We start from the raw sequence: 110,930 nt of genomic DNA on the forward strand, positions 1-110,930 counted from the left end.
CAGATAAAAAAAATCGTTCGCGCGTCGTCGTGATGCAGGAAATCCGGCGACAGCCTTTCCTGTGCTAGAAGCATTCCGGCGACAAGGCCGCCGACATATAGGATCTGCCAGGCAAATCGATTGAAATAAAGCCCCAGATGGATGTTCCTTGCGTCAAGTCCCGTTGCCTCGCCGATGGCCTGAAGCAGATGCGTCGGCAGCCCGGTCTGGGCCAGCGCCCAGAGGGCGACGGATGTGGTCATGATCAGCGCATATCGTCCTTTCTGAAGCTGGATCAGGACGATCGGTGTCAGCGCGACAAAGATCGCATACATCGGCAGGATATCGAGATAGCGCGGCGCGGATATCAGCAGGAAACCGAAGGCGCTGAAAAGCAGCGGCGCCTCGCTCCAGCCCGGATCGAGATCTGATGGTCTGGTATAAAACAGGAGCACCCCTAGCGTGATCGCGGCCATCAGCAGTGCATGATAGATATAAATGGTTCTTGTCCGGGTTATGAGGCCTTGGAGCATGGCCGCGCGCGATTGCCGGATCAGCCGCTTGCCGTAGACGATGCCGATGACGAGCCCCGAGAGGAAGACGAAGCCCTGCGCGTCCTCGACCCAGCCCAGCCGGTGATGGTTCAGGGTCCCGACAAGGGTGTGACCGTCTCGCGAGAGATGCGCCATTGTCATCATTGCGAGAAAGAAACCTCTCAAGCCATCTATTGCTGAAATCCGCATGCGCAAATTCCCGATTTGGAAAGAATGGTTTATGGAAAGGAATCGTTAAATGTGCAGAGATTGTATCTTTGTGCGTGAAAAAGAAAAGGCGCCCGCTGGGGCGCCTTTTCCTGTCCGACTGGCGGCAGATTTGCCGGGTCGTCAGTTCTTCGACTTGTCGACCATCTTGCCCGCGGTGATCCAGGGCATCATGTCGCGCAGTTTCTCGCCGACCTGTTCGATCTGGTGGGCGTCGTTGTTGCGGCGGGTGGCCTTGAAGGAAGGCTGGCCGACGGCGCATTCCTGCATCCAGTTCCGCACGAAGACGCCGGACTGGATGTCGTTCAGAACCGCCTTCATCCGCGCCTTGGTCTCTTCATAAGGCAGAACCCGCGGACCCGACACGTATTCGCCGTATTCGGCGGTGTTCGAGATCGAGTAGTTCATGTTGGCGATGCCGCCTTCATAGATCAGGTCGACGATCAGCTTCACTTCGTGCAGGCATTCGAAATAGGCCATCTCGGGGGCGTAGCCCGCCTCGACCAGGGTTTCGAAGCCCATGCGGATCAGCTCGACCAGACCGCCGCACAGAACCGCCTGTTCGCCGAAGAGATCGGTCTCGCATTCTTCCTTGAAGCTGGTCTCGATGATGCCCGAGCGGCCGCCGCCGATGGCCGAGCAGTAGCTCAGGCCCAGTTCCAGCGCCTTGCCGGTGGCGTCATTGGCGACCGCCACGAGGCAGGGCACGCCGCCGCCCTTGACATATTCGCCGCGCACGGTGTGGCCGGGGCCTTTCGGTGCCATCATGATGACGTCGACACCGGGCTTCGGCTCGATCAGGCCGAAATGCACGTTCAGGCCATGGGCGAAGGCGATGGCGGCGCCTTCCTTCAGGTTGTCATGGACGTATTTCTTGTAGGTTTCGGCCTGCAGCTCGTCGGGCATGGTGAACATGATCAGGTCGCACCAGGCGGCGGCTTCGGCGATGCCCATGACCTGAAGGCCTTCGGCTTCGGCTTTCTTCGCCGAGGCCGAGCCTTCGCGCAGCGCGACGACGATGTTCTTGGCGCCCGAGTCGCGCAGGTTCAGCGCATGGGCATGGCCCTGGCTGCCATAGCCCAGGATCGCCACCTTCTTGTCCTTGATCAGGTTGATGTCGCAGTCACGGTCGTAATACACGCGCATCGCGGTGCTCCTTCTTGAGGGTCGGTTGATGCGAATTTAGGCGCATCCCGAACGGAACGGGTTTCATTCCTTTGATGGATCGGCGATATATGTGAAAATTCATTCGTCATATTGGTGTTATGTGAAGTGACCATTCCCCTGGACGATGCCGATCGCCGTCTGTTGCGCTACCTTCAGGCCGAGCCCTCCCTCTCGACTGCGGATCTGGCCGAGCGGGCCGGGCTGACGGCTGCGACCTGCTGGCGGCGGCTGGAAAAGCTGCGCGCGAAGGGCGTGCTGCGGGGGATCCGGGCGGTGATCGACTGGCGCGCGCTGGGCTATTCGGTCGAGGTGAGCCTGCGCTTCTCGCTCGACAAGACCGACCCGCGTGCCTTCGACGAATTCATCGCCGCGGCGCGCGAGGTGCCCGAGGTGCGCGAGATCCAGAGTTTTCTGGGCCGGGTCGATGTCCGGCTGAACATCCTGGCCCGTGACATGGCCCATTATCAGGACCTGTACCGCACCCGGATCCTGACCCTGCCGCATATCGCGGATATCGAGGCGCTGATGCATGTGGCCGATATCAAGCGCGCCGAGGCGCTGCCGCTGTGATCGAGCTGGACGAGAGCGACCGGAAGATCCTGCGCGCGCTGGCCGAAGATGCGACGCAAAGCGCGGGGGCGCTCGGGCGGCGCTTCGGGCTGAGCCAGCCCGCCTGCTGGCGGCGGATCCGGCGGCTGGAAGAGGCGGGCGTCATTGCCGGGCGGCGCGTCGATCTCGATGCCGAGGCGCTGGGCTTCTCGGTCAGCGTGTTTCTGGGGGTGAAGCTTGCCACCAAGGGCAGGGTCGGGCTCGAGCAGTTCGAGCGCGCGGTGACCGCGATCCCCGAGGTGCAGACGGTGCAGCATGTGCTGGGGCTGTTCGATTACCGCCTGAGGGTGGTCGCCCGCGACCTGCCCGATTTCGAGCGTGTGTTGCGGCGCCGGATCATGACCCTGCCCGGGGTCGGCAATGTCGAGGCCAATGTGATTCTCAGCGAGGAACGCTTGCCTGGGCCGCTGGGATAGGGCGCAGGCGCCGGATTTCCCTCCGACGCCCGGGCCTCTGGTGGGGGCTCAGCCCCGGACGCCCATCCCCAGCCGCATCAGCGTCTTGCGGATTGGTTTCAGGGCGTAAAGGCTGGCGACGCCCGCTGCGCGCAGGTCGCGGAGCGGCTGCGCCGATTGCATCGAGGCACGGTTCAACAGGTCGATGCCGGTGACGCGGGCCAGCACCTCGGGATGGCGGCGGCGGTGATAGAGATCGAGCATGGCCTTTTCGCCGATCCGGTTCGGCGCGGCGCGGCACAGATCGAGCAGGACGCGCAGATCCGCGAGGCTCATGTTCAGCCCCTGCGCGCCTATGGGGGGCACCACATGGGCGGCCTCGGCGATCAGCGCGCTGCGCTCGCCCGACATGCGATGCGCGATCTGGCTGATGATCGGCCAGACGCTACGGCGGGTTTCCAGCCTGAGGGGGCCGTAGATCGCGCCAGACCGCGCGGTCATCTCGGCATTGAACTCGGCCTCGGGCAGGGCGGCCAGGCGCAGCGCCTCGGGGCCGCGCTCCATCCAGACGATGGCCGAACAGGGCCGGCCGTCGCGGTCGGGCAGCGGCACCAGCGTGAACGGCCCGCCCGAGCGGTGGATCTCGGTCGAGACATTGCCATGGGGCTCGGGATGGGTGACGGCGAAGGCCAGCGCCTTCTGGCCATAGCGCATGGTGCGTACGCCGATCCCCAGCGCCTCGCGGACGGGCGAATTGCGGCCATCGGCGCCGATCAGCAGCCGGGCCGAGACCTTGGTGCCGTCGCTGAGATCGACCAGCGCCTCAGCGTCACGGGTCAGCACGGCGGCGGTGCCGGTGCCGGGGCGGAAGGTGACATTGGGCAGGTCTTCGAGCCGCTGCACCATCTCGCGCCGCAAGAGCCAGTTGGGCAGGTTCCAGCCGAAGGGCAGCTCGGAGACGTCCTTCGCGTTGAAGTTGCGGGTGACGCGGGGAGAGGGAATCTTGCCGCCGGCATCGACGATCCGCATCACCTGCAGGTCGGTGGCAAAGGGCGCGAGCCGGTCCCAGAGCCCGGCGGTCTTGAGCACCTGAAGCGAAGGCTGCAGGAAGGCGGTGGTGCGCAGGTCGGCACCCTCGGCGGTTTCTTCGGTGACCGGAGCCGCGGGGTCGACGCAGAGGACGGAATAGCCCTCGGAGCCGAACAATGCCGCAGCGGTCAGTCCGGCGACGCCGCCGCCGGAAATCAGGATATCGGTGGAAATGCGGGTCATGTCGGTGCCTCCTGACCCTCAGATAGCCCGGCGGCTTCCGGGGGCCAAGGGGCGGGGATCAGCCGCGGCTGATCCAGATCAGCATGCCGAGGCAGACCCAGGAGGCGACGACCGCGGGCAGGTAGAGCCCAAGCACGCCCCATTGCAGGATCGAGACGATCCAGAGGCAGCCGAACCCGCCCAGGAGATACCAGATATTGTCGGCATCGCCCTCGTTCACGTCCTTCAGGATCCAGCCGATCAACGGCACGGCATAGACGATGCGCAGCCAGCGCGGCGTTTCGGCGGCGGGCGCCTCTGACGTTTCCAAGGTCATGCTATTCTCCCTTTGCTGATCCCGATATGGGGGGTGAGGCATGGAACCCCACGCGGCATCCCGTCGCACACAACGGTGTCCGGGGCAAGGCCGACTAAAGGCGCCCGAGCTGTCCGAGAAAGGCCGTGAGGTCGCTCGTGTGATGGTGGATATGGGCCGCCGTCTCGGGCGTGGGGGCGACATGGATGGTGCGCATGCCCATCTCATGCGGCGCGGCGAGGTTGCGCGCATCGTCCTCGAAGATCGCGGCCTCGCCGGGGGTGATGCCGCCAAGCGCTGCGATGGTCTCGAAGGCCTCGCGCCGGGGCTTGGGGACATAGCCCGCATCCTCGACCCCGAAGACCGCATCGAAGATGCCGTCGAGCCCGCGCGCGGCCAGGACCCGTTCGGCATAAGGCGCCGAGCCGTTGGTATGGACGATCTTGCGGCCGGGCAGGGCCGCGATCCGGGCCCGCAGCTCGGGATCGGGCGAGAGCCGGTCAAGCGCGATGTCATGGACATGGGTCATGTAGGGGCCGGGCTCGACCCCGTGCAGGTCCATCAGTCCGGCCAGCGTGGTGCCGAAACGCGCCCAGTAGCTTTTCCGCAGCCGGTTGGCCTCGTCCTCGGGCACGCCGAGCGCCGACATCACATAGTCGGTCATGCGCCGCTCGATCAGCTCGAACAGCCGGGCTTCGGGCGGATAAAGCGTGTTGTCGAGGTCGAAGACCCAGCCGCCGAGGTTCGATAAATCTTTAACCATCATGCGCCCTTGGTAGGCCGCTGCGGCAATCGGCACAAGCGCCGGGGCTTGATTTGGCCCGCTTCGGAGTCCTATTGTCTACCATCGTATGCAGGAGCCAGCGACATGAAGGACGTGAGACCCGCGCAGAAGGATGCCTACGAGCTGATTCTCGAGGCCATTGACGTGGGGGTTTATCGTCCCGGGGACCGGCTTGTCGAGAGCGAGCTTGCCGAGCGTTTCGGCGTCTCGCGGACGCCGATCCGCGAGGCGCTGCAGCGCCTCGAGACGCAATCACTGCTCTCGCGCGACGGCCGCAGCCTGATCGTGGCCTCGCTGACCCATGACCAGATGGCCGAGCTTTACGTCGTGCGCGCCGAGCTCGAGGGGCTCGCGGCGCGGCTTGCGTCGCGGCATGCCACCGCCGAGGAGATCCGGGTGCTGCGCAGCATGGTCGAGGACGATTTCAAGCTACTGACCGACCCGGCGGCGCTGGCGCGGGCCAATCGGCGGTTCCACAAGCAGATCCATCTGGCGTCGCATAACCGCTATCTGGTGCAGCAGCTCGATCTGGTGCACCGCACCATGGCGCTGATGGCCACCACCTCGCTGGCCGTCGACGGGCGCGGCCGCGATGCCTTGTCGGAACATGACGCGCTTGTCTGCGCGATCGAGGCAGGCGATGGTGACGCCGCCTATGACGCGCTGAAACGCCATATCTCGATTGCCTTCGAGACCCGGTTGCGTCACGACGCCGACGCGATGCTGGCCGAGGGCTGATCGCCCGGCTCGGCGCGCCGGGCCGTGGCGACGGCTTTGCCTGTGGGACTTCTGTCGAACCTGAACCCGGCGGTTAGGTCTGGGCGCGCCAAAATCCCGTCTGCCCCGGTCCTGTCTGATCCAGCCCTGTCTGGCCCGATCTTGCCCGTCCCGGTCCCGGAGGCGGGCAGCGCCGCGTCCCGCTCTCCCAGGCCGTGGCGGGTCTTGTCCCAGTAGAACGGCCGCGTGGCCATTTCCCAGAGCGCCTTGTAAGAGCCAAGCGAGGCCAGCGGGAAATAGACATGCAGGCTTGGCAGCAGCGCGATGAGACCCGGCTTTCCGGCGCGCCAGAGCCCGACCGCGCCCACCGCCAGATTGATTGCCTCGCAGGCCAGGAACAGCTTGAAGGCCAGCCACAGACCGGCCGGGCCGAGGCTCGCGGCCAGCGGATGCGGCAGGCCCAGCGGCAGCAGCCAGAACGACCACAGCAGCGGGGCGAAGACGAACTGGGTCAGGCTGCCCAGAAACAGCACCTGCATGCCGAGACTGGCCCAGGGGCCGAGCTGGCGCAGAAGCAGGCCCGGGCGGCGGCTGTGGGTGGTCCAGGTCATGGCGTAGCCCTTGAGCCAGCGCGAGCGTTGCCGCACCCAGGGCCAGGCGCTGCAATTGGCCTCTTCCTCGGTGACGCTGTCGAGGAATTCGGTGCGGTAGCCGTGACGCGCGAGGCGGATGCCGAGATCGGCATCCTCGGTCACGTTATGCGCGTCCCAGCCCCCGAGCGCCTCGAGCGCGGGGCGACGGAAGAACAGCGTCGTGCCGCCCAGGGGCACCGGCAGGCCGATCCGCGCGAGCCCGGGCAGGACCACGCGGAACCAGGCCGCATATTCGGCGGCAAAGCAGCGGGCCAGCCAGTTGGCGCGGGCATTGTAGAAGTCGAGCACGCCCTGCAGGCAGGCGACCTCGGGGCCGCAGCTGTGGAAATGCGCGACCATGCGGCGTAGCTGGTCGGGGGCGGGGGCGTCCTCGGCATCGTAGATCCCGATGATCGAGCCGCGACAGAATTCCAGCGCATAGTTCAGGGCCCTTGGCTTGGTCTTGATCTGGCCCGGGGGCACGGTGAGGGCGCGCATCCAGGGCGGCAGCCGGGCGGCGTCGAGCATGGCACGGGTGTCCAGATCGTCGGCCTCGGTGACGAGGCAGATGTCGAGCAGCGCACGCGGATAGTCGAGCCGGGCAAGCCGGGCGATCAGTCGCGGTGCCAGTTCGGTTTCGCGGTGCAGCGGCACCAGTATCGAGACCGCGGGCAGCCGGGCGATGGTGGGGGGCGGATCGGACGGCCTGTGGCTGGCGCGGTGCAGCGCCCGGATCTGCGCCGCCGCGGCTGCAAGCTTGAGCCCCGATCCCAGCGCCATCCAGAGCATGGTCCAGAGCGTCAACAGCAGGAGGACGGCCAGCGGCGCCGTCAGCAGGGCGAGGCCGAGGCCCGAGAGACCCAGCACCAGCGCCGCGCGCGGGCCGGCATGATACCAGAACCGGCAGCTGTCCCAGTCATTGACCCGGGTTTCGGCGGCGCGCGCCAATGCCGGGCCGCGGCAGGCCGCCAGCGCCTCCTGCAGTTCGGCCTCGCGGCAGATCACCATCACCGCAGGCTGCAACCCGGCCGGCAGGTCGGCCCGCAGCTCCTCGAACCGCTCGGGCCGTGCCGAGGCGATCAGCGTGGCGCCCCCGACCCGGCGCCAGGGCAGCAGGCCGTCGCGCAGGCATCGGGCCGGACCGAGCAGGTCGATCAGCCGGGGATCGGGAGGATACGAGGCGAAATCGGCGCGGCCGGTCTCATGCAGCCGGCAGAGCGTGGCATCGATCTCGTCGGGCGGCACCAGCCCCTCGGCGATCAGCAGATCCGCCAGGCGGATTTCCATCCTCGCCCGTTCGCTCAGCGCCCGGCTCAGGGTCTCGGGCGAGAGCGCCCCCGAGGCCAGCAGCAACTCGCCCAGCCGCAGGTCGCTTGGGCGGCGGGGCGTGGCAAAGTCGGAGACATTGGCGCGACGGCTGCGTGCCGATGCGAGGGAAATGACCTGCGGCATGGGGCTCCCGTTTGACGAGAAACCCGGCCTTAATGACCCGTTAAGGTTAACTCAAGGTAAAGTGACGCTGGGCCAGGGTCATTTTTGCGCGTTTGGAAACAATTCGTGACCCGGTCGGGAGCGGTCAGGGCCGGGACGGGTCAAGGCAGGGACGGGCTAAGACCGGGTCGTCCTGTTCCCGGACGATCCGGCCCCCCGGATTTGGCTTCCCGGATTTGGCCCCGGAATACGGATCCGGGGCGCGCGGTCAGACGTCCTCGATCCGGATCGCGACCGGGTCGCCCACCACCACGCCGGTGGCGGCGAAGCCCTTCAGCGCCTGATCCAGGGCGTCGCGGGTGGTCTTGTGGGTCAGGAACAGCACCGGCGCGGTGGTCTCGCTGTGTCGGGTCTGGCGCATGCGATCGATCGAGACCCCGGCCTCGCCCAGCACCGCCGCCACCTTGGCCATGGCGCCGGGCTTGTCCTGCAACTCGATCCTCAGATAGTAGGGCGCCGCGACCGTGGCCCGGGCCGGGCGCGCCGCTTCGAGCCCCGCCGCGGGCTGCCCGAAGGTCGGCACCCGGAAGCCGCGGGCGATGTCGACGACATCCGACATCACCGCGCTGGCGGTCGGGCCTTCGCCCGCCCCCGCGCCGCGCAACACGATCTGGCCCACGGCGTCGCCTTCGAGCACGACCATGTTGGTCGCCCCCTCGAGCTGGCCGAGCGGCGAATTCGCCGGCACCAGGCAGGGCGACATCCGCTGTTCGAGCCCGCGCCCGGTGGTCTGCGCCACCCCCAGAAGCTTGATGCGAAAGCCCATATCGGCGGCGTTGCGGATATCGACGATCGAGATCCGCTCGATCCCCTCCAGCTCGACCGCGTCGAAATCGACCCGGGAGCCGAAGGCGATCGAGGTCAGAAGCGCCAGCTTGTGGCCGGCGTCGATACCGCCGACATCGAGCGTCGGATCGGCCTCGAGATAGCCCAGAGCCTGGGCCTCCTCGAAGACCGTTTCATAGGGCAGCCCCTCGCGTTCCATCCGGGTCAGGATATAATTGCAGGTGCCGTTCATGACGCCCATGATCCGGTCGATCCGGTTGCCGGCAAGCCCCTCGGTCAGGGCCTTGACCACCGGGATACCGCCCGCGACCGCGGCCTCGAAGCGGATCACCCGGCCGGCCGCCTCGGCGGTCTCGGCCAGCGCCTGGCCATGGATCGCCAGCATCGCCTTGTTCGCCGTCACCACATCCTTGCCCGCGGCCAGCGCGGTCTCGGTCGCGGCCTTGGCGGGGCCGTCCGAGCCGCCCATCAGTTCGACCAGGACATCGACATCGTCGCGGCGGGCCAACGCCACCGGATCGTCTTCCCAGGCATAGCCCGACAGATCGACGCCGCGATCCTTGCCGCGGCTGCGCGCGGAGACTGCCGTGACCACCACCGGCCGCCCGCTGCGCTGGGCCAGCAGATTCGCGCGCGACTGCACGATCTTGACGACGCCGGCGCCGACGGTGCCGAGCCCGGCAATGCCGAGGCGCAAGGGGGTGGTCATGTGGCAACTCCCGGGTCACTGTATCTTGGTTCGCGGGTTGTTAGCGCGAAGGCGCCGGGCTTGCAACGCGACTACGGTGCCGTCCCATACCACGGAAGGCACAGGCCGTGACGACGACGGGGACGATTGCGGGAACCTGCGTTCGGAAATCGCGGATCAGATATCGCGCTCGCGGAGCCGTGCTGCTCGGGCCCGGAGCCGCGCGGCACGGCTTTCCAGGCTGTCGGGCGACACGGAGCTGTCGCGCAGGGTGCGGGCGCTGGCCAGAAGCGGGTCGATCGGCACGATTTCGGGCACGAGCGTCGGGCCCGCCGCAGCGCGTTCGGCTGCGTCGATCTCGGGAAAGTCGGCGCAGGCAGCCAGCATCGGAAGAACCGCTGCGGCAAGGCAAAGGGGCAGGCGTGCCATCGGTTCCTCCGTTGACCCCGCGCAACATAAACGCGGCGGCCAGGCAACGGCAAGACGGTGTGGCAGGGCAAGGCGGCGTTTTGCGGGGGGGCGAAGGGGGACGCAGGGATTGAACTGAACGCATGTTCAGATATTCTGGCACGATGGCACGTACATCCGGTTCGCATTCCGAGATCACCGGCCCGCGGCTTCGGGCGGCGGCGCAGGCCTTGTTCGCGCGGCACGGCTATGCCGCGGTCTCGATGCGCCGGATCGCGGCCGAGGTCGGGGTGCAGGCCGGTGCGCTCTACAACTACATCCCCGACAAGCAGGGGCTCTTGTTCGAGCTGATGAAAAGCCATCTCGACGAGTTGCTTGCCGCCTGGGAGGCGCTGCCCAAGGGGCGTGGCCCGCGCGACGCGCTGGAGGCCTTCACCCGCTTTCACATCCGTTTCCATCTCGACCGGCCCGATGCGGTCTTCATCGCCTATATGGAGCTGCGCAATCTCGAGCCCGGGAATTTCCGCATCATCGAGGCGCTGCGGCGGCGCTACGAGACCGTGCTCGAGGATATCCTGCGCGAAGGCGGGGCGCGGGGCGTCTTCGAGGTGGCCGACAGCAAACATGCCGCCTTCGCGGTCATCGCCATGCTGACCGGCGTCACCACCTGGTATCGCGACGAGGGGCGGCTGAGCCGCGCCGAGGTCGAGGATCTTTACTGGAGCATGGTGAAAAAGGCGGTCTCGGCCTGACGGCAATGGGGCGCTCAACCGGAATGCAGGCCTTGAACACACGAATCCCGCCGAGGGGTCCCGGCGGGGTCCGCGCCAAAAACGGCCTGTGACGGTCCGCTTACTTCTGCGGTTCGCCGGTCACGATGCCGCGGATGAACTTGCTGACCGGGCTGTCGCCGGTGGATTTGCTGTTGCCGCCCTTGGCCGAGGGAAGCTCGGTGTCGAACATGGTCGACTTGTTGCTCAGCAGCGGCCATTTCATCATGTCGGAGATCGGAGTCGAGCCGGTGGTCAGTTCGACCTGCGACTTGCGGCCCGACAGCAGCGGCCACCGGAGCTGGCTCGAAAGCGGGGTCGGGTCGTCGGTCTTCAGCTCTGTTTTCGATTTGGACGAACTCAGGAGCGGCCAGTTCATCCGATTCGAGAACGGAGTCGGGTCGTCCAGGAGTTGCGCGGGCTTTTCCGAAGATTTGTCAGTCATGATCCACCTGTGTTGATCCTGTCCACCAAAATGAATTGGCTTCCCTACAAAGATGGCGACTTCGTCGCGTCGGACAAGGTGCTTTTTCGCCGCGTCTGGCGCGCCAAGGCTTGACGGGCCGTCCGGCGCCCAACATGTCCGCAGCCTACGCGCCCTTCCGCCGGATACAAGGGCGACCCGTGTTGGCCCCGAAGGCGGGGCGTCAGGCGGTTCGGGGCAAGAACAGGAGAAGGACGCAGGCATGTCGGACGAACTCGCCACGCTCAGGGTTTCGCAGATCCGCCGGGTCATCGGGCTGGGCGTGCTTGTCGCGCTGGCGGGGCTTCTGATCCAGATCGGGATGGTGCACCCGCCCGAGGGGATCGGCTACCGCGTCCTGCTGCTGGGGATGGGGGCGGGCGCACTGGCGCTGGCCGAGCTGATGCGGCGCGCGACCGCGCGGCGGCTGATCCTGACCGGGGCGGGTCTGTTCGACGATACCGGTCGCGAGATCGCCCGGATCGAACGGATCACCGGGCTCGATCGCGGCATGCTGGCCTTCAAGCCCTCGAACGGGTTCTCGCTGAGCCTGACAGAGCCGCTGCCCCGGGCCTGGGCGCCCGGGGTCTGGTGGCGCTTCGGGCGCCGGGTCGGCGTCGGCGGCGTGACCTCGGCGGGCGAGGCCAAGGCGATGGCAGAGATCCTGACCGCGCTGCTGCAGAGCCGCAGCGAACAGCGCTGAGGCGGCCATGACGGGACATCGGGCAAGGATCGGGTGCTGCCGGCGGTGGCGCTGCGGGGCGCGGAGGGCGGGGCCCGGCGCCGGCCCTCTGCGGCGGTCGTCGGGGCTGCGGGGCGGGGCGGCGGTGCAGGTCCGGACCATATGGACAGCGGCCCCGCGCGGCCGATATTGTTCGGCATGAGCTTGCCCCCCGGATTCCTCGACGAGTTGCGCACACGGACCTCCATCGCCCAGGTGGTGGGGCGCAAGGTCATGTGGGATGCGCGGAAGTCGAACCAGGGCAAGGGCGATCTCTGGGCGCCATGTCCGTTTCACCAGGAAAAGACCGCCAGCTTCCACGTCGACGACCGGCAGGGCTTTTATTACTGCTTCGGCTGCCACGCCAAGGGCGATGCCATCAAGTTCGTGCAGGACACCGAGAATGTCGGCTTCATGGAGGCGGTCGAGATCCTGGCCCGCGAAGCCGGGATGCCGATGCCCGCGCGCGATCCTGCCGACAAGGTCAGGGCCGACCGGCAGACCCGTCTGCTCGAAGTCATGGAGGTGGCGCAGCGCCATTACCGGATGCAGATGCAGACCGGGGCTGCGGCCGAGGCCCGGGCCTATCTGGCGCGGCGCGGGCTGTCGCCCGAGGCCCAGGCGCGCTGGGAAATCGGTTTCGCGGCGCCCGGCTGGCAGGGGCTCTGGGACCATCTGACCGGGTGCGGGCTGGATCCCGACCTGATTCTCGCCGCGGGGCTGGCGCGGGCCTCCGACAAGGGCCGCAAGCCCTATGACGTCTTTCGCAACCGGATCCTGTTTCCGATCCGCGACGGGCGCGGCCGGGTCATCGCCTTCGGCGGCCGGGCGATGGACCCGAACGACAATGCGAAATACCTGAACTCGCCCCAGACCGAGCTTTTCGACAAGGGCCATACCCTGTTCAACCTCGCCCGGGCGCGCGAGGCGGCGGGCAAGGGGCAGCCGCTGATCGTGGCCGAGGGTTACATGGATGTGATCGCGCTGTCCGAGGCGGGATTCGGCGCGGCGGTCGCGCCCCTGGGGACCGCCGTCACCGAACACCAGCTGCGGCTCTTGTGGCGCGTCCATCCCGAGCCGGTGATCGCGCTGGATGGCGACAGGGCCGGGATCGGGGCGGCGCGGCGGGTGATGGATCTGGCGCTGCCGCTGCTCGAGGCCGGGCAGGCGCTGCGCTTTGCGATCATGCCGCCCGGTCAGGACCCCGACGAGGTGATCCGTGCGGGCGGTGCGGGGGCGATGCGCAAGATCCTCGACGAGGCCCGGCCGATGGTCGCGATCCTGTGGGAACGCGCGATCGAGGACCGGGTCTTCGACAGCCCCGAGCGCCGCGCCGCGCTGGAGCGCGACCTGGCCGCCGCGGTCGAGAAGATCCGCGATCCGACATTGCGGCATCACTATGACGAAGAGCTCAAACGCCTGCGCTGGGAGTTGTTCCGTCCGGCCCGCGGTGGCGGCGGCGGGGCCGGGCGCAAAGGCGGCTGGACGCGCGAGCCGCGCCGCCGTCCGGTCTCCAGCACCAAAAGCTCGGAACTGGTGCAGGCGCTGCCGCGTTTCGAGGAAGAGTTGCGAGAGGCGGTCATTCTGGCCACGCTCATCATCCATCCGGGGCTGATCGCGCGCTTTGCGGGCGAGCTTGAGGCGCTGGTCTGCGCCACGCCCGACCATGCCGCGTTGCAGCAGGCATTGCTGGTTCTGCCGCCGCCGGAGGAGGGAATGCCTTTTCGCGAGGCGCTCGAGGCACGAGTTGGCCCCGGGCCTCTTGAAAAGCTGTTCTCGCTCAGCCATGTGCGCATAGCGCCGCCAGTTCATGATCCGGAGGATCACGAAAAGGCCGCTCTGTGCATCGCGCATGAAGTCGACCGCCTGATGCGCCTGCGCGGCGCGGAACGGGATATCGAGGAAGGCATGCGTGATCTCGAGGGGTTTGCCGACGAGGGGGTTACCTGGCGACTGAGCCAGGCCGCCAGGGCGCGACATGGCGCCGGACCGTCCCAGGAAGAGGACGCCGCCGACTTCGAGCTTGCCCCGAACGGGGCGCATGTGGACCGGGACGAACGCGATGCCTTTGCCGACCTTCTGGGCCGAATCGAATATGGCAAGGGCAGAACGTAACGCCGCAATGTGCCAGAAAGTTGAGATTTGATCAACGAATCAGGGGTACATAGGTGTTCTTTCCGCTGATTCGAGCTATTGAGTCGGTTCGACCCGGTGGACGAATCAGCCATCCTGCAAGGAGACCTCCATGGCCGCCAAGGACACGGACGACAGCAAAACTGACGAGCAGGACGCGGACCTCGCGCTCGACATGAGCCAGGCCGCAGTCAAGAAGATGATCGCCGAGGCCAAGGAGCGCGGCTACATCACCTATGACCAGCTCAATCAGGTGCTGCCGCCCGAACAGGTGTCCTCCGAGCAGATCGAGGACGTGATGTCGATGCTCTCCGAGATGGGCATCAACATCATCGAGGCCGAGGAAGGCGCCGAGGAAGGCGAAGAGAAATCCACCGAGGTGGTCACCACCTCGACCTCGCGCGAGGTGGCGGTCGCCACCACCACCACCGAGACGCTCGACCGCACCGATGACCCGGTGCGGATGTATCTGCGCGAGATGGGGTCGGTCGAACTTCTGTCGCGCGAGGGCGAGATCGCCATCGCCAAGCGCATCGAGGCCGGTCGCAACACGATGATTGCCGGGCTCTGCGAAAGCCCGCTGACCTTCCAGGCGATCACCATCTGGCGCGACGAGCTTCTGAACGAAGACATCCTGCTGCGCGACGTGATCGACCTCGACGCCACCTTCGGGCGCTCGCTCGAGGAGGATGACGGCGACGAGCCGGTCGTCGACGGGATCGGGGTCGAGGCCTCGAATGCCACCGGCAGCCGCAAGGAGGATGACGGCCCCGAACTCGACGCCGACGGCAACCCGATCCGCCGCGACGATGACGACGACGAGGAAGAGCAGGCCAATATGAGCCTCGCCGCCATGGAGGCGGCGCTGAAACCGCGCGTGCTGGAGAAGCTCGACCAGATCGCCGAGGACTATTCCAAGCTGTCCGAGATCCAGGACAAGCGGATCCAGGCCACGCTGAGCAAGACCCAGCGCTTTTCCGACCGTGACGAGGCCGAATACCAGAAGCTGCGGACCGAGATCGTGCTGCTGGTCAACGAGCTGCATCTGCACAACAACCGGATCGAGGCGCTGATCGACCAGCTTTACGGGATCAACCGCAAGATCATGGCGATCGACGGTGCGATCGTGAAGCTGGCCGACCAGGCCCGCATCAACCGGCGCGAATTCATCGACGAATATCGCGGCCACGAGCTCGACCCGAACTGGATGGAGCAAATGGCCCGCAAGGGCGGGCGCGGCTGGTCGGCCTTCACCGAACGCTCGGCCGCCAAGGTGGCCGAGCTGCGCGCCGAGATGGCGCAGGTGGGCCAGTATGTCGGCGTCGACATCCAGGAATTCCGCCGCATCGTGAGCCAGGTGCAGAAGGGCGAGAAGGAGGCCCGCCAGGCCAAGAAGGAAATGGTCGAGGCCAACCTGCGCCTGGTGATCTCGATCGCCAAGAAATACACCAACCGCGGGCTGCAGTTCCTCGACCTGATCCAGGAAGGCAATATCGGCCTGATGAAGGCGGTCGACAAGTTCGAGTACCGCCGGGGCTACAAGTTCTCGACCTATGCCACCTGGTGGATCCGGCAGGCGATCACCCGCTCGATCGCTGACCAGGCCCGCACCATCCGGATCCCGGTCCACATGATCGAGACCATCAACAAGCTGGTCCGGACCGGGCGCCAGATGCTGCATGAGATCGGCCGCGAGCCGACGCCCGAGGAGCTGGCCGAAAAGCTGCAGATGCCGCTCGAGAAGGTCCGCAAGGTGATGAAGATCGCCAAGGAGCCGATCTCGCTCGAGACGCCCATCGGCGATGAGGAAGACAGCCAGCTTGGCGATTTCATCGAGGACAAGAACGCGGTCCTGCCGCTCGATTCGGCCATTCAGGAGAACCTGAAGGAAACCACGACCCGGGTGCTGGCCTCGCTGACTCCGCGCGAGGAGCGCGTTCTCAGGATGCGCTTCGGCATCGGCATGAACACCGACCACACTCTCGAAGAGGTGGGTCAGCAGTTCAGCGTGACCCGCGAACGGATCCGCCAGATCGAGGCCAAGGCGCTGAGAAAGCTCAAGCATCCTAGCCGCTCGCGCAAATTGCGCAGCTTCCTCGACCAGTAGCGGAAGCCTCCGGGCGGGCGCGGCGATGGGATCGGAGGACATCCTTCCCGATTATGTCGCGCCCGGTCTGCGCACCGTCTTTTGCGGCATGGCCGCAGGGCCCCGCTCGGCAGAGCTGGGCCTTTACTATGCGGGGCATGGCAACAGGTTCTGGCCGGTTCTGTTTCGCGCCGGGCTGGTCCCGGAACCGCTGACGGTCGGCTCCGAGGCGCGGCTGCTGGCGCTGGGGATCGGGCTGACCGATCTGGCCAAGGGCGCCTGGGGCGTGGATGCGGCGGTTCCGGCCGTCGCGCATGACCCCGACCGGCTGGCCCGTTTCGTCGAGACCTGGCGGCCGCGCAGCCTTGCCTTCAACGGCAAGCGCGCGGCGCAGGTCTTTCTGGGGCGCAAGCGGGTCGGGTACGGCGCGCAGGAGGTCCGGGGCCTGCCGGTCTGGGTGTTGCCGTCGACCTCGGGGGCGGCGGCGCGCTATTGGGACGAATCCGTCTGGCGGGCCTTCGGGACGGCCCTGCGCCTGAGCGGCTGAGCGCCCGCCTGCCTTCTGTCCGCCCGCCTGCCGCCCGGCGGCAGTGAGGCGCCGACGAGGAGGGGCCTCTGTCAGGGGCCTTGCCGCGCGCTGGGTGGCGTTCTATCGAAAGGAGAACCGGGCGCATTCCTGTCCCGCGGCCCGGACGGAGACCGAGACCCATGCGCCTTTCGATTTGCCTTGCCGCCCTCGCCGCCACCGCCAGCCTTGCAGCCTGCGTTCCGGGCGATACCCGCCCGCATCCGATCCTGACCGACCGTGGCAACCGGGTCCAGCCGACCGGGAAGCCGGGCGAGTTCGAGGTGTTGTCGCAGCCGGGCGATGCCGGGCCGCAACTGTGGTGCGCGGCGGGCGAATACGCCGAAAGCCAGACCGATGCCCGCCCGTCCGACCGGATCTATCTGGTGCATCCGCGCGGCCCCAGTGCCAGCCATCCCGGCCGCAAGAGCGCGATCTTCACGGTCCGGCCCGATGCCGAGCTGCTGGCCCAGGCCCGCGATCTGCCCGATCAGATCGTGCTCGGCGTCAGCAAGCCCGGCTCGAACTGGGCGCGGATCCATGCCCAGCAGGTGTGCCGTCCGCTTTTCAGCCTGCCCGACTGACCCTTTTCACGGCCTTGTGAAGTCGGGCCGATTCCAGCGGCCAATGCGGATTTCCGGTTGTTCGCGCCGCGCCTTCTGAGCGCTGTGACAATTGGTGCCCCGGACAGTGCGACAGGTTTGACCTAAGTCAATCCGGATTGTCCCACATCCGGGTATCGACCAGCCATGACAACCGCACCCCAATCCCCACGCCTGCCCGGCGGCTCCGGAGGGTTTTCCCTCCTGCCGCCGCTGCCGCTGTTTCTTCTGCAGCCGGTCCTCAAGCGCATCGTCACCAAGATCGCTGCCGACAATCCCGACATGTTCGACCGGCTGGGCCATCACCGCCACGCCTATTTCCTGGTCGACCCTGTCGACATGCCGTTCATGCTGTATCTGCGGCCCGATCCCGAGGCGCTCGACTTCAAGGCGCTCAACCGGCGCCGTGTCCTGCCGCCGCATTGCGCGCGGATCTCGGGTAAGTTCCTCGATCTGCTGACGCTGATGGATACCGAGCAGGACGGCGACGCGCTGTTCTTCTCGCGCGATCTGATCGTGACCGGGGATACCGAGGCCGTGGTCTGCCTCAGGAACGCGCTCGACGACGTGGAAGAACCGATTGCCGAAAGCGTGGCCGACATGTTCGGCGCGCCGGGCCGGGGGGCGCTGAACATGCTGCGCCGGGCGGCTGAGAATGCCCAGAAACGGAAAGGGTCGCACTCATGATCAAACCCGAACTAGTTTGCCCGGCGGGGACGCCCGCCGCCTTACGCTCGGCCGTCGATGCCGGGGCCGATTCGGTCTATTGCGGCTATCAGAACGCCACGAATGCGCGGAACTTCGTGGGGCTGAACTTCACCCCCGAAGAGATGGAGAAATCCATCAAATACGCCCATGACGGCGGCACCAAGGTGCTGATCACGCTGAACACCTTCCCGCCCGCGGGCAATGTGCAGCTGTGGAAGGATGCGGCCGACCTGTCGGCCAAGCTGGGGGCCGATGCCTGCATCGTGGCCGATATCGCGGTCGCGGATTACATCAAGAAAAACCACCCGCAGCTGCGCATCCACCTGTCGGTGCAGGCGGCGGCCTCGTCCCCCGAGGCGATCCGGTATTACGTGCAGGAACTGGGCGTGAAGCGGATCGTGCTGCCCCGGATCATGACCGTGTCCGAGATCAAGGGCCTGGTCGAGGAGATCCCCTGCGAGGTCGAGACCTTCATCTTCGGCAACCATGGCCTGATGGTCGAGGGCCGCTGCTCGCTGACCAATTACGTCACCGGCCAGTCGACCAACATGGATGGCGCCTGCTCGCCCGCCTCCTGCGTGAAATACGAACGCGCCGAGGATGGCAGCATGTCGACGATCCTGGGCGATTACATGATCGACCGCTTCAAGCCGGACGAGACCGCTGGCTATCCGACGATCTGCAAGGGCCGCTACAAATGCGACGTCCGCGATGACGGCTATTATGCCTTCGAAGAGCCGGTCAGCCTGAACGCCTCGACCATGCTGCCCGATCTGATCAATGCGGGCGTGCATGCCTTCAAGATCGAGGGCCGCCAACGGAGCCGCGCCTATGTCAAGAAGGTGGTCGCCGCCTTCCGCGAGGCCGTCGATTCGATCATGGCCGGGCAGGAGCCCAAGCTGGCCGACCTGGTGGCGCTGACCGAGGGTCAGAAACACACCGAGGGCGCGCTCAAGACCAAGAAATGGAGGTAAGCCCGATGGCTGCCGAACTGACGCTGGGTCCGAACCTGTTCCACTGGCCCGCCGAGATGAAACTCGATTTCTACAACCGGATCGCCGATGAAAGCCCGGTCTCGACCGTCTATCTGGGCGAGGTGATCTGCTCCAAGCGCACGCCGTTCTTCGACGACCACCACATGGACAAGGTTGCCGAGCGGCTGGAACGCGCGGGCAAGAAGGTGGTGTTCTCCTCCTTCTCGGAAGTGGTGATCAAGCGCGAACGCAACCTGCTGCGGCAATGGGCCGAGCAGGAGGGCCGCGATCTCGAGGTCAACAACACTGCGGCGCTGCTGTATCTCAAGAACAAGCCGCACCGGATCGGGGCGCTGCTGAACGTCTATAACGAAGACACGATGGCCTATCTGCACGAGCAGGGCGCCAACCATTTCGCGCTTCTGCCCGAGCTGCCGCGCAAGGCGGTTGCCGAGCTGGGCAAGAAGGCGGGCGAACTGGGCGTCGGGGTCGAGGTGCAGGTTTTCGGCCGGGCCTCGCTGGCGCTCTCGGCCCGCTGCTACCATGCCCGCGCGCATGCCCGCACCAAGGACAACTGCCAGTTCGTCTGCGGCGAGGATTGCGACGGCATGATCCTGAACACCATGGACGAGAAGCCGTTCCTGGTGGTCAACGGGATCCAGACACTGAGCTACGGCTATCTCGATCTCCTGCCCGATATCGCCGACATGAAGGCGCTGGGCGTGACCCATTTCCGGGTAATGCCGCATTCCTGCGACATGATCGCGGTCACGCGGCTGTTCGACGACGTGCTGGCCGAGCGGATCGGGGTCGAGGAAGGCGAGGCGAAGCTGCGCGAACTGGGCATCGAGGCGCCCTTCGTGAACGGCTTCTACCATGGCAAGGCCGGGCATGACTGGACGGCCCGCGCGGCGGCCGAACTGGCCTGATCCGGTGTGCCGGGGCAGGGCGTCGACCGCGCGCCCCGACCCCTTTGGCTTCCGCGCCCCCTTCGGGGCGCGGTCGCGGCCCTTCCCCATTCCTCAGCTCCGCAATGCCCGCGCGCGCCAGGTTCCGCCGGGCGTGTCCCGGATGGTGCCCGTTTCCGCGTGCCCTTGCCCCGGGACCGGCGAGGCAAGGCCGGATCTGCTCCGGGCGGTCGGTCCCGGGCTGGCTGCCAAACGCGCACCCGGGCCGAGGCGGCTGCCGGAATGCGGGGCGCAGGCAGGTCTTTCACACCTTTTGACGCTGCGTCAGGCGCTGCCTTCCGGACCCGGTTATGCGACCGATCACCTTATGCTCCCTGCCCGACGAAGCGGGCAGGCGGGAAAACGAGAAACTAGCAGGGAAAGAAGTATATGACAGATTTTCTCACCGCCGTCAGCTCATTCGTCTGGGGGCCGCCGGTTCTGGTGCTGCTGCTGGGCACCGGGCTTTACCTCTGCATCGGGTTGCGCTTCCTGCCGCAGCGCAAGCTGGGCCACGGCATCCGGATGATGCTGGAAGGCCGCAAGAAGGGCGAGGGCCATGAAGGCGAGATCACGCCGTTCCAGGCGCTGACCACGGCGCTGTCGGCGACCATCGGCACCGGCAACATCGCGGGCGTTGCCACTGCGATCTTCCTCGGCGGGCCGGGCGCGGTGTTCTGGATGTGGCTGACTGCCCTGGTCGGCATGGCCACCAAATATGCCGAGGCCGTGCTGGCGGTGCATTACCGCGAGGTCGACGCCAAGGGCCGCTATGTCGGCGGACCGATGTATTACATCAAGAACGGGCTCGGCCCGCGCTTCGCCTGGCTGGCCTGGCTGTTCGCGCTGTTCGCCACCATCGCCGCCTTCGGGATCGGCAACACGGTGCAGGCCAACTCTGTCGCCGATGCGGTCGAGACCACCTTCGGGGTGCCCCATCTGTGGACCGGGATCGCGCTGGCCGCGCTGACCTTTGTCGTGATCGTGGGCGGGGTCAAGCGGATCGGCGCCGTTGCCGAATGGCTGGTCCCGCTGATGGCGGTGCTTTACATCATCGGTGCGCTGACGATCCTTGCGATCAACTACCAGCAGGTCCCCGGCGCCATCGCGCTGATCTTCGACAGCGCCTTCAACGGGGCTGCGGCGACCGGCGGCTTCGCGGGCGCGGCGGTGATGGCGGCGATCCGCTTCGGCGTGGCGCGCGGCATCTTCTCGAACGAGGCCGGTCTGGGTTCGGCGCCGATCGCGCATGCCGCGGCGCTGACCGACGATCCGGTGCGCCAGGGCAATGTGGCGATGCTGGGCACCTTCATCGACACCATCCTGGTCTGCTCGATGACCGCGCTGGTGATCATCACCACCGGGGTCTGGAGCAGCGGCCAGACCGGGGCGGCACTTTCGGCGCTCGCCTTCAATACCGGCATGCCGGGCGGCGATCTGATTGTCAGCTTCGGGCTGATCGTCTTCGCTTTCACCACGATCCTGGGCTGGAGCTATTACGGTGAACGCTCGGCCGAATACCTGTTCGGCCCCAGGGTGATCCTGCCGTTCCGGCTGCTTTGGGTGGCGGGCATCCTCATCGGGGCTGTCGCCAATCTGGGCGTGATCTGGATCGTGGCCGACATCATGAACGCGCTGATGGCGATCCCCAACCTGATCGCGCTGATCGCGCTCAGCGGCACCGTCTTCGCGGTGTCCCGTGCCTATTGGCGCAAACAGGCCGAGTGATCCTCGGTCTCTCGTGGCAGGACGAAATCCTGCCACGAGATCCTTTCCGAGACCCTTCCGGGCCCGGTTCCAGATCGGGTTCCAGATCCGGTTCCAGATCCGGAGGGGGGGCGGCGGATCGCCGACAACCGCCCGTTAAGGTGCCCTGACGTAAACAGGGCCCATGTCGGTCCAGGATTCCCAGCTTTCCGAAACGCTCGCGCTCGACACGCCGCAGCTGTCGACCCTGCGCGGCGCCTTCCTGATCGCTGCCCATAACGGTATCGTCCTCAGCCCCGACGAACTGCCCGATCTCGGGACCGGCGATCTCGCCCCCGGGCTGATGGCGCTGTTTGCGGCCAAGGGGCTGCGCTGCCGGCTGATCGACAGGGCCGGATGGCGGCTCGCCTCGCGGCTGGGGCAGGGGTTTCCGGTGCTGGCAGAGGTCGAACAGGGCCGCTGGATCGTGCTGGTCCATGCCGGACTTGTCGAAAAGGTCCGCAGCGCGGCGGTGCTCGACCCGCGACACGAGGCCGAGGGGGTGCACAGCCTGCCCTGGGAGGACTTCGCCCGGCGCTGGACCGGACGGCTGATCCTGATCGGGCGCACCAGCGCCACCGCCGCCGAGAGCCGGGCCTTCGGGCTGCGCTGGTTCCTGCCCGCGCTCCGGCGCGAACGCGGGCTTTTCGCGGGGGTCGCGGTGGCGGTTGTCACCGGCAATCTGATCGCCTTCTCGCTGCCCTTGCTGCTGCAGGTGATGATCGACCGGGTGATCGCGCATCAGGCCTGGTACACGCTGATGTCGGTGACCGCGGTCTATGTCGTTCTGGTGCTGTTCGATGCGGGCTTCGGCTATATCCGCCAGCGCCTCAGCCAGATCGCGGGTGGCCGCATCGATGCCGATATCGGGTCGCAAAGCGTGGCCCATCTGCTGCGCCTGCCGATGACCGTGTTCGAGACCACGCCCGCGGGGGTTCTGACCCGCAACATCCAGCAGACCGACAAGATCCGCCACTTCCTGACCGGGCGGCTCCTGCAGACCCTGCTCGACGCCGCGCTTCTGCCGCTTCTGCTGACCACGCTGGCGCTTCTTTCGGGTACGCTGACGCTGATCATCACGCTTTACGCCATCGTCATCGCGGGCTGCATCGGGCTGATGCTGCCGATCCTGCAGGCGCGGCTGAATGCGCTTTACGGGGTCGAGGCCGAGCGTCAGGCGCTTCTGGTCGAGACGCTGCACAACATGCGCGCGGTCAAGTCGCTGGCGGTCGAACCCGCGCGCCAGCGCCTGTGGGAAGACAGCCTGGCCCAGTCGGTGCGCAAGCAATGGGATCTGGGCCGTGTCTCGGCCTTGACCGGCACGCTGACCGGGCTTCTCGAGCGGATGATGCAGGTCACCGTGGTCGCGGTCGGCGTCGGGCTCGCGCTCCAGGGCACGCTCACGGTCGGCACGCTGGTTGCGATCCTGCTGCTGTCGGGCCGGGTCTCGGGGCCTTTGGTGCAGATCGTCGGGCTGATTAACGAATGGCAGGAGGCTGCCTTGTCGGTGAGGATGCTGCGCAAGATCATGGATCATCCGCCCGAGCGGCAGGATGACGGCAAGCTGGCACAGCCGATGCTGTCGGGCATGCTCGAGTTGCGCGAGGTCGGCTTTGCCTATCCCGGCGCCGCGACCCCGGCGCTCGACCGGGTCAGCTTCGCGGTCGCGCCGGGGCAGGTGGTGGGCATCGTCGGGCGCTCGGGCTCGGGCAAGACCACGCTGACCCGGCTGATTCAGGGGATCGAGACGCCCCAGCAGGGGCTGATCCTGTTCGACGGCATCGATATCCGCAACATCGCGCTGGCCGCGCTGCGTCGTCAGGTCGGCATCGTGCTTCAGGACAACCTGCTGTTTCGGGGGACTGTCCGCGACAATATCGCGGTCGCGGTCCCGGGCGCCCCGCTCGAGGCGGTGCTGCGTGCGGCGACGATGGCGGGCGCCGACGAGTTCATCCGCCGCCTGCCCAAGGGCTTCGACACCATGGTCGAGGAAGGCGGCGCCAACCTCTCGGGCGGTCAGCGCCAGCGCATTGCCATTGCCCGTGCCCTCCTGGCCGATCCGCGGATCCTCATCCTCGACGAGGCGACCTCGGCGCTCGACCCCGAATCCGAGGCGCTGGTCAATCGCAACCTCGCCGCCATTGCCCATGGGCGCACCATGATCGTGGTCTCGCACCGACTGTCCTCGCTGGTCCGGGCCGACCAGATCCTGGTGCTCGATCAGGGCCGACTGCTCGACATGGCCCCGCATGAGACGCTGCTGACGCGCTGCGAGACCTATGCGGCGCTCTGGCGCCAGCAGACCGAGCATATCGCATGAGGGCTCGCCGATGAACCCTGTCGCGCGGGACGCGCTGCCCTTCCAGCCGCCGCTGGTGCAGGTGCGAAACGCGCCCTTGCCCTGGCTCCTGCGGCTCTGGCCGTTCGGCTCGGCCGCCCTTCTGGTCGCCCTGGTGACGCTCGCGGCCTTCGTGCCGATCGATGTCGTGGTCACCGCCGAAGGACGCATCGTGACCGACGACCCGCCGGTGGTGCTGAAGCCGCTGGGCTCGGCGGTGCTCGACCGGCTGCTGGTTCGTCCGGGCGACGCGGTCGAGGCGGGCCAGCTGGTGGCCCGGCTCGATGCACGCGATCCCGAGACCGATGTTGCCGTGCTGGCGGCCGAACGCGCGGCGCTCGAGGCTGAAATCGCCCGGATCGAGGCCGAGCTTGGCAATCTTGCGGTGACGGGCGAGGGCGAGGAATTCGCCCTTCAGGCCCGCATCCAGCGCGAGCGCGCCGTCGCCGAGGCCGCCAGGCGCGATCAGCTGGTCTCGGCGCTTGCCCAGATCGACAGCGGGATCGAGACCGCGCTGGAAAGCGTGTCCGCGCTGGCCGAGGCGGTCGCGACCGCGCGCGAGATCGAGACCATGCACGAGACCCTTCTGGCCCGCCAGAGCGGCACACGTCTTGCCGTCAACCAGGCCCGGCTTCTCCGGCTCGACGCCGAGACCGACAGCCGCGAGAACATGGCCCGGCTGATGTCGCTGCGTCAGGAGCGCGAGACCGCCGCCGCCCGGCTGGCCGCCTTCGACAGCGACCTGCGCCAGAGCCGTCTTGAGGATCTGGCGGGGCTGCGCCCGCGGCTGTCGGTGATCGAGCGGCAGCTGTCGCAGGCGACCGACCGCACCCGGCTATACGATCTGCGGGCGCCGCAGGCCGGGGTGGTGCTGTCGGTGGCCGGGGGCGGGCCGGGCTCGCTGATGACCATCGCCGATCCGGTGGTGGTGATCGCGCCCACCGGTGGCGCGATGCATGCCGAGATCGGTCTGCTGTCGCGCGATGTGGGGCTGGTGCATCCCGGAGATCCGGCGCGGATCAAGGTCGATGCCTTTCCCTGGCGCCGCCACGGCCTGATCGCCGGCCGGCTGAGCGATGTGGCGCCGAGTTCCAGCCTGCCGACCGAGGGCGGCCCGGCGCGCCATGTCGCGCGCCTGGCCTTCGATGACGATGCGGCGCTGCCCGAGGGGCTGATGCCGGGGATGACGCTGACCAGCGACATCGCCACCGGTCACCGCACCCTTCTGACCTATTTCCTCGATCCGGTTCTCAACGGGTTGAGCGAAAGCCTGCGAGAACCCCGATCCTGATCCCCGACTCACCCCCCGATCCTGAAACCGGAGCCCGTTCATGGAAAGCCTGACCCTCGCCACAGATGACGCGACAGCCTCTCTCAAGACCGTTCTGCATGTGGGCTGCGGCATGGCCGATCCCGGCAAGCTGCCGGCTGATGCCTTTCCGGCCGCGGGCTGGCGCGAACTGCGGCTCGATATCGACCCCACGGTGATGCCGGATATCGTGGCCAGCATCACCGATATGCAGGTGCTCTCGGAGGGCGCGGTCGATGCCGTCTGGTCGTCGCACAATCTCGAGCATCTCAGGGCCCATGAAGTGCCGCTGGCGCTGTCCGAGTTCTTCCGCGTGCTGCGCCCCGGCGGGTTCGTGCTGCTGACGATGCCCGATCTGCAGCGGGTGGCGGCGCTGGTGGCGCAGGGGCTCCTGGAAGAGCCGGCCTATATCTCGGCGGCCGGCCCGATCGCGCCGATCGACATCCTTTACGGCTACCGGCCCTCGATCGAGGGCGGCAATGATTTCATGGCGCACCGGACCGGCTTTACCGTCGGCTCGCTCAGCGCCCATCTGGAACGGACCGGCTTCGTCGATGTGCAGGTCGAGTCGGATGGCCGTTTCGCGCTCTGGGCCCGGGCCGTCCGTCCGGCCTGAGCCAGCCTGTCCCGACCGGAGGCTTCGGTCGGGCAGCACCCCGGGCGGGTCCGCTGCGCCGGGGCGCTTCGTGCCAGGTTGTTTGGGGCCAGTGTGTTTGATGTCGGGCGCCGCCAGGGCCGCAAGTGTCGGCCGGGACGGATCAGGGCCGTTTTAGCACCGAGACGATGGCAGCTTCGAAACGGCGGGCGAAGGCGGCACCATCCCCGAGCGTCGCGCGCCAGCGCGCGGCGAGGGCCGGGCCCCGCAGGTCGGGACGACGGTCGGGATCGGTGGCCATCGCCACGGCACGGCGGACGTAGTCCTCAAGGTCGGCGGCGATGCAGTCGGTCAGCCCGACTGCCGTGAGCAGGCTTGCCCCCATCCGTGCCGAAAAGCTGCGCCCGGCCAGGGTCAGCACGGGCAGGCCCATCCGCAGCGCGTCCGAGGCTATGGTGCCTGCATTGTATGGTGTGGTGTCGAGGAAGAGATCGCCGAGCGCCAGCCGCGCCCGGTAGCGTGCGGGGTCGACCCGGGGCGCGAAGATCAGCCGGTCGAGGGCTAGGCCCGCCGCCTGCCAGCGCTCTGACAGCGCGGCAACGCTTTCGAGCGTGTCGTCGATCAGCCAGAACAGCGCCTCGGGCGCGGCGGCTGCGATCCTGCACCAGGCGGCGAAGACCGGCGCGGTGATCTTGTAGTGATGCGAGACGCAGACGAAGACGAAGCGGTCTTCGGGCAGACCCTCCTCGGCGCGACTGACCTCGGGCAGGTCCGGCGGGCGGCCGTCATTGGCCTGATAGCAACCCTCGATCCGCAGCGGCGCGGGCGCGTAGCTGGCGGTCTCGGCCTCGGGCACGGTGATCGCGTCGCAAAGCAGCCAGTCAAGCTCGGGCAGCGGTACCGAGCCGATATAGCCCAGATAGGTCGCCTGCACCGGCGCCGGCTTCCAGCGCAGGATCCCGGGGCGGCCGCCGCTGGTCAGCCCGTTGAGGTCGATCAGGATGTCGATCTCGTCGGTGCGGATGCGCCGTGCGGCCTCTTCGTCGCCGAGCGCCCCGATCGAAACGTGGTGGTCCAGCGCGGCGAGGATGCGGGCGCGCACGTCGCTGCCGTCTTCGGGCGAGTCGCAATATCCGAAGATCTCGAACCGGTCGCGGTCATGGCATTCGAGCAGTTCGGCGATCAGGTAGCTCATGGCATGGCGGCAGAAATCGGAGGAGAGATAGCCAAGCCGGATCCGGTCATGGCGATAGCCAGCGGCGGGCGCAAGGCGCTCTCCCGGATCGGGAACGTTCCGCGCGATCCAGTCGGCGGCGACGCGGCGCTGCATCCCGGGATCGTCATGAAGCGCGAGCGTGGCCAGCGGGCCGCACCAGAGCTCGGCCTCGGCGGTGCAGAGCCCGGGCACCCGAAGGTCTGTCACCGGCCAGGCCGCCATTTTCTGCCGCGTATGCACCAGATGCTGGATCACGTCGGGCTGATGCGGGTCGATCAGCAGCGAGGCGCGCAGTTCTTCTGCCGAAGCGTCGAGCCGCTTGTCGAGTTCCAGCATCCGCCCGAGTTGCTTGTGCAGTGCCACCCGGCCCTCGGCGGGCGGCAGCGCCTGGCGCAGGAAGGCGATGGCGGCGGCGCGGTCGCCAAGCGCCTCGGCGGCCTGGCCCGCGGCCAGCGCGGCCTGCCAGAGGTCGGGCTTGATCCGGTGGGCCCGGGCGGCGGCCTCATAGGCTCCGGCCAGATCGCCGGTGGCGTTGAGCAGGACCGAGAGGTTGAACCAGGCGGCCCATGCGTCCGGACGGGCGCCGTTGAACTCGAGCCAGATCCGGTAGAGCGCAACTGACGTGTCGGGGGTACGGGCGGCGAGATCGACAATGGCCGCGGCATCGCCGCAGGCCGCAGCCCGGCGGGTCAGGGCGTCGAGATCCGGCAGCAGGTCTCTGGTGGCCCGGCTGCCGGAAAGGAACCCGGCGGGCGGGGTCGGGCCGCCAGTGGAGGGGAGGACGGCGGACGGGAAGACGGACTGGGACATCTCGGTCATCGGGATTCTCCTCGGTTCAAGGAAAACTCGCGCCTGCCGGTTAAGACGGGATTGCCGGGCCCAATGAAAAATCGCTGCGATGTTTAGGAAGAGTTCCGAGGCCATCGGCCTGCGTTTAGCCGCTTGTTTACCGATCGTGGGTCAGGGTGTCGCAGAAGCGAAGTCAGCACGACTTCGACTGTCTGGCAGATGCGCGCGAGAAGGCGCGACGTCTCCCCCCGAATCGGACCCGGAGCCAAATGTCGACCCTAAGCAACCTGTCTACCGCGCAGATCGCGGCGTTGACCACTGCCACCATTGCGTCCCTGACCAGCAGCGATATCGCCAGTATCAGTTCGGCACAGATGGGGGCGATGAGCACGGCACAGATCGGCGCGCTGACCACGGGCGCGATCCGCGGCATCGGTTCGGTGCAGGCCTCGGGGCTGAGCACGGCGCAAATGGCCAATTTCTCGACGGACCAGATCAGGCAGCTCTCGTCCCTGGCGATCAGGGGACTCACGACCGACAATATCGTCGCGCTGACCACCGCCCAGGCGGCCGAGCTGTCGTCGCGCCAGGTCTCTGCGCTCAGTTCGACGCAGGTTGCGGCGATGCAGACGGCCGATCTGGTCACGCTCTCGACGGTGGCGATGCGCGGGCTCGGCAGCACCCAGGTGGCGGGCCTGTCCACCGCCCAGGTGGCGGCCCTGACCACGGCGCAGACCGCGGTGATGAGCAGTGTGACGCTGTCCGGCCTGTCCTCGACCCAGGTTGCGGCGCTGAGCACGGCGCAGGTCGGCGCGCTGAGCTCGCTGGCGATCAGGGGGCTCAGCTCGACCCAGACCGCGGGGCTGACCACGGCGCAGATGGCCGGGCTCTCGACCGATCAGATCCGGGCTTTGGGCAGTTCAGCCATGGCCGGGCTCTCTACCGCGAATATCGTGGCGCTCTCGACCGCGCAGGCGGCCGAGATATCCTCGACGCAGGTCGCCTCGCTGAGTTCGACCCAGATCGCGGCGATGCAGACGGCCGATCTGGTCACGCTTTCGACGGTGGCGATTCGCGGGCTCGGCAGCACCCAGGTGGCGGGCCTGTCCACCGCCCAGGTGGCGGCCCTGACCACAGCGCAGGCCGCGGTGATGAGCAGTCAGACGCTGTCGGGCCTGTCCTCGACCCAGATGGCGGCGCTGACCACGGCGCAGGTCGACGCGCTCGGCTCGATCGCGATCCGGGGGCTGACCTCGACCCAGACCGCGGGGCTGACCACGGCGCAGCTTGCCCGGCTCTCGACCGATCAGATCCGGTCGCTGGGCAGTTCGGCCATGGCCGGGCTCTCGACCGCCAATATCGTGGCCTTCTCGACGGCGCAGGCGGCCGAGCTGTCCTCGACACAGATCGCGGCACTGAGTTCGGCCCAGGTCGCGGCGCTGCAGACGGCCGATCTGGTAACGGTCTCGACCGCCAGCATGCGCGGTTTCGGCGGCGACCAGATCGAGGGGCTGTCGACCGCGCAGGTCGCGGCCTTCACCACCGCCCAGACCGCGGCGATGAGCAGCACCCTTCTGGGCGAGCTGTCCTCGACCCAGATGGCGGCGCTGACCACGGCGCAGGTCGACGCGCTTGGCTCGATCGCGATCCGGGGGCTGACCTCGACCCAGACCGCGGGGCTGACCACGGCGCAGCTTGCCCGGCTCTCGACCGATCAGATCCGGGCTTTGGGCAGTTCGGCGATGGCGGGCCTCGGGACCGCGAATATCGTGGCCTTCTCGACCGCGCAGGCCGCCCAGCTGTCCTCGACCCAGATCGCGGCGCTGAGTTCGACCCAGGTCGCGGCGATGCAGACCGCCGATCTGGTCCAGCTCTCGACACTTGCGGTCAAGGGGCTGGGGGCTGAACAGGTCGGCGGACTGACCACGGCGCAGGTTGCGGCGCTGACCACGGCGCAGGCTGCCGTGCTGAGCGATACGGCGCTGGGCGGGCTCTCCTCGACCCAGATGGCCGCGATGACGACGGCGCAGATCGGCGCGCTGAGCTCGCGCGCGATCCGCGGGCTCGGCGCGACTCAGACTGCGGGGCTGACCACGGCGCAGCTGGCCAAGCTATCGACCGACCAGATCAAGGGGCTCGGCGTCTCGGCCATCGAGGGGCTCGGCACGGCGAATATCGTCGCGATCTCGACGGCGCAGGCAGCCGAACTCTCATCCTTGCAGATCCGGGCGCTGAGCTCGACCCAGATGGCGGCGATGGAAACCGCCGATCTCGTTCGGCTGTCCACGGCCGCGATCCGCGGGTTCAGCGGCGACCAGATCGATGGGCTGACCACGGCCCAGGTGGCGGCGATCACCACGGCCCAGACCGCGGTTCTGAGCAGCGCGATGCTGGGCGAGCTGTCCTCGAGCCAGATGGCGGCGCTGACCACGGCGCAGGTCGGTGCGCTGAGCACCCTGGCGATGAAGGGGTTGGGCGCGACCCAGACTGCGGGGCTGACCACGGCGCAGCTGGCCAAGCTCTCGACCGACCAGATCCGGGTGCTGGGCAGTTCTGCGATCTCGGGTCTCGGGACGGCGAATATTGTCGCGATCTCGACCGCGCAGGCGGCCGAGCTGTCCTCGACCCAGGTCGGCGCGCTGAGTTCGACCCAGGTCGCGGCCATGGAAACCGCCGATCTGGTCCGGCTCGACACCTCGGCGATGCGCGGCCTCGGGGTCGATCAGGTGGCCGGGCTCACCACCGCACAGGTCGCGGCCCTGACCACGACACAGGCTTCGGTGATGTCCGACATCACCCTGTCGGGTCTCTCTTCGGCTCAGATGGGGGCGATGACCACAGCGCAGGTCGCAGCGCTGAGCACCCGGTCGCTGCGTGGGTTGACCGCGACCCAGACCGCGGGGCTGACCACGGCGCAGATGGCCGGGCTCTCGACCGACCAGATCAGGTCGCTGGGCGGTTCGGCCATGTCCGGGTTGGCGACGGCCAGCATTGTCGCGCTCACCACGGCGCAGGCGGGCGAACTCTCTTCGATCCAGATCGCCGGGCTGGGCTCGGCCCAGATCGCGGCAATGGAGACTGCCGATCTGGTTCGGCTCGACACCTCGGCGCTTCGCGGTTTCGGGGCCGATCAGGTGGCCGGGCTGACGACCGCGCAGATGGCGGCGATCACGACGACGCAGACCGCGGCTCTTGGCAGCACGGTTCTGGGCAACATCTCTTCGACGCAGCTGGCGGCGATGACCACGGCCCAGATCGGCGCCCTGGGCACGCGGGCGATCCAGGGACTCGGCGCGACCCAGACCGCGGGGCTGACCACGGCGCAACTGGCCAAGCTCTCGACCGACCAGATCAAGGGGCTCGGCGCGTCCGCCATCGAGGGGCTGGGGACGGCCAATATCGTGGCCTTGTCGACGGCGCAGGCGGCCGAGCTTTCTTCGGTGCAGGTCCGGGCGCTGAGCTCGACACAGATGGCGGCGATGGAGACGGCCGATCTGGTCCGGCTCGACACCTCGGCGATCCGCGGGCTGACCTCCGAAGGCGTCTCGGGCCTCACCTCGGCGCAGGCGGCGGCGCTGACCACCGCACAGGTTACCACGCTCAGCACGCTGCAGATCGGCAATATCTCGACCTCCAGCATCAGCGGCTTCGGCACCGCTTCGATCCAGGCCTTCACGACCCGGCAGATGGGCGGGTTCAACTCGCAGCAGATCGCGGCGCTGACAACCACCCAGGTCGCGGCCATGCAGACCGAGGATATCGCCGCGCTGTCCGATGCCCAGACCGAGGCCTTTACCTCGACCCAGCTCGCGGCGATGTCGACGGCGCAGCTGAACGCGCTGTTCCTCTAGCCCGCCGGTCCGCGATCCGCGCAAGGACCGGCTTCGATTCGCGCTGTTCCGACCGATGTCCCTTCGGGGGCATCGGCTTTTAGGCCCGGTCCTCTTGAGGCGGCTCCGCCCCGATACCGGCCAACAGAAACCTCTCTTCTGCGGCTGGCGGCCATGCCGGGCCGTTCGGAGGCCGCGACGGCCGGACGGCCTTGCCCGCCTTCGGAGCCCGCTCGCCCCTGATATTGCGGGCCTGCAATCCATGCAAAGCGCTTTCTTCCGGCCGTGCCGGTGCGGCAAGATGCGGGCCTGCCTTTCGAGCTCAAGGCGCCTATCGGAGGCGCGCGGTTCGAGCGCCGCAGCCTCGTCCCGCCGTCCTTCCTCAGACGTCTGCGCGGGCATGTCCGCAACATAATGGGCGCAGTCCGGTGGAAATTGCCCAAATCTCAGGATAATCCCGACTCGGGGCGGTGGGATGCCGCACAAGGATCGGGAGGAGACACAGATGACGGACAGCGCATCTGAGCCGGAAGCGAGCGTCCTGTCGCGGATCGAGGGGATGCGCGACAAATCCCCTGCAGCGCGGCACAGGGCGGTTGCCGAGGCGGCCGGACTTGCACCGGACGCGCTCGAGGCGCTGTCGGATCGTCCTGCGCTTTCGGTGTCGCGGGCCGACGGGATGATCGAGAATGTCATCGGCACGTTCGAGCTGCCGCTGGGCGTCGCCACCAATTTCGTTGTCAACGGGCGCGACTATCTGGTGCCGATGGCGGTCGAGGAACCCTCGGTCGTGGCGGCCGCGTCCTACATGGCCAAGCTTGCCCGCGCGGGCGGCGGTTTCACGGCCAGTTCGACCGCGCCGATCATGCGGGCCCAGATCCAGATCCTGGGGATCGGCGATCCCTGCGGGGCGCGTGCCCGGCTTCTGACGCATCGGGACGAACTGATCGCACTGGCCAATCGTCGCGACAGCATGCTGGTCGCGCTGGGCGGCGGCTGCCAGGATATCGAGGTCGAGGTCTTCGCGAACTCGCCGATCGGGCCGATGACGGTGCTGCATCTGCTGGTGGATGTGCGCGACTCGATGGGGGCCAATGCCGTCAATTCGATGGCCGAGCGGCTGGCGCCCCGGGTCGAGGAGATCTCGGGCGGGCAGGTGCGGCTGCGCATCCTGTCGAACCTGGCCGACCGGCGGGTGGTCACGGCCAGCGTACGGGTGCCGGCCGAGGCGCTGGCCACGACGGCCCATGACGGGGCCGAGGTCGCGCGGCGGATCGTCGAGGCCTGCGCGCTGGCGCTGATCGACCCTTACCGCGCCGCGACCCATAACAAGGGCATCATGAACGGGATCGACCCGGTCGTCGTGGCCACCGGCAATGACTGGCGCGCGATCGAGGCGGGGGCGCATGCCTATGCCGCGCGCTCGGGGCGCTACACCTCGCTGAGCACCTGGGAAATCGGCACCGGTGATGCGCTGGTCGGCACGCTGGAAATCCCGATGGCGCTGGGCATTGTCGGGGGCGCCACGCGCACCCATCCTGCGGCGCAGGCGGCGCTGAAACTGATGGGGATTGCTTCGGCCCGGGAACTGGCCGAGGTCACGGCCGCGGTCGGGCTGGCGCAGAACATGGCGGCGTTGCGGGCGCTGGCGACCGAGGGTATCCAGCGCGGTCACATGGCGCTTCATGCCCGCAATATCGCGATCACCGCCGGGGCGACGGGCGGTGAGGTCGACCGGGTGGCGAAAGCCATGGTCGCTGCGGGCAATGTCAGTGTCGCCCATGCCAGGCTGGTGCTTAAAGGTGCCTGAACTGTTGAAAACCGGAGACAGATCCATGACGAACACGACCCGACGCAGGATGGTGCAGCTCGGCGCCGCGGCCCTGGCCGCCCCCGCCTTCCTCCGGACCGGTGCGGCCCGGGCCGATGGCGTCACCAGATGGCGGATGCAGGCGCTCTGGGGCGGCGGCACCACGCCGATGCGCTATGAAGAGAAATTCTGCGCCCGGATCGCCGAACTGACCGGCGGCGCCTTCGAGATCACCCCCTTCTCGGGCGGCCAGATCGTGCCCTCGGCCCAGGCCTTCGATGCGGTCCGGGGCGGCGCCTTCGAGCTGATGAAGACCTTCGACGGCTATACCGCGGGCAGGATCCCGGCGCATGGCTTCTCGTCGACCGTGCCCTTCGGTTTCCCCGAGGCCGACCAGTACGAGGCCTGGTTCTACGAACGCGGCGGGCTGGAGCTGGCGCGCGAAAGCTATGCCCCTGCGGGCCTGACCTATATCGCGCCGACCGTCTATGGCGAGGAGCCGATCCATTCGCGGGTCGAGATCCGCAGGATCGACGACATGAACGGGCTCAAGGGCCGTTTCGTCGGGCTGGCCTCGGCGGTGATGGCGCGCTTCGGCGTCTCGGTCTCGCCGCTGCCAACCTCCGAGGTCTATTCGGCGCTCGACAAGGGGCTGATCGACATCGCCGATCGCGGCGACATCAAGGCCAATTACGAAGAGGGCCTGCATGAGGTCGCGCCCTTCCTGATCCTGCCCGGGGTGCATCAGCCCACGACCGCCACCTCCTATGTCGCCAATACCCGCGCCTATGAGGCGCTCGACGACCAGAAGAAGGCGGCGCTGGCGGTGGCCGCGCGCGAGATCTCGGGCATGCTGCGCCAGAACATCATCGTCTCGAACGGCGAATACCTGGCCAGGTTCGAGGAGGCGGGCGTCGAGATCCTGACCCTCGATCCCGGGGATGTCCTCGAGGCGCGCGGCCGCGCCATCGAATACTGGGCCGAGGCCGCGACCGACGATCTGTCGCGGCGGATGATGGACTCGCAGATCGCGCTGATGAAAGAGCTGCGCCTGCTCTAGACCCGACCCGGCGCCCGGGGCCTCATGCGGGGCCCGGCGCCGCCCTTGCGGAGCCTCCGATGACGACACTGGCCCGGTTCATCACCGCCCTCAACCGGGGCCTTTTCGGCCTTGCGAAATGGCTGGTCTACGCCATCGTGGCTCTGATGCTCTGGGAGGTGGTGCAGCGCTATTTCCTGTCGCATCCGACCTCCTGGGCGCCCGAGCTTGCGACGCTGGTCTTCGGGCCGTTCTTCCTGCTGGGCGGGCCCTTCATGCTGCATACCGGCGGCCATGTCGCGGTCGATCTGCTGTCGTCGCGGGCGACAGGCCGGCTGGCGCGGGGGCTGCATCTCGCGGGGCTGGCGCTGGCGGCGGCCTTCGGGCTGATCCTTCTGTGGTTCAGCCTGCCGCTGGTGCTGCAATCCATCAGCTATGGCGAAACCAGCTATTCGGCCTGGAACCCGGTGGTGTGGCCCGCCAAGGCCTTCCTGCCGCTTGGCGCGGGGCTGCTGGTCCTGCAGGCGCTGGCCGATGCCATCCTGGCCTTCGCCGCGGAGGATGACGCGTGATCGAAAGCTCGCTTGTCCTCGTCTTCATGTTCACCGCGCTCGTGGCCTTCATGCTGAGCGGCGCGGGGCTGGCCTTCGTGCTGGGCGCCATCGCCTTCATCTCGACCATCCTGTTATGGGGGCCCTCGGCGCTGATCGTCGCGGTGCTGAACACCTTCGAGACGATGACCTCGGAGGCGCTGATGGCGATCCCGCTTTACGTGCTGATGGCCTCGATCCTCGAGAAATCGGGTATCATCGAGGCGCTGTACGAGGCGATGGAAACCTGGTTCTCGCGGCTCAATGGCGGGCTTGCGGTCGGCACCATCGCGATCTGCACCATCCTGGCCGCGATGACCGGCGTGGTCGGCGCGGCGGTGGCGGCGATGGGGATCCTGGCGCTGCCCTCGATGCTGGCGCGGGGCTATCACCCGCCGCTGGCCTTGGGCGCGATCTGCGCGGGCGGTACGCTGGGCATCCTGATCCCGCCCTCGGTGGTGACGATCGTCTTTGCCATCACCGCCCAGATGTCGATCGGCCAGATGTTCGCCGCGGGCATCGTGCCGGGGCTGATCCTGGCGGGCAGCTATTCGGCCTATGTGCTGATCCGGACCTGGCTCAATCCCGCGTTGGCGCCGAGGCCCGCCGACGCGCCGCATCTGCCGCTGGGCAGGAAGCTGGCCAAGCTGAAAAGCCTCGTGCTGCCCGGCTTCGTGGTGCTGGGGGTCCTGGGCTCGATCTATGCCGGGCTCGCGACACCCACCGAGGCCGCGGCGGTGGGGGTGCTCGGTGCCGCCCTGTCGGCGCTGGTCACGCGCAGGCTCAGCCTGCCGATGCTGTCGGAGGCGGCCGGAGACACGCTTCGGGTGACCGCGATGATCCTCTGGATCACCATCGGTGCCCGGGCCTTCGTGTCGGTCTTTGCCGCCACCGGCGGGGCAGACTCGCTTCTGGGCTTCGTCGAGGGGCTCGAGACCTCGCGCTGGGTCGTGCTGGGCGCGATGGTGCTGGTCCTGATCTTCCTCGGGCTGTTTCTCGACGAGATCGGCACCATCCTTCTCTGCGTTCCGGTCTTCCTGCCCATCGTCAAGGCGCTGGGCTTCGATCCGCTCTGGTTCGGCGTGCTGTTCATGATCACGGCGCAGATGGCCTATATCACGCCGCCCTTCGGCTATACGCTCTTCTACCTCAAGGGGGTGCTGCCGCCGGGGCTGGGCATCGGTCAGGTCTATCGCGGCATCGTGCCCTTCTTCCTGATCCAGCTTGGCGTGCTGCTCCTGTTTGTCGTGTTCCCGGATCTGGTGACCTGGCTGCCCGAAACCCTGCTGCCGAGCCTCAAATGAGCCCGGCTGCGCCCGCGCCTGCCGCCCCGGATCCGGGTGCGACCCGACGTCCGCAACAGGCGGTTTTCGCTTGGCTTTGGACGGTCTGCGGCGTTAAAGGGCGGCGACGCCGCGACGACCGCCCCGGCCGTTCCGGACCGGGCAGGCTTGATGCCGGTGTCGCGGAGTTTCGCTTGGCACACGGATATCCCATGCATCTCTGTCGGGCGCGCCCGCCCCGGACCGGCAAGGGCGCGGCCCGATGAGCGCCGAGCCTGTGCCCGCGACGCTGCCCGAGGATGCCTCGCGCGCCCATGCGCCGGGCAAGATCATCCTGTCGGGCGAGCATGCCGTCGTCTATGGCGCGCCTGCGCTGGCCGTTGCGGTCGCGATCTATACCGAGGTCTGGTTCCGTCCGATCCATCCCAGCGACGGGCTGAAGACCGTGTTCGCCCAGGTCTCGCAGGGCGCGTTCTATCCGCTTTCCGCGCTCGGTCATTTCAAGCAATCGCTCGATCACCGCTTCGAGGCCTTCCTGCGCGGCGAGATGAAGGTGCAGCAGATCCTGCAGCGGCCCGACGATCTGATCGTCTACACGCTGATGTCGCTGGCGCAGCGGCTGCCGATGCCCGGCAAGAGCCCGGGCCATTGCCTGCCGGTGCCGGGCCAGCTCGGCGGCACCAGCGCGCTGCCGCTGGGCGCGGGCATGGGCTCGTCGGCCTCGATCATCGCGGCGACGATGGTGCTGTACGAAACCCTGCTCGACCGGCTCCACAGCACCGAGGAGCGCTTCGAATGGGTCCGCTTCTGCGAGCGGCTCCAGCATGGCAAGGGCGGGGCCATCGACGCGGCCGCCGTGACCCAAGGCGGCGCGGTCCGGGTGCAGGGCGACAATCGCTTCACCCCCGCCATCCCGTCCGGTCACGGGCTCTGGCATGGCGATGGCTGGTACTGGGTGCTGCATGGCAAGCCCGCCAGCTCGACCGGCGAATGCGTGGCCGCCGTGCGCGAGGCCCATGGCGGCGATCAGGCGCTGTGGCAGGGCTTCGAGGCCTGTACCGACGCTTTCCAGGCCGCGCTCGAGGCCGACAGCTCGCCGCTTTACAGTCTGCGCGAGAATCACCGCCTGCTGAGCCGTATCGGCGTCGTGCCCGAGGCCGCGGCGCGTTTCATAAGCGAGGTCGAGCTTGCGGGGGGCGCGGCCAAGATCTGCGGCGCGGGCTCGATCCGGGGCGAACATGGCGGCGTGATCCTCGTCCATCAGCCCGAAGCGCCGAAGATGGAGCGTCTGATGGAAGGCCATCCCGAGCTGCGCTGGGCGCCCCTGCAGGTCGCGCCCACCGGGGCTGCCTTCGGAGCGCCGCAATGAAGGTGTCCGCCCCCGGCTCGATCATGATCACCGGCGAACATGCGGTGGTCTATGGCCATCCCGCCATCGTCGCCGCCATCGAGCAGCGTATCGAGATCGAGGTGAGCCCGCTGCCGCAACGCTGGCTCGAGATCGTCTCGGAAATCGCCGAGCCGGCCACGGTCGATCTCGACCGGATCGCGGTCGAGGGGCCCTATCGCTTCGTGCTGGCCGCGGCCGCGCGCTTTGCCGGGCGTCTGTCCTCTGGCGCGCGGCTCGAGATCCGCTCCGAGATCGACCCGACGCTGGGGCTCGGGTCTTCGGCCGCCGTGACGGTGGCGGCCCTTGGCGCCTTCGCCCGGCTGAGCGGCGCGCCCACAGAGGGGCTTCATACCGACGCGCTGGCGATCGTGCGGCAGATCCAGGGACGGGGCAGCGGGGCCGATCTGGCGGCAAGCCTCAGGGGCGGCATGAATGCCTATCGGCTTGGGGCCGACATGCTGACCGGCGCGCCGCCCGAGACCGCCCGCGCATGGATCGACCGGCTGCCTTTGCCGCCCGCGCTCGGCCTGCGCTATGCGGGCTACAAGACGCCCACGGCCGAGGTGCTGGCCCGGATCGCCGGGGCGATGGCGGGCCGCGAGGCCGAATTCGCCGCGCTTTACGACCGGATGGGGGCCTGTGCCGCGGCGGCGATCGCAGCGGCACAGGCGCAGGACTGGACGGCATTCGGCGCAGCGCTAACCCGCTATCAAGGCCAGATGATCAAGCTTGGGGTCTCTGACGGGACGCTGTCGCGGATCATCGCCGACGCAGAGACCACGCCGGGCCTGCTGGCGGCCAAGATCTCGGGCTCGGGGCTGGGCGATTGCGTGCTGGCGCTGGGCGCGCGGCCCGAGGGCTTCACGCCGGTCGCGGTGGCAGAAGAGGGACTTGTGATAGATGACTGACCGCGCCCGCGCGATCTTCGACGCCGTTCTTCCGGCGCGCCTGCCCGAGCCCGTGGCATTCTCGGCCGCGGCTCCCAGCAATATCGCGCTGTCGAAATACTGGGGCAAGCGCGATGCCAGGCTGAACCTGCCGCTGAACAGTTCGCTGTCGATCTCGCTGGCCGAGTGGGGCACGACGACCCGGGTCGGCCCGGCCTATGACGGTACTGACGCGGTCTGGCTGAATGGCGCGCGGCTTGGCCCCGAGACCGGCTTTACCCGCAAGGTGGTGGCCTTTGCCGACCGGTTCCGGCGCGGCCAGACCCTGCCGCTGCATGTCGTGACCGAGAACACCATCCCGACCGCGGCGGGGCTGGCCTCGTCGGCCTCGGGCTTTGCCGCGCTGACCCGGGCGCTTGCGGGCAGCTTCGGGCTGGATCTGGCCGAGGACAGGCTCAGCATGCTGGCGCGGTTCGGCTCGGGCTCGGCCACGCGCTCGCTCTGGCACGGCTTCGTGCGCTGGGAGCGGGGCGCGCGCGCGGACGGCAGCGACAGTTTCGCCCGGCCGCTGCCCGAGATCTGGCCCGAGTTCCGCATTGCCATCATCCGGGTCGATACCGGCCCAAAAAGCCGCTCCTCTCGCGACGGCATGGGCCATACGGTCGCGACGAGCCCGCTTTTCGGGCAATGGCCCGCGCAGGCCGAGGCCGATTGCACCGCCATCGAGGCCGCGATCCGCGACCGCGACTTCCCCCGGCTCGGCGCGCTGGCCGAGGCCAATGCGCTGGCCATGCATGCCACCATGATCGCCGCGCGCCCGGCGCTGTGCTATCTCAAGCCGGAAAGCTGGCAGGTTCTGGGTCGGCTCCGGGCCGCCCGCCAGGACGGGCTCGAGGCCTATGCCACGATGGATGCGGGGGCCAATGTCAAGCTGATCTTCCTTGAGGACAGCACGCCCCGCATCGCCGAGCTTTTCCCCGAGGCGGTCATCGTCGAGCCCTTCGGCGCGGCCGCGACTGTCTGACGGCCGCTTCCCGAGCCCGAAGAGCCTGCAAATCCGCCCCCATCGCCTGTGCATCGCAGCCATGTCGCGTGCGAGCGCGGGTAGCTCCGGTCGGAGCCTCGCGATGGCTTCGGCGAGGTCGTGGCGATGGTATCGTCGCCCTATGGCTGCGTACGGAATACAGGTCTTACCGAGCTAATCATGGCTCGCCGCGCCGGGGTCGTGCGGGGCAGGGAGGCGTTTTCTTCATCGCTCCGGTTGCTGCCCCGGCTTCGGCGCGGCTTGTGGCGCCCAGGGGGAAGCAAGACCAGGCTCTCCTGACAGCCCCGGCCCTGAGGCCGGAGCGCCCGGAGAGACGACTGTTGGCGCTCAGCCCAGGACGCGGCGCGCGATGACCTGCGCCTGGATCTCGGCGGCGCCCTCGAAGATGTTCAGGATGCGCGCGTCGCAAAGGATGCGGCTGATCGTGTATTCCAGCGCGAAGCCGTTGCCGCCATGGATCTGCAAGCCGTTATCGGCCGCCGCCCAGGCAACGCGGGCGCCCAGCAGCTTGGCCATGCCGGCCTCGAGATCGCAGCGCCTGTCATGGTCCTTTTCCCACGCCGCGAAATAGGTGAGCTGGCGCGCCACCATGATCTCGACCGCCATCATGGCGAGCTTGTCGGCGACCCGCGGGAAGGCGATCAGCGGCTTGCCGAACTGCTTGCGGTCCTCGGCATAGCGCATCGAGACATCGAGCGCGGATTGCGCCACGCCGATGGCGCGCGCCGCGGTCTGGATCCGGGCCGATTCGAAGGTCTGCATCAGCTGCTTGAAGCCCTGGCCCTCGACCCCGCCCAGAAGGTTCTCGGCCGGTACCTCGAAGCGGTCGAAGCCCAGCTCGTATTCCTTCATGCCGCGATAGCCCAGCACCTCGATCTCGCCGCCGGTCATGCCGGCGGAGGGGAAGGGGTCGTCCTCGGTGCCGGGCGTCTTCTCGGCCAGGAACATCGAGAGGCCCTTGTAATCGGTCGTCTCGGGATCGGTCCGCGCCAGCAGCGTCATCACATGGGCGCGCGCGGCATGGGTGATCCAGGTCTTGTTGCCGGTCACCTCGTAGGTCTCGCCCGCCTTGACCGCCCGGGTCCGGAGCGCGCCGAGATCCGAGCCGGTATTGGGTTCGGTGAAGACCGCCGTGGGCAGGATCTCGCCCGAGGCGATCTTCGGCAGCCAGTGGGCCTTCTGCTCGTCGGTGCCGCCGCAGAGGATCAGCTCGGCCGCGATTTCCGACCGGGTGCCAAGGGACCCCACGCCGATATATCCGCGCGAGAGTTCCTCGGAGACGACGCACATCGAGGCCTTGGACAGCCCGAAGCCGCCGAATTCCTCGGGGATGGTCAGCCCGAACACGCCCAGCTCGGCCATCTCCTCGATGATCTCCATCGGGATCAGCGTGTCATTCAGGTGCCAGTCATGGGCATTGGGCTCGACCCGGTCGAGGGCGAAGCGGCGGAACTGCTCGCGGATCATCTCGAGCTCGTCATCGAGCCCGGTCGCGCCCAGCGTGACATTGGCGACCTGCTCGCGCATCAGCGCCACCAAGCGGGCGCGGGCGGCGGGCGTGTTGCCGCCCCGGATCAGCGCGCTCACCGCGTCGGAATGGAAGGCGTGATGGGCCTCGGACGAGACGCCAAGCTCGGGCAGGCGGACGATCTCGCCCTGGCTCATCGGGATGCCGCCCGCGATCTGGGCCAGGTATTCGCCGAAGGCGATCTGCAGGATCAGCTGCTCGATCTCGCCGAATTTGCCCTGTTCGGTCAGCCGGTCGGCCCAGCCTCGCATCTGGCGCAGCGCCCGGGCATAGGTGGCAAGCCAGGCCAGCCCGTGGGCGGCATGCTGTTCGGCCTCGACAAGGCGGCCCGAGACGCGGCCCTCCTCGGTCACGCGGGCGGCGAGCGCGGTGCGCGCGGCCTCGGTCACCGCGTCGACGGGGCCGAGCGCGGCCTCGGTCAGCGTCAGAAGATCGGCGAGCAGCGCCTGTTCGGCGGGCCTGTCCTGACCGTCATGGGGCATGAATCGTCTCCTTCCTTCGGGCTTGCCGTGACATAGGGCTTTCGCATTTGCAGCGCAACAAAAATTCAATTGAGGCGATGATATTGAAGGATAATGATCGCGCTGTTTTTGCGGCTGCGGCAAGAGCCGGTCCGGTATATAGCCGGAGCGGGAGGCGGAGATGATATTTGGTATAGATATATATCTGTTTGTCGCGGCCGTCGGGGTTGCGCTTGTCGCAGGGGTCGTCAAGGGCGCTGTCGGCTTCGCCCTGCCGATGATCCTGATTTCGGGCCTGTCGAGCTTTCTGCCGGCCGAGCTGGCGCTGGCCGGGCTGGTGCTGGCGACGCTGCTGACCAATCTGGCCCAGGCGTTCCGGCAGGGGGCGGCGGCGGCCTGGGAATCGATCACGCGCTACCGGTTGCTGATCGGCTGCGTGGTGCTGGCGATCTGTCTCAGCGCGCCGCTGGTTCCGGTCCTCTCGGACCGCGTGCTCTATCTGCTGATCGGGGGTCCGATCACGATCTTCACCCTCTCGCAGCTGGCGGGGCGGCAGCTGATCCTGCCCGCCCGCCACCGGGGCAGGGCCGAGATCGCGATGGGGCTGACCGGCGGATTCTTCGGCGGGATCTCGGGGGTCTGGGGGCCGCCGGTGATCGCCTATCTGCTGTCCTTCAACACCGAGAAGACAGAGATGATCCGGGTGCAGGGGGTGGTGTTCCTGATCGGCTCGGCGATGCTTTTGTTCGCGCATCTGGGCTCGGGCGTGCTGAACGCGCAAAGCCTGCCCTTCTCGGCCGCGCTGGTGCTGCCTGCCGCGCTCGGCATGTGGGCCGGGCTGCGGCTGCAGGACCGGCTCGACCCGACCCGGTTCCGCCGCGCCACGCTTCTGGTGCTGGCGGTGGCCGGGCTGAACCTGATCCGGAAGGCCGTGATGGGCTGAGGCCCGAACCCGGGGCCGTGGCAGCCCGGGGCGGCTCGGGGTTCAGCGGGCGTTGATCCGCTCGATATAGGCGCGCAGTTCCTCGGCCTCCTGGCGGGAATGCTGAAGCCCGTCCATCGCCGCGTTCAGTTCGGCCTCGGTCTGGTTCAGCTGGTTGGTCAGCTCGGCCTCGCGCTGTTCGAGATAGCCCACCGCCTGATCGCGCGCCTCCTCGGCCTCGTGCAGGGCATGGGCCATGCGGTCGAGTTCGCCCATGTCGGCGGTGGTCGTGCGGCCGAGCCGCTGCACCAGCCAGCAGGCGACCCAGCCCAGGGCGAAGGCCACGAACAGCATGACGCTGGTGACCAGAATGAATTCAGTCCTGTCCATCGGTCGGGTCCTCTTCGCCGGCTTCGGCCGGTGTGTCCTCGTCTGTGGCGGCCGGGGTGGCTTCGCCGCTCTCGTCATCCGCTTCGACGTCATCCGCTCTGACGTCATCCTCTGCGGCAGCTTCCTGCCCGGCATCGCCGGTCCCGGCGTCGCTCGCCTCGCTGTCCTCCGCCTCTTCGGTGGCGTCTTCCGTCGAGGCGCCGTCGTCGATCAGGTGGAACTCGATCCGCCGGTTGGCCTCGCGCCCCTCTTCGGTATCGTTGGTGGCGACAGGGTCGACCTCGCCATAGCCCCTGGCGGTCAGGTTGCCGACCAGCACGCGCCGGGCCATCAGCGCATCGACCACGGCATCGGCGCGGGACTGGCTGAGCCGCAGGTTCATCTCGTCGCGGCCCTGGCTGTCGGTATAGCCCGCGATCTCCATCTTCGCGCGCGGACAGTCGCGCAGGATGTCTGCGATTTCATCGACCACCCGCAGAGAGGTGCCGTCGATGGTGGCCGAGCCGGGGTCGAAGGTGATCTTTCGCTTGGCAAGCGCCGCGTCGATCCGTGCCACGCAGACAGCCGGGTCGGTCTGGCCGGCGCCCTCGGTCTCTGCCGGGGCGCGATAGGTGATGTTGATGTCGAAATTCTGTGCATTGCCCAGGCGGTCGGAGAGGATCTGCGCGATCCGCGCCCGGGCGGTCTTGTCCTCGGTCAGACCGCTGATCTGCACGAAATCGGGCTGGACGATGGCCGAGCCGTTGCGCAGCTGCGCCAGCGCCTCGAGCCCGGCCAGCATCCTGACCGGCCAGCCCTCGGGCAAGGCGGGGTCGAGCCGCAGCGCGGAATGCACCTGCCGGCTGCCGAAGCGCGACCGCGCATAGCTTTCGGTCGCATCGCGCACCATGCCGTCGGTGGCGCGGCCGCGAAGCTGCACCAGGCCCTCGGGGCTCAGCGTGGCGATGAATTCGGCGGGTCCGGCCGTGGCCTCGGCCTTGAGCGGTGCCGGCAGGACCGCATGAAGCTTGAACGCCTCGGGCAGGTCGTTCTTCAGCGTGGCGCTCACCCGGTCGAAGAGCGCAGGCGTGGTGCCAGCGGCGGCGACGAGGGTCACGTCGGTGTCCGAGAAGGTGAGACTGCCCCCGCCGAGCTCCGCGAGCGCCGAGATGCCGCGGGCGGCGGCCTGCCCCCAATCGGCCGAGGGGGCGCCGAGCCCGAGGGTGCAGCTGGTGTCCTCGGGCGCGCCGGCTTCGCGTGCGGCGGCCATGATCAGCGCCGCGGCGGCTTCGGTATCGGCGGCGCAGGCATCGAAGCGGGCGCCCTCGTCGTCCATCAGGAAGCGCAGGGTGAAGGGGGCGATGATCGGGCGGGGTGCCGAGATCTCGAGCACGAGCTCGAGCCCCTTCGGCGCGGTGCGGCGCAGCTCGCCTTCGAGCCTGGCCTTGTCCTCGGCGCTGTTCGAGATCGCGGTGACGGCCACGCGCGTGGCGGTGATCGAGACCTTCGAGCGTTTCAGCCGCTCGAGTGCGGTCAGCCCGAACCCGAGCGCGCCATTCCAGCCATCGGGCGCCGGGTCCTCGGCGACATCCATCATGTCGGTCACTGGCAGTCGCCCGGCGATCCGCGACAGCTCGTTGGCCAGCGCCTCGGTGCGCGAGCTTTGCGGGATCAGCCCGATCACCGAGATCCCTGTATCGTTGCGCAGCAATTCGATCGAGAAGCGCGGGCCGTCCACCGGGTTCGGGGCGGCAATCTCGATCTCGTCGATCAGATGGGTGCTGTCGACCACGCTGCCGGCGGCCGCGAGGGCGTGGAACCGCGCGGCCTCGTCGGGAGCGGTGCCCGAGAGTCGCATCAGCATGCCGTCGGTGCGGGCGCTGGCCCAGTCGATGCCGCGCGCCTGCAGGGCCTCCCGGGTTGCCTGCCGGGCCTGGCTTTCGATGCTCTCCACCGCAAGCAGCGCGGCGCCGAGGCAGACGAGTGCTGCCAGCGCGAAGACGCCGGGAACGATCAGCTTGTGAAGAAGGCGTCGCATCGGCCTGTCCTGGCTTGGTGTGTCATCGGGGCCCTTTCGTGATCGTCATTGGGGCGGTGGGGCTCAGGCCAGGATCGCGAGGCCGAAGCAAAGCACCGGGATCAGCCCGGCATCGCGGTTGCTGCGGAACAGGGACAGGCAGCGGTCATTGTCGTCGGTATCGAGTTGCGAGAGCTGCCAGGCCATGTGGAAGGCAAAGCCCAGCGCGCCGGCAAGCCCCAGGAAGGCGGCCGCACCGCCCGCGGGGCGCAGCAGCGCCAGCAGCGCCGCCAGCACCATCAGAGCGGTCGCGCCCAGAAGCAGCTGTCGCAGGCGGTAAGGCGTGTCTTCGCCAAAGAGACGCGCGGTCGACTTGATCCCGATCAGCGCGTCGTCCTCCTTGTCCTGGTGGGCATAGATGGTGTCGTAGAACACGGTCCAGGCGATGCCCGCGAGATACATCAGGACCGGGGCGAGGGTCAGGCTGCCGGTATGGGCGACCCAGGCCAGCATCGCGCCCCAGTTGAAGGCGAGGCCAAGGAAGATCTGCGGCCACCACGTGAAGCGCTTGGCAAAGGGATAGATCGCGACCAGCGCCAGCGAGCCCACGCCCATCAGGATCGCGTTCATGTTGAAGGTGATCAGGATCAGGAAGGCGGCCAGCGACTGCACCACCATCCAGAACACCGCCTGCGCGACCGTGACCTGTCCCGAGGGGATCGGCCGCGAGCGGGTGCGCGCGACCTCGCCATCGAAGTTGCGGTCGGTGATGTCGTTCCAGGTGCAGCCCGCGCCGCGCATCAGGAAGGCGCCGATGCCGCAGCCCAGCACGATCCACAGATCGAACCAGCGGAACCCGGTCGAGGCCGCGGCCAGGGTCACGCCCCAGAGGCAGGGCAGATAGAGAAGCCAGGTGCCGACCGGCCGGTCGGCGCGGGACAGACGCAGATAGGGGCGGGTCCAGGCCGGGGCGAGGCGGTCGACCCAGTTGCCCTGAACGGCATCGGCGACCTGGCCAACGGTCTGACGGTGGGCCGTGCTGCGGGCCTCTGGCGTTTCGGCGATGTCGGACATAACAATGACCCCCATGAGCGATGTTCGGTCTGCAAGAATCCGGCTCTATGTAGAGCAGCCCTTGGGGGAAGGGCAAACCGTTCCTCTGACCGGCGACCAGGCGCATTACCTGTTTGCCGTGATGCGACTGGTTCCGGGCGATCCGGTGCTGGTTTTCGACGGTAAATCAGGGGAATGGCTGGCCGATGTGGCCGAGGCGAAGAAGCGTGCGGGGGTGCTGATCTGTCGCAGCCGGACCCGTCCGCTGCAGCTTCCGCCCGATCTCTGGCTGTGCTTCGCGCCGATCAAGAAAACGCGAACGGATTTCATCGTCGAGAAGGCGGCCGAGCTGGGCGCGGCCCGGATCTGCCCGGTGCAGACCGATTTCACCAATTCCGAGCGCATCCGCCGCGACCGGCTGCAGGCCCATGCGATCGAGGCTGCCGAGCAATGCGGCGGCACCTTCGTGCCCGAGGTGGCCGAGTTGCAGAAGCTCTCGGCGCTGCTCGATGGCTGGGATGACAGCCGCCACCTGATGTTCTGCGACGAGGCGCTGGTGGGGGCTGGGCAGGTGCTGGGCGCGGCGGCGAAGGGCCCCTGGGCGATCCTGATCGGGCCCGAAGGCGGGTTTTCCGACTCCGAACGCGCCCGGCTGCGGGCGTTGCCCTTCGCCCATCCAGTCAGTCTGGGGCCGCGCGTTCTGCGCGCCGATACCGCCGCCGTGGCCGCGCTGACGGTCTGGCAGCAGGCGCTGGGGGACTGGGGGTGAGCTTCCTGCGGCCCGAGGCGGTCGCGGCGCTGTCCCGCTGGCGCGAGCTGATCGCTTCGGGCGCGGTGGCGCTGGCCGGACTGTGGATCTTCGGGCTGGGCGGGTATCTCTTCCAGGCGCTGGGCCTGCTGGCGCTGGGGCTGGGCCTCGCGCTCGGCTTCGTCGCGTTCCGCCGCGCCCGGTTCCGCATTCCGGGCGACGGCCCCGGCCTCGTGCGGGTCGATGAGGGGCAGATTACCTATCTGGCACCCCATGGCGGCGGCTTCGTCGCGCTGAGCGAGATCCGCGCCATCGAGATGGTCTTCGACGAGACCGGCGCGCGGGGCTGGCGGCTGACCCAGACCCGCTTTCCGGCGGTCACGATCCCGGCCTCGGCGCAGGGCGCCGAAGCGCTGTTTGACGTCTTCATGGCGCTGCCCTGCGCCAATCCGCGCACCATTCTCTCGGCGCTCGACCGTTCCGCGGAAGATGGGCCGGTGACGGTCTGGTCGAGGATCGACCGCCCGGCCTTGACTTGAGCCCCTCCGCATCGCAGGTCTTGGCCGGAAAACGAGCGAACAAATGGAGGCCGCTGGCCCATGTCCATTCCCCAGTCAGGCGGCGGCCCGATCGAATCCCATGCGCAGCTTGCCGAGTACCTGGCCTCGGGCTGCAAGCCAAAGCCCGATTGGCGGATCGGCACCGAGCACGAGAAATTCGGCTATTGCAAGGATGCGCTGAAGCCCATTCCCTATGACGGGCCGCGCTCGGTCAAGGCGGTGATGGAGGGGCTTCGCGACCGCCATGGCTGGGCGCCGGTGATGGAGGGCGAGAACCTCATCGGGCTGCAGAAGGACGGCGCCAATGTCAGCCTCGAGCCGGGCGGCCAGCTGGAACTGTCGGGCGCGCCGCTCGAGACCATCCACCAGACCTGCGACGAGGTCACCGAGCATCTGCGCGAGGTGAAGGGCGTGGCCGACGAGATCGGCGTCGGCTTCATCGGCCTCGGCGCCGCCCCGATCTGGAGCCATGAGGACATGCCGATGATGCCCAAGGGGCGTTACCGGCTGATGACCGATTACATGGACCGGGTCGGGACCATGGGCAAGACGATGATGTACCGGACCTGCACGGTCCAGGTGAATCTCGATTTCGGCTCCGAGGCCGACATGGTGCAGAAGCTGCGGGTGGCGCTGGCGCTGCAACCCGTCGCGACCGCGCTGTTCGCCAATTCGCCCTTCCTCGACGGCAAGCCCAATGGCATGAAATCCTGGCGCAGCCGGGTCTGGCGCGATCTCGACGCGGCGCGTACCGGCATGCTGCCCTTCGTCTTCGAGGACGGGTTCGGCTTCGAGCGCTATGTCGACTATGCCCTCGATGTGCCGATGTATTTCGTCTATCGCGACGGCCGCTATATCGACGCTCTGGGCCAGTCCTTCCGCGATTTCATGGCTGGCCGTCTGCCCGCGCTGCCGGGCGAGGTGCCGACGCTGTCGGACTGGGCCGATCACCTGACGACGATCTTCCCCGAGGCGCGGATGAAGAAATTCATCGAGATGCGCGGCGCCGATGGCGGGCCGTGGCGCAGGCTTTGCGCGCTTCCCGCGCTTTGGGTCGGGCTGACCTACGATCAGGGCGCGCTCGATGCCGCCTGGGATCTGGTCAAGGACTGGGATGCCGAGACCCGCGAGGCCTGGCGCGTCGCCGCCGCCACCGACGGGCTCGATGCCGAGGTGAATGGCGTGAAGATGCTGGGCCTTGCCCGGCAGGTGATCGATATCGCCCGCGGCGGGCTCAAGGCCCGCGCCCGGCCCGGGCTGGGCGGCATGGTCCAGGACGAGCGCCATTTCCTGCATGCGCTGGAGGACAGCGTCGAGACCGGCAAGACCCCGGCCGACGAGCTGCTCGACCATTACCATGGCGACTGGAACGGCGATCTGAGCCGGATCTACGCGGATTTCAGCTACTGACAGGGACCGGCATCGCGGCCCGCTCCTGCGCCTCTCCGCCTCTCCGCCCCTCTGACCGGGGCGGGGCGGCCGTGTTGTGCCAGCCCGTCCCCGGCCGGGTTGCAAGAAGGGCTTTGCATTTCGATTTCCGGTAGTTGATAAAAACACTCGGAAATGAGCTGCAACAGGAGGGGGCCGCCTTGGGGATCGAAGCAACGCAGCGCACGCGCGGGCATGTGGCCGGAAATGCCGAAGACGCCATGGCGGCGCTGCGCGCGCGGGCCATGGAATGGGAGCTGGCGGTGTCCGAAACCGCCCAGGGCGTGATCCTAGATCTTCGGGGCTCTCGGGTGGTTATGCGGCCGATCGGGCCGGAGACAGAGACCGGGACAGAGACTGGGGCGGGGACGGGGCTCGGCATCGAGATCACCGCGCCTGACGACCGCTATCTGCGTGCGGCGCAGGACAGCGTGACCGAAGCGCTGGCCGAATGCGGTCTCGAGATCGGCTGGGACGATGTGGCGGCGGGGGCCCTGGCCCCGGGCCTTTCCATCGGTGTGGCGATATCCTGCCGCCAGAGCGCGCCGGGCTTTCTGAGGCTGCGGGTCGGGCTGGCCGATGCGAGCCGCTTCGCTTCGACCGGTCTGCATTTCCGGCTTCTGATCCCGCCCCGGGACCGGGAGCCGCTCTGGCCGCGGATCGGCGCGACGGCGCGGGTCGACTGGCCCAAGGGGGCCGATGCGCTGCACCGGGCCGTCTATACCGTTGCCGATCTGGGGGCGGACTGGATCGATATCGACATCTTCGACCATCCCGGCAGTCCGACCTGCGACTGGGCGCGCGGCATCGTTCCGGGGGCGCCGGTCGGGATCATGGGACCGGGCGGCGGCTGGTTGCCCGAGGGCGATCCGCTGCTGCTTTTCGGCGACGAGACCGCGTTGCCTGCGATCCTGCGGATCCTGCGGCTGTCCGAAGCCCCCGCGCAGGCCTGGGTCACGGCTTCGCCCGGGGATCTGGCGGCGCTGGGGGCCGACCGGCGGGTGACGCGCATCGGCGATCTTCTGGAGGCGCTCGATGCGGCCGATCCGGGGCCGGGCGGCTTCGTCTGGTTCGCCGCCCGCGACGAGATCGCACGCGAGGCGCGGCGCCGGCTGACCGCACGCGGATTGCCGCGCGAGCGGTTCCTGGCCGTCGCCTATTGGCGCTGAGCAGTCGGCGCTTCGGCAGACCTTCCGCTCGCGGGAAGTTCAGATCGCGTGGGGCCGGTTGCCTTGAAGGGCGGCGGGCCGGTCCATAGCTCTGCCTGGATCACGCGAAAGGGAGAGGCGCCATGAATATCGAACGGCTGCTGCAGGAGGCGCTGGGCTCGGGGCAGGCCCCGAGACAGGATCGGGGGCAGGGCGGGTCGACGCTGCCGGGCGGGCTTGCGGGCGGTGCGGCCGCAGGCGGGCTGGTGGCCCTGCTTCTGGGCAGCAAGAAGGCCCGCAAGCTGGGCGGCAAGGCCCTGACCTATGGCGGCATGGCCGCGGTCGGCGGGCTCGCTTACAAGGCCTGGCGCGACTGGCAGCAGAACCGCCCCTCGGGCACCGAGGCCGATCCGCTGCATCTGCCGCCGCCGCCCGCCGAGAGCGGCTTCGACATGGCACAGGAGCGCGACAGCGCCGGGCAGGATTTCCGGCTGGCGGTGCTGCGCGCGATGATCCTCGCGGCGAAATCCGACGGCCATATCGACGGCGAGGAACATCGCCGCATCCGCGACCGGATCGAGGCGCTGGGCCTCGGGGCCGAGGAAAAGGCCGCGCTGTTCGACAGTTTCGCCGCCCCCGCCGATCCGGCAGACGCCGCGCGCCCGGCGCGGACCGATGCCCAGCGGGCCGAGCTGTACCTGGCCTCGGCCCTGGCGGTCGATCCCGACACGCCCGACGAGCGGCGCTATCTCGACGATCTGGCCCGCCATCTGGCACTGCCCGAGGGCCTGCGCGGGCATCTCGACCTCGAGGCCGGAGCGGCGCGCCGTCAGGCCGGGGAGTGATCGCCCGTCCGGGCGTCATCGCGACGTTGTCGGGGCGGGACAAAAGACCGCAGGTTTAACTTTTCCTTCCGCAGGCTAGGTCTGGCCAAAGCCATTTGGGAGGAATGGATATGCTTTCGGTTGTGGCAAGGCCGCTGGTGCGCGTGTTCGAGCGCTACCTGCCGGACCCCTATGTTTTCGTGATCATCCTGACCATCGTCGTGATGGCGGCCGCGGTGCTGTTCGAGGGGCGCTCGCCGGTTGCGGTGATCGAGATGTGGGGCGACGGCTTCTGGACGTTGCTGTCCTTCTCGATGCAGATGCTGCTGGTGCTGGTGACGGGCTACATGATGGCCTCGACGCCTGCGGTACGGGGCATTCTGAACCGGATCGCCGACACCGCTCGCGCCCCGGCCCGCGCGATCCTCTTGGTGACGCTGGTCTCGCTGCTGGCGAGCTGGATCAACTGGGGCTTCGGTCTGGTGGTGGGGGCGCTGCTGGCCAAGGCCGTCGCCCGCCGCGTCGCGGTCGATTACCGGCTGCTGGTCGCCTCGGCCTATTCGGGCTTTCTGGTCTGGCATGGCGGTCTTGCGGGCTCGATCCCGCTGGCGATCGCGACGCCCGGCCACACCTTCGAGGACCAGATCGGGATCATCGGCACCTCCGAGACCATTTTCGCGGGGTTCAACCTGATCATCGTCGCGGCGCTTTTCATTGCCGTGCCTCTGGTCAACTGGCTGATGCTGCCCAAATCCGGCCATGAGATGGTCGTCGATCCGGCAAAGCTCGAAGAGCCCGAATTCGGCGGCGGGCCGACCCACCGGCCCTCGGACCGGATCGAGAATTCGCCGATCCTGTCCTGGATCATCGGCGGCGCGGGGCTGGCCTGGCTGGTGATCGACTTTCTCGGCGGCGGCGGGCTGACGCTGAACTCGATCAACTTCCTGTTCCTCTTCGTCGCGATCATTCTGCACGGCACGCCGCGGCGGTTGCTCGATGCGCTGGCCGAAGGGGTCAAGAGCGGCGCGGGCATCGTGATCCAGTTCCCGTTCTATTCCGGCATCATGGCGATCATGGCGGGGTCGGGGCTGGCGGTCTCGATCTCGGACGGGCTGACCTCGTTTGCCAGCGCCGAGAGCCTGCCCTTCTGGGGCTTCATCAGCGCGGGCATCGTCAATTTCTTCGTGCCCTCGGGCGGCGGACAATGGGTGGTGCAGGCGCCGGTGATGCTGCCCGCGGCCGAGGCGCTGGGCGTCGATCAGGCGCGCATTGCGATGGCGGTGGCCTGGGGCGATGCCTGGACCAACATGGTGCAGCCGTTCTGGGCCCTGCCGATCCTCGCCATCGCCGGGCTGAACGCCAAGGACATCATGGGCTTCTGCGTGGTTCAGCTGGTCGTGAGCGGGGTCATCATCGCGCTGGGTCTGAGCTTCCTGTAGCAGGCAGGCCGCCGGCATCGGAGGGGAAGACAAGGCGGACCCGCAGGCCCGGGGCGTTGTCCTCGAGCGTCAGCTCGGCGCCATGCAGGCCCGCAATGGCCGCGACAAGAGACAGGCCCAGCCCGTGGCCCGGCGTGGTGCGGCTGCGCTCCAGCCGGTAGAGGCGGCGCAGGACCTTGCCGCGCTCGGCCTCTGGCACGCCGGGGCCGTCATCGGCCACGATCAGTCCGGGCGGATCGGCGCTGACGGCAATGTCGATCCGGCTGCCCTGGGGCGTGTGGCGCAGCGCGTTCTCGATCAGATTGGCCAGCGCCTGGGCGATGAGGCTGGGCTCGCCCCGCACGGTCGGGCCGGTCCCGGGGCAGGCGAGGCTCAGGCAGTGGCCCGCATCCTCGACCGAGGGCTGGTACAGCTCGACCACCTGCCGGACGGTGAGCCCGAGATCGAATGGCTGGACCCGGGCCGAGGCCTGACCGCCCTCGATCTGGGCGATCTCCAGCATGGCGCGGAAGACCGAGACCGCGCGGTCGACCTCGGCGCTGGCGCGGTCGGCCAGCTCGGCGGGCTCGCTCTCGTCGGGCAGCCTTGCGCGCAGATCCTGGATCAGCACCGAGATCCGCTGCAGCGGTGTGCGCAGGTCATGGGCGATGTCGGCGGTGACCTGGCGCAGCGCCTCGGTTGCGGCTTCCTGGCGCGCGGCCAGCCGGTTCACCCCGGCGCCGATCCGTGACAGGTCGTCGGCCGGGACCGGGTCGGGCGGCAGCCGGGCGCTGAGATCGCCCGCCGAAAGCCGGTCGAGCGTGTCCTCGATGCCATCCACGCGGCGCGCGGTGCGCCGGGCGATCAGCACGCCGACGCCCAGCGAGATCAGGACGGTGGGCCCGAGGCTGAAGGCCAGCAGCGACAGGAAGGTGCGGCGCAGCTCGGCGATCGGGGCGAGGCTCTCGGCCACGATCAGCAGTCCCCCGGCCAGCGGCCGGACCTCGTGCAGATAGCCCGCAGCCCCCAGCGGCTGCTCGTCCGGCACGAGCCGGATGTCGTCGCCCTGGCGCATGGCCCGGGCATTGCCGACCTGCCGCCCGCCGGCCGCCAGAAACACCGTGACCTTCTTGGCCGGGTCGGTCGCCCGCGCCCGCGCCTGGACGATGGCCGACAGCGCGGCCGGGGTGGCGCTGATCTCGAAGCTGGCCAGATCCCCGGCCAGATCTGCCCGGATCGCGCGCACCAGATCGGCGCGCAGCGTCAGATACGCGCCGCCCAGCGACAGCAGGTTCGCCAGTGCCACCACCGCGACCAGCGCCAGCGCCTGCCGGACCGGGGTCGAGCGCAGCAGATGCGTGAGCGAGACCGCGATGCCGGCCATCTCAGTCGCCGATCCGGTAGCCCGCGCCGCGCACGGTGGCGATCAGTTCCCTGTCGAAGGGCTTGTCGACCTTGGCGCGGAGCCGGCTGATATGGGTCTCGACCACATTGGTCTGCGGGTCGAAATTGATGTCCCAGACCGATTCCAGCAGCATGGTGCGGGTCTGCACCCGGCCCTTGTGGCGCAGCAGATGCTCCAGAAGCGCGAATTCGCGCGGCAGAAGCTCGATCTTGCGGCCCGCCCGAGTGACGCTGCGGCGCACCAGATCCATCTCGAGATCGGCCGCCTTCAGCACGGTCTCGGTCTCCTGCATCGGCGGGCGGCGGCCCAGCGCCTCGATCCGGGCCGAGAGCTCGCCGAAGACGAAGGGCTTGACCAGATAGTCGTCGCCGCCCGCCCGGAGCCCGTCGATGCGGTCGTCGACCCCGCTCATCGAGGTCAGGAAGATCGCGGGCGTGGTGACATGGGCAGCACGCAGCGCGCGCACCAGCGACAGCCCGTCCAGCTCGGGCAGCATCCGGTCGACCACCATCACGTCATAGGCCGTGGCCAGCGCCCGGGTCAGCGCGTCGCGGCCATTGTCGAGACAATCGACCGAATGGCCTTCCTCGCCGAGCCCCCGGGCGATGAACTGGGCAGTGGTTGGATCGTCCTCGACGACGAGCAGTTTCATGGCGAACGGCCTCCGGACCCCGATCCTTGACGCGACTGTGCTTCACTATGGCGCCGCGCGGGGGGCGTTCAACCGTCCCGAGGCCCGGGTTTCGGCGCTGTCACCGGCACGTGAGAGCGATTGCAGGAATGTAATCCTTGCGGGGATGCGGCCGCAATCCGGGGCCGCCATCTTGGTCCCGTAGCCGGCGTGAGGCCGGGAAAGATGCCCCCAGTTCAGGAGACCAGGGAAATGTCGAACAAAGCCAAGCGCAATGCCGTCTCGGCCGTGGCGCTCGCCGCGCTCCTCGGGGCGACGGCGGGGATCGGCCTCGATCATGCGGTGCCGGCGGCCAATGCCGCCGCGGCGCCTGCGGGCGGATATGTCGATCTGGTGTCGCGGGTCGCGCCCGCCGTCGTGACGATCGAGGTCGAGAAGGCCGCACCCCAGGCGCAGATGCAGAACTTCCAGTTCCCCGACGACTTCCCCTTCGAGGAATTCGCCCGACGCTTCGGCATGCCAATGCCGGGCTATCCGCAGGGGCCGCATGGCCAGGCGCCGCGGCTGAAGGGCGTCGGCACCGGTTTCATCATCTCGCAGGATGGCAAGGTGGTGACCAATGCCCATGTGGTCGACGGCGCCGACAGCGTGACCGTGACGCTGGCCGACGGCCGCAGCTTCGGCGGCAAGGTGCTGGGCGCCGACACGGCGACCGACATCGCGCTGATCGAGATCGACGGCCAGAACCTGCCCCATGTCGATTTCGGCGCCTCGGACGCGCTGAAGGTCGGCCAGCCGGTGGTGGCGATGGGCAATCCCTTCGGGCTTGGCCAGACCGTCACCAGCGGCATCGTCTCGGCTCTGGGCCGCGACATCAATTCGGGGCCCTTCGACAATTTCATCCAGACCGATGCGGCCATCAACAAGGGCAATTCGGGCGGGCCGCTCTTCAATGAGGAGGGCGATGTCGTCGGCATCAATACCGCGATCCTGTCGCCCACCGGCGGCTCGGTCGGGATCGGCTTCGCCGTGCCCTCGGACATGGCCAAATCGGTCGTGGCCGATCTCGAGAAGGGCGGCCAGGTCGATCGCGGTTTCCTCGGCGTGCAGATCGGCGGGGTCAGCGAGGAAGTGGCCGCGGCGCTGGGCTTCGACAGCCCGCGCGGCACCATGATCGTCGATGTGACCGCCGACAGCCCGGCTGCCAGGGCGGGGCTGAAGAAGGGCGATATCGTGCTGGCGGTGGATGGCCAGAAGGTGAGCGGGCCGCGCGATCTGACCCGCTTCATCGCCTCCGACGCGCCCGGCACCGAGGTGTCGCTGAACCTGTTGCGCGCGGGCAAGTCGATGGATGTCTCCGTCACCCTCGGCAACCGCGCGGATCGGCCGGCCTGAGGGCCGACCGCGACAGGCGGCCGGGCGCCAGACCCTCCGGTGCCCGGCTGCCTGAGGCCGAAGCTCTCCCCGTCCGGGCAAGTCCCGCGCCCGGGCCGGGGAGGGCCCAGGGCCCTGACAACTGGCGTTCCGGCCTTCGGGCCGGTGCGACAGGGCCGGACCCGGTCCTTGCCCCCGGGGCCGGCAGGATACTCCCAAGCCCCGGCCGGACACCGGGGCCGACCTTGCCCCGCCCTCAAACCCCCGGGGGCGGGGCCTTTTCATGTCCGGTTGCGGCCCGGGGCAGGCCCGCCTCTTGCGAGGCTCACTCTTCCTTCATCGAGCCGGTCCTGACGAAGCGCGCATGCCAGGACAGCGCCTCGTCCATGAGATGCGGCGCATGCTTGCCGAAGGAGCCCTCCATCGCGCGTTTGTAATAGTCTCGCAACGCGGGGCGGTAGTCGGGATGGGCGCAGTTCTCGATGATCTGGGCGGCGCGCTGCCGGGGCGCCAGGCCGCGCAGATCGGCCAGCCCCTGTTCGGTAACGATGATCTGCACGTCCTGGGCGATGTGGTCGATATGGGCGGCCTTGGGCACGATGGCCGAGATCTTGCCATTCTTCGCGGTCGACGGCGTCATGAAGATCGAGACATAGGCATTGCGGGCGAAATCGCCCGAGCCCCCGATGCCGTTCTGGATTCGCGAGCCCATGATATGGGTCGAGTTCACCGCGCCGTAGATATCGGCCTCGATCAGCCCGTTCATCGCGATGCAGCCCAGCCGGCGCACCAGCTCGGGGTGGTTCGAGATTTCCTGCGGCCGCAGGATCAGCTTGTCGCGGAAGCGGTAAGCGCGGTCGTTGAACCATTCGGCGGCGCTCGGGCTCAGCGACAGCGCGGTGGCCGAGGCGCTGCGCAGCTTGCCCGCGTCAAGCAGTTCCAGCATGCCGTCCTGGATCACCTCGGTATAGGCAGTCATCTGCTCGAAGGGCGAGTTCATCAGCCCGGTCAGCACCGCGTTCGCGACATTGCCGACGCCCGATTGCAGCGGCAGCAGATGTTGCGGCAGGCGGCCCTTGGCGACCTCGTGCAGGAAGAAGTCCAGCAGGTGCCCGGCAATGGCCTGGGCCACCTCGTCGGGCGCCTTGAAGGGGGCGTTGCGGTCCGGCGCGTCGGTCTCGACGATGGCCGCGATCTTCTTCGGGTCGCAGCGGAAATAGGGCTGGCCGATGCGGTCGTTCGGGCTCGAGAGCGGGATCGGGCGGCGATGGGGCGGCAGGGCGGTGCCGTAATAGATGTCATGCATGCCCCGCAGCGCCTCGCTTTGCCAGCGATTGACTTCGAGGATCACCTGATCGGCCTGGTCGAGCCAGGTCTTGTTGTTGCCGATCGAAGAGGACGGGATCAGCTGGCCGTCGGAGGTGATGCCCGAGATCTCGACGATGGCGGTGTCGAGCTTGCCCAGGAACCCCTGCCAGGCCATCGGCGCGACCTGGCTCAGATGCATGTCGAAATAGTTCATCTCGCCCGCGTTGATCTTCTCGCGCGCGATCGGGTCCGAGTTGTAGGGCAGGCGGAATTCGATGCCGCCGGCCTTGGCCAGCGCGCCGTCGAGCTCGGGGCCCGTCGAGGCGCCGGTCCAGACCTTGACCTGGAACGGATTGCCCGCGGCATGTTCTGCCTCGATCCGGGCGGCCAGCGCCATCGGCACCGACTTGGGATAGCCCGACCCGGTGAAGCCGCTCATCCCGATGGTCGAGCCGGGCGCGATCAGGGCCGCGGCGTCCTCGGCGCTCATCACGCGGCTGCGCAGCGTCGGATCGGCTATTCGGGACGCAATGGGTTGGGCGACGGTCATGGGATCCTCCTCCTCGTGCTTCCCATGCGGACCATCCGGTCCGGAGCGGGGAAGTGCCGGTGTCTCGGTGGGTATTCCGGCCCTGGGCGGTCGGGAAGATCCCACGGTTCCGATCTTCTTGGACAGACTGCCGCGCCGGACAGCAAGGGGCAACGAAGGCATGGCTGCCATGCGCTCAGCGCAAATGGGTCATTTCAGATATGTGATTTGCGGCATTTGCCCGGTTTCCCTGCCCGGATGTCTTCGGGTGCGATTGTTAGCCTTTCAGGTGAATGTCCTTTTCAGAGATTCCGCCGGACGCGGACTGACCGGCGTTTTCATGCGCATCGGCTGGCGCCTTTTGCCGCAGGCCAGTCGCCCGGCCCGGCCCGCCGCTGCCGCGAGACCGGGCCCAGGGAGGCGGCCGGATGCCGGGGCGAGGCGATCTCCGGCGCGTCATTTCCCGGTTTCGGAAAGATGATTCGGGGCGATTCAGGCAGGGAAGGAGGGGGGCAGAGAGCCGTCCTGGGCGCCATCCCGGCCCCGGGGGTCAGGCCCCGGGCCGGGCGTCCGGCGCGGGCGGGCGGATGCGGAACACGACGCAATAAAGCGCGGGGGCGAAAAGCAGCGTGATGCCGGTTCCGGCGATGATCCCGCCCATCATGGCAAAGGCCATCGGGCCCCAGAACACCTCGCGCGCGATCGGGATCAGTGCGAGGCTTGCCGCGGCCGCGGTCAGCAGGATCGGCCGCGCGCGGCTGTCGGAGGCCTCGTAGACCGCGTCCCAGGGGCTGCGCCCGGCGCGGCTCAGGACGCTGACCTCGTGGATCAGGATCACCGAGTTGCGGATCAGGATGCCGACCAGCGCCAGCACCCCCAGCAAGGCGACGAAGCCGAGCGGCGCGCCCGAGGGCAGCAGCGCCGCGACCACGCCGATCAGACCCAGCGGAGCCACCGCCAGAACGATGAACAGCAGCCGGAAGCTCTGCATCTGGATCATCACCAGCGTCAGGATGCAGAGCACCATCACCGGCACGACCTGCAGGATCGGCGCCTGGCTCTCGGCGCTCGATTCGGCCGAGCCGCCAAGCGCGATCCGGTAATCGGCGGGCAGTCCGGAGGCGAACTCGGCGATGACCGGGGCGAGATCCGCCGCCACGGTCGCGGGCTGCTCGCTTCCCCGGATCGCGGCGCCCACGGTGATGGTGGGCACCCGGTCGCGCTGGTGGATCTCGGGCTGTTCGGTGGTCCATTCGAGCCGCGCGATGGACAGAAGCGGGATCGGTGTGCCGGCGGCGTTCCCGAATTGCAGCGTCTCCAGCGCGGCCACGGTCGATCGGTCGGCGGCCACCCCCCGCGCCAGCACGTTGACCAGCTTCCGGCCGTCGCGGAACTCGGTCACGCCGGAGCCGTCGAACAGCCCGTAAAGCGTCTGCGCCACGTCGGACTGGGTCAGGCCAAGCTGCCGCAGCCGCGCCTGGTCCAGCACGACGCGGACCACGCGGGCGGGCTCGGACCAGTCGAGGCTGATCGAGGTCAGGCGCGGGTCGCGGTCGAGCAGGGCGGCAAGATCGCGGGCGCGGTCGCGCAGCGGCGCGATCTCGGGGCCCGACAGCCGGTATTGCACGGGTTTGCCGACCGGTGGGCCGAGCTCGATCAGCCGGGTATAGAAAACGGCCTCGGGATGGGCGCGGTCATAGGCGGCGATCTTCTCGCGCAGCCGGTCGCGGGCGGCGAGATCGGGGGTCATGATCGCGAGCTGGCCGATATTCTCGCTGGGCGTGGGCTGGTCCAGCGTCAGCACGAAGCGCGGCACGCCGCGGCCGATATAGGCGGTGATGAAGCTGGCTTCGGGCTGCTTGCCGAGCCAGTCCTCGAAGGCTGCGATCGCGGCATCGGTCGCGGCGAAGGCCCCGTTCTGGCGCAAGCTCACCTCGACCACGATCTCGGGCCGCTCCGATGTGGGAAAGAACTGCCGCTCGACATGGCCGAGGCCGAAGACCGCGCCCGCGAACAGAAGGGCCGTGAGCCCGAGGGTGAGCCAGCGCAAGTGCATCGCCCGAAGCAGCAGCCGGCGGAAGCCCCGCCGGAGCGGCCCCGGCCCCTTATGGGCATGGCGCAGCTTCTTGGGCAGGAAGGTGGTGCCCAGGATCGGGGCGAACAGCACGGCCACGACCCAGCTCAGAAGCAGCGATATCGCGATCACGTAGAACAGCGAGCGGGTATATTCGCCCGCCTGGCTGGAATTGAAGGCAATCGGGATGAAGCCCGCGGCGGTGACGAGCGTGCCTGTCAGCATCGGAAAGGCGATCGAGGTCCAGGCATAGGAGGCCGCCTTGTGCAGGCTTTCGCCGATCTCGAGCCGCGAGATCATGGTCTCGATGGCGATCATCGCGTCGTCGACCAGAAGCCCGAGCGCGATGATGAGCGCGCCGAGCGATACCCTTTGCAGCGTGATCCCCATCACGTCGAGCAGCACGAAGGTCATGGCCAGCACCAGCGGGATCGACAGCGTCACCACCATCCCCGCCCTGAACCCCAGCGAGATGAAGCTGACCGCCAGCACGATCAGCACGGCCTCGGCAAGCGCCCGGGTGAAATGGCCGACCGACTCCTCGACCACCTTCGGCTGATCGGCGACCCTGTGCAGCTCGATGCCGACCGGCAGGCGCTGGGCCACCCGGTCCATCAGCGCCTCGAGCTCGGCGCCGAATTTCAGGATGTTGCCGCCCTCGCGCATGCCGACCAGAAGCGCGATGCCCTCATGCCCGTTATAGCGGAACAGCTCGGCCGGCGGATCCTCGTAGCCCGGGGTCACATCGGCGACATCCGAGAGCGAATAGAACACGTCGCCGGTCCGCAGCGGCGTGGCGGCCAGGTCCTCGGCCGAGGCATATTGCCCGGTCACCCGGATCAGGATGCGCTCGCCCGCGGTGCGGATCGTGCCCGAGGGGACGATGGCATTTTCCTGGGCGAGCGTTTCCAGCACCGCCTCGCGGTCGAGCCCCAGCGCGGCAAGCCGGCGGTTGGAGAACTCGATATGGATCTCGGGGGCGCGGACCCCCACCAGCTCGACCTTTCCGGCCTGATCGAGCCGCAGGATCTCGGCCTTGACGTCCTCGACCCGGTCCTCGATCTCGCGCGGCGTGAAGCCGTCGCCGACGAAGGCGTAGATGCTGCCGAACACGTCGCCGAAATCGTCATCGAAGGAGAAACCCGCGAATTCCGAGGGAAACTCGCTCCGGATGTCCGACATCATGTTGCGGACCCGAAGCCAGGTGGCGTCGACCGCCTCGGCCCGGGTATCGTCGCGCAGCTCGACATAGACGACCGAGCGGCCCGGATAGGTGACCGAGCGGGTGAACTTGAGCTGGTCGATCTCCTGCAGCTTCTTCTCGATGCGGTCGGTGACCTGGGTCACGGTCTCTTCGGCGGTGGCGCCGGGCAGGGCGGCCGAGACCACCATGACCTTGATCGCGAAGGAGGGATCCTCCTCGCGGCCCATCGACAGATAGGCGAGCAGGCCCGCGACGAGCGAGACGATCATCAGGAACCAGACCAGCGAACGATGCCCGAGCGCCCAGTCCGAGAGGTTGAAGCGCCGGGTCATGGCGTCACCATCGGGCCGACGGTCTGCCCCTCGCCGAGGCAGGCCGCGCCCTTGACCACGATCTCGTCCCCGACCGAAAGCCCGCGGGTGATCTCGATCCGGTCGGCCAGCCGGCGGCCGGTCTCGACCGGCACCCGCACGACGCGGCGGTCCTCCGGCAGGATGCGCCAGACGGCGGGCGCCTCGGCGGTTCCTGCCAGCGCGGTGAGCGGCAGCGTCATCACCGGCAGATCGAGCCGGGCGAGGGTTGCCGAGACGAGGCTGCCGATGCGGAAATCTTCGGCCCCTTCGGTGATCGTGAGGCGCAGGCGGCGGGTGCGGATGTTGTCCCCTAGCACCGGCTCGACCAGGCGCAGGCGGGCAGGGCGCTTGGTGGCGTCCTCGGCATGGATGACGACATCGAACCGGGCGTCGGGCGGCAGGACCTGCAGAAATTCGCCCGGCACATCGATCACCGCCTCGCGGCCCCTGAGATCGGCCAGCGTCAGGATCGGGGTCCCGGCGGCGACCACCGTTCCCGCCTCGACGGCGGTCGACAGCACGATACCATCATTCGGGGCACGCAGCGTGCCATGTCCCAGTGCCTCGCGGGCGCGGGCCAGATCGGCCCTCGCGGCCTCGGCCCGGGCCTCGGCGCTTTCCCTGGAGGCCTGCGCCTTCTCGAGCTGGGCCATCGGAGCGATGCCGCGTTCGGCAAGGATGCGCACACGCTCGTGGCTTTGCCTTGCATAGGCGGCCTCGGCCTCGGCCGAGCTCAGCGCCGCGCGGGCGGAGGCCACGTCTTCCTGCAGGTCGACCCGGTCCAGGCTGGCCAGGATATCCCCTTCGGAGACGCGGTCGCCGGGATCGACCGCAACCCGGGCGACCCGGCCAATGGTCTGGAAGGCCAGATCGGCGCTGTGGGCCGCGGCCACGATGCCGGCAAAGGCGCGCTGGCGGGTGGGATCGGCGCTGACCGTTTCCGAGACGACGGGACGGATCTCGGCCGCGCGCCCGTTGCAGGCGTGGCTGTCGGCGGAGGCTGTCAGCGGCAGAAGCGCGAGCACAAGTGCGAGAAGGCGGCTCATTTCGTGGCCTCCAGCGGCTGGACCTCTCGTCCGGGGAAGAGGTATTGCGAGCCTGCGCCCACGACCGCCGCGCCCTCGGACAGGCCGCCGACGATGCGGATGCCGCTGTCCGAATAGCCGTCGATCTTGACCGGAGCCAGCCGGACCCGGTTGTCCTTTGCATCGACCGTCCAGACGGCGGGGCCGTCCGCAGTGGCGGTCAGGGCGGTCCATGGCACCACCAGCGCGGTCGGGCGGCCGAGTGTCACGACGCCCACGACCGGCTGGCCGATCGAAAAGCGCCCGGCTGCCTCGCCCTCGATCCGGACCTTGGCCTGGACGGTGCCATTGCCGCTGACCACCGGCGCCAGTTCCGTCACGGCGGCATCGCAGCCCCGGCCGCCATCCAGCGGCGACAGGCGCACGTCGCTGCCGAGAAAGGCGTCGAGTTCGGGAATGTCGGGAACCTGGAAGACCGCGTCGCGCGGGCCGCGATTGGCCAGCGTCACCACCGCCTGGCCCGCCGGCACGACCTGGCCCGGCTCGGCCGAGCGGCGGATGACGATAGCGGGCTCGATCGCCCGCAGCACGGTATCCTCGGCCGCGCGCCGGGCCACCGCGCGCCGGGCCGTGGCCTGGTCGCGCTCGGAGCGCGCCGACAGGAAGGCCTGCACCGCGGCATCGAGATCGGATTGCGTGCCGTTGCCCTCGTCAAGCAGGTTTGCTGCGCGGTCGCGGGCCTGGCGTGCCTGCACGAGGGCGGCCTCGGCCGCCTGCAGCGCCGCTTCGGCGGATCTCAGCCGCGCCCCGGCCTCGGTGGCGTCGACCCGCGCAATCACGTCGTCGCGTTCAAGCGCATCGCCGGTTTCGACCGCGACCTCGATGATGCGGCCGCCGTCCCGGAACGAGGCCGGGTAGTCGTCGACCGCCTCGATGGTCCCGGTCAGGGTATAGGTGATCTCGGAGGGCCGGGGATCGATCCGGAGAATTTCGACAGAAAGCGGCTCGTCCGCCCCGGCCGGGGCCGAGGCAAACAGCAGGGGCAGTACGCCCAGGATGCGGATCCCTCGCAGGCTGGCGATCAACATGCACTCCGATGCTCAAGGGGCGGATCGTGCCTCCCGATCAGAGGCATACCTTTCCCATGGTTGCAAATCTGTCAATACGCGCCTGTCCCGGCCGCGCCGGGGCATCGGATCAGGCGCCGCTCCGGATCCTGGCATCGCCGGTCGCGGCGCGTCTGAGCGCGAAGACCAGGGCGCAGACCACCATCACGCCCGCGGCCAGCAGGAAGGGGGCGCCTGGCAGGTGCAGCGGCGCGTCGGGGCGGCTGAACAGGAAGAAGGTCTGGGTCATCACCAGCGGCGAGGCGATCATCGCCACCGAACGCAGCGAACTGACCATGCCCTGCAACTCGCCCTGCTGGTTGTCCTCGGCGGCCTTCGACATCATGCCCAGAAGCGCGGGCGTCACCACCGCGCCCAGCGCGATCATCGGTGTCAGCACCAGAACGGCGGTGCCGTTGCCGATCAGGCCGATGGCGATGAAGGCCACGAAATTGTAGCAAAGCCCATACCAGACCGCGATCCGCTCGCCCATCACCCGCAGCACGACGCGGATCAGCCCGCCCTGCACGATGGCGACCCCGATCCCGAACATCGCCAGCGAAATGCCGACGGTGCCCGTGCTCCAGCCAAAGCGGTACTGGGTGAAATAGGCCCAGATCGCCGGATAGATGAACATCGCGAATTCATAGAGGAAGAACAGCAGCAGAAGCGGCCGGATGCCGGGCAGACGGCCGATGGCGCGGAACGCGCCCAAGGGGTTCGCGCGGCGCCACTCGAACGGGCGGCGGATGCGGTCGGTGACGGTCTCGGGCAGAACGAGCGCGCCGAAGATCAGGTTCAGCGTGGCAAGGCCCGCGGCGGCCCAGAACGGCGCGCGCGGGCCCAGCTCGCCCAGGAACCCGCCGATGAGTGGCCCGATCACGAAGCCGATCCCGAAAGAGGCGCCGACCATGCCGAAGCGGGCGGCCTTCTCCTCGGGTTTCGAGATATCGGCCAGAAAGGCGCTGGCGGTGGCCTGGGTCGAGGCGGTGACGCCGCCGACGACGCGTGCGGCCAGCAACAGCCAGATCGAGCCCGCCAGCGCCATGACCACATAGTCGAGCGCCATCGTCGCCAGCGAGATCAGCAGAACCGGGCGGCGGCCGAACCGGTCCGAGAGGCTGCCGACGGTCGGGCCGCAGAGAAACTGCATGACCGCGAAGACGGTGGACAGGATCCCGCCCCAGACCGCCGCCTGGCCGAGGCCCGTGCCGCCGTCGATGTCGCGGATCAAATCCGGCATCACCGGCAGGATCAGCCCGATCCCGATGGCGTCGAGCACCAGCGTCACCAGGATGAAGACGATCGGAAGACGGGTCGGGGGCTGGGGCATGGCGGGCCTTCCGCGGGACAGAACGCCCTTCGCATAGACCGGTCGCGGGTCCGGTTCAAACCCCCTTCGCGGGGGCAGGAGGCAGGCCGAGGATCGCGCGGGCCTCAATGGGGCTTGCCACCGGGCGCTCGTGGCGCGCGCAAATCTCGGCCGCGCGCCGCACCAGTGCGGCATTCGAGGGCGCCAATCTGTCGCGGTCGAGCCGGACATTGTCCTCGAGCCCGGTGCGGGTATGGCCGCCCAGCGCGATCGACCACTCATTGACCTCGATCTGATGGCGCCCGATCCCCGCGCCGCACCATTCGGCATCGGGGGCGATCCGCTTCAGCGTCTCGACATAGAATTCGAAGCTCGGCCGGTCGGCGGGCATCGCGTTTTTCACGCCCATGACGAACTGAACGTAAAGCGGCGCCTTCAGGCGGCCGTCCCGGCTCATCTTCACCGCCTGGAAGATATGGCTCAGATCGAAGGCCTCGATTTCGGGCTTCACATCGTATTTCTGCATTTCCGAGGCCAGCCAATCGATCAGATCGGGCGGATTCCCGTAGACCCGGGTCGGAAAATTGTTCGATCCGACCGCAAGCGAGGCCATCTCGGGGCGCAGCGGCAGCATCCCGCCCCGGGCCGCGCCCGCGCCCGAGCGGCCGCCGGTCGAGAATTGCACGATCATGCCGGGGCAATACCGGCGTATCCCCTCCATCAGGCGGGCGAATGCCTCGGGGTCCGAGCTTGGGCTCTGGTCGTCGTTGCGGACATGACAATGCGCAATGGCGGCGCCCGCCTCGAAGCAGTCCTGCAGGCTCTCGATCTGCTCGGCGATGCTGATCGGCACTGCCGGATTGTCTTCCTTGCGGGCGACAGAGCCGGTGATGGCGGCGCAGATGATGCAGGGCTTGGTCATGGTGTGTCGGCGCCTTTGAGCAGAAGCGCGGCCAGCGCCTCGGGCTGGGCAAGAAACGGCGAATGCGAGCAGTCGAGCGTGTCGACGCGATCGGCGGGCCAGTCCGCTGTCATCGTGGCCTGGTATTCGGGCGGAATGGCGCGGTCCTGCAGACAGCGGATATAGCGTTTTGGAACAGAGGCATAACGCGCGCTCAGGGCAATCGGCGTGGCTTGGGGCAGGATCGGCTGAGGCCCGAGCCGGGCCTTGGCATCGGCCACAGCCTCGTCGGAGCAATCGTGAAAGAGCGTCTCGCGAACCTTCTCGGGATCGAAGCTGAAGGAAACCCGGTCCTCGGATTTGACTATGGTGTCGAGCAGCGGCTGACGTGGCGCGGCGCGGCGCATGTCGACGAGCGACAGGCCCGTAACCGGAGCATAGGCGCAGACATAGACCAGAGACCGGATCTTCCCGGGCGCCTTCTCGGCCGCGGCCGAGATCGGGAAACCCGCCATCGAATGGCCGACGAGGATGACCGGCGCGTCGATCGCGTCGAGGATCGCGTCGGCGTAGAGATCGAGTGTGACATCGGCAAGCGGCGTCCGGTCGGCCCCGTGCGAGGGCAGGTCGATGGCCCGCGCCTCGGCCCCGGCCCTGTGGAGCGCCGTCAGCACGTCGCGCCAGCACCAGGCGCCATGGCAGGACCCATGGATCAGCAGAAAGCGGGGCATGCGGGGACCTCGGAGATCGGAAAAGTTCGAATATGAAAATTCATTGTCTCTATTTGCTGCCTTATAACGGTCTTGTCCAAGGGGGGGGGTCGAAAAAGGAATGTCTGCTCCCTCCGGGTCAGCCGTCGAGATGGCCGATATCGCGCAAGAAGGTGGTCAGAACCGCAGCATAGTCCTCGGGCCGGTCGATGCAGGGAAGATGGCCCGCGCCGCGGATCAGGTGGAACCGCGCGCCCTTGATCAGATCGGCGGTCTCGCGCACCAGATCGGGCGGGGTAGAGCCGTCCTCGCTGCCGGCAAGGACAAGGGTCGGCAGGGTGAGGCTGGCGGTGGGCGTGTAGAAATCGGTGCCCGAGATCGCAGCGCAGCAGCCCAGATAGCCCTCGACCGGCTGCCGGTTCAGCATGTTCTGCCAGAGCGCGCAGTCAGGGTTTTGACGATAGCGGCGTGAGAACCAGCGCGTCAGCGTGGCCTCGGACAGGGCCGCGATGCCGCCCTTGCGCACCGTCTCGATGCGGTCCTGCCAGGTCGCAGGGGTGCCGATCTTGGCGGCGGTGTTCGACAGCACCATGGCCCGGACCAGATCGAGTCGCTTGACCGCCAGCCCCTGCGCGACCATCCCGCCGATGGACAGGCCGACGAAGACGCAGTCGCGCACCGCCAGAGCCTCGAGCAACCGTTCGGCATCGCGGATCAGCGCGCCCATGGAATAGGGGCCGGGCGGGCAGGAGGACAGGCCATGGCCGCGCATGTCGTAGCGGATGGCGCGCAGCCCCGTGGGCAGGCGCTCGATCACGCCATCCCAGATCCGCAGATCGCAGCCAAGTGCATTGGCAAAGACGACGGGCGCGCCGTCCGGCGGGCCATCCTCGCGATAATGCAGGGCCACATCGTCCAGCTCGGCGATCTTCATGCGGTGCCTCCTCATCGGGACCGGGGCGCAGGATGGCCGACCGGCTCGGGAGCGTCAATCGGTGCGACGCGGGAGAAGGCCATCCCCGGGACCATGGTCCGAACCGATCCGGGCGGAGGGCGTTTCGGGCCGGGCGTGGCCGACGATGTGGCTGCAACAGATGTCGAAATGGCTCGTGACACCGATCCGCCTGGAGCCGTCGGGGTCGAAATGACGCGTCGACGCCCGGTCGCGTTCGGAGCCGCGCGCCGGCATGTTGCAGAGCTGCGGGGGGCGAAGACCCGCTGAAGGCCCGGGATGTTGGAAAACGTCCGGTCCAGTTGGCCTTCCGCCCCGCCCTGTCTTGGAGCAGTCTCGGCCAAAATCTCTGTTAAAAAAGAAAAATAGGCCAGTTTCTGGATGATCGACGGCTGGATCCAGAATGTTGCAATGGTGCAAGGCGTCAGGTCGCGTTCCCATGGCGGTCAAGGGCCATGCGGAAGGTCTCGTCCGAGACATTGCCGCCTGTGGCAATGGCGATGACGGCTTCGCCAGCGACCGCACCGGGATGGTACAGCGCGGCCGCCAGCGCCACCGCGCCGCCGGGTTCGAGCACGATCTTCAGCCAGTGGAAGGCGGCGGCCATGGCGCGCAGCGCCTCGTCCTCGGTCACAGCGACCCCCGGGCCGCAAAGTCGGGCCATGACCGGGAAGGTCAGCGCACCGGGGGCGGGGGTCTGGATTGCGTCGCAAAGCGAGCCCGCGCGGCGGGTATTGGTCTCGATCCGGCCCGAGACCAGCGAACGGGCGACATCGTCGAAGCCCTCGGGTTCGACCGGGCGGACCCGGAACCCCGGTGCCCGCGCCTCAAGCGCGAGCGCCACGCCCGAGGTCAGCCCGCCACCACCGCAGGGCACCAGCACCTCGGCCGCCGCGATCCCCTCATCGGCGGCCTGCGCCGCGATCTCGAGCCCGCAGGTGCCCTGGCCCGCGATCACCTGCGGCTCGTCGAAGGGGCGCACCAGCGTCAGGCCGCGGGCCTCGGCCAGTTCGGCGCCGATGGCATCGCGGTCACCGGTGGCGCGGTCATAGGTCACGACCTCGGCGCCGAGCGCGCGGGTATTGGCGATCTTGGGGGCGGGGGCGTCCGAGGGCATGACGATCACCGCGGGCGCGCCCGTCATCCGCGCGGCCAGTGCCACGCCCTGGGCATGGTTGCCCGAGGAATAGGCGATCACGCCGCGGGCACGGGCCTCGGGCGTCAGCGCGGACAGGGCCGACCAGCCGCCGCGGAACTTGAAGCTGCCGGTATGCTGCAGGCATTCGGCCTTCACCAGAACGCGCCGGCCGGCGATCTCGTCGAGAAAGGGCGAGGACAGCAGCGGCGTCATCCGCGCCTTGCCGGCGAGGCGGGCGGCGGCGGCCTTGATGAGGTCCATGGTCATGCGATACGCTCCAGCAGGGTCGCGATGGCCGCCACCGCGGCGGGTTCGTCGAGAAAGGGTGTATGCCCGCGATCGGGGATTTCCGCAAATATCATGTCGGGGCGCCGACGGCGCATCTCGGCCGCTGTTTGGGGCGAGAGAATGTCGGAATGCACGCCGCGGATCAGCGCCAGCGGCAGCCCTTCGAGGGCATCGAACAGCGGCCAGAGATCGGGCAGGGCATCGGCTGCCGACTGTTCCATCACCGCATGGCGCAGCGCCGGATCGTAGCGCAGGGCGAGCCCCTCGGGGGTGGCGTCCCAGAGCCTGCGCGCATGGGCGCGCCACTGGTCGCGGCCGACGCCGGGGAAGCGGTCGTTCATCTTCAGGGCCAGCTGCGAGGCAGCCTCGTCATAATCGGCATAGCCGGGCGGCAGGCCCAGATAGGACATGATATGGGCCATGCCGCGGGGCTCGACCAGCGGGCCGATATCATTCAGGCAGACCCCGGCCAGCCGCTCCTTGTGGCTGGCGGCCAGCATCATCGCGATCAGCCCGCCGCGCGAGGTGCCGAGGATCGCCACGCGGTCCAGCCCGAGATGATCGAGAAGGTTCAGCGCGTCGCGGCTTTCGCGGATCAGGTTGTAATTCATGAAGTCGGGGTCGTGGTCCGAGCCGCCACGGCCGCGGGTGTCGAGCCGGATCACCCGGGCGCGAGCGACGAAGGCGTCGAGCACCGGCTCGAAATCGTCCATGTTGCGGGTGAGCCCGGCCAGACAGAGAAGCGGCGTCCCCTGGCCCTGGTCGTCATAGGCGAGCATCCGTCCGTCATCGGCGGCAAAGCGGGTCATGACAGGGCCTCCGCAAGGGGCGGGATCGCGGCGCATCCGGCAAGACGGGCATGGCCGGGCCCGGCGGCGGCCGGGACCTCGGAACGCATGGCAGGGGCATCGAAGATACAGGTGGTGATCGGCATGGCATCCTCCCTCGAGAGGCGAGATTGGCACAAGGGCGGGAAGGGGGGAAGGCTACGCCATGCCGCTGCCGCGCGACGGCGCTGCGACGGAAATGCGGCTGTGGCGGGAGGTTGAGCGTACTGGCTCAACGGCCTTTTCTGCTGTGCTTCGGCGGGGTGGGGGCGCGACCGAGGCGCCGAAAACGGCGACGGGCGGGGACCGGACGCGGGAGGGGGCAGCGTGATCGGGAAGCCCCATGCGGGGCCCGGAGCGGGCCGGATCGACGGGGCCTTCGGGGTGGCCTTGGCGGCGATGCGGCGGGTGCGGTCTTGACGGTGCAGCCTTGACGGGGCGCGGCCGGACGATGCGGAAGCGGTCCGAAAAAAAGGAAATGAGAGCAAAACCCTGCCTGGCTCAGGGTTTACATCGCTGAGCTGTCGATTACCCTTGTTACACGTCCGGAGTACCCGCGCGCGGCGCGTGGCCTCCGCAAACTCACCCGCCTCAGCGAAAGGAACCGCGCATGACCCAGGTCAAACCGGGCGACAAGGTTCGTATTCATTACACCGGCACGTTGGCCGACGGCTCGACCTTCGACAGCTCGCAAGGTCGCGATCCGCTTGAATTCACCGTGGGGTCCGGGCAGATCATCCCCGGCCTCGACGCCGCCCTGCCGGGCATGTCCGAAGGCGACACCAAGACCGTCGAGGTCCCCTGCGCCGATGCCTATGGCACGCATAATCCCGACGCGACCCAGGCGATCCCGCGCGATCAGGTGCCCGACAATGTTCCGCTGGAAGTGGGCACGCGGCTCAACGTGCAGACCTCCGAGGGCCAGGTGCTGCCGGTCACGGTGTCCGATGTCACCGAAGAGGTCGTGCTGCTCGATGGCAATCACCCGCTGGCGGGCAAAGACCTGACCTTCGAGATCGAGCTGGTCTCGATCGGCTGAGCGGCGCAGCCGGGCCGCCGGTCCCCAGAAAACACCGACCCGGGCCATAGCCCGGGTCGGTGAAGCCAAGCCCTGGAAGCGGGCTCAGATATTCAGGCTCAGATATTCTCGAAGCGCGGCATGCCGAGGACGTGATAGCCGCCATCGACGGTGATGATCTCGCCGGTGGTGCAGGCCCCCATATCCGAGGCCAGATAGACCGCGGTGCCGCCGATCGCTTCGAGCGTGGCGTTATGGCCAAGCGGGGCGTTCATCTCGGTATGGCGGAAGGTCTTGCGCCCGCCCGCGATGGCCGCACCTGCCAGCGTCTTCATCGGCCCGGGCGAGATCGCGTTGACCCGGATGCCCTCGGGGCCGAGATCGGAGGCCAGATAGCGCACGGTCGATTCCAGCGCCGCCTTGGCCACGCCCATGACGTTGTAGAAGGGTGTCACCCGGTTCGAGCCCTGATAGGTCAGGGTCAGGATGGTGCCGCCATCGGGCATCAGCGGCTGCGCCCGGCGCGCCACCTCGATCAGCGAATAACACGAGATCGTCAGCGAGTTGCGGAAGTTCTCGCGCGAGGTGTTGATGAAACGCCCGGTCAGCTCGGTCTTGTCGGAATAGGCGATGGCATGGACGAGGAAGTCGAGCCCGCCCCATTCCTGCTCGATCCGGCCGAAGGCCGCGTCGAGAGAGTCGTCGTCGGTCACGTCGACATCGACCATGAGGCTCGACCCCACGCTTTCGGCCAGCGGCTGGACGCGGCGGCCGAAATTCTCGCCCTGATACGAGAATGCAAGCTCTGCTCCCTCGGCGGCCATCGCCTTCGCGATGCCCCAGGCTATCGACCGGTCATTGGCGACGCCCATGACGAGGCCCCGCTTTCCTTTCATCAACTCAGGCATCGCTGGTCATCCGTGATATTTGCTCATCAGCAGGGTGGCGTTGGTTCCGCCGAACCCGAAACTGTTCGACAGCACGCTGTCGATCTCGACGCCCTCGCGCAGCTCGGTCACGATCTCGCCCGGCCGGATCTCGGGATCGAGCTCGGTGACATTGGCCGAGGCGGCGATGAAACCCTTCCGCATCATGATCAGCGCGTAGATCGCCTCATGCACACCGGTCGCGCCGAGGCTGTGGCCGGTCAGCGACTTGGTCGAGGCGATCGGCGGCATGGCCTCCTCGCCGAAGACATTGCGCACGCCCTTCACCTCGATCACGTCGCCCGCCACCGTCGATGTGCCATGGGCGTTGATGTAATCGACCCTGCGGCCCTCGGGCAGCGTCGCGAGCGCGAGCTTCATCGAACGCTCGCCGCCCTCGCCCGAGGGGGCGACCATGTCATAGCCGTCGGAGGTGGCGCCATAGCCGGTCACCTCGGCATAGATCGTGGCGCCGCGGGCCCTGGCATGTTCCAGTTCCTCGAGCACCACGACCCCGCCGCCGCCGGCGATCACGAAGCCGTCGCGGGTCGCGTCGAAGGGGCGCGAGGCGGTTTCGGGGTTGTCGTTGTATTTCGAGGACATCGCGTTCATCGCGTCGAACAGGCAGGACAGCGTCCAGTCGACCTCCTCGCCGCCGCCGGCGAAGATCACGTCCTGCTTGCCCATCTGGATCAGTTCCGCCGCGTTGCCGATGCAATGCGCCGAGGTCGAGCAGGCCGAGGTGATCGAGTAGTTCACGCCCTTGATCCGGAACGGTGTCGCGAGACAGGCCGAGTTGGTCGAGGACATGCAGCGCGTGACCATGAACGGGCCCATCCGCTTGGGGCTGCCCTTTTCCTTGACGGTCTTGTGCGCGACGAAGAAATTCGCGGTCGACGGTCCGCCCGAGCCCATGATCAGCCCGGTGCGCGGGTTCGATACCTCGTCCGGCTCGAGCCCGGCATCGGCGATGGCCTGTTCCATGGCGAGGAAGTTATAGGCTGCGCCCGCGCCCATGAAGCGCAGCTGACGCTTGTCGATCGAGGCTTCCAGATCGATCTGGGGAATGCCCGCAACCTGGCTGCGGAAGCCGTTCTCGGCATAGACGGGTTCGAATCGGATGCCGGAGCGGCCGGCGCGCAGGGATGCCTCGACTTCGGCCGTGGAATTGCCGATGGGCGAGATGATGCCCATGCCCGTGACGACGACGCGGCGCATGGCGGTCTCCTTTCCTGGGATGGATCAGCTTTCAGAGAGAGCGACCTTCATGTCTTTCACATGATAGATCGTTTCGCCATCGGCCTCGACCCTGCCATCGGCCACACCCATGGTCAGGCGGCGGGTCTGCACGGCCTTGGTGAAATCGACGAAGTAGCGGATCATCTTGCGGTCGGGGCGGACCATGCCGGTCAGCTTGACCTCGCCCACGCCCAGCGCATAGCCGCGGCCCTTCCAGCCGCGCCAGCCGAGGTTGAAGCCGGTCAGCTGCCACAGACCGTCGAGGCCGAGGCAGCCGGGCATGATCGGGTTGCCCGGGAAATGGCAGGCGAAGAACCATTGATCCGGGTGGATGTCGAACTCGGCCACGACATGCCCCTTGCCATTGGGGCCGCCATCGGCGCTGATCTCGGTGATGCGATCCATCATCAGCATGGGCGGTTCCGGCAGCTGCGCATTGCCGGGGCCGAACAGTTCGCCCCGCGCGCATTTCAGGAGCTCGTCCTTGCCGAAGCTCGTCGGAAAATCGGTCATACGGGACCCGTCCCCCCTTGGGTTGTCCTGTTTCGCGTTGCGCCCCCTCTAGCACCGCGCCTCGCAAAGTGGCAATAGCGCCCCTATGCCGCGCCAAAGCGTCGCTGCAGATCAGAATCATTTGAATTACAGGCTCTGACTTCCCATATATCGCCCATGGCACAGTTGAACGAGAACCCCAACCATCCCGACGCGATCGAGCGGAGCGGCCGCTGGCTTTCCAAGGCCGGTCTGCGCCCCACGCGTCAGCGGGTGAGCCTCGCCGCCCTGTTGATCGGCGATGGCAACAACCGCCATGTGACAGCGGAAACGCTTTATGCCGCGTCCTGCGCGACGGGCGAGAAAGTGTCGCTGGCGACGGTCTATAACACGCTTCGGGCCTTCTGCGATGCAGGCCTGATGCAGGAAGTCATGGTCGACGGCACGAAAAGCTATTTCGATACCCGGGTCGACGACCATCCGCATTTCTTCTGGGAAGACGAGCACCGGCTGAGCGATGCGCCTTCGGGTTCGCTCGAGATCGCCCGGCTTCCCGAGGCGCCCGAGGGGGCCGAGATTTCGAAGATCGACGTCGTGATCCGGTTGCGCCGGGTCTGACGGCTGCCGAAGGCGGCAGGAGCGAAAGAATGACAGCGGGCCCGGGAAGCTGTCTTCCCCGGGCCCGCTGTGCTTGTGGCTCCATCCCCGGCCTTGTGCTCGCGGGGCCGAGGCGGCCCATGCGGAAGGGGTCTCTGGGCGCGCGCTAGAACCAGCCTCCGGGTTCCATCAGGCCCAGATCCATCAGTTGCTGCGACTCCCAGCGGAACTCTTCGGACATCGGCCAGCGGAAATCGGCGATCTGCAGACGTGAGGCGGGGTTGGTGCGGAGCGCCTTGGCTGCGCGGAACGAACAAATCGCGGCGGTCAGCGTGTGGTGCCGGTCGCTGGCACAGGTGTTCATCTCGGGATCGGACATGAGATACCCGTCATCCAGTGCGAGCCCCCGCCGCGCCCGGAACAGCCCGATCCGGTCGATTCGCCTCCGATGCGCGGGGATATGTTCCTCGAAACGCCAGCGCAGCCCGCCGAAGATATCGTATTGCCGCTCCAGCGGCCGTCCGGTCGCGGGGTCGGTGCGGGGCCGGGCGAAATAGCCGGCGCGGTCGAGCAGCGCGCTGTCGCGCGAGACGCCGCCGGGATGGCGCCCGAGATCGTCTGCGTAGAGATCGACCACATGGGTCGGCATCGCCGCGCGCCCCTCGGCGGCGTGGAAGTCCAGCATCTCGCCGATGCTGCGGTTCTCGCAGAACGGAAAGAACAGGTATTCGGCATTGTAGCAGTAATGCAGCCAGATCCCGGGCGCCGCGGCCGATACGGCGCTGACCGCGCGGGGCAGGGCGCCCTCGGCCCTGGTGTCAAAAGGCACGCGGTGCACCCTTTCCTCCGAGGCGGACGAGAGCCTCAGCCCCGGAGGCGTGAAGAGGACGAGCGCGCCGAATCCCAGCGCGTCGAGGTGGTCGATCGTGTTTTCGACCTCGACCTCGTCCTCGACGAAGATCAGCCCGACCGGCTGCGGGCCGAGCAGCTTGCCCGCGCGCGCCAGAAAATCGGCCAGCCCCGTATAGTGCCCTGCCATGCCGGACCTCCTGTCCTTCCAGCCGAAGGGTCGGGCAGGGAGCGCTCATATGCAAGCGGGATGCAGGCGTTGCGGCCCGGGGCCGGTTTCGTGTAGGACAGCGCGCAACCGACCCCGCTGACCGGCCCGCTGCCCGGAAGGACGCGCGCATGACCTCCTCCACTGCCCCGACCCGCAAGCTCTTCATCAAGACCTATGGCTGTCAGATGAACGTCTATGACAGCGAACGCATGGCCGAGGCGCTGGCCCCGTCGGGCTACGAGATCTCCGACAGCGCCGAGGGTGCCGACCTGATCCTGCTCAATACCTGCCATATCCGCGAGAAGGCGGCCGAGAAGGTCTATTCCGAGCTCGGGCGTCTGAAGGCGCTGAAGGCGGAGAACCCGGATCTGAGGATCGGGGTTGCCGGCTGCGTCGCCCAGGCCGAGGGCGAGGAGATCCTGCGCCGTCAGCCGCTGGTCGATCTGGTGGTGGGGCCGCAAAGCTATCACCGCCTGCCCGAGCTCGAGGCGCGGGCACGGCAGGGAGCGAAGGCGCTCGACACCGATTTCCCCGAAGAGGACAAGTTCGACCGGCTGGGCGGGCGCCCGAGGGCGCAGCGTGGCCCGACCGCCTTTCTGACCGTGCAGGAAGGCTGCGACAAGTTCTGCGCCTTCTGCGTGGTGCCCTATACCCGTGGCGCCGAGGTCTCACGCCCGGCGGAAAAGGTGCTGGCAGAGGCGCGCGATCTGGTCGAGCGCGGCGTGCGCGAGATCACGCTTCTGGGCCAGAACGTCAATGCCTATCACGGGGCCAGCGCCGGGGCGGGGACGGGCGGCGACTCGGGGCTGGCGCGGCTGATCCGCGAGCTGGCCGCGATCGACGGGCTCGAGCGGATCCGCTACACCACCTCGCACCCCAATGACATGGAGGAAGACCTGATCGCCGCCCATGGCGAGGTGCCCGAACTGATGCCCTATCTGCATCTGCCGGTGCAGTCGGGCTCGGACCGGGTGCTGAAGGCGATGAACCGCAAGCATACCGCCGAGAGCTATCTGCGTCTGGTCGAACGCATCCGCGCGGCCCGGCCCGATATCCTGATGTCGGGCGATTTCATCGTCGGCTTCCCGGGCGAGACCGAGGCCGATTTCGAGGACACGCTGGCGTTGGTGCGAGAGGTCGGCTACGGCCAGTGCTATTCCTTCAAGTATTCGCCCCGTCCCGGCACGCCCGCAGCCGAGCGCCCCCATGTCGCGGAAGAGGTCAAGGCCGAGCGTCTGGCGCGGTTGCAGGCGCTTCTGGCCGCGCAGCAGGACGCCGCGCTGCAGGCGATGGTCGGCAGAAGCGTCGGTGTGCTGTTCGAGAAGGCGGGACGGATGCCGGGCCAGATCGTCGGCAAGTCCGACCATCTTCAGGCGGTCCATGTCGAGGCGCCGGAAACGCTGCTGGGCCGCATCGCCCGGGTCGACATCACCTCTGTCGCGCCGAATTCGCTGGCCGGGCGCCTGTCGGCCGGGTGAGCCTTTCGCGGTGGCGGGACACCGGCCGCGCGGGGCCGGTGCCGCTGTCTTCCGTTTCCGATGCCCTGAAGGCTGTCTCCGGTGCGGGCTCAGACCAGCCAGGTGGTCGGATTGTCGATCGGACGGCGGCTGTTGAACCGCAAAAGGCCCTTGATGGAGCGCACCAGATACCAGATCCCGCAGGCGATCAGCACGATGAGGCCGATGCCGACGATGGTCAGGATGAGGCCGACGAATGAAAGCAGCAGGCCGATCCAGAAAGTCCGGATCAGATAGGTGTAGTGGCCCTTGTGCCAGTCCGGGGCCTCGCCGCGCTTGAGATAGGAGAGGATGAGCCCCGCCAGCGTCAGGACCGGGAAGATCACGCCGAAGATGTAAAGCGCATAGGCGATCAGCGGCATCTTGTCTTCGGACAGGATTTCGGTGGGCTGTTGGGGATCGGGATTGGGTGTCATGCGGATCTTGTCCTTTGCTGGGCTCGAGACGAAAGAGGCGCGGCGCCGGGGGCCGGGGGCTGCCTTCGCCTCCCGCGGGTGCGGGGCGGCGGCGGTCACCCGGGCCGGAGCCGCACGGGTATCGGGTGGACGCGGCGGTCTGCCGCGTCCGTCCCCGTCCTAGCAGTCCGGTTTCGGGGCCGAAACGCGACGGGAGGCATGACGGCGGATGCCCGCCGAAATCCCGCGCCGGCGGAGACGGGCCCGGTTCTCGGGATGCCTCCTGGCTGGTCGGAAGGGCCGCGGGGCTGTGCTCTGCGATCACGATATCCGGGGTTTATGTATCAACTGGGTGAAACATGGCAGCTATCGCTTGCGCTGCGACCGGGGCATTGGCACCATATCTGCGCAACCTAGACCGACGGAGTCTTTATTGGGCATCAGCGCTCTGACCCCCCCGCCGCAGACCGAGGACCTCCATGAGACGTTTCTCGAGTTTCCGGACAATCGCCTTCTGATCGACCTGTGCGGCGAATTCGACCGCAATCTGGCCCAGATAGAGCATAAGCTTGGCGTACATATCCTGAGGCGAGGCAATCGTCTGGCGGTTGTCGGCGAGGCCGGCTCGCGCGGACGGGCGGAGGAGGTTCTGCAACAGCTTTATGCCCGGCTTGAAACCGGTCAGACGGTCGAGGCGGGCGATATCGAGGGCGCAATCCGGCTTGGCGACACGACCGGCGCCGATACGGGGGCGCGGGCGGGCGATCAGCTTGAGATGTTCAAGGGCGGGCGCGTCGAGATCCATACCCGCAAGAAGGTGGTCGAACCGCGCACCGAGGCCCAGAAGGCCTATGTCCGGGCGTTGCAGGAGAACGAACTCTGCTTCGGGATCGGTCCGGCCGGGACCGGCAAGACCTATATCGCGGTGGCGATGGCGGTGAACATGTTCATCGGCGGCCATGTCGACCGCATCATCCTCAGTCGTCCCGCCGTCGAGGCGGGCGAGCGGCTGGGCTTTCTGCCCGGCGACATGAAGGAGAAGGTCGACCCCTACATGCAACCGCTTTACGACGCGTTGCACGATTTCCTGCCGGGGCGGCAGCTGGCCAAGCTGATCGAGGAGAAGCGGATCGAGATCGCGCCCCTGGCCTTCATGCGCGGCCGGACGCTGGCCAATGCCTTCGTGGTGCTCGACGAGGCGCAGAACGCCACCACCATGCAGATGAAGATGTTCCTGACCCGTCTGGGCGAGCGCAGCCGCATGGTGATCACCGGCGACCGGTCCCAGGTCGATCTGCCGCGCGGGGTCTCGAGCGGGCTGGCCGATGCCGAGCGCCTGCTGAAGCCGATCGAGAACATCTCGTTCAGCTATTTCACCGCCAGGGATGTGGTGCGTCATCCGCTGGTGGCCCGGATCATCGAGGCCTATGACGCCGACGACGCCTGAGCTGCGCTGCCGGGGCCCGGGCCGGGGGCGTGGCTGGGGCCGTCGGAAGGCTCTGTCGCGCGGCGCGGTTTCGCGCTAGATCCCGCGGCCATGGATATCGAGATTCTCTTCGAGGACGACCGCTGGGCCGAGGCCGGGCTGGAGAGGCTGGCCGAGACCGCCTGTCGCGAGACGCTGACCCATCTGGGGCTCGATCCCGACGCGCATGAGATCAGCCTTCTGGCCTGCGACGATATGCGCATCGCCGGGCTCAATGAGACCTTCCGCGGCAAGGCCGCGCCGACCAATGTGCTGTCCTGGCCGACCGAGGATCTGGCCGCCGAGGCGGATGGCGATGCGCCGCTGCCGCCCGAGCCCGAAATCGAGGGCGCGCCCGTGGAACTGGGCGATATCGCCATCGCCTGGGAGACCTGCCTGCGAGAGGCGCGCGAGCAGGGCAAGCCGTTTAACGATCACGTAACCCATCTGATGGTACATGGCTGCCTGCATCTGTTGGGATATGACCATGTCCGGTCGCGGGACGCCGCCCTTATGGAAGGGATCGAGGTGGAAATACTTGCCAAGCTAGGTCTCGCTGACCCATATGATTGAGACGGGTCAAAGTGCCCGGGAATTTCGGTAAGGATTGATGGGCGACGATACGGACGGGTCGTCTAGGGCCGCGCAGGGCGCGCTAGACACCGACAATCTGGACAGCCGGGGCCTTCTGGGCCGGCTGGTAGCGGCGATCCTGCCTGCAGGCGCCGAGCATTCCGAAGAGGGCGGGGACCACGCTTTGGGCAACGGGATCGCGCGGCCGGCGCTGACGCATGGCATCGGCAATCTCGCGAAGATGCGGGTCGAGGATGTTGCGGTTCCGAAGGCCGAGATCGACGCGGTGCCGCTCGACATCTCGATGGATGATCTGGTGCAGGTCTTCCGCGAATCCGGGCTGACCCGGCTGCCGGTCTATGACGGTACGCTGGATTCGCCCGTGGGCATGGTCCATCTCAAGGATTTCGCGCTGCGCCACGGCTTCAACGGCAAGGACACCCCCTTCGTGCTGAAGGACATGATCCGCCCGCTGCTTTACGCGCCGCCCTCGATGCCGATCGGCGTGCTGTTGCAGAAGATGCAGAGCCAGCGGATGCACATGGCGCTGGTGATCGACGAGTATGGCGGGGTCGACGGCCTGGTGACCATCGAGGATCTGATCGAGCAGGTCGTCGGCGAGATCGAGGACGAGCATGACATCGACGAGGGCACGCTCTGGACCGTCGAGAAGCCCGGGGTCTATCTGGTGCAGGCCCGCGCGCCGCTCGGCGCCTTCGAGGACGAGATCGGCATGCGCCTGCTCGATGCCGAGGAAGAGGAAGAGGTCGATTCGCTCGGCGGGCTGATCTTCATGATGATCGGCCGGGTGCCCGCGCGCGGCGAGGTGATCCGCCATGCCTCGGGCGCCGAGTTCGAGGTGGTCGATGCCGATCCGCGCCGGATCAAGCGGCTGCGGGTGCGTCTGCCTGCGGCGACCGCCGCCGCAGCCTCTGCCTGATCCGAATGCGGTCCGTTCCGTTCCGCCGGGGTCTGGACCGGCCCGTCTGGGTGGCTTTCGGGCTGGGGCTGGGGATCGCGCTGGGCCAGGCGCCCTGGTCGCTCTGGCCGCTGTCGCTTTGCGCGCTGGCCGCGCTGATCTGGCTGGTGGTCCGGGCGGAAACGCCCGGCCGTGCGGCGCGGACCGCCTGGGCGAGCGGCGCGGGTCATTTCGCGCTGGCACTGTCCTGGATCGTCGATCCCTTCCTTGTCGATATCCGCCATGACGGCTGGATGGCGCCCTTTGCGCTGATCTTGATGGCCGGGGGGCTCGCGCTGTTCTGGGGCGCGGCCGGGGCCTTTGCCGGATGGGCGGGGCGGGGGCCGCAGGGCCGGGCGCTGGCCTTCGTTCTGGCGCTGTCCGCGGCAGAACTGGCGCGCGGCTATGTGCTGACCGGCTTTCCCTGGGCGCTGCCTGGACATGTCTGGATCGGGGCGCCGCAGATGCAGCTGGCCGCGCTGACCGGGCAATACGGGCTGACCCTTGTCACGCTTTTCATCGCGGCCCTGCCGGTCCTGCTGCCGGTCGGGCCGGGCCGGAGCTGCGGCGCAGGGCTTGCCGTCGCGGCGGTGACGGGGCTCGGGCTCTGGGGCGCGGCGCGCGAGGCGGCGCCGGTGCCGGCTGAGGCCGATCCGCCGCAGGTGCGGCTCATCCAGCCCAATGCGGCGCAGCATCTGAAATGGCGGCGCGACATGATCCCGGTCTTCTGGGAGCGCCAGCTTGCCTATACCGCCGAGCCGGGCGACCCGCCGCCCGATCTGATCGTCTGGCCCGAAACCTCGGTGCCCTACTGGCTCGAGACCGCCGGGGACGCCCTGAGAGAGATCGCGCGGGCCTCGGATGGCGTTCCGGTCGCGGCCGGTATCCAGCGCAGCGATGGGCCGCTGGCCCATAACAGCCTGGCGGTGATCGGCGCGGGCGGGCGGCTTCGGGGGCTTTACGACAAGCATCACCTGGTGCCGTTCGGCGAATATATCCCCGGGGCGGCGCTGCTCGGCCGGTTCGGGCTCCGGGGGCTCGCGGCGACAGATGTCTATGGCTATGCGCCGGGGCCGGGGCCGCGGTTGCTCGATCTCGGGCCGCGTCTCGGACAGGCCTTGCCGCTGATCTGCTACGAGGCGGTGTTTCCGCAGGATCTGCGGGGAACCGCGCGGCCGCGCTGGATCCTGCAGGTCACGAACGACGCATGGTTCGGCACCCGGACCGGCCCCTATCAGCATCTGGCGCTGGCGCGGCTGAGGGCGGTCGAGACCGGGCTGCCCTTCCTGCGCGCGGCCAATACCGGGGTCTCGGCGGTGATCGATGCCCGCGGCCGGGTGCTGGCCAGCCTGCCGCTGGGCCGGCAGGGCCAGATCACCGCGCCGCTGCCCCCGGCGCTGGCCGGAACGCCCTATGCGCGCATCGGCGACTGGCCGGTCTTTCTGTTGCTTTGTCTGGGTGTGGCCGCTTTCGTCGCAACCCGCGCCCTGAAATAGACATTGATTCCTGACAGGTGGCGGCGTAAGCCCGACCGGTCGAACCGTCACAACGGCTTCCTGGCGTGGCGGGGATAGCATCAACGGAGCGCCTTTCCATGACACGTCAAAACTACGTCTTCACCTCCGAATCCGTTTCGGAAGGACACCCCGACAAGGTCTGCGACCGCATTTCCGACGCGGTTCTGGATGCCTTCCTCGCCGAGGAACCCAATGCCCGCGTCGCCTGCGAAACCTTCGCGACCTCGTCGCTGGTGGTGATCGGCGGTGAGGTCGGTCTTACGAACAAGGACCGCCTGAAGCAGCTGATGGGCTCGATCGGCGAAATCGCCCGCGAATGCATTCGCGATATCGGCTATGAGCAGGACAAGTTTCACTGGAACACCTGCCATGTGATGAACTTCCTGCACGAGCAATCCGCCCATATCGCCCAGGGCGTGGACAAGGATGGCGCCGGCGATCAGGGTATCATGTTCGGCTATGCGACCGACGAGACGCCCGAGCTGATGCCTGCCCCGATCCAGTACGCCCATGCGATCCTGCGCCGTCTGACCGAGGCGCGGAAATCGGGTGCCGAGCCGACGCTGAGGCCCGATGCCAAGTCGCAGCTGAGCGTGCGCTACGAGCATGGCCGCCCGGTCGCGGTCGACTCGATCGTGCTCTCGACCCAGCATGCGAGCGCGGACCAGACCTCGGACGATATCCGTGCCATCGTCGAGCCCTATATCCGCGAGGTCCTGCCCGAGGGCTGGCTGCATGAGGGGACCGAATGGTGGGTCAACCCCACCGGCACCTTCGTGATCGGCGGTCCCGACGGCGATGCCGGGCTGACCGGCCGCAAGATCATCGTCGACACCTATGGCGGTGCGGCGCCCCATGGCGGCGGCGCCTTCTCGGGCAAGGACCCGACCAAGGTCGACCGCTCGGCCGCCTATGCCGCGCGCTATCTGGCCAAGAACGTGGTGGCGGCGGGGCTGGCCTCGAAATGCACGCTGCAGCTGTCCTATGCCATCGGCGTTGCCAAGCCGCTGTCGATCTATGTCGATGCCCATGGCACCGGCAAGGTGCCGGAGGCCGAGATCGAGAAGGCCGTGGGGCAGGCGATGGATCTGACCCCGCGCGGCATCCGCGAGCATCTGGGGCTGAACCGTCCGATCTATGCCCGGACGGCGGCCTATGGCCATTTCGGCAGGCCGCCCGAGGAGGATGGTGGTTTCTCCTGGGAACGCACCGATCTGGCCGAGGCGCTGAAGAAGGCGTTCTGAGACAGGCATTGCGGTGCCGGGTTGTGTGGGGGCGTGCGCCGAAAGGTGCGCGCCCTTTTTCCGTTGTCGGGGATGCGCTCGGCGCTTGACCGCGGGGCGGACGCGGCCTAAGGCGCGGCCGATGAGCGACGAGACCCGCAAGAGCCCCGACAAGTCCTCCCTGCCCGAAGGCGGGGCGCCTGCGCGCGCCTGGCGGAATTTCTATGGCCGCCGCCATGGCAAGACGCTCCGGCCGAGCCAGAAGGACTATCTCGACAGCGACCTGGCGGCGCTGGCGCCGGGGGCGGTGGGCTGGGACGAAAACCCGGACCGCGCGCCGCTGGATCTTCAGGCGCGCTTCGGCGGTCGCGAGGTCTGGCTGGAGGTGGGCTTTGGCGGCGGCGAGCACATGGTGCATCAGGCCGCGACCCATCCCGGGGCCGCGATCATCGGCTGCGAGCCCTTCATCAACGGCGTTGCCATGCTGCTGGGCAGGATCCGCGCGGCCGGGGTCGACAATCTGGCGGTGCATCCGGGCGATGTGCGCGATCTCTTCGACGTGCTGCCCGAGGCCAGCATCTCGCGCGCCTTCCTGCTGTATCCCGATCCCTGGCCGAAGGCGCGCCATCACCGGCGGCGCTTCGTCACGCCGGAATTCCTCGCGCCGCTGGCGCGGGTGCTCAAGCCCGGCAGCCCGTTCCGGGTGGCGACGGATATTCCCGATTATGTGCGCCAGACCCTGATCGAGGTGCCGAAGGCCGGGTTCGACTGGCTGGCCGAGGGGCCCGCGGACTGGCGGACGCCCTGGGATGACTGGATCTCGACCCGTTACGAGCAGAAGGCGCTGCGCGAGGGGCGGGTGCCGCATTATCTGACCTTCCGCCGGCGCTGAGCCGTTGCGCATCTGCCCCGGGTGCCGTGCGCGGGGGCAAGGGCGTATCAGGGTATTTGGACCAGGAAGAAGCCCGCATGCGATCCGCGCGGGCGCTGCCGGCAGGGGCCGGTGCACCTGTCCGCCGGGCGCGGAAAGGGGGCGCCATGACCGGGATCCGGATCACCAATTGCCACATCCACACTTTCACCGCTGCCCATGCGCCGCTTTACTATCCGGCGCCGCCGGTCGCCGCGCTCCGGGCCTTTCCCGGGCTCTTGCGCGGCTTGCGCGGGGCGGCGCGGCTGTTGCCCTGGGAAGCGGCCTATGAGGTGCTGCTGCGGCTCGAGCATTTTCGCGAAACGGGCTGCCGCGACAGCCAGCGCGCGGTGTTCCTGGAGGCGGTGCGGCACTATCCCGCCAGCGCGCGTTTCGTGGTCTTGCCGATGGATCTGGCCTGTAGCGGCTACGGGCCGGTGCCGGTCGGGATCGAGGCGCAGCATCGCGAGCTTTACGAGCTGAGCCGCGACCCGGAGCTCGGCCATCGCGTCATCCCTTTCGCCACCCTCGATCCCGACCGGCCGGGGGCGGTGGCCGAGCTTCGGCGCTGTCTCGACGATTACGGCTTTCGCGGCGTCAAGATCTATCCCCGGCTCGGCTACGCGCCGAGCCACGAGATCCTGATGCGCGAGGTCTATCCGCTTTGTGTCGAGCGCGGGCTGCCTGTGGTTTCGCATTGCTCGCGCGGCGGGGTCCGGAACAGGCGCTGGAGCCGGGCGCGGGCCGATGCGGTGACCGATCCGGCGGCGCATGTGCCGGTGTTGCGGGCCTTTCCCGGGCTCCGGCTGTGTCTTGCGCATTTCGGCGGCGACCACGACTGGCTGTCCTATCTGAGCGACGGCCTCGACCCGCTCGATCCAGAGGCGCGGCGGCGGAACTGGGCGCTCTCGATTGCCGACATGATCGAGAGCGGGGCCTATCCCAATCTCTTCACCGACATTTCCTATACGCTGTTCCGGTTCGGCGACTGCATGCCGCTGCTGAAGCTGTTTCTGGAACGCGAGCGGCTGGCCTCGCGCATCCTGTTCGGCTCGGATTTCTACATGACCCGGCAGGAGGATCTGTCGGAGAAGGCGGTCGCGATCCGGTTGCGGGCGGCTTTGGGCGAGGCGGCCTTCCGCCGGATCGCCGAGACCAATCCCGCGATCTGGCTGGGCGAGACGCAAGGCAGGGCGTAAGCCGGGTCCGAGACTGGACGGCTCCGTCGCCATTGGGTAAGCCCCGGGGGACCAGTCCGAGGAGCTTCCCCGCATGTCCGCTCATGGCGACCCGATCCCGATGACCGCCCGCCGTTCCGGCCCGCTGACGGGCGAGGCCGTCGTCCCAGGCGACAAGTCAATCAGCCACCGCGCGCTGATCCTCGGCGCGCTGGCGGTGGGCGAGACCCGGATCTCGGGGCTGCTCGAGGGCCAGGACGTGCTGGATACCGCCAGGGCGATGCGCGCCTTCGGGGCAGAGGTCACCCATGACGGGCCCGGGGCCTGGACCGTGCAGGGGGTGGGCGTCGGCGGCTTTGCCGAGCCCGCCGACGTGATCGATTGCGGCAATTCCGGCACCGGGGTGCGGCTGATCATGGGGGCGATGGCGACCTCGCCCGTGACCGCGACCTTCACCGGCGACGCCTCGCTTCGGAAGCGTCCGATGGGGCGGGTGACCGAGCCCCTGGCGCTGTTCGGCGCGCGCGCCTTCGGGCGGCAGGGCGGGCGGCTGCCGATGACGCTGATCGGCGCGGCCGAGCCGGTGCCGGTGCGCTATGTCGTGCCGGTGCCGTCTGCGCAGGTCAAGTCGGCGGTGCTGCTGGCCGGGCTGAATGCGCCGGGCGAGACTGTCGTGATCGAGCGCGAGGAGACGCGCGATCATACCGAGCGGATGCTGGCGGGTTTCGGCGCGACGCTCAGGCTCGAGCAGGTGTCGGAGGGCCGGGCCATCGTTCTGACCGGCCAGCCCGAGCTTCGCCCCCAGACCATCGCGGTGCCGCGCGACCCGAGTTCGGCGGCCTTCCCGGTGGCGGCGGGGCTGATCGTCGAGGGCTCGGACGTGCTGGTGCCGGGGATCGGGCTGAACCCGACCCGGGCGGGGCTTTTCTCCACGCTGCGCGAGATGGGCGCCGATCTGACCTACGAGAACGAACGCGAGGAGGGCGGCGAGCCGGTGGCCGATCTGCGTGCCCGGTTCTCGCCCGCGATGACCGGGATCGAGGTGCCGCCCGGCCGCGCGCCCTCGATGATCGACGAATACCCGATCCTTGCCGTGGTCGCGGCCTTTGCCGAGGGCGCGACGGTGATGCGTGGTATCGGAGAGTTGCGGGTCAAGGAATGCGACCGGATCGCGGCCATGGTGGCGGGCCTCCGGGCCTGCGGCGCCGAGGTCGAAGAGGGCGAGGACTGGATGATCGTGCATGGCCGCGGCCCGGGCAGCCTGCCGGGGGGCGCGACCTGCGCCACCCATCTCGACCACCGGATCGCGATGTCCTTCCTTTGCGCGGGGCTTGCGGCTGAAAAACCGGTCTCGGTCGATGATGCCGGGCCGATCGCGACCTCCTTTCCGATCTTCGAGGGCCTCATGGCGGCTCTCGGCGCCGGGTTCGCGCGGGGACCCGAATGAGCGTCACGGGAAGTTGCCTTTGCGGCAGGGTCCGCTACCGGATCGACGGGCCGCTCAGCCCGGTTGTCGCCTGCCATTGCAGCCAGTGCCGCAAGACCAGCGGCCACCATGCCGCCGCCACGACGGTTCTGCGCGACGATCTCGTCATCGAGGGCGAGCAGTGCTGGTTCGTCTCTTCGACCGGGACGCGGCGGGGCTTCTGCCCGGTCTGCGGCTCGAACATGTTCTGGGATGGCGGGCGCGATTATCTGGCGGTGTTTGCGGGCACGCTTGACGGCGATCCGGGGATCCGGATGGCGGCGCATATCTTCTGTGCCGAAAAGGGTGCCTATTACGAGATCACGGACGGGCTGCCGCAGGCGCCGGGGCTGCCGGAGGATGTTGCATGAGCTTTACGGTCGCCATTGACGGGCCCGCGGCGGCGGGCAAGGGCACGATCAGCCGCGCGGTCGCGGCGCATTTCGGCTTTGCCCATCTGGATACCGGACTTCTGTACCGGGCGGTGGGAGCGCGGATGCTGGACGGGCTCGATCCTGTCGAGGCGGCGCGGACGCTCAGGCGCGAGGTTCTCGAGCGCGGCGATCTGCGCGCGCCCGAGGTGGCCCAGGCCGCCAGCAAGGTCGCGGCGATCCCCGAGGTCCGTGCGGCGCTGGTCGATTTCCAGCGTGCCTTCGCGGCGCGGGCGGGCGGCGCGGTGCTGGACGGGCGCGACATCGGCACGGTGATCTGCCCCGACGCGCCCGCGAAGCTGTTCGTCACCGCCTCGGACGAGGTGCGGGCCGAGCGGCGGTTCCTCGAGCTGCGCCAGAAGGGCGTCGAGACCAGCCTCGAGGAGGTGCTGGCCGAGATGCGCGAGCGCGATGCCCGTGACAGCGCCCGCGCCACGGCGCCGCTGCGCCCGGCCGAGGATGCCGTCATTCTCGACACCTCGCGGCTCGGCATAGACGAGGCGGTCGGCGCTGCCATCGAGACGATCCGGACCTGCCATCCGGCCTGAACGACGCCGGGCCCTGGCGATGACGGGCTCTGGCGATGCCGGACCGATGTGGCCCAAAGGCCTCAGATCCGCCGGGGGACCGTCTCGGGGGCTTGCCGATTCGCGGGGGCGCTGGCATGCATGCCGCGTTCGAAACACGCAGGATCGGGGAGGCGTGACATGACCATCAGCTATCGCGCATCCGATTGGCGTTTCGGCAGCTATCGGGTCGGCATCCATCCTCTCGGTTCGGACGCATCCAGGCCGCCCGCATCGTGGCGATGATCCGGCTGGCCTGATCGCTCGAGTCTGACAGGCCGGGCCGCTGCCATAGCGGCCAAAACCAGACCAGCCACAGTCCTGACCCTGGCCGCGCGCGCCGCCCGCGGCCTCCGGGACGTTCCTTATCTCAGCATCAGGGCATGGACGCTCCCGCATGGCGGGCGCGCCATGAAGCAAAGCATGACCATCCTTATTGACCGGCGGGCGGGCCGGATCGAACCGCCAATATCCCTCGCGGTCGTCATCGAGCAGCATGGCGCCTGCCGCGTGCTGTTCGCGGCGATCGCCGCCATGTTCAGTGGGCGCGGACGGCCGGCGGGCGTGGCCCGGCTGGGCGAGCTCGACAACCATCTCCGGCGCGATATCGGCCTGCCGCCGCTGCCCGAGCCGTGGTCCGGGCTCCCGCCCTGGATGTGAGCGTCGCATTCCGGGCGCCGGGCACGCGCCACCTGCACCGACCCGCCCGGAATGCCCCGCCCGGAATGCCCCCGCCCGGAACGACCTTGCAGGAATGCCGGGGGCAGGGTCTGCCCCCCTTGCGGGGCGGCCCGAAACACTATAATTAGCGCGGGTCGAAAAGGCGAAAATGCCGGTGACGAAGGCGAGCAGGGGTCGGATATGTTCTCCGGCCCTCTTTGTTATACGGAATGGCGCCCGCACTGACCAATCCAAGACCGGCGGAGACAACCGCCCGGCCAGAAAACAGTTCGTAAAGGAAACCTGAGACCACATGGCTCAAAGCGCATCCATGGAGGACTTCGAAGCCCTCCTCAACGAAAGCTTCGAAATCGACACGCCGTCCGAAGGCAGCGTTGTCCGCGGCAAGATCATCGCCATCGAGGCGGGTCAGGCCATCATCGATGTCGGCTACAAGATGGAAGGCCGCGTCGATCTGAAGGAATTCTCCAATCCGGGCGAGGCCCCCGAAGTCACCGTCGGTGACGAGGTCGAGGTCTACCTGGATCGTGTCGAAAACGCCCGGGGCGAAGCCGTCATCAGCCGTGACAAGGCCCGCCGCGAAGAGGCCTGGGACCGTCTGGAAAAAGCCTATGCCGAAGACCAGCGCGTCGAAGGCGCCATCTTCGGTCGCGTCAAGGGCGGCTTCACCGTCGATCTGGGCGGTGCCGTCGCGTTCCTGCCCGGCAGCCAGGTCGATGTGCGCCCGGTGCGCGATGCCGGCCCGCTGATGGGCCTGAAACAGCCCTTCCAGATCCTCAAGATGGATCGTCGCCGCGGCAATATCGTGGTCTCGCGCCGCGCCATCCTCGAAGAGTCCCGCGCCGAACAGCGCGCCGAGATCATCGGCAAGCTCAACGAGGGCGATGCGGTCGACGGTGTGGTCAAGAACATCACCGAATACGGCGCCTTCGTGGATCTGGGCGGTGTCGACGGCCTGCTGCACGTCACCGACATGGCCTGGCGCCGTGTCAACCATCCGTCGGAAATCCTGTCGATCGGCGAGACCGTCAAGGTTCAGGTCATCAAGATCAACAAGGAAACCCATCGTATCAGCCTCGGCATGAAACAGCTGCAGGCCGATCCGTGGGATACCGTCGAAGCCAAGTTCCCGCTGGGCACCGTCCACAAGGGCCGCGTGACCAACATCACCGATTACGGCGCCTTCGTCGAGCTGGAGCCGGGTGTCGAGGGGCTGGTTCACGTCTCGGAAATGTCCTGGACCAAGAAGAACGTGCATCCCGGCAAGATCGTCTCGACCAGCCAGGAAGTCGACATCATGGTGCTGGAGATCGACACCGCCAAGCGCCGCGTGTCGCTGGGCCTGAAACAGACCATGCGCAACCCGTGGGAAGTCTTCTCGGAAACCCATCCGGTCGGCACCGAGGTCGAAGGCGAAGTCAAGAACATCACCGAATTCGGTCTGTTCATCGGTCTCGACAACGACATCGACGGCATGGTGCACCTCTCCGACCTCAGCTGGGACCAGCGTGGCGAAGAGGCGATCCAGGACTACCGCAAGGGCGATGTGGTCAAGGCCGTCGTCACCGAGGTCGACACCGACAAGGAGCGGATCTCGCTCTCGGTCAAGGCGCTCGAAGGCGACCCCTTTGCCGAAGCCGTGGGCGGCGTGAAGCGCGGCTCGATCATCACCGTCGCGGTCACCGCGATCGAGGATGGCGGCATCGAGGTGGAATACGAAGGCATGAAATCCTTCATCCGCCGCTCGGATCTGTCGCGTGACCGCTCCGAACAGCGCCCCGAGCGCTTCCAGGTGGGCGACCATGTCGACGTCCGCGTGACCAATATCGACACCAAGACCCGCCGTCTGGGCCTGTCGATCAAGGCGCGCGAGATCGCCGAAGAGAAGGAAGCCGTGGAACAGTATGGCAGCTCGGATTCGGGTGCCTCGCTGGGCGACATCCTGGGCGCCGCGCTGAAAGGCGACGACCGCTAAGCCGGTCTCTCCAACCGATCGGGACCGGCCCTGCAGGCTTTGCGGGGCCGGTTCTTTTTTGCGAATCGACACGGGTGAGTCGCGCGCCTGCCCGGCCGGCACATCCCTTTCCCCAAAGTCAATTCAGGAATGCTCGTCCCACGGTTGCGGCTCTGGGGCGATTCAAGCGCTTTCACGCGTCTTTTCAATGGGTTTCTGTTTCGCAGGCACCGGTTTCACGGCTATAGTCCCAAAGCCTCAGCCGGGCATAATCGGCGATGGCCTAGAACAGGGACAGATATCAGATGATCCGTTCGGAATTGATCCAGAAAATTGCAGAAGAGAACCCGCATCTTTACCAGCGGGACGTCGAGCGAATTGTGAATACCATCTTTGAAGAGGTTATCTCGGCCATGGCGCGGGGAGACAGGGTGGAGCTTCGCGGTTTCGGTGCGTTCTCGGTCAAGAAGCGTGACTCGCGGACAGGGCGAAATCCGCGCACCGGCGAGTCTGTGCAGGTTGACGAGAAATGCGTGCCTTTCTTCAAGACCGGCAAGCTGCTACGTGATCGGCTTAACGACAAATAACAATCGAGTCTCCGCGATGCGCCTGATACGCTATCTGTTTCTCGCCCTGCTCGCCATCTGCCTCGTGGTCGTGGCAACCGCCAATCTCGATCCGGTCTCGGTGAGACTGCTGCCAGAGGATATGGCGACCTATTCCGGTTTCCAGGTCACGGCCGAGGTTCCGCTTTACGCGGTCGGCTTCGGCGGCATGCTTCTGGGCCTGCTGGTAGGGTTCTTCTGGGAATGGCTGCGCGAAAGCAAGCATCGCTCCGTGGCCTCGCGCCAGCGGCGCGAAGCGGCACGGATGCAGCGCGAGCTTGACCGGCTGAAGGCCGACAAGCGGCGCAAGGATGGCCATGACGAGGTTCTGGCCCTGATCGAACAGGACGGGAGCGCCCGGTAGGGGCGGGCCGATGTCGGACGCGATCCGGGTCAAGATCTGCGGGCTCACCTCGCCCGCCGCGGTGTCGGCGGCGGCGCGGCTGGGTGCGTCCTATCTGGGCTTCGTCTTCTTCCCGGGCTCTCCGCGCAACATCGACCCCGAGACGGCGCGCGGACTTGCCCTGGCGGTACCTCCCGGTCTTGCCAAGGTGGCCTTGACGGTCGATGCCGACGATGCCGCGCTCGAGGCACTGCTTGATCGCGTCCCGATCGATATGCTGCAATTGCACGGGCGGGAAAGCCCCGCCCGAGTGGCCGAGATCCGCGCCCGGTTCGGGCTGCCGGTGATGAAGGCGGTCGGTGTCGCGACCGAGGCCGATCTGCCTGTCCTGACCGATTACGCCCGGGTCGCCGACCAGATCCTTGTCGATGCCAGGCCGCCGAAGGGGGCGGCGCTTCCGGGCGGCAACGGGCTGGCCTTCGACTGGCGGCTGATCGCCGGGCGGCGCTGGCCGGTTCCGTGGATGCTGGCGGGCGGGCTCACGCCTGTCAATCTGGCCGAGGCCATCGCGCTGACCGGCGCGCGCCAGGTCGATGTGTCCTCGGGCGTCGAGACGTCGCCCGGGGTCAAGGACGAGGCCCTGATGGGCCGGTTCATCGCCGCTGCGGGCGGCAGGGAGGGACCATGAGAGGATTTCTGGGACTGATCGCGCTTCTGGCCATTTCCGGGCTGGCGCTGGCCTTCACCAAACCGACCGAGGCAGCCTTCGAGGCGGCCCTGCAACAGCGTCTGCTCGACCGGATCGACAGCGCCGATCCCGAGGCCGAGGACAATCCGGCGAGCGCCGTGCTTTTGGCGACCTGCAAGCTCGGCCGCGCCCAGTGCGCCGAGCTTATCGGCTCGATGATCTCGCTCGACTATGCCGACAAGGTGGTTTTCTCGCAGGCCGATGTGTCGCTGGGCGGGCGCAGCTACGGGGTCTGTTACGGGGTCGCGACGCAGATCTTCTGCCGCGAAACCGCAAACCCGCGCTGACCCCTTGCCGCGGGCCTTCCGCGCCAGTAGGCAAGAGCGACTGACCCGCGCGGGAGGCTTCCATGCCCGATGACATCCTGAATTCCTTCAAGACTGGCCCTGACGAGAATGGCCGGTTCGGCATCTTCGGCGGCCGCTTCGTCTCCGAGACGCTGATGCCGCTGATCCTCGAACTCGAGGCGCAATACGAGCACGCCAAGACCGATGACAGCTTCTGGGCCGAGATGGACTTCCTGTGGAAGCATTATGTCGGCCGCCCCTCGCCCTTGTACCTGGCCGAACGCCTGACCGAGCGGCTGGGCGGGGCCAGGGTCTATTTCAAGCGCGACGAGCTGAACCATACCGGCGCGCACAAGATCAACAACGTGCTGGGCCAGATCATCCTGGCGCGCCGCATGGGCAAGACACGGATCATCGCCGAGACGGGGGCGGGCCAGCATGGCGTCGCGACCGCCACGGTCTGCGCCAAGTTCGGTCTGAAATGCGTGGTCTACATGGGCGCCACCGATGTCGAGCGGCAAAAGCCCAACGTCTTCCGCATGCGCCTGCTGGGCGCCGAGGTGGTGCCCGTCACCTCGGGCCGGGGCACGCTGAAGGACGCGATGAACGACGCGCTGCGCGACTGGGTGACCAATGTGCGCGACACCTTCTACTGCATCGGTACGGTCGCCGGGCCGCATCCCTATCCGGCCATGGTGCGCGACTTCCAGTCGATCATCGGCACCGAGGCCAAGGCCCAGATGCTCGAGGCCGAGGGCCGTCTGCCCGACACGCTGGTCGCGGCCATCGGCGGCGGCTCGAATGCGATGGGGCTGTTCTACCCCTTCCTCGACGACAAGGAGGTGCGCCTCATCGGGGTCGAGGCCGGCGGCCATGGCGTCGACGAGAAGATGGAGCATTGCGCCTCTCTGACCGGCGGGCGTCCGGGCGTGCTGCATGGCAACCGCACCTATCTTCTGCAGGACGGGGACGGGCAGATCCTCGAGGGCCATTCGATCTCGGCCGGGCTCGACTATCCCGGCATCGGGCCGGAACATGCCTGGCTGCATGATACGGGCCGGGCCGACTATGTCTCGATCACCGACCGCGAGGCGCTGGCCGCGTTCCAGCTCTGCTGCGAGACCGAGGGCATCATCCCCGCGCTCGAGCCTAGTCATGCGCTGGCCCATGTGGTGAAGATCGCGCCCGATCTTCCGGCCGATCACCTGATCTGCATGAACATGTGCGGCCGGGGCGACAAGGACATCTTTGCCGTGGCCCGGCATCTCGGCTTCGATATGGGCGAGGGCTGAGCCTCAGTCCTCGTCGGAATGGAGCCGCAGGACCTCCAGCGGCACCACCTCCAGCGCATCGAGATGCGTGGCCTGAAGCCTGACCCTGGGCGCGCAGCCTTCGTCATGGGCCTGCAGGAACCGCTCGGCACAGAGGCACCAGCTGTCGCCCGGTTTCAGCCCGACGAAACCGAACTCGGGGCGCGGGGTCGTCAGGTCGTTGCCGACATATTTGGAATAGGCCAGGAATTCGGCCGTCATCACCGCGCAGACCGTATGGCGCCCGGTATCTTCGGGGCAGGTGTCGCAGTGACCGTTGCGGAAAAAGCCGGTCATGGGCGCCGTAGAACAGGGGGCAAGCGGCCCGCCGAATACGTTCACCGAAGGCGTCGTTGCGTCGGTCATGGTCCCTCTCTTCTGCCGATGCGTCCTAGCGGAACCGGTCGGCGAGCCTTTGCAGCGGCGTGCGGCTGTCCTCCGCTGCCGCCTCGGCCTTGTCCGGGCGCGGCGCGGCAGGGGTTTTCTGGGCTGCCTGTGCGGCCCCGGGGGGCATCGTCCCGTTCCGGGACGGAGCCACCCGGCGCGCCACCGCGTTCAGAAACCGAGCGCCCTCGCCCTGTGCCAGATCGGCGGCGCCCTCCGAGAGGCCGCGCAGCAGATCGTCCAGCCAGTCGCGGTCGGCCTTGGCAAAATCCGACAGCACATAGCCCGACACCCGGTCCTTGTGGCCCGGATGGCCGATGCCCAGCCGCACCCTCTCGTAATCCGGCCCCAGATGCTGGTGGATCGAGCGCAGCCCGTTATGGCCCGCATGCCCGCCGCCCGATTTCAGCCGACACTTGCCCGGGGCGAGGTCCAGCTCGTCATGAAAGACCGTCACATCGGCGGGGGTGAGCTTGTAGAACTGCACCGCCGCCTGAACCGCGTCGCCCGAAAGGTTCATGTAGGTTTCTGGCTTCAGCAGGATCACCTTCTCCGGGCCCAGCCGCCCCTCGGCGGTCTGCCCCTTGAACTTGGCCCGCCAGGGCGGGAAGTGGTGGTCTTCGGCAATCCGCTCGACCGCCATGAAGCCGATATTGTGCCGGTTGCCCGCATATTGCGCGCCCGGATTCCCGAGGCCCACGAAGAGACGCATTCGTGATCTCCTGCCGCTTGCTCTTTGCCCCTTGATGCCCTGAGCTGCGGCAAAAGGCCAGAACCGGCCTGATCCGGACCAGAGGAGGCGACCCATGTATCTGACGATGAACCGTTTCAAGGTGAAACCTGGCGCCGAGGAGGCGTTCGAGGCGGTCTGGAAGACCCGCGACAGCCATCTGACATCGGTGCCGGGGTTCGTCGGTTTTCATCTTCTGAAGGGGCCCGCAACCGAGACCAGCCGGCTTTATGCCTCGCATACCTTCTGGGAGAGCGAGGCGGCCTTCACCGCCTGGACCCGCTCCGAGGCGTTCCGCGCCGCGCATAAGGGGGCGAAGGGGCCCTCCGACATGTATCTGGAGCCGCCCGAGCTGGAGGTTTTCGAATCGGTCCAGTCGCTGGACTGAGCCGCCGTAGCGGCCCGGAACAATGCCGGAACGGGAGGACCCGTCCAGGTGCTCTTTCGTGAATAGCCCATGGCCAGCAATGGCTTGACCCTGCGTTGCCGCGGGCCGGGCCCGACCGTGCGTTGCGTTGTCCGGGGGATGGAAACCCTTTGGAAAGGCCCGGCTGCCACCCTCTCCGGCATGTCTCCGAAGCGGGACAGATCCAAACGGCGAGGCATGGCCCCATGCGTATTCCGCTCCTGTCTTCATTTCCGACGCCACTCGGGCTGGCGGTCCTGCTGATTTTGGGGCTCGCTCTTGCGAACGGTCCGGCCCGGGCCGGCTCGGCGGCGCCTGCGGTCGATCCGCGACTGGCCGAGGCGGTGGCAGGCGAATGGGAGGACGCGCCCGCCGATCTGTCCGACGAGGTTGCGACGGCGCGGCTGAAGGTCGGCATTCTCTGCACGTCCTGGGCACGCGATCTGATCGCGCAGCACTGGCGCAGGCTCGATCGCCTGGTGGGGCCGGGCACCTGGTCGTCCGACCGGCAGACGCTCTGGCTGCAACTCGGCTGGGTCGAGGCCTTCGAACGGCGCTATCTGCGTCCGCGGATCGATGCCGACAGCCAGGAGGCCCTGGCGGCGGCCTGGTGGCCCGACGGGGTCTCGACGCCCGCTGGCAGCGCCGGAGCGACCGAGATGCGCCGGCTCTGCATGCGGCTGCCGGGGGTCTTCGGGTCGATCGACCCCGATCTGCTGGGGCGTGAGGATGCGAGGATGCGCTGAGCGCGCATGAAAACGGGGCCCGCCGGGCCCCGTTCGGATCTGTCGAAAGGCAGAGCGATTATTCTTCGCCCGCTTCCGTTTCGTCTTCTTCGTTGTCCGCCGAGCGCAGGCCGGACGGCGCCGAGATGTTGGCGATCACGAAGTCGCGGCTGGTGATGGTCGGCGTGGTGCCTTCGGGCAGCGCGATGTCCGAGATGTGGACGATGTCGCCGATGTTCAGCGTCGAGACGTCGACCGTCAGTTTTTCCGGGATGTCGCCGGCGGTGACCACCAGTTCGACCTCGGGACGGACGACCGTCAGGACGCCGCCGCGCTTGAGGCCCGGGGATTTCTCTTCGCCAACGAACTCGACCGGGATGAAGAGGTTGATCCGCGAGGTGCGGCGCAGCCGCATCAGGTCGACATGGGTCGGCAGGTCCTTGACCACGTCGCGCTGCACGCTGCGGCAGATCACCCGCACGTCTTCCTGGCCGTCGACCTTCAGGTTGAACAGCGTCGAGAGGAAACGGCCCGCCTTCAGGCGCTTCAGCAGCTCGTTGTACTTGAGGTTGATCGGAAGCGGCTCGGCGCCGCCGCCATAGACGATACCGGGGACGAGGTTCTCACGGCGTGCTTGACGAGCGGCCCCCTTGCCTGTCCCCGTCCGTACCGTGGCGTTAAGATCAGGGATCTCACCAGCCATTGGTCTGTTCTCCTAAGGTTATGGGCATCCTCCAAGGGTGTATGCCCGATGAAGCCGTGCCCATAGCCGAGCGGCGGCCGGTTGGGAAGGGCAAAAATGAGCCGCTCAGGCCCAGTTCAGGCCCAGTTCAGACCCACTCGCCCTCGAAATCCTTCGGGACCAGCAGGATGTCGCGGTCGAGACCGTCGATGCTCTTGCGACCGCAAAGCGCCATGGTGGTGTCGAGCTCCTTGTGGATCACCTCGAGCGCCCGGGTCACGCCTGTCTCGCCCATCGCCCCGAGGCCATAGATGAAGGCGCGCCCGATATAGGTGCCCTTGGCCCCCAGCGCGACGGCCTTCAGCACGTCCTGCCCCGAGCGGATGCCGCCATCGACATGCACCTCGATCTGGTCGCCGACCGCGCGCAGGATCGAGGGCAGGGCGCGGATCGAGCTCAGCGCGCCGTCGAGCTGGCGCCCGCCATGGTTCGACACGATGATCGCATCGGCCCCGACATCGAGCGCTCGGCGCGCATCCTCGGCATCGAGAATGCCCTTCAGGATCAGCTTGCCGCCCCAGTCCTCCTTCAGCTTCTTCACCTGCGACCAGTCTAGCCGCGGATCGAAATTGCCGGCGGTCCATTCGACCAGCGACGAGGCGTCGGTCACGCCCTTGGCGTGCCCGATGATGTTGCCGAAGAAGCGGCGTTTCGTCTGCAGCATCTCGAGCCCCCAGCCCCATTTGGTGGCCAGGTTGGCCATGGTCGGGATCGTCATCTTGGGCGGGGCGGACAGGCCGTTCTTGAGGTCCTTGTGGCGCTGGCCGAGGATCTGCAGATCGAGCGTCAGCACCAGGGCCGAGCAGTTGGCATCCTTCGCGCGCTGGAACAGGCTCGCGAGATAGTCCTGGTCGCGCATCACGTAAAGCTGGAACCAGAACGGCTGTCGGGTATGGGCCGCGACATCCTCGATGGAACAGATCGACATGGTCGAGAGCGTGAAGGGCACGCCGAATTTCTCGGCGGCCCGGGCGGCCTTGATCTCGCCATCGGCCGCCTGCATGCCGGTCATGCCGACCGGCGCCAGCGCCACCGGCATCGCCACGTCCTGTCCGATCATCTGCGTCGCGGTCGAGCGGCCCTCCATGTCGACCGCGACCCGCTGCCGGAGCCGGATCTTGCCGAAATCCGAGCAATTGTCGTGGAAGGTCTGTTCGGTCCAGCTGCCCGTCTCGCAATAGTCGTAGAACATCTTGGGCACGCGGCGCCGGTAGATCCGGTGCAGGTCTTCGATCGAGGTGATGACGGGCATGGTTTTCTCTCGCTTTGGTAAGACGGCATTACCAATCGCCGGAGCGCGTCGCAACGGCCATTGCCGGGGCCACGGCGGCGGCGCCCGCCATCCGCCGCCGGTCAGGCCGGGGCGCGGCGGGCGTCGATCAGGCGGTTGACCAGATGGGTGAAGACCGCCGCGCCGAGGATCGGGATCACCAGGTTCACCAGCGGCAGGCTCAGCGGCACTGCCATCAGCAGACCGGCGAGGAAGATCGTGGCGCCATGGCGGCGGCGCAGATCGCGCGCCCCCTGACGCCCGAGCCGGCGCATCGCCGCCATCTGGAAATATTCCCGCCCGAGCAGGAAGCCGTTCACCGCCCAGAACAGGAAGGGCGCGAACGGTCCGACGAAGAAATACAGGACCAGCGCCACCAGGTTGACCCCAAGCAGAACGCCGAGAAAGCCCAGGCTGTCGCGGATCTGGTCAAGAATCGGGATCGGGGTCGCGGGCGGCAGGTCGGGATAATGGCGCATCTCGACCGCCTCGGCGACGTCGTCGAGGAAGATGCCGGTAAAGGCCGAGGCCACCGGCACCATCAGAAAGACCGACATCACGATCATCAGCAGGAAGGACGCGCCCGACAGGATGTTGTCGACCCAGGTGATCTCGCCGATCCAGGGCAGGGTCAGGCTGTCGGGCACGAGCCAGCCGATCAGGAAGAAGATCACGGCATAGATCGCGGCCAGCAGCAGGACCGACAGCCCGATGCCAAGCAGCAGCACCCGGCGGAAGGCCCGGTCGCCGATCTGGCCCAGCGTCTTGAGAAAGGCGGTGAGGATCATTCCGACACCCATTCGGTGATCGCGGCGATATCGGGGCGCGGCCGGTCGGGCGGCGCCACGGTCTGGGTGCCGAGATGGATGATGCCCGCGATGGTCTCGGCCGCGCCGAGCCCCAGCGCCTCGGGCAGCACGGTGCGCTCATGCGCAGGCCAGCCGGTCAGCCAGTTGGCGCCCCAGCCCGCGGCTTCGGCGGCGTTCAGAAGCCCGAGGCAGACCGCGCCCGCCGACAGCAGCTGTTCGATTTCGGGCACCTTGGGCGAGGCTTTCGGCGAGGCCACCACCACGACGGCAAGCGGGCTCTGGGCATAGGCCGAGGCCGCCTTCTCGATCGCCTCGGGCGGCAGGCCGAGCGCCTGTCCGAGCCCCTGACCGCGCGCGCGGACAAGCGTAGCCAGTCGCCTCAGAGCGGGCGTTTCCAGAACGATGAAGCGCCAGGGCTCCAGCTTGCCGTGATCGGGGCTGCGGGCGGCGGCGGTCAGGATCCGGGTCAGCATCTCGCGATCCGGTGCCGGTCCGGCCAGCGTCTTGGCGGGCCGCGAGCGGCGGGTCAGCAGGAAATCGAGCACCTCGGGGCGGGGGTCGGGCATGGGCCAGCTCCTTCTTTGGCGGTCTTTATGTCGGCGGTGCGGGCAGGTGGGTCAAGTGGGGAGCAAGTCCGGCTTGACGGGCGCGGGAGGTCGCGGCAGCAAGGCGGCATGACCGATCTCAGCCATCTTGCGGTGCCCGGCACCGAAATCGCGGTGCGGGTGACGCCCAAGGCCTCGCGCGCCCGCATCGTCGCCGAGGAGGGCCAGATCCGGGTCTATGTCACCGTGGTGCCCGAGGACGGCAAGGCCAATGCGGCGGTGACGAAGCTCTTGTCGAAGGCGGTGGGCGTGCCGAAATCGCGGCTCGAGCTGGTGCGCGGACAGACCGCGCGCGACAAGCTGTTCCGCGTTCTCTAGCCTGGTTCTCCAGCCTGCCCCGGGCCGTGAGCGGGCTCTGGCGAGACCCGGCGTTGCCGGGAACCCGGCACTCAAGATGTAGTGCGCAAATTGGCCCCTACCCAAATCCTAGAGGCTCCCCTATAGTGCCTGTGGATAAGTTTACGTTGTGCCCGAGAGAGAGCTCATGCGCTGCCCGTTCTGCGGAAACATCGACACCCAGGTGAAGGATTCCCGGCCCGCCGAGGATCATGTCGCGATCCGGCGCCGCCGTTTCTGCCCGGCCTGTAGCGGGCGCTTCACCACCTATGAGCGCGTGCAGCTGCGCGATCTCGTGGTCATCAAGTCCAGCGGCCGCCGCGAGGATTTCGACCGAGACAAGCTGGAACGCTCGATCCGCATCGCGCTGCAGAAACGCCCGGTCGACCCGGATCGTGTCGATCAGATGGTGTCGGGCATCGTCCGGCGGCTTGAAAGCATGGGCGAGACCGACATCGTCTCGAAGGTGATCGGCGAGATCGTGATGGAGGCGCTGGCCCGGATCGACACCGTGGCCTATGTGCGCTTCGCCAGCGTCTACAAGAATTTCCAGGAAGCGGGCGATTTCGACAAGTTCGTGAGCGAACTGAGGCCATCGGCCGCACCGGACGCGTGAGCGCCGGGGCCGATGCCCGGTTCATGGCGCTTGCGCTCGCGCTTGGCGCGCGCGGCAAGGGGCGGACATGGCCGAACCCGGCGGTCGGTTGCGTGCTGGTGCGCGAGGGACGGATCGTCGGACGCGGCTGGACCGCGCCGGGCGGACGGCCCCATGCCGAGCCGCAGGCGCTGGCCCAGGCCGGCGCCCGGGCCCGGGGTGCCACTGCCTATGTCACGCTCGAGCCCTGTTCCCATCACGGCAAGACCCCGCCCTGCGCCGAGGCGCTGATCGCGGCGGGCGTCGGGCGGGTCGTGACCGCGCTCGAGGATCCTGATCCGCGGGTCGCGGGGCGCGGCCATGCGCTGTTGCGCGCGGCGGGCATCGCGGTCGAGACCGGGGTTCTGGCCGAGGCCGCGACGCGAGATCACCGCGGCTTCCTGCTCAGCCGCAATGCCGGGCGGCCGATGGTCACGCTCAAGCTTGCCACCTCCTTCGATGGCCGGATCGCCACCGCCTCGGGCGAAAGCCGCTGGATCACCGGGCCCGAGGCGCGCCGCCATGTCCATGCGCTGCGCGCGTCCCATGATGCGGTGATGGTGGGCGGTGGTACGGCGCGGGCCGACGACCCGGTGCTGACCGTGCGCGGGCTCGGCATCGCGCATCGCCCGGTCCGGGTGATCTGCGCCTCGGGGCTCGATCTGCCCGAAACCGGCGCGCTGGCCGCCAGCGTCGCCGAGGCCCCGCTCTGGCTGTGTCACGGGGCGGGGGCCGATCCGGCGCGCCGCTCTGCCTGGCAGGGGCGGGGCGCCCGGCTGATCGAGGTCGCGACCGGTGCCGGAGGGCGGCTCGATCCGGCCGCGCTGCTGGCCGCACTTGGTGCGGCAGGGCTGACCCGGGTGTTCTGCGAGGGCGGTGGCAGTCTCGCCGCGGCGCTGCTCGGGGCGGGGCTCGTCGACGAGCTGATCGGGTTTACCGCCGGGCTTGCGCTGGGCGCCGAGGGGCGGGCGGCGATCGGTCCGCTGGAGCTTGCGCATCTGGCCGAGGCACCGCGTTTTGCGTTGGCCGGGACCCGCCCGCTCGGTCCCGATCTTCTTCATGTCTGGACCCGGGACTGAGCGCGGCCCGTTGCGGCCGTGAACCGCCCCGGAAGACGCGCAGGCCCCGTGTTGGGCACCGTGTCGGCCCCGTCAGCGGCCTCAGTTGACCGAGGCCGAGACGTTGCGGGCGGCGCCTGCGGTTCCGGTGATGACGCTCAGCAGCTTGACCCAGCGGACATAGGGCGCTTCGGTGACATAGACGGTGTCGCCGTCGCGGATCGCGAAATCGCGGGCGAGAAACAGCCCCGTGGGTTCGGTCAGGTTCAGCACATAGGCGATGCGCTGTTCCCCGGTCAGGTCGTCGCGGCCCAGCACCTGGCGCGCGATCTCCTCGGGTTCGTTGCGCAGAACGAAGATCCCTGTCGGGTCGGCCAGGGCCGAACTGAGGCCGCCGACCTGTGCCAGCGCCTCGACCGCCGACATGCTCTGGGTGATGAAACGCACGTTGCTCTGCCGCCCCGTCGCCCCCAGGGCGGTAAAGTCGCGGGTGTCCTCCTCGACGAGGATGCGGTCGCCATTGCGCAGCGCGATGTCGAGTTTCGGATCGGCATAGAGGTCCTCGAACCAGATCTGGCCGCGGGACTTGCCCCGGATCACGGTGATCTGGGCGATCTCGGGCGGGATCACGAGGCCGCCGGCGGTGGCCAGCATGCCCGAGAGCGTCCGGCTCGGCCGTTCGATCGGGAAGACGCCCTGCTTGCCGACGCCGCCCGACACCGAGACCGTGGCGCCATCGCCTGCCAGACGCGTCACCATCACCTGCGGGTCCGGGGTCTGGACATCGAGCTTTTCGGTGATCTTCTTGCGCAGCCCCTCGGGCGTGCTGCCCGCGGCCAGGATGCGTCCGGCATAGGGGATGAAGATATGGCCGGTGCTGTCGACCTGCAGCTGGGTCAGCGTCGCGGCATTGCTTTCACTTGGCGCCAGCAGCCCGTCATCGACATTCTCGAACACGGTCAGGCCCAGCGTGTCGCCCGCGCGGATCGTGTCCGATCCGATCGGGGCGGCATTCAGGAAGGCGGGAGGAAATCCGCTGGCGGGCACCACGGCGGTCGCCCGGGTCACGCGGTCATTGACCGCGACGACGAAGGCATCGCCGTCGCGCAGGCTCGATCCGTCGAAGATTTCGGGCTTGCTCGGCCCCGGGCGGGGCAGGCCGCAGGCGGCGGTGGCGGCGAGCAATCCGAAGAGAACGAGGATCCGTGCCCCGCGGGCGAGTAGCGTCGTCACGTAGCTGTCCCTTGTCCCTGCATGCGGCGATTCACTCGCGCTTTCCGGCGCAGGCTAGACAAAGCCGCCAGGAAAGACCAGACGGGCGAGCCTCTTGCGCGGCGGATCGCCTGCAAGGTGTTGTCGCAGTGCCGCGGCCGTGGCCTGCCGCCGTTGCGCGCCCTTCTTCGCCGACGAGGGGGCAGGCTGGCGGGCGCGGGCCGGGTTCGGCGCTTATCGGGGCCCCGGGACATCCGGCAAGCCGGGGCCGGCATCGCCCGGGCGGGCCGCTGTCGCTTCGGAGGCCGGGTGCCGGATCCGGGGCCTGCCGTCCGGGCGTGTCCGGGGCGGAAGGCTGGCTACTCGTGCATGGGGCCGGGCGCTGCCGCGCCGCCTCCACGCCGCGTGCCGCTTGCTCCGCGTGGCCGCAGGCGATAGGTCGGAACCGAACCCGTGCTGCAAGGAGCCCGACCATGTTCACCGGCATCATCACCGATATCGGAACCGTTCGCGCGCTGACCATGAAGGGCGATCTGACCGCCCGTATCGACTGCGCCTATGCCGCCGACAGCATCGATATCGGAGCCTCGATCGCCTGCAATGGCGTCTGCCTGACCGTGACCGATCGCGGCCCTGCAGGGGAGGGCGCCTGGTTTGCGGTCTCGATCTCGGCCGAGACCGTTTCGAAGACCAATATCGGCGGTTGGGCCGAGGGGACGCGGATCAATCTCGAACGCGCGCTCAGGGTGGGCGATGAGCTTGGCGGCCATATCGTCTCGGGCCATGTCGACGGGGTGGCCGAGCTGGTGGCCATGGCCGGGGAGGGCGACAGCACCCGGATGAGCTTCGAGGCGCCCGAGGCGCTGGCGCGGTTCATCGCGCCCAAGGGGTCTGTCGCGCTGAACGGGATCTCGCTGACGGTGAACGAGGTCGAGGGCCTTCGCTTCGGGATAAACGTCATCCCGCATACCAGCGAGGCCACCACGCTGGGGCTGGCGCAGGTCGGTGACCGGATCAATCTCGAGATCGATACCATGGCGCGCTATGTCGCGCGGCTCAGGGAATGTGACGCGGCCTGAACCCGGCGCGGCTGTCGGCTGGCCCTCGGGCCCGGGCCGGGCATCGCCGGGCGCGGGGGGGCTGAACAGAGGCGCTCGCGAACCGTGGCGTGCCGCCGGATCCGTTTCTCATCGACAGATGCGCGGCCCGGGACGGTGTTCGAGACGGTGTTCGAACTGGCCCCGAGGCGGTCGCCGCATGGGCCTCCACCGGCGCGCCCCGGGAAGGGACCGGGCGGCAACCGACGGCGCCGCGTTCCACTGGCCCGGTCGTCTGGCCCGGCCTTCTGTCGCGGCTTTCTGGCCCGGTTCGGCGGTGGGGCGGGGCCCCTGCCGGTCATCTCCGGGGCATTCGGGACGTTCGGGGTGTCCGGGACGCGCTGCGTTTTCGGGCGAACCGGCACTGCGGGTTCTTTCCAATCTGTCCCGACCGCGCTAATAGGCGGGCTTCGGAACAGGTGGACGACATGCACGATATCGGCGAGCCAAATTACCAGGACGCGATCTCCTCGATCGAGGAGATCATTGAGGATGCGCGTAACGGGCGCATGTTCATCCTTGTCGACCACGAGGATCGCGAGAACGAGGGCGATCTGGTGATCCCGGCCCAGATGGCCACGCCGGAGGCGATCAATTTCATGGCCACCCATGGCCGGGGCCTGATCTGCCTGACGCTGACAGGCGAGCGGGTCGATGCGCTGGGCCTGCCGCTGATGGCCTCGCAGAACTCCTCGCGCCACGAGACCGCCTTCACCACCTCGATCGAGGCGCGCGAGGGCGTGACCACCGGCATCTCCGCCCATGACCGGGCCCGGACCGTGGCTGTCGCCATCGACGCGGGCAAGGGCGCAGCCGATATCGCGACGCCGGGCCATGTCTTTCCGCTGCGCGCCCGCGATGGCGGCGTGCTGGTCCGCGCGGGCCATACCGAGGCCGCCGTAGATGTGTCGCGCCTGGCCGGTTTGAATCCCGCGGGCGTGATCTGCGAGATCATGAACGAGGACGGCACCATGGCGCGACTGCCCGATCTGGTGGCCTTCGCCCAGCGTCACAACCTGAAGATCGGCACCATCTCGGACCTGATCGCCTATCGCCGCCGCCACGACAATCTTGTGAACGAGCGCGAGGTGCGCCATGTCACCTCGGCCTATGGCGGCGACTGGGAGATGCGGGTCTTCACCGACGAGACCCAGGGCGCCGAACATGTGGTGCTGGTCAAGGGCGACATCACCACCGAGGCGCCGGTGCTGGTGCGGATGCATGCGCTCGATCCGCTGCAGGACGTGCTGGGGCTCGGGCCGCATCCGGCGGGCGAGCTTGCCACCGCGATGGAGATGATCGCCGCCGAGGGCCGAGGCGTCGTCGTGCTGCTGCGCGACACCACGATGAAGCTCGTGCTCGATGGCGCGGCGTCGCCGCAGACCCTGCGCCAATACGGGCTGGGCGCCCAGATCCTGGCCGCGCTCGGCCTGCACCGGCTGGTGCTTCTGACCAATTCGCCGCTGCCCCGGGTGGTGGGGCTCGAGGCTTACGGGCTCTCGATCGAGGGGACCCGCAGCATCGCCAGGGAGGGCTGAGCCATGGCCGAACAGGATCCGCATCACGCGCTGGCGCTGCCCGCCTTCGACCGGCCGACGAAACTGCTGGTCGTGGTCGCGCCGTTCTACCGCGACATTGCCGACATGCTGATCGCCGGGGCGGTCGCGACGCTCGAGGCCGCGGGGGCCGCGCATGAGCTGGTCGAGATGCCCGGCGCGCTCGAGATCCCCAGCGCCATCGCGCTGGCGCACCGGCTGTCGAATTATGACGGCTATGTCGCGCTGGGCTGCGTGATCCGGGGCGAGACCACCCATTACGAGACCGTCTGCAATGACAGCTCGCGCGGGCTGACGCTGCTGGGGCTGCAGGGCGCGCTGATCGGCAATGGCATCCTGACGGTCGAGAACCGCGAACAGGCGCTGCGCCGGGCCGATCCGGCGGATATGGACAAGGGCGGCGGCGCGGCCGCTGCGGCGCTGCATCTGATCGCGCTGGCCCGGCGCTGGAGCGGCGAGACCAAGGGCGTCGGCTTCCGTCCCTCGGGCGGGATCCAGATCGCCGAGGGGAGCGACCGCGCATGACCGGGGCCCGCAAACCCAACCGCAACCAGATGCGGTCCGCTGCCCGGCTTTACGCGGTGCAGGCGCTGTTCCAGATGGAGCAGTCCAGCCAGAATGTCGACACCGTGCGGCGCGAATTCGAGACCTGGCGCTTCGGCGTCGGCTATGAAGAGGGCGAAGAGCTTGCCGAGGGCGATGTCGATCTCTTTCGCGCGACGCTGGAGGGCGCAGTGAACTGGCAGGCGAAGATCGACCAGATGACCGACCGCGCGCTGGTGGCGAAATGGCCGATCGCCCGGATCGACCCGACGCTCCGGGCGCTGTTCCGGGCTGCCGGGGCCGAGCTTGTCGCGGCGAAGGCGCCGCCGAAGGTGGTGATCACCGAATATGTCGATGTCGCCAAGGCCTTCTTTCCCGAGGGGCGCGAGCCCAAATTCGTGAACGCCGTGCTCGACCACATGGCCCGCGAGGCGCGGCCCGAGGCGTTCTGAGCCCGGGTCCGGCCCGGCCCTTTCTCCCCGGGACCCTTTCTCCGGGGCCCTTTGCCTGAGGCGGGCCCCGTTGCGTCGTTTCCGGCTTCAGCCTTGTGTTCTGTCTATCTTTCGATTGTTCAGGCGCGCCCTCGGAAGAGGCGCGGGGACGTTTCGTCCGGGACAGGGTTTCGGTAACGCTCTCTTAACCCTTCCGGCCTCATGATGACGTTACGGAAGCCAGCGGCTGGACGCTGCGCCGGGGCGGGATGACCGACGACGCTTCAAGTTTCCTCTTGGAATCCTTCCGGGAATGGCTACCTATTTGGAGCAAGGAACGGAGACAGCGATGCCAAAGCTCGTGACCCTATACATCCGTCAGGCCGCCACAGGGTTCGCCTTGTCGGGGGTGTTCGTCGGCCTTCTCATGTATTTCGACGTCGCCAATCTGTGGCACCTCGTGACCAGTGTCTCGGGGGGCTGGCTCGCGGCTCTGCTGCTTTTCCTGTTCAATGGCGTGGTCTTCGCCGGCGTGCAGTTCGGCATCGCGGTGATGGCGATGGCCCGGGACGACGGTCCCGACAGCGGCCGTCGCCGGTCCGGGCCGGTGCACGGCCTCGCCGATGTTCTGGTGCCGATCCCGGTGCCGGTCAAGGATGAACGCCGGATGCGGCGCTGACGCGCCGCTCCTTTCGTTTCTGATGCATTTTCCCTGGCGGTCCTTCGGGCCGCCATTTTTCATGCCATGTCGCCGGCCCCTGCCTGCCCGGAGGCAGGCCGTCAACGACCCTGGCCTGCCCTGGGGGCAGGCCATCTATGGGCCGGGCGGAAGGGGAACGGGCGGGACCACCGCAAACGTGGAGGCATTTTAATTCCCGAGGACCTGTTACTACAGGTGGGCGCCAGGTAACCGGACCAGGATCCGGACAGAGCCAGCTCCCTCGGATTTGCTTAAGGCCACCGGAATTCGGCCTCTGCACGGGAAGGGCAGACCCCGCCTCGGCCAGAGATAGGATGCCGGGAGGCCGACGGCAAGCCTTGTCGAGAGACGGCGGCTCGATCATTGTCACGACCATGCCCGATCCGGTTTCCCAACCGCTTTCCGCGCCGCTCGCTCCGGGCCAGCTTCTGGCCCGCGGCGTCTGCCGCCATCTGCGCGATCTCGGTCTTGCCTGCGTCGAGGAATTCGTGCCCGCACCGGGACTTCGGGTCGATGTGATGGCTCTGGGGCCGAAGGGCGAGATCTGGGTGGTCGAGTGCAAGTCGAGCCGTGCGGATTTCACCTCGGACCATAAATGGAGCGGATATCTCGACTGGTGCGACCGTTTCTTCTGGGCGGTCGGGCCGGATTTTCCCGCCGACCTTCTGCCGTCCGATACCGGGCTGATCGTCGCGGACGGCTATGGCGCCGAGGTCCTGCGCGAGGCGCCCGAGCGGCGTCTGGCGCCGTCGCGCCGAAAGGTGCTGACGTGCAGCTTCGCACGCCACGCCGCCTTGCGGCTGCAGGCGCTGCGCGATCCGGGGCCGGGACTCAGCCCTTCGGCTTGGCGCCCTTGCCCTTCTTCTTCTCGGTGATCGTTCGGGCCTGGGCCGCGGCGGCGCGCAGCTCCTCGGCGATGTCCTCGGCTTCTTCGGGGTCGAAATCCATCGGGATCTCGAGCCCCTCGCCCTCGATATAGATCCGCACCATGCCAAGGCTGGTCGGCCCGATCTGCAGATTGGCGGCGAAGTCGCTTTGCTTGTCGATGCCCATGGCACTTTTCCCTCGGGATGTTCAGGGGGTCGGGGTAGCGCTTTGCCCCGGCTCTGGCAAGAGCGGGGCGAGGGCGGACCGGTACGGATCTCTGCGGCGCGATGGTCGGTTTCGGTCGAGAACGGGTCTTGCAATCGTGGCGAGGGGGCGCTAAATCGCCCAAACAGTGCCGCCTTAGCTCAGTTGGTTAGAGCACCAGATTGTGGATCTGGGGGTCCCCCGTTCGAGCCGGGGAGGCGGTACCATTCTCCCCCTTTCACATGATATCCCTGACCGCCCCGATGGAGCCCAGCCGCAGCGCCAGCGGCATGGGGCCTGCTGCCATACGTTTCCCGGATCTGGCCGGGAGGCGCGCCAATCGCTGCCGGGAAGGCCGTATGGCGGGGCGGGTCCTCTGGCGGCAGTCGCGGCCCCCGGGGGACTGCAGGCCCGCGAGGCCGGGCCCATGGGCAATGAGCCGCTCCGAATCAGGGGGGATCTGCGCCACGGGCGGTCCGCCGGACCCATCCCGGGGGCAGGGCAGGGGACGGCATGCGTGGTTCTCCATGCCAGAGGCGCTGGCGGTGCGTGACTCGGGCGCCGCAGCCGCAGGCTGCTTTCGACATGCCTTCCGATACCGCAGGTTGCGACGGCCGCCGCGCGGGCGTCGATCCCCAACAGACTGAATTTAAATATTTAAATCTCCGGTTTCGCGGCGGAGGGCAGGCATGCTGCAGGGCAGCGGCGATTTTTCTTGACCCGTAAAATGCGGGCGACATACTTCGCACATAAGAAGAAAACTTCCTGCACAGGAAGTTAGGGTGCGGACTTCCGGAGGTTGGTCTGCGCGTCGGGGAGGAAATGCATGGCCGTACGCCAGGCTGACAATGTTCTGCGCTTTTTCGAATATTTCGCGGCCTCGCAGAGGCCGACCACGCTGACCGAACTGTCCGAGACGCTGAAACTGCCGCTGTCGAGCACCAGCAACCTCGTCTCGACCCTGCGGGAGCGCGGGTTCCTGTTCGAGGTCCGCAAGCGCGGCGGGTTCTATCCGACCCGCCGCATGTACGATCTGACCCAGTCGATCCTCGAGGGCGATCCGGTCCTCGGCCTCGTGCGCGAACACATGGAAGCGCTGCGCGAAGAGACCGGCGAGACGATCCTTCTGGCTGCGCGCGAAGGCGACCGCGTGATCTATCTCGAGGCGCTCGAATCCCGAAAGGGTGTCCGCTACTCGGCGCGGGCCGGGGAAACCCGGCCGATCTATGCCATCTCCTCGGGCAAGGCGATTCTCGGCTCTCTCGATGACGCGGCACTGCGGCGCGAGCTCGACGGCCTCGACTATTCCGAGGCGGCCGAGGCCTCGATCACCGACCGGGAGGCGCTGTTCGGCGATATCGTCGCGGGGCGTGCGCGCGGCTGGTTCCTGAACGCAAGCGAGTTCACGCCCGAGGTGTCGGCCGTGGGCATGCTGCTCGATATCGCCGATCAGAAATACGGGCTGTCGGTCGCGGGGCCGAATTACCGGATGCAGGACCGCCATGAGGAGATCGCGGCGGCCCTCGGGCGCGTCGTTGCGGCCATCAGGAGCCAGATCCACGAGACCGGAGTCGGCCGATGATCCGCAAGGCCATGTCCTTCGTCGATCACGCCTTCACCGCCGTCGCGGCCTTTGCGCTGGCGGGCATGACGCTTCTGATCGTCGCCGATGTCGCGCTGCGCTACGGCGCCGGGATGCCGATCTTCTTCGCGCATGATCTGGTCGTGCTCTACCTGACGCCCGCGGTGTTCTTCTTCGGTTTCGGGCCGACCTACTGGCGCGCCGAGCATCTGGCCGTCGATCTTCTGACCCTCAGGCTGCCGTCCCGGCTGCGGGAACTGACCCATGTCCTGTCCAGCGCGATCGGGCTCTGGCTCTTCGGCCTGCTGACCTGGGCCTCCTGGGAGCGCGCGGCGGGGAGTTTCGCCAATGACGAGGTCATCGCCAGCATCGTGCCCTGGCCGGCATGGGCGAGCTATGCGCTTGTGCCGCTGGGCTCGGCCGCGATGGTCCTGGTCTGCGCGGCGCGCATTCTGATCTCGCTCGGCAATGCCTTCGGCCGCGTCAGCGGGGAGGCGGCGCAATGACCTCGCTTCTTGTCGTGATCGGCCTGCTCGGCCTGCTGCTCCTGGGCGTCCCGGTCGGCTTTGCGCTGGCCTTCACCGGCCTCGTGGGGCTGATGACCATCGTTGGCTTCGACAGCGCGCTGTCGGTCCTGTCGACAACGCCGCTTTCGACAACGAACGGGTTCGAGCTGATCGCGGTGCCGCTTTTCATCCTGATGGCCGAATTCGTGATCGTCAGCGGCATCGCCGACAGGATGTTCAAGGCGATCACCATCTGGGTCGGCCGCTTGCCGGGCGGGCTGGCCGTGGCCACGGCCCTTGCCGGGGCCGGGTTCGGGGCGATTTCGGGCTCGTCCACCGCGGCGGCGGCGGCGCTGTCCTCGACCTCGATCCCGGCGATGCGCCGGGCCGGATATGACGTGAAATTCGCCTCTGGCGTGGTCGCGGTCTCGGGCACGCTGGCCATGCTGATCCCGCCATCGATCGCGCTGGTTCTCTACGGCATCATCGTCGAGGTGAATATCGCGTCGCTGCTGATCGGAGGGGTGATCCCGGGCATCATCGTGACGCTGGCGATCATCGCGACGATCTATGTGCTGATGGCGCGCGATCCCTCGATCGCGCCGGTCGCGCGGTCCTGGCCGATGCGCGAGAAGGTCCGGGCGCTGCGCGCCATCGGGCCGATGCTTCTGCTTCTGCTCTGCGTGACGGGCTCGATCTATCTCGGCATCGCGACGCCGACCGAAGCCGCCGGGCTCGGGGCCTTCGGCGCCTTCCTGATCGCCGCGGCCTTCCGCACCCTCACCCTGAAGACGACCTGGGGCGCCCTGGCCCGGGCCGTCCGCGCGACCTGCATGATCTTCATGATCATCATCGGGGCGCATATCTTCGGCTATGTCCTCACGCTGGGCCAGATCACGCCCCAGTTCGTGGACTGGATCACCGGCCTCGATGTGTCGCCCTATGTGGTGATGGCCGGGATCATCGCCTTCTACCTGGTCATGGGATGTTTCATGGACCAGATGGCGATCCTGATCCTGACCGTTCCGGTGATGGTCCCCGCCATCACCAGCCTCGGCTTCGACCCGGTCTGGTTCGGCGTGCTGGTCGTGGTCGCGGCCGAGGTCGGGATGATCACCCCGCCGCTGGGCATGAACATCTTCGTGGTGTCCCGCTATACCGAGCGCCCGCTCTCCGAGATCTTTCGCGGCGTCGCGCCGCATGTGGTCTCGCATATCATCGTTCTGGCGTTGCTTGTCGCGTTTCCGCAGCTGGTCCTGTGGCTGCCCGGCACGACGCAGTAATCCAAGGGAGGAGCCCCCATGTCGACCGCGAAGAACGCCATCGACCCCAGCAGGTATTTCATGACCGAGGCCAGGGCCGCGTCCTATGCGCCGCGCGGCCATAGCGGGACGGTGAACCGGCGCCTTGTCTCGCCCGAAACCGGCGCCACGCAGATCGAGGTCCTGATCGGCCGGATCGAGCCGGGCGAGGGCGCGAGCCCGCATTTCCATCCCGGCATCGACCAGTTCTGCTGGATGCTGGAGGGCCGGGCACGGGTCGAGATCGGAGGCCTCACCCGCGAGATCGGTCCCGAGGAAAGCTGCTTTTTCCCCGCCGACATGCCGCACAGCTTCACCGCGATCGGTGAGACGCCGGTCAA

Annotated in this window: 106 protein-coding genes, 1 tRNA gene and 1 riboswitch (2 of these 108 only partly in view); of the genes, 68 read left to right on the plus strand and 39 right to left on the minus strand. The window is 68.0% G+C overall.

Annotated features, from left to right (window positions below; translation table 11 throughout):
• Positions 1 to 722: the 5' portion of an OpgC family protein gene (locus ACK8CO_RS14860; protein WP_414897122.1), read on the minus strand. Its footprint begins 451 nt before the window's first position; the window shows 722 of its 1,173 coding nt (coding positions 1–722); its start codon is at positions 720 to 722; the stop codon falls past the left edge of the window.
• Positions 723 to 863: 141 nt separating this feature from the next.
• The gene (gene ilvC, locus ACK8CO_RS14865) at positions 864 to 1,886 is read right to left on the minus strand and encodes a ketol-acid reductoisomerase (RefSeq protein ID WP_080617130.1); all 1,023 of its coding nucleotides are present in this window, start codon (positions 1,884 to 1,886) and stop codon (positions 864 to 866) included.
• A 132-nt stretch (positions 1,887 to 2,018) separates the two neighbouring features.
• Here ilvC and ACK8CO_RS14870 point away from each other — a divergent pair, with 132 nt between their 5' ends.
• Both ACK8CO_RS14870 and ACK8CO_RS14875 read left to right on the plus strand, forming a co-directional pair.
• The gene (locus ACK8CO_RS14870; protein WP_414899031.1) at positions 2,019 to 2,477 is read left to right on the plus strand and encodes an Lrp/AsnC family transcriptional regulator; all 459 of its coding nucleotides are present in this window, start codon (positions 2,019 to 2,021) and stop codon (positions 2,475 to 2,477) included.
• Positions 2,474 to 2,932 (plus strand): Lrp/AsnC family transcriptional regulator, encoded by a 459-nt coding sequence (locus ACK8CO_RS14875; RefSeq protein WP_414897123.1) that lies wholly within the window; start codon positions 2,474 to 2,476, stop codon positions 2,930 to 2,932. Before ACK8CO_RS14870 ends, ACK8CO_RS14875 begins: the two co-directional genes overlap by 4 nt.
• A gap of 48 nt (positions 2,933 to 2,980) precedes the next feature.
• Here the strand turns inward: ACK8CO_RS14875 and ACK8CO_RS14880 are convergent, their stop codons facing one another.
• From ACK8CO_RS14880 to ACK8CO_RS14890, 3 genes are all read right to left on the minus strand, one after another.
• Complete coding sequence (locus ACK8CO_RS14880) at positions 2,981 to 4,183, minus strand: UbiH/UbiF family hydroxylase (protein ID WP_414897124.1); 1,203 nt, start codon at positions 4,181 to 4,183, stop codon at positions 2,981 to 2,983.
• A 58-nt stretch (positions 4,184 to 4,241) separates the two neighbouring features.
• Entirely contained in the window at positions 4,242 to 4,499 is a 258-nt protein-coding gene (locus tag ACK8CO_RS14885; RefSeq protein ID WP_080617126.1) for a hypothetical protein, read from the minus strand.
• A gap of 94 nt (positions 4,500 to 4,593) precedes the next feature.
• Positions 4,594 to 5,244, minus strand: a complete 651-nt coding sequence (locus tag ACK8CO_RS14890; protein ID WP_080617125.1) for a pyrimidine 5'-nucleotidase — start codon at positions 5,242 to 5,244, stop codon at positions 4,594 to 4,596.
• Between the two features lie 102 nt (positions 5,245 to 5,346).
• Here ACK8CO_RS14890 and ACK8CO_RS14895 point away from each other — a divergent pair, with 102 nt between their 5' ends.
• Positions 5,347 to 6,000 (plus strand): GntR family transcriptional regulator, encoded by a 654-nt coding sequence (locus ACK8CO_RS14895; RefSeq protein ID WP_080617124.1) that lies wholly within the window; start codon positions 5,347 to 5,349, stop codon positions 5,998 to 6,000.
• Here ACK8CO_RS14895 and ACK8CO_RS14900 read toward each other — a convergent pair.
• From ACK8CO_RS14900 to ACK8CO_RS14910, 3 genes are all read right to left on the minus strand, one after another.
• Complete coding sequence (locus tag ACK8CO_RS14900; protein ID WP_414897125.1) at positions 5,967 to 8,063, minus strand: glycosyltransferase family 2 protein; 2,097 nt, start codon at positions 8,061 to 8,063, stop codon at positions 5,967 to 5,969. The two genes, ACK8CO_RS14895 and ACK8CO_RS14900, sit on opposite strands and share 34 nt — an antisense overlap.
• Positions 8,064 to 8,310: 247 nt before the next feature.
• The gene (locus ACK8CO_RS14905; RefSeq protein ID WP_414897126.1) at positions 8,311 to 9,597 is read right to left on the minus strand and encodes a homoserine dehydrogenase; all 1,287 of its coding nucleotides are present in this window, start codon (positions 9,595 to 9,597) and stop codon (positions 8,311 to 8,313) included.
• Between the two features lie 156 nt (positions 9,598 to 9,753).
• Complete coding sequence (locus ACK8CO_RS14910) at positions 9,754 to 10,005, minus strand: hypothetical protein (RefSeq protein ID WP_414897127.1); 252 nt, start codon at positions 10,003 to 10,005, stop codon at positions 9,754 to 9,756.
• Positions 10,006 to 10,148: 143 nt separating this feature from the next.
• Here ACK8CO_RS14910 and ACK8CO_RS14915 point away from each other — a divergent pair, with 143 nt between their 5' ends.
• Positions 10,149 to 10,736, plus strand: coding sequence for a TetR/AcrR family transcriptional regulator (locus ACK8CO_RS14915; protein ID WP_080618066.1), 588 nt, complete (start codon positions 10,149 to 10,151; stop codon positions 10,734 to 10,736).
• Between the two features lie 100 nt (positions 10,737 to 10,836).
• Here ACK8CO_RS14915 and ACK8CO_RS14920 read toward each other — a convergent pair whose 3' ends face one another.
• Positions 10,837 to 11,199 carry a hypothetical protein gene (locus ACK8CO_RS14920; protein ID WP_155774061.1) on the minus strand — a complete coding sequence of 121 codons (363 nt, stop codon included), beginning with the start codon at positions 11,197 to 11,199 and terminating at the stop codon, positions 10,837 to 10,839.
• Between the two features lie 241 nt (positions 11,200 to 11,440).
• Here ACK8CO_RS14920 and ACK8CO_RS14925 point away from each other — a divergent pair, with 241 nt between their 5' ends.
• The 12 genes from ACK8CO_RS14925 (at position 11,441) to ACK8CO_RS14980 (ending at position 25,962) form a co-directional block, all read left to right on the plus strand.
• Positions 11,441 to 11,920 (plus strand): hypothetical protein, encoded by a 480-nt coding sequence (locus tag ACK8CO_RS14925; protein ID WP_080617119.1) that lies wholly within the window; start codon positions 11,441 to 11,443, stop codon positions 11,918 to 11,920.
• Between the two features lie 177 nt (positions 11,921 to 12,097).
• Positions 12,098 to 14,053, plus strand: coding sequence for a DNA primase (dnaG, locus tag ACK8CO_RS14930; RefSeq protein ID WP_414897128.1), 1,956 nt, complete (start codon positions 12,098 to 12,100; stop codon positions 14,051 to 14,053).
• Between the two features lie 130 nt (positions 14,054 to 14,183).
• Entirely contained in the window at positions 14,184 to 16,178 is a 1,995-nt protein-coding gene (gene rpoD, locus ACK8CO_RS14935) for an RNA polymerase sigma factor RpoD (RefSeq protein ID WP_080617118.1), read from the plus strand.
• 25 nt (positions 16,179 to 16,203) lie between these two features.
• A complete protein-coding gene (locus tag ACK8CO_RS14940; protein WP_414897129.1) occupies positions 16,204 to 16,704 on the plus strand; it encodes a mismatch-specific DNA-glycosylase in 501 nt (166 codons plus the stop codon).
• 161 nt (positions 16,705 to 16,865) lie between these two features.
• On the plus strand, positions 16,866 to 17,306 hold the full coding sequence (locus ACK8CO_RS14945; protein ID WP_080617117.1) for a hypothetical protein: 441 nt from the start codon (positions 16,866 to 16,868) through the stop codon (positions 17,304 to 17,306).
• A 165-nt stretch (positions 17,307 to 17,471) separates the two neighbouring features.
• Complete coding sequence (gene ubiT, locus ACK8CO_RS14950) at positions 17,472 to 18,011, plus strand: ubiquinone anaerobic biosynthesis accessory factor UbiT (RefSeq protein ID WP_231119124.1); 540 nt, start codon at positions 17,472 to 17,474, stop codon at positions 18,009 to 18,011.
• On the plus strand, positions 18,008 to 19,006 hold the full coding sequence (gene ubiU / locus ACK8CO_RS14955) for a ubiquinone anaerobic biosynthesis protein UbiU (protein WP_080617116.1): 999 nt from the start codon (positions 18,008 to 18,010) through the stop codon (positions 19,004 to 19,006). Before ubiT ends, ubiU begins: the two co-directional genes overlap by 4 nt.
• Before the next feature lie 5 nt (positions 19,007 to 19,011).
• Entirely contained in the window at positions 19,012 to 19,935 is a 924-nt protein-coding gene (gene ubiV, locus ACK8CO_RS14960; protein WP_231098301.1) for a ubiquinone anaerobic biosynthesis protein UbiV, read from the plus strand.
• Positions 19,936 to 20,343: 408 nt separating this feature from the next.
• Positions 20,344 to 21,681 carry an alanine/glycine:cation symporter family protein gene (locus tag ACK8CO_RS14965; RefSeq protein WP_414897130.1) on the plus strand — a complete coding sequence of 446 codons (1,338 nt, stop codon included), beginning with the start codon at positions 20,344 to 20,346 and terminating at the stop codon, positions 21,679 to 21,681.
• 163 nt (positions 21,682 to 21,844) lie between these two features.
• Positions 21,845 to 24,019, plus strand: coding sequence for a peptidase domain-containing ABC transporter (locus ACK8CO_RS14970; RefSeq protein WP_414897131.1), 2,175 nt, complete (start codon positions 21,845 to 21,847; stop codon positions 24,017 to 24,019).
• A gap of 10 nt (positions 24,020 to 24,029) precedes the next feature.
• Entirely contained in the window at positions 24,030 to 25,328 is a 1,299-nt protein-coding gene (locus ACK8CO_RS14975; RefSeq protein ID WP_414897132.1) for an HlyD family type I secretion periplasmic adaptor subunit, read from the plus strand.
• 40 nt (positions 25,329 to 25,368) lie between these two features.
• Entirely contained in the window at positions 25,369 to 25,962 is a 594-nt protein-coding gene (locus ACK8CO_RS14980) for a class I SAM-dependent methyltransferase (RefSeq protein WP_080617111.1), read from the plus strand.
• Between the two features lie 142 nt (positions 25,963 to 26,104).
• Here the strand turns inward: ACK8CO_RS14980 and ACK8CO_RS14985 are convergent, their stop codons facing one another.
• Positions 26,105 to 27,976, minus strand: a complete 1,872-nt coding sequence (locus tag ACK8CO_RS14985) for an acetylglucosamine transferase (RefSeq protein WP_414897133.1) — start codon at positions 27,974 to 27,976, stop codon at positions 26,105 to 26,107.
• A gap of 239 nt (positions 27,977 to 28,215) precedes the next feature.
• Between ACK8CO_RS14985 and ACK8CO_RS14990 the strand changes: the two genes are divergently transcribed.
• The 8 genes from ACK8CO_RS14990 to mvaD all read left to right on the plus strand — a co-directional run bounded on the left by ACK8CO_RS14990 (position 28,216) and on the right by mvaD (position 39,799).
• The gene (locus ACK8CO_RS14990) at positions 28,216 to 31,797 is read left to right on the plus strand and encodes a beta strand repeat-containing protein (protein WP_414897134.1); all 3,582 of its coding nucleotides are present in this window, start codon (positions 28,216 to 28,218) and stop codon (positions 31,795 to 31,797) included.
• Positions 31,798 to 32,281: 484 nt separating this feature from the next.
• Positions 32,282 to 33,586, plus strand: a complete 1,305-nt coding sequence (locus tag ACK8CO_RS14995) for a hydroxymethylglutaryl-CoA reductase, degradative (protein ID WP_414897135.1) — start codon at positions 32,282 to 32,284, stop codon at positions 33,584 to 33,586.
• A 25-nt stretch (positions 33,587 to 33,611) separates the two neighbouring features.
• Positions 33,612 to 34,646, plus strand: coding sequence for a TRAP transporter substrate-binding protein DctP (gene dctP / locus ACK8CO_RS15000; protein ID WP_080617109.1), 1,035 nt, complete (start codon positions 33,612 to 33,614; stop codon positions 34,644 to 34,646).
• Between the two features lie 59 nt (positions 34,647 to 34,705).
• The gene (locus ACK8CO_RS15005; RefSeq protein WP_414897136.1) at positions 34,706 to 35,197 is read left to right on the plus strand and encodes a TRAP transporter small permease subunit; all 492 of its coding nucleotides are present in this window, start codon (positions 34,706 to 34,708) and stop codon (positions 35,195 to 35,197) included.
• Positions 35,194 to 36,519: a TRAP transporter large permease gene (locus ACK8CO_RS15010; protein WP_414897137.1), complete on the plus strand. Its 1,326-nt coding sequence runs from the start codon at positions 35,194 to 35,196 to the stop codon at positions 36,517 to 36,519. Before ACK8CO_RS15005 ends, ACK8CO_RS15010 begins: the two co-directional genes overlap by 4 nt.
• A gap of 241 nt (positions 36,520 to 36,760) precedes the next feature.
• A complete protein-coding gene (locus tag ACK8CO_RS15015; protein WP_080617107.1) occupies positions 36,761 to 37,867 on the plus strand; it encodes a mevalonate kinase in 1,107 nt (368 codons plus the stop codon).
• Entirely contained in the window at positions 37,864 to 38,796 is a 933-nt protein-coding gene (locus ACK8CO_RS15020) for a mevalonate kinase (RefSeq protein ID WP_414897138.1), read from the plus strand. Before ACK8CO_RS15015 ends, ACK8CO_RS15020 begins: the two co-directional genes overlap by 4 nt.
• Positions 38,789 to 39,799: a diphosphomevalonate decarboxylase gene (gene mvaD, locus ACK8CO_RS15025; protein WP_414897139.1), complete on the plus strand. Its 1,011-nt coding sequence runs from the start codon at positions 38,789 to 38,791 to the stop codon at positions 39,797 to 39,799. The genes ACK8CO_RS15020 and mvaD overlap by 8 nt, the downstream gene beginning before the upstream one ends.
• Before the next feature lie 348 nt (positions 39,800 to 40,147).
• Here mvaD and ACK8CO_RS15030 read toward each other — a convergent pair whose 3' ends face one another.
• On the minus strand, positions 40,148 to 41,830 hold the full coding sequence (locus tag ACK8CO_RS15030) for an acyl-CoA dehydrogenase family protein (protein ID WP_414897140.1): 1,683 nt from the start codon (positions 41,828 to 41,830) through the stop codon (positions 40,148 to 40,150).
• 160 nt (positions 41,831 to 41,990) lie between these two features.
• On the opposite strand from ACK8CO_RS15030, the gene ACK8CO_RS15035 reads away from it, so the two are divergent.
• Entirely contained in the window at positions 41,991 to 42,752 is a 762-nt protein-coding gene (locus ACK8CO_RS15035) for a sulfite exporter TauE/SafE family protein (protein WP_080617103.1), read from the plus strand.
• 42 nt (positions 42,753 to 42,794) lie between these two features.
• Here the strand turns inward: ACK8CO_RS15035 and ACK8CO_RS15040 are convergent, their stop codons facing one another.
• The 3 genes from ACK8CO_RS15040 to ubiA all read right to left on the minus strand — a co-directional run bounded on the left by ACK8CO_RS15040 (position 42,795) and on the right by ubiA (position 46,191).
• Positions 42,795 to 43,121: a hypothetical protein gene (locus tag ACK8CO_RS15040; protein ID WP_080617102.1), complete on the minus strand. Its 327-nt coding sequence runs from the start codon at positions 43,119 to 43,121 to the stop codon at positions 42,795 to 42,797.
• On the minus strand, positions 43,108 to 45,138 hold the full coding sequence (locus tag ACK8CO_RS15045; RefSeq protein WP_414897141.1) for an OmpA family protein: 2,031 nt from the start codon (positions 45,136 to 45,138) through the stop codon (positions 43,108 to 43,110). The genes ACK8CO_RS15040 and ACK8CO_RS15045 overlap by 14 nt, the downstream gene beginning before the upstream one ends.
• Positions 45,139 to 45,201: 63 nt before the next feature.
• A complete protein-coding gene (gene ubiA / locus ACK8CO_RS15050; protein ID WP_080617100.1) occupies positions 45,202 to 46,191 on the minus strand; it encodes a 4-hydroxybenzoate octaprenyltransferase in 990 nt (329 codons plus the stop codon).
• A gap of 13 nt (positions 46,192 to 46,204) precedes the next feature.
• Between ubiA and ACK8CO_RS15055 the strand changes: the two genes are divergently transcribed.
• The 6 genes from ACK8CO_RS15055 (at position 46,205) to ACK8CO_RS15080 (ending at position 52,317) form a co-directional block, all read left to right on the plus strand.
• Positions 46,205 to 46,939, plus strand: coding sequence for a 16S rRNA (uracil(1498)-N(3))-methyltransferase (locus ACK8CO_RS15055; protein ID WP_414897142.1), 735 nt, complete (start codon positions 46,205 to 46,207; stop codon positions 46,937 to 46,939).
• Complete coding sequence (locus ACK8CO_RS15060; protein ID WP_414897143.1) at positions 46,936 to 47,457, plus strand: hypothetical protein; 522 nt, start codon at positions 46,936 to 46,938, stop codon at positions 47,455 to 47,457. The genes ACK8CO_RS15055 and ACK8CO_RS15060 overlap by 4 nt, the downstream gene beginning before the upstream one ends.
• A gap of 60 nt (positions 47,458 to 47,517) precedes the next feature.
• Positions 47,518 to 48,888 carry a glutamate--cysteine ligase gene (locus ACK8CO_RS15065; RefSeq protein ID WP_414897144.1) on the plus strand — a complete coding sequence of 457 codons (1,371 nt, stop codon included), beginning with the start codon at positions 47,518 to 47,520 and terminating at the stop codon, positions 48,886 to 48,888.
• Positions 48,889 to 49,067: 179 nt separating this feature from the next.
• Positions 49,068 to 50,075, plus strand: a complete 1,008-nt coding sequence (locus ACK8CO_RS15070; protein WP_414897145.1) for an SIP domain-containing protein — start codon at positions 49,068 to 49,070, stop codon at positions 50,073 to 50,075.
• 122 nt (positions 50,076 to 50,197) lie between these two features.
• On the plus strand, positions 50,198 to 50,899 hold the full coding sequence (locus ACK8CO_RS15075) for a tellurite resistance TerB family protein (RefSeq protein ID WP_414897146.1): 702 nt from the start codon (positions 50,198 to 50,200) through the stop codon (positions 50,897 to 50,899).
• 110 nt (positions 50,900 to 51,009) lie between these two features.
• Complete coding sequence (locus tag ACK8CO_RS15080) at positions 51,010 to 52,317, plus strand: short-chain fatty acid transporter (RefSeq protein ID WP_414897147.1); 1,308 nt, start codon at positions 51,010 to 51,012, stop codon at positions 52,315 to 52,317.
• Here the strand turns inward: ACK8CO_RS15080 and ACK8CO_RS15085 are convergent.
• Together ACK8CO_RS15085 and ACK8CO_RS15090 are read right to left on the minus strand one after the other, a co-directional pair.
• Positions 52,289 to 53,680 carry an ATP-binding protein gene (locus tag ACK8CO_RS15085; RefSeq protein WP_414897148.1) on the minus strand — a complete coding sequence of 464 codons (1,392 nt, stop codon included), beginning with the start codon at positions 53,678 to 53,680 and terminating at the stop codon, positions 52,289 to 52,291. The genes ACK8CO_RS15080 and ACK8CO_RS15085 overlap by 29 nt on opposite strands.
• A 1-nt stretch (position 53,681) precedes the next feature.
• Positions 53,682 to 54,353, minus strand: a complete 672-nt coding sequence (locus ACK8CO_RS15090; protein WP_080617094.1) for a response regulator transcription factor — start codon at positions 54,351 to 54,353, stop codon at positions 53,682 to 53,684.
• Positions 54,354 to 54,584: 231 nt separating this feature from the next.
• Here ACK8CO_RS15090 and ACK8CO_RS15095 point away from each other — a divergent pair, with 231 nt between their 5' ends.
• Positions 54,585 to 55,727: a Do family serine endopeptidase gene (locus ACK8CO_RS15095; protein WP_080617093.1), complete on the plus strand. Its 1,143-nt coding sequence runs from the start codon at positions 54,585 to 54,587 to the stop codon at positions 55,725 to 55,727.
• Positions 55,728 to 56,031: 304 nt separating this feature from the next.
• Here ACK8CO_RS15095 and ACK8CO_RS15100 read toward each other — a convergent pair whose 3' ends face one another.
• From ACK8CO_RS15100 to ACK8CO_RS15145, 10 genes are all read right to left on the minus strand, one after another.
• Positions 56,032 to 57,564: an acetyl-CoA hydrolase/transferase family protein gene (locus tag ACK8CO_RS15100; protein WP_414897149.1), complete on the minus strand. Its 1,533-nt coding sequence runs from the start codon at positions 57,562 to 57,564 to the stop codon at positions 56,032 to 56,034.
• A gap of 529 nt (positions 57,565 to 58,093) precedes the next feature.
• Positions 58,094 to 61,153 (minus strand): efflux RND transporter permease subunit, encoded by a 3,060-nt coding sequence (locus ACK8CO_RS15105; RefSeq protein WP_414897150.1) that lies wholly within the window; start codon positions 61,151 to 61,153, stop codon positions 58,094 to 58,096.
• A complete protein-coding gene (locus ACK8CO_RS15110) occupies positions 61,150 to 62,220 on the minus strand; it encodes an efflux RND transporter periplasmic adaptor subunit (protein ID WP_414897151.1) in 1,071 nt (356 codons plus the stop codon). The genes ACK8CO_RS15105 and ACK8CO_RS15110 overlap by 4 nt, the downstream gene beginning before the upstream one ends.
• Complete coding sequence (locus tag ACK8CO_RS15115) at positions 62,217 to 63,287, minus strand: efflux RND transporter periplasmic adaptor subunit (RefSeq protein WP_414897152.1); 1,071 nt, start codon at positions 63,285 to 63,287, stop codon at positions 62,217 to 62,219. The genes ACK8CO_RS15110 and ACK8CO_RS15115 overlap by 4 nt, the downstream gene beginning before the upstream one ends.
• Before the next feature lie 109 nt (positions 63,288 to 63,396).
• Positions 63,397 to 64,638, minus strand: coding sequence for a TCR/Tet family MFS transporter (locus ACK8CO_RS15120; RefSeq protein ID WP_414897153.1), 1,242 nt, complete (start codon positions 64,636 to 64,638; stop codon positions 63,397 to 63,399).
• A 55-nt stretch (positions 64,639 to 64,693) separates the two neighbouring features.
• Entirely contained in the window at positions 64,694 to 65,539 is an 846-nt protein-coding gene (locus tag ACK8CO_RS15125; protein WP_414897154.1) for a 3-keto-5-aminohexanoate cleavage protein, read from the minus strand.
• On the minus strand, positions 65,536 to 66,249 hold the full coding sequence (locus tag ACK8CO_RS15130) for an alpha/beta fold hydrolase (protein ID WP_414897155.1): 714 nt from the start codon (positions 66,247 to 66,249) through the stop codon (positions 65,536 to 65,538). Before ACK8CO_RS15130 ends, ACK8CO_RS15125 begins: the two co-directional genes overlap by 4 nt.
• 118 nt (positions 66,250 to 66,367) lie before the next feature.
• Complete coding sequence (gene pcaD / locus ACK8CO_RS15135) at positions 66,368 to 67,162, minus strand: 3-oxoadipate enol-lactonase (protein ID WP_414897156.1); 795 nt, start codon at positions 67,160 to 67,162, stop codon at positions 66,368 to 66,370.
• 442 nt (positions 67,163 to 67,604) lie between these two features.
• Positions 67,605 to 68,585, minus strand: a complete 981-nt coding sequence (locus ACK8CO_RS15140; RefSeq protein ID WP_414897157.1) for a threonine ammonia-lyase — start codon at positions 68,583 to 68,585, stop codon at positions 67,605 to 67,607.
• Positions 68,582 to 69,415 (minus strand): alpha/beta fold hydrolase, encoded by an 834-nt coding sequence (locus ACK8CO_RS15145; protein WP_414897158.1) that lies wholly within the window; start codon positions 69,413 to 69,415, stop codon positions 68,582 to 68,584. The genes ACK8CO_RS15140 and ACK8CO_RS15145 overlap by 4 nt, the downstream gene beginning before the upstream one ends.
• A 628-nt stretch (positions 69,416 to 70,043) precedes the next feature.
• Between ACK8CO_RS15145 and ACK8CO_RS15150 the strand changes: the two genes are divergently transcribed.
• Positions 70,044 to 70,472 carry an FKBP-type peptidyl-prolyl cis-trans isomerase gene (locus ACK8CO_RS15150; protein WP_080617082.1) on the plus strand — a complete coding sequence of 143 codons (429 nt, stop codon included), beginning with the start codon at positions 70,044 to 70,046 and terminating at the stop codon, positions 70,470 to 70,472.
• Positions 70,473 to 70,570: 98 nt separating this feature from the next.
• Here the strand turns inward: ACK8CO_RS15150 and ACK8CO_RS15155 are convergent, their stop codons facing one another.
• Genes ACK8CO_RS15155 through fabA form a run of 3 tightly spaced genes read right to left on the minus strand, consistent with a single transcriptional unit; the run spans position 70,571 to position 73,129 of the window.
• Positions 70,571 to 71,359, minus strand: coding sequence for an enoyl-ACP reductase (locus tag ACK8CO_RS15155; protein WP_414897159.1), 789 nt, complete (start codon positions 71,357 to 71,359; stop codon positions 70,571 to 70,573).
• A gap of 6 nt (positions 71,360 to 71,365) precedes the next feature.
• Positions 71,366 to 72,595, minus strand: coding sequence for a beta-ketoacyl-ACP synthase I (fabB, locus tag ACK8CO_RS15160; RefSeq protein ID WP_414897160.1), 1,230 nt, complete (start codon positions 72,593 to 72,595; stop codon positions 71,366 to 71,368).
• 24 nt (positions 72,596 to 72,619) lie between these two features.
• Positions 72,620 to 73,129, minus strand: coding sequence for a bifunctional 3-hydroxydecanoyl-ACP dehydratase/trans-2-decenoyl-ACP isomerase (fabA, locus tag ACK8CO_RS15165; RefSeq protein WP_042463552.1), 510 nt, complete (start codon positions 73,127 to 73,129; stop codon positions 72,620 to 72,622).
• A gap of 156 nt (positions 73,130 to 73,285) precedes the next feature.
• On the opposite strand from fabA, the gene irr reads away from it, so the two are divergent.
• A complete protein-coding gene (gene irr / locus ACK8CO_RS15170) occupies positions 73,286 to 73,726 on the plus strand; it encodes a Fur family transcriptional regulator Irr (protein ID WP_080617079.1) in 441 nt (146 codons plus the stop codon).
• Positions 73,727 to 73,871: 145 nt separating this feature from the next.
• Here the strand turns inward: irr and ACK8CO_RS15175 are convergent, their stop codons facing one another.
• Entirely contained in the window at positions 73,872 to 74,744 is an 873-nt protein-coding gene (locus tag ACK8CO_RS15175) for a hypothetical protein (RefSeq protein ID WP_414897161.1), read from the minus strand.
• Positions 74,745 to 74,893: 149 nt separating this feature from the next.
• Between ACK8CO_RS15175 and miaB the strand changes: the two genes are divergently transcribed.
• On the plus strand, positions 74,894 to 76,243 hold the full coding sequence (miaB, locus tag ACK8CO_RS15180; RefSeq protein ID WP_414897162.1) for a tRNA (N6-isopentenyl adenosine(37)-C2)-methylthiotransferase MiaB: 1,350 nt from the start codon (positions 74,894 to 74,896) through the stop codon (positions 76,241 to 76,243).
• An 89-nt stretch (positions 76,244 to 76,332) separates the two neighbouring features.
• On the opposite strand, the gene ACK8CO_RS15185 is transcribed toward miaB, so the two are convergent.
• A complete protein-coding gene (locus tag ACK8CO_RS15185) occupies positions 76,333 to 76,698 on the minus strand; it encodes a DUF4870 family protein (RefSeq protein ID WP_414897163.1) in 366 nt (121 codons plus the stop codon).
• A gap of 412 nt (positions 76,699 to 77,110) precedes the next feature.
• Between ACK8CO_RS15185 and ACK8CO_RS15190 the strand changes: the two genes are divergently transcribed.
• The 17 genes from ACK8CO_RS15190 to trpB all read left to right on the plus strand — a co-directional run bounded on the left by ACK8CO_RS15190 (position 77,111) and on the right by trpB (position 92,873).
• Positions 77,111 to 78,124: a PhoH family protein gene (locus ACK8CO_RS15190; protein WP_414897164.1), complete on the plus strand. Its 1,014-nt coding sequence runs from the start codon at positions 77,111 to 77,113 to the stop codon at positions 78,122 to 78,124.
• A gap of 90 nt (positions 78,125 to 78,214) precedes the next feature.
• On the plus strand, positions 78,215 to 78,715 hold the full coding sequence (gene ybeY, locus ACK8CO_RS15195) for an rRNA maturation RNase YbeY (RefSeq protein ID WP_414897165.1): 501 nt from the start codon (positions 78,215 to 78,217) through the stop codon (positions 78,713 to 78,715).
• 37 nt (positions 78,716 to 78,752) lie between these two features.
• Positions 78,753 to 79,655: a hemolysin family protein gene (locus ACK8CO_RS15200; RefSeq protein ID WP_414897166.1), complete on the plus strand. Its 903-nt coding sequence runs from the start codon at positions 78,753 to 78,755 to the stop codon at positions 79,653 to 79,655.
• Between the two features lie 5 nt (positions 79,656 to 79,660).
• Complete coding sequence (gene lnt / locus ACK8CO_RS15205) at positions 79,661 to 81,169, plus strand: apolipoprotein N-acyltransferase (RefSeq protein WP_414897167.1); 1,509 nt, start codon at positions 79,661 to 79,663, stop codon at positions 81,167 to 81,169.
• 41 nt (positions 81,170 to 81,210) lie between these two features.
• Positions 81,211 to 81,260, plus strand: a riboswitch (SAM-SAH riboswitch).
• 7 nt (positions 81,261 to 81,267) lie between these two features.
• Positions 81,268 to 82,434, plus strand: coding sequence for a methionine adenosyltransferase (gene metK / locus ACK8CO_RS15210; RefSeq protein WP_080617072.1), 1,167 nt, complete (start codon positions 81,268 to 81,270; stop codon positions 82,432 to 82,434).
• 121 nt (positions 82,435 to 82,555) lie between these two features.
• On the plus strand, positions 82,556 to 83,305 hold the full coding sequence (gene trmB, locus ACK8CO_RS15215; RefSeq protein ID WP_414897168.1) for a tRNA (guanine(46)-N(7))-methyltransferase TrmB: 750 nt from the start codon (positions 82,556 to 82,558) through the stop codon (positions 83,303 to 83,305).
• A gap of 146 nt (positions 83,306 to 83,451) precedes the next feature.
• Complete coding sequence (locus ACK8CO_RS15220) at positions 83,452 to 84,522, plus strand: amidohydrolase family protein (protein ID WP_414897169.1); 1,071 nt, start codon at positions 83,452 to 83,454, stop codon at positions 84,520 to 84,522.
• A 73-nt stretch (positions 84,523 to 84,595) separates the two neighbouring features.
• The gene (gene aroA, locus ACK8CO_RS15225) at positions 84,596 to 85,948 is read left to right on the plus strand and encodes a 3-phosphoshikimate 1-carboxyvinyltransferase (protein ID WP_414897170.1); all 1,353 of its coding nucleotides are present in this window, start codon (positions 84,596 to 84,598) and stop codon (positions 85,946 to 85,948) included.
• Positions 85,945 to 86,337, plus strand: a complete 393-nt coding sequence (locus tag ACK8CO_RS15230; protein WP_414897171.1) for a GFA family protein — start codon at positions 85,945 to 85,947, stop codon at positions 86,335 to 86,337. The genes aroA and ACK8CO_RS15230 overlap by 4 nt, the downstream gene beginning before the upstream one ends.
• On the plus strand, positions 86,334 to 86,945 hold the full coding sequence (gene cmk, locus ACK8CO_RS15235) for a (d)CMP kinase (RefSeq protein WP_414897172.1): 612 nt from the start codon (positions 86,334 to 86,336) through the stop codon (positions 86,943 to 86,945). Before ACK8CO_RS15230 ends, cmk begins: the two co-directional genes overlap by 4 nt.
• Before the next feature lie 429 nt (positions 86,946 to 87,374).
• Positions 87,375 to 87,623 (plus strand): hypothetical protein, encoded by a 249-nt coding sequence (locus ACK8CO_RS15240; protein WP_414897173.1) that lies wholly within the window; start codon positions 87,375 to 87,377, stop codon positions 87,621 to 87,623.
• Between the two features lie 313 nt (positions 87,624 to 87,936).
• A complete protein-coding gene (gene rpsA, locus ACK8CO_RS15245) occupies positions 87,937 to 89,619 on the plus strand; it encodes a 30S ribosomal protein S1 (protein ID WP_080617065.1) in 1,683 nt (560 codons plus the stop codon).
• Positions 89,620 to 89,903: 284 nt separating this feature from the next.
• Complete coding sequence (ihfB, locus tag ACK8CO_RS15250; RefSeq protein WP_080617064.1) at positions 89,904 to 90,185, plus strand: integration host factor subunit beta; 282 nt, start codon at positions 89,904 to 89,906, stop codon at positions 90,183 to 90,185.
• 16 nt (positions 90,186 to 90,201) lie between these two features.
• Entirely contained in the window at positions 90,202 to 90,567 is a 366-nt protein-coding gene (locus ACK8CO_RS15255) for a lipopolysaccharide assembly protein LapA domain-containing protein (RefSeq protein WP_080617063.1), read from the plus strand.
• A gap of 10 nt (positions 90,568 to 90,577) precedes the next feature.
• A complete protein-coding gene (locus ACK8CO_RS15260) occupies positions 90,578 to 91,234 on the plus strand; it encodes a phosphoribosylanthranilate isomerase (protein WP_414897174.1) in 657 nt (218 codons plus the stop codon).
• On the plus strand, positions 91,231 to 91,581 hold the full coding sequence (locus ACK8CO_RS15265) for a hypothetical protein (RefSeq protein ID WP_414897175.1): 351 nt from the start codon (positions 91,231 to 91,233) through the stop codon (positions 91,579 to 91,581). Before ACK8CO_RS15260 ends, ACK8CO_RS15265 begins: the two co-directional genes overlap by 4 nt.
• Positions 91,582 to 91,643: 62 nt before the next feature.
• On the plus strand, positions 91,644 to 92,873 hold the full coding sequence (trpB, locus tag ACK8CO_RS15270; RefSeq protein ID WP_080617060.1) for a tryptophan synthase subunit beta: 1,230 nt from the start codon (positions 91,644 to 91,646) through the stop codon (positions 92,871 to 92,873).
• Between the two features lie 3 nt (positions 92,874 to 92,876).
• Here the strand turns inward: trpB and ACK8CO_RS15275 are convergent, their stop codons facing one another.
• Positions 92,877 to 93,257 (minus strand): DUF2237 family protein, encoded by a 381-nt coding sequence (locus tag ACK8CO_RS15275; RefSeq protein ID WP_414897176.1) that lies wholly within the window; start codon positions 93,255 to 93,257, stop codon positions 92,877 to 92,879.
• A 25-nt stretch (positions 93,258 to 93,282) separates the two neighbouring features.
• Entirely contained in the window at positions 93,283 to 93,987 is a 705-nt protein-coding gene (pth, locus tag ACK8CO_RS15280; RefSeq protein WP_414897177.1) for an aminoacyl-tRNA hydrolase, read from the minus strand.
• Positions 93,988 to 94,081: 94 nt separating this feature from the next.
• Between pth and ACK8CO_RS15285 the strand changes: the two genes are divergently transcribed.
• Positions 94,082 to 94,393: an antibiotic biosynthesis monooxygenase family protein gene (locus tag ACK8CO_RS15285; protein ID WP_414897178.1), complete on the plus strand. Its 312-nt coding sequence runs from the start codon at positions 94,082 to 94,084 to the stop codon at positions 94,391 to 94,393.
• Positions 94,394 to 94,617: 224 nt separating this feature from the next.
• Positions 94,618 to 95,157, plus strand: coding sequence for a hypothetical protein (locus ACK8CO_RS15290; protein WP_414897179.1), 540 nt, complete (start codon positions 94,618 to 94,620; stop codon positions 95,155 to 95,157).
• Positions 95,158 to 95,215: 58 nt separating this feature from the next.
• Here the strand turns inward: ACK8CO_RS15290 and ACK8CO_RS15295 are convergent, their stop codons facing one another.
• The 4 genes from ACK8CO_RS15295 to ACK8CO_RS15310 all read right to left on the minus strand — a co-directional run bounded on the left by ACK8CO_RS15295 (position 95,216) and on the right by ACK8CO_RS15310 (position 98,523).
• On the minus strand, positions 95,216 to 95,839 hold the full coding sequence (locus tag ACK8CO_RS15295) for a 50S ribosomal protein L25/general stress protein Ctc (protein ID WP_414897180.1): 624 nt from the start codon (positions 95,837 to 95,839) through the stop codon (positions 95,216 to 95,218).
• A gap of 127 nt (positions 95,840 to 95,966) precedes the next feature.
• Positions 95,967 to 97,130: an L-lactate dehydrogenase gene (locus ACK8CO_RS15300; RefSeq protein ID WP_414897181.1), complete on the minus strand. Its 1,164-nt coding sequence runs from the start codon at positions 97,128 to 97,130 to the stop codon at positions 95,967 to 95,969.
• Positions 97,131 to 97,231: 101 nt separating this feature from the next.
• Positions 97,232 to 97,936: an EI24 domain-containing protein gene (locus tag ACK8CO_RS15305; protein ID WP_414897182.1), complete on the minus strand. Its 705-nt coding sequence runs from the start codon at positions 97,934 to 97,936 to the stop codon at positions 97,232 to 97,234.
• Positions 97,933 to 98,523, minus strand: a complete 591-nt coding sequence (locus tag ACK8CO_RS15310; protein ID WP_414897183.1) for a nitroreductase — start codon at positions 98,521 to 98,523, stop codon at positions 97,933 to 97,935. The genes ACK8CO_RS15305 and ACK8CO_RS15310 overlap by 4 nt, the downstream gene beginning before the upstream one ends.
• A gap of 108 nt (positions 98,524 to 98,631) precedes the next feature.
• Here ACK8CO_RS15310 and ACK8CO_RS15315 point away from each other — a divergent pair, with 108 nt between their 5' ends.
• From ACK8CO_RS15315 to ribD, 3 genes are all read left to right on the plus strand, one after another.
• On the plus strand, positions 98,632 to 98,880 hold the full coding sequence (locus ACK8CO_RS15315; protein ID WP_080617051.1) for a DUF167 domain-containing protein: 249 nt from the start codon (positions 98,632 to 98,634) through the stop codon (positions 98,878 to 98,880).
• Between the two features lie 166 nt (positions 98,881 to 99,046).
• A complete protein-coding gene (nrdR, locus tag ACK8CO_RS15320; protein ID WP_080617050.1) occupies positions 99,047 to 99,514 on the plus strand; it encodes a transcriptional regulator NrdR in 468 nt (155 codons plus the stop codon).
• A gap of 23 nt (positions 99,515 to 99,537) precedes the next feature.
• Positions 99,538 to 100,611: a bifunctional diaminohydroxyphosphoribosylaminopyrimidine deaminase/5-amino-6-(5-phosphoribosylamino)uracil reductase RibD gene (gene ribD, locus ACK8CO_RS15325; RefSeq protein WP_414899032.1), complete on the plus strand. Its 1,074-nt coding sequence runs from the start codon at positions 99,538 to 99,540 to the stop codon at positions 100,609 to 100,611.
• A gap of 81 nt (positions 100,612 to 100,692) precedes the next feature.
• Here the strand turns inward: ribD and ACK8CO_RS15330 are convergent, their stop codons facing one another.
• On the minus strand, positions 100,693 to 101,823 hold the full coding sequence (locus ACK8CO_RS15330) for a polysaccharide biosynthesis/export family protein (protein ID WP_231119117.1): 1,131 nt from the start codon (positions 101,821 to 101,823) through the stop codon (positions 100,693 to 100,695).
• Positions 101,824 to 102,275: 452 nt separating this feature from the next.
• Between ACK8CO_RS15330 and ACK8CO_RS15335 the strand changes: the two genes are divergently transcribed.
• The 6 genes from ACK8CO_RS15335 to ACK8CO_RS15360 all read left to right on the plus strand — a co-directional run bounded on the left by ACK8CO_RS15335 (position 102,276) and on the right by ACK8CO_RS15360 (position 107,004).
• A complete protein-coding gene (locus ACK8CO_RS15335; protein WP_414897184.1) occupies positions 102,276 to 102,881 on the plus strand; it encodes a riboflavin synthase in 606 nt (201 codons plus the stop codon).
• 446 nt (positions 102,882 to 103,327) lie between these two features.
• On the plus strand, positions 103,328 to 104,437 hold the full coding sequence (gene ribB / locus ACK8CO_RS15340; protein ID WP_080617047.1) for a 3,4-dihydroxy-2-butanone-4-phosphate synthase: 1,110 nt from the start codon (positions 103,328 to 103,330) through the stop codon (positions 104,435 to 104,437).
• Positions 104,438 to 104,440: 3 nt separating this feature from the next.
• The gene (locus ACK8CO_RS15345; protein ID WP_080617046.1) at positions 104,441 to 104,980 is read left to right on the plus strand and encodes a 6,7-dimethyl-8-ribityllumazine synthase; all 540 of its coding nucleotides are present in this window, start codon (positions 104,441 to 104,443) and stop codon (positions 104,978 to 104,980) included.
• The gene (nusB, locus tag ACK8CO_RS15350) at positions 104,977 to 105,450 is read left to right on the plus strand and encodes a transcription antitermination factor NusB (RefSeq protein ID WP_080617045.1); all 474 of its coding nucleotides are present in this window, start codon (positions 104,977 to 104,979) and stop codon (positions 105,448 to 105,450) included. Before ACK8CO_RS15345 ends, nusB begins: the two co-directional genes overlap by 4 nt.
• Positions 105,451 to 105,778: 328 nt before the next feature.
• The gene (locus tag ACK8CO_RS15355; protein ID WP_080617044.1) at positions 105,779 to 106,108 is read left to right on the plus strand and encodes a hypothetical protein; all 330 of its coding nucleotides are present in this window, start codon (positions 105,779 to 105,781) and stop codon (positions 106,106 to 106,108) included.
• A gap of 395 nt (positions 106,109 to 106,503) precedes the next feature.
• Complete coding sequence (locus tag ACK8CO_RS15360; RefSeq protein WP_414899033.1) at positions 106,504 to 107,004, plus strand: MmcB family DNA repair protein; 501 nt, start codon at positions 106,504 to 106,506, stop codon at positions 107,002 to 107,004.
• On the opposite strand, the gene ACK8CO_RS15365 is transcribed toward ACK8CO_RS15360, so the two are convergent.
• Positions 106,961 to 107,182 carry a DUF6324 family protein gene (locus ACK8CO_RS15365; RefSeq protein WP_414897185.1) on the minus strand — a complete coding sequence of 74 codons (222 nt, stop codon included), beginning with the start codon at positions 107,180 to 107,182 and terminating at the stop codon, positions 106,961 to 106,963. The two genes, ACK8CO_RS15360 and ACK8CO_RS15365, sit on opposite strands and share 44 nt — an antisense overlap.
• A gap of 168 nt (positions 107,183 to 107,350) precedes the next feature.
• On the opposite strand from ACK8CO_RS15365, the gene ACK8CO_RS15370 reads away from it, so the two are divergent.
• The 5 genes from ACK8CO_RS15370 to ACK8CO_RS15390 form a co-directional block, all read left to right on the plus strand.
• A tRNA-His gene (locus ACK8CO_RS15370) sits at positions 107,351 to 107,427 on the plus strand.
• 599 nt (positions 107,428 to 108,026) lie between these two features.
• Entirely contained in the window at positions 108,027 to 108,782 is a 756-nt protein-coding gene (locus tag ACK8CO_RS15375) for an IclR family transcriptional regulator (protein ID WP_414897186.1), read from the plus strand.
• Positions 108,779 to 109,288 carry a TRAP transporter small permease gene (locus ACK8CO_RS15380; protein ID WP_080617040.1) on the plus strand — a complete coding sequence of 170 codons (510 nt, stop codon included), beginning with the start codon at positions 108,779 to 108,781 and terminating at the stop codon, positions 109,286 to 109,288. The genes ACK8CO_RS15375 and ACK8CO_RS15380 overlap by 4 nt, the downstream gene beginning before the upstream one ends.
• Entirely contained in the window at positions 109,285 to 110,571 is a 1,287-nt protein-coding gene (locus ACK8CO_RS15385) for a TRAP transporter large permease (RefSeq protein ID WP_414897187.1), read from the plus strand. Before ACK8CO_RS15380 ends, ACK8CO_RS15385 begins: the two co-directional genes overlap by 4 nt.
• Positions 110,572 to 110,589: 18 nt before the next feature.
• A protein-coding gene (locus ACK8CO_RS15390; RefSeq protein WP_080617038.1) for a cupin domain-containing protein crosses the window boundary here: on the plus strand, positions 110,590 to 110,930 show its 5' portion. Its footprint extends 55 nt past the window's final position; only the first 341 of its 396 coding nucleotides appear in the window; it begins with the start codon at positions 110,590 to 110,592; its stop codon lies beyond the right edge, outside the window.

The sequence above is a fragment of the Rhodovulum sp. HP10 genome, from assembly GCF_047553435.1.
GTDB lineage: Bacteria > Pseudomonadota > Alphaproteobacteria > Rhodobacterales > Rhodobacteraceae > Rhodovulum.

Bases quoted from the DNA above. Each gene is read 5' to 3' on its own strand.
- ilvC (WP_080617130.1), bottom strand. From the start codon at position 1,886: ATGCGCGTGTATTACGACCGTGACTGCGACATCAACCTGATCAAGGAC.
- ACK8CO_RS14880 (WP_414897124.1), bottom strand. From the start codon at position 4,183: ATGACCCGCATTTCCACCGATATCCTGATTTCCGGCGGCGGCGTCGCC.
- ACK8CO_RS14885 (WP_080617126.1), bottom strand. From the start codon at position 4,499: ATGACCTTGGAAACGTCAGAGGCGCCCGCCGCCGAAACGCCGCGCTGG.
- ACK8CO_RS14890 (WP_080617125.1), bottom strand. From the start codon at position 5,244: ATGATGGTTAAAGATTTATCGAACCTCGGCGGCTGGGTCTTCGACCTC.
- ACK8CO_RS14895 (WP_080617124.1), top strand. From the start codon at position 5,347: ATGAAGGACGTGAGACCCGCGCAGAAGGATGCCTACGAGCTGATTCTC.
- ACK8CO_RS14900 (WP_414897125.1), bottom strand. From the start codon at position 8,063: ATGCCGCAGGTCATTTCCCTCGCATCGGCACGCAGCCGTCGCGCCAAT.
- ACK8CO_RS14905 (WP_414897126.1), bottom strand. From the start codon at position 9,597: ATGACCACCCCCTTGCGCCTCGGCATTGCCGGGCTCGGCACCGTCGGC.
- ACK8CO_RS14910 (WP_414897127.1), bottom strand. From the start codon at position 10,005: ATGGCACGCCTGCCCCTTTGCCTTGCCGCAGCGGTTCTTCCGATGCTG.
- ACK8CO_RS14915 (WP_080618066.1), top strand. From the start codon at position 10,149: ATGGCACGTACATCCGGTTCGCATTCCGAGATCACCGGCCCGCGGCTT.
- ACK8CO_RS14920 (WP_155774061.1), bottom strand. From the start codon at position 11,199: ATGACTGACAAATCTTCGGAAAAGCCCGCGCAACTCCTGGACGACCCG.
- ACK8CO_RS14925 (WP_080617119.1), top strand. From the start codon at position 11,441: ATGTCGGACGAACTCGCCACGCTCAGGGTTTCGCAGATCCGCCGGGTC.
- dnaG (WP_414897128.1), top strand. From the start codon at position 12,098: ATGAGCTTGCCCCCCGGATTCCTCGACGAGTTGCGCACACGGACCTCC.
- rpoD (WP_080617118.1), top strand. From the start codon at position 14,184: ATGGCCGCCAAGGACACGGACGACAGCAAAACTGACGAGCAGGACGCG.
- ACK8CO_RS14940 (WP_414897129.1), top strand. From the start codon at position 16,204: ATGGGATCGGAGGACATCCTTCCCGATTATGTCGCGCCCGGTCTGCGC.
- ACK8CO_RS14945 (WP_080617117.1), top strand. From the start codon at position 16,866: ATGCGCCTTTCGATTTGCCTTGCCGCCCTCGCCGCCACCGCCAGCCTT.
- ubiT (WP_231119124.1), top strand. From the start codon at position 17,472: ATGACAACCGCACCCCAATCCCCACGCCTGCCCGGCGGCTCCGGAGGG.
- ubiU (WP_080617116.1), top strand. From the start codon at position 18,008: ATGATCAAACCCGAACTAGTTTGCCCGGCGGGGACGCCCGCCGCCTTA.
- ubiV (WP_231098301.1), top strand. From the start codon at position 19,012: ATGGCTGCCGAACTGACGCTGGGTCCGAACCTGTTCCACTGGCCCGCC.
- ACK8CO_RS14965 (WP_414897130.1), top strand. From the start codon at position 20,344: ATGACAGATTTTCTCACCGCCGTCAGCTCATTCGTCTGGGGGCCGCCG.
- ACK8CO_RS14970 (WP_414897131.1), top strand. From the start codon at position 21,845: ATGTCGGTCCAGGATTCCCAGCTTTCCGAAACGCTCGCGCTCGACACG.
- ACK8CO_RS14975 (WP_414897132.1), top strand. From the start codon at position 24,030: ATGAACCCTGTCGCGCGGGACGCGCTGCCCTTCCAGCCGCCGCTGGTG.
- ACK8CO_RS14980 (WP_080617111.1), top strand. From the start codon at position 25,369: ATGGAAAGCCTGACCCTCGCCACAGATGACGCGACAGCCTCTCTCAAG.
- ACK8CO_RS14985 (WP_414897133.1), bottom strand. From the start codon at position 27,976: ATGACCGAGATGTCCCAGTCCGTCTTCCCGTCCGCCGTCCTCCCCTCC.
- ACK8CO_RS14990 (WP_414897134.1), top strand. From the start codon at position 28,216: ATGTCGACCCTAAGCAACCTGTCTACCGCGCAGATCGCGGCGTTGACC.
- ACK8CO_RS14995 (WP_414897135.1), top strand. From the start codon at position 32,282: ATGACGGACAGCGCATCTGAGCCGGAAGCGAGCGTCCTGTCGCGGATC.
- dctP (WP_080617109.1), top strand. From the start codon at position 33,612: ATGACGAACACGACCCGACGCAGGATGGTGCAGCTCGGCGCCGCGGCC.
- ACK8CO_RS15005 (WP_414897136.1), top strand. From the start codon at position 34,706: ATGACGACACTGGCCCGGTTCATCACCGCCCTCAACCGGGGCCTTTTC.
- ACK8CO_RS15015 (WP_080617107.1), top strand. From the start codon at position 36,761: ATGAGCGCCGAGCCTGTGCCCGCGACGCTGCCCGAGGATGCCTCGCGC.
- ACK8CO_RS15020 (WP_414897138.1), top strand. From the start codon at position 37,864: ATGAAGGTGTCCGCCCCCGGCTCGATCATGATCACCGGCGAACATGCG.
- mvaD (WP_414897139.1), top strand. From the start codon at position 38,789: ATGACTGACCGCGCCCGCGCGATCTTCGACGCCGTTCTTCCGGCGCGC.
- ACK8CO_RS15030 (WP_414897140.1), bottom strand. From the start codon at position 41,830: ATGCCCCATGACGGTCAGGACAGGCCCGCCGAACAGGCGCTGCTCGCC.
- ACK8CO_RS15035 (WP_080617103.1), top strand. From the start codon at position 41,991: ATGATATTTGGTATAGATATATATCTGTTTGTCGCGGCCGTCGGGGTT.
- ACK8CO_RS15040 (WP_080617102.1), bottom strand. From the start codon at position 43,121: ATGGACAGGACTGAATTCATTCTGGTCACCAGCGTCATGCTGTTCGTG.
- ACK8CO_RS15045 (WP_414897141.1), bottom strand. From the start codon at position 45,138: ATGCGACGCCTTCTTCACAAGCTGATCGTTCCCGGCGTCTTCGCGCTG.
- ubiA (WP_080617100.1), bottom strand. From the start codon at position 46,191: ATGTCCGACATCGCCGAAACGCCAGAGGCCCGCAGCACGGCCCACCGT.
- ACK8CO_RS15055 (WP_414897142.1), top strand. From the start codon at position 46,205: ATGAGCGATGTTCGGTCTGCAAGAATCCGGCTCTATGTAGAGCAGCCC.
- ACK8CO_RS15065 (WP_414897144.1), top strand. From the start codon at position 47,518: ATGTCCATTCCCCAGTCAGGCGGCGGCCCGATCGAATCCCATGCGCAG.
- ACK8CO_RS15075 (WP_414897146.1), top strand. From the start codon at position 50,198: ATGAATATCGAACGGCTGCTGCAGGAGGCGCTGGGCTCGGGGCAGGCC.
- ACK8CO_RS15080 (WP_414897147.1), top strand. From the start codon at position 51,010: ATGCTTTCGGTTGTGGCAAGGCCGCTGGTGCGCGTGTTCGAGCGCTAC.
- ACK8CO_RS15085 (WP_414897148.1), bottom strand. From the start codon at position 53,680: ATGGCCGGCATCGCGGTCTCGCTCACGCATCTGCTGCGCTCGACCCCG.
- ACK8CO_RS15090 (WP_080617094.1), bottom strand. From the start codon at position 54,353: ATGAAACTGCTCGTCGTCGAGGACGATCCAACCACTGCCCAGTTCATC.
- ACK8CO_RS15095 (WP_080617093.1), top strand. From the start codon at position 54,585: ATGTCGAACAAAGCCAAGCGCAATGCCGTCTCGGCCGTGGCGCTCGCC.
- ACK8CO_RS15100 (WP_414897149.1), bottom strand. From the start codon at position 57,564: ATGACCGTCGCCCAACCCATTGCGTCCCGAATAGCCGATCCGACGCTG.
- ACK8CO_RS15105 (WP_414897150.1), bottom strand. From the start codon at position 61,153: ATGACCCGGCGCTTCAACCTCTCGGACTGGGCGCTCGGGCATCGTTCG.
- ACK8CO_RS15110 (WP_414897151.1), bottom strand. From the start codon at position 62,220: ATGAGCCGCCTTCTCGCACTTGTGCTCGCGCTTCTGCCGCTGACAGCC.
- ACK8CO_RS15115 (WP_414897152.1), bottom strand. From the start codon at position 63,287: ATGTTGATCGCCAGCCTGCGAGGGATCCGCATCCTGGGCGTACTGCCC.
- ACK8CO_RS15120 (WP_414897153.1), bottom strand. From the start codon at position 64,638: ATGCCCCAGCCCCCGACCCGTCTTCCGATCGTCTTCATCCTGGTGACG.
- ACK8CO_RS15125 (WP_414897154.1), bottom strand. From the start codon at position 65,539: ATGACCAAGCCCTGCATCATCTGCGCCGCCATCACCGGCTCTGTCGCC.
- ACK8CO_RS15130 (WP_414897155.1), bottom strand. From the start codon at position 66,249: ATGCCCCGCTTTCTGCTGATCCATGGGTCCTGCCATGGCGCCTGGTGC.
- pcaD (WP_414897156.1), bottom strand. From the start codon at position 67,162: ATGAAGATCGCCGAGCTGGACGATGTGGCCCTGCATTATCGCGAGGAT.
- ACK8CO_RS15140 (WP_414897157.1), bottom strand. From the start codon at position 68,585: ATGACCATGGACCTCATCAAGGCCGCCGCCGCCCGCCTCGCCGGCAAG.
- ACK8CO_RS15145 (WP_414897158.1), bottom strand. From the start codon at position 69,415: ATGACCCGCTTTGCCGCCGATGACGGACGGATGCTCGCCTATGACGAC.
- ACK8CO_RS15150 (WP_080617082.1), top strand. From the start codon at position 70,044: ATGACCCAGGTCAAACCGGGCGACAAGGTTCGTATTCATTACACCGGC.
- ACK8CO_RS15155 (WP_414897159.1), bottom strand. From the start codon at position 71,359: ATGCCTGAGTTGATGAAAGGAAAGCGGGGCCTCGTCATGGGCGTCGCC.
- fabB (WP_414897160.1), bottom strand. From the start codon at position 72,595: ATGCGCCGCGTCGTCGTCACGGGCATGGGCATCATCTCGCCCATCGGC.
- fabA (WP_042463552.1), bottom strand. From the start codon at position 73,129: ATGACCGATTTTCCGACGAGCTTCGGCAAGGACGAGCTCCTGAAATGC.
- irr (WP_080617079.1), top strand. From the start codon at position 73,286: ATGGCACAGTTGAACGAGAACCCCAACCATCCCGACGCGATCGAGCGG.
- ACK8CO_RS15175 (WP_414897161.1), bottom strand. From the start codon at position 74,744: ATGGCAGGGCACTATACGGGGCTGGCCGATTTTCTGGCGCGCGCGGGC.
- miaB (WP_414897162.1), top strand. From the start codon at position 74,894: ATGACCTCCTCCACTGCCCCGACCCGCAAGCTCTTCATCAAGACCTAT.
- ACK8CO_RS15185 (WP_414897163.1), bottom strand. From the start codon at position 76,698: ATGACACCCAATCCCGATCCCCAACAGCCCACCGAAATCCTGTCCGAA.
- ybeY (WP_414897165.1), top strand. From the start codon at position 78,215: ATGGATATCGAGATTCTCTTCGAGGACGACCGCTGGGCCGAGGCCGGG.
- ACK8CO_RS15200 (WP_414897166.1), top strand. From the start codon at position 78,753: ATGGGCGACGATACGGACGGGTCGTCTAGGGCCGCGCAGGGCGCGCTA.
- lnt (WP_414897167.1), top strand. From the start codon at position 79,661: ATGCGGTCCGTTCCGTTCCGCCGGGGTCTGGACCGGCCCGTCTGGGTG.
- metK (WP_080617072.1), top strand. From the start codon at position 81,268: ATGACACGTCAAAACTACGTCTTCACCTCCGAATCCGTTTCGGAAGGA.
- trmB (WP_414897168.1), top strand. From the start codon at position 82,556: ATGAGCGACGAGACCCGCAAGAGCCCCGACAAGTCCTCCCTGCCCGAA.
- ACK8CO_RS15220 (WP_414897169.1), top strand. From the start codon at position 83,452: ATGACCGGGATCCGGATCACCAATTGCCACATCCACACTTTCACCGCT.
- aroA (WP_414897170.1), top strand. From the start codon at position 84,596: ATGTCCGCTCATGGCGACCCGATCCCGATGACCGCCCGCCGTTCCGGC.
- ACK8CO_RS15230 (WP_414897171.1), top strand. From the start codon at position 85,945: ATGAGCGTCACGGGAAGTTGCCTTTGCGGCAGGGTCCGCTACCGGATC.
- cmk (WP_414897172.1), top strand. From the start codon at position 86,334: ATGAGCTTTACGGTCGCCATTGACGGGCCCGCGGCGGCGGGCAAGGGC.
- ACK8CO_RS15240 (WP_414897173.1), top strand. From the start codon at position 87,375: ATGAAGCAAAGCATGACCATCCTTATTGACCGGCGGGCGGGCCGGATC.
- rpsA (WP_080617065.1), top strand. From the start codon at position 87,937: ATGGCTCAAAGCGCATCCATGGAGGACTTCGAAGCCCTCCTCAACGAA.
- ihfB (WP_080617064.1), top strand. From the start codon at position 89,904: ATGATCCGTTCGGAATTGATCCAGAAAATTGCAGAAGAGAACCCGCAT.
- ACK8CO_RS15255 (WP_080617063.1), top strand. From the start codon at position 90,202: ATGCGCCTGATACGCTATCTGTTTCTCGCCCTGCTCGCCATCTGCCTC.
- ACK8CO_RS15260 (WP_414897174.1), top strand. From the start codon at position 90,578: ATGTCGGACGCGATCCGGGTCAAGATCTGCGGGCTCACCTCGCCCGCC.
- ACK8CO_RS15265 (WP_414897175.1), top strand. From the start codon at position 91,231: ATGAGAGGATTTCTGGGACTGATCGCGCTTCTGGCCATTTCCGGGCTG.
- trpB (WP_080617060.1), top strand. From the start codon at position 91,644: ATGCCCGATGACATCCTGAATTCCTTCAAGACTGGCCCTGACGAGAAT.
- ACK8CO_RS15275 (WP_414897176.1), bottom strand. From the start codon at position 93,257: ATGACCGACGCAACGACGCCTTCGGTGAACGTATTCGGCGGGCCGCTT.
- pth (WP_414897177.1), bottom strand. From the start codon at position 93,987: ATGCGTCTCTTCGTGGGCCTCGGGAATCCGGGCGCGCAATATGCGGGC.
- ACK8CO_RS15285 (WP_414897178.1), top strand. From the start codon at position 94,082: ATGTATCTGACGATGAACCGTTTCAAGGTGAAACCTGGCGCCGAGGAG.
- ACK8CO_RS15290 (WP_414897179.1), top strand. From the start codon at position 94,618: ATGCGTATTCCGCTCCTGTCTTCATTTCCGACGCCACTCGGGCTGGCG.
- ACK8CO_RS15295 (WP_414897180.1), bottom strand. From the start codon at position 95,839: ATGGCTGGTGAGATCCCTGATCTTAACGCCACGGTACGGACGGGGACA.
- ACK8CO_RS15300 (WP_414897181.1), bottom strand. From the start codon at position 97,130: ATGCCCGTCATCACCTCGATCGAAGACCTGCACCGGATCTACCGGCGC.
- ACK8CO_RS15305 (WP_414897182.1), bottom strand. From the start codon at position 97,936: ATGATCCTCACCGCCTTTCTCAAGACGCTGGGCCAGATCGGCGACCGG.
- ACK8CO_RS15310 (WP_414897183.1), bottom strand. From the start codon at position 98,523: ATGCCCGACCCCCGCCCCGAGGTGCTCGATTTCCTGCTGACCCGCCGC.
- ACK8CO_RS15315 (WP_080617051.1), top strand. From the start codon at position 98,632: ATGACCGATCTCAGCCATCTTGCGGTGCCCGGCACCGAAATCGCGGTG.
- nrdR (WP_080617050.1), top strand. From the start codon at position 99,047: ATGCGCTGCCCGTTCTGCGGAAACATCGACACCCAGGTGAAGGATTCC.
- ribD (WP_414899032.1), top strand. From the start codon at position 99,538: ATGGCGCTTGCGCTCGCGCTTGGCGCGCGCGGCAAGGGGCGGACATGG.
- ACK8CO_RS15335 (WP_414897184.1), top strand. From the start codon at position 102,276: ATGTTCACCGGCATCATCACCGATATCGGAACCGTTCGCGCGCTGACC.
- ribB (WP_080617047.1), top strand. From the start codon at position 103,328: ATGCACGATATCGGCGAGCCAAATTACCAGGACGCGATCTCCTCGATC.
- ACK8CO_RS15345 (WP_080617046.1), top strand. From the start codon at position 104,441: ATGGCCGAACAGGATCCGCATCACGCGCTGGCGCTGCCCGCCTTCGAC.
- nusB (WP_080617045.1), top strand. From the start codon at position 104,977: ATGACCGGGGCCCGCAAACCCAACCGCAACCAGATGCGGTCCGCTGCC.
- ACK8CO_RS15355 (WP_080617044.1), top strand. From the start codon at position 105,779: ATGCCAAAGCTCGTGACCCTATACATCCGTCAGGCCGCCACAGGGTTC.
- ACK8CO_RS15360 (WP_414899033.1), top strand. From the start codon at position 106,504: ATGCCCGATCCGGTTTCCCAACCGCTTTCCGCGCCGCTCGCTCCGGGC.
- ACK8CO_RS15365 (WP_414897185.1), bottom strand. From the start codon at position 107,182: ATGGGCATCGACAAGCAAAGCGACTTCGCCGCCAATCTGCAGATCGGG.
- ACK8CO_RS15375 (WP_414897186.1), top strand. From the start codon at position 108,027: ATGGCCGTACGCCAGGCTGACAATGTTCTGCGCTTTTTCGAATATTTC.
- ACK8CO_RS15380 (WP_080617040.1), top strand. From the start codon at position 108,779: ATGATCCGCAAGGCCATGTCCTTCGTCGATCACGCCTTCACCGCCGTC.
- ACK8CO_RS15385 (WP_414897187.1), top strand. From the start codon at position 109,285: ATGACCTCGCTTCTTGTCGTGATCGGCCTGCTCGGCCTGCTGCTCCTG.